This window comes from Colwellia maritima, assembly GCF_022669015.1.
Taxonomy (GTDB): domain Bacteria; phylum Pseudomonadota; class Gammaproteobacteria; order Enterobacterales; family Alteromonadaceae; genus Colwellia; species Colwellia maritima.
Genome location: NZ_JAKKSL010000001.1, coordinates 1,903,158 through 2,018,500, shown reverse-complemented (window position 1 = coordinate 2,018,500; position 115,343 = coordinate 1,903,158). Strand labels below are relative to the sequence as shown.

Annotated in this window: 102 protein-coding genes, 4 tRNA genes, 1 other RNA gene and 24 pseudogenes (1 of these 131 only partly in view); 57 read left to right on the top strand and 74 right to left on the bottom strand. The window is 36.7% G+C overall.

The window, feature by feature from the left end:
* Positions 1-165, bottom strand: a pseudogene (locus L3081_RS09895) (ATP-dependent DNA helicase) (it extends 1,781 nt beyond the left edge of the window).
* Positions 166-275: 110 nt separating this feature from the next.
* Complete coding sequence (locus tag L3081_RS09890; protein WP_242285399.1) at positions 276-641, bottom strand: hypothetical protein; 366 nt, start codon at positions 639-641, stop codon at positions 276-278.
* Positions 642-1,194: 553 nt separating this feature from the next.
* On the opposite strand from L3081_RS09890, the gene hisG reads away from it, so the two are divergent.
* The 7 genes and pseudogenes from hisG (at position 1,195) to hisA (ending at position 7,138) form a co-directional block, all read left to right on the top strand.
* A complete protein-coding gene (gene hisG / locus L3081_RS09885) occupies positions 1,195-2,097 on the top strand; it encodes an ATP phosphoribosyltransferase (RefSeq protein ID WP_242285396.1) in 903 nt (300 codons plus the stop codon).
* 156 nt (positions 2,098-2,253) lie between these two features.
* A pseudogene (hisD, locus tag L3081_RS09880) lies at positions 2,254-3,560 on the top strand (histidinol dehydrogenase).
* Between the two features lies 1 nt (position 3,561).
* Positions 3,562-4,440 (top strand): aminotransferase class I/II-fold pyridoxal phosphate-dependent enzyme, encoded by an 879-nt coding sequence (locus tag L3081_RS09875; protein WP_338027218.1) that lies wholly within the window; start codon positions 3,562-3,564, stop codon positions 4,438-4,440.
* Positions 4,421-4,639 carry a hypothetical protein gene (locus L3081_RS28190; RefSeq protein WP_338027216.1) on the top strand — a complete coding sequence of 73 codons (219 nt, stop codon included), beginning with the start codon at positions 4,421-4,423 and terminating at the stop codon, positions 4,637-4,639. Before L3081_RS09875 ends, L3081_RS28190 begins: the two co-directional genes overlap by 20 nt.
* Complete coding sequence (hisB, locus tag L3081_RS09870; RefSeq protein ID WP_242285394.1) at positions 4,636-5,721, top strand: bifunctional histidinol-phosphatase/imidazoleglycerol-phosphate dehydratase HisB; 1,086 nt, start codon at positions 4,636-4,638, stop codon at positions 5,719-5,721. The genes L3081_RS28190 and hisB overlap by 4 nt, the downstream gene beginning before the upstream one ends.
* Positions 5,721-6,392, top strand: coding sequence for an imidazole glycerol phosphate synthase subunit HisH (hisH, locus tag L3081_RS09865; protein ID WP_242285391.1), 672 nt, complete (start codon positions 5,721-5,723; stop codon positions 6,390-6,392). The genes hisB and hisH overlap by 1 nt, the downstream gene beginning before the upstream one ends.
* On the top strand, positions 6,389-7,138 hold the full coding sequence (gene hisA / locus L3081_RS09860) for a 1-(5-phosphoribosyl)-5-[(5-phosphoribosylamino)methylideneamino]imidazole-4-carboxamide isomerase (protein WP_242285372.1): 750 nt from the start codon (positions 6,389-6,391) through the stop codon (positions 7,136-7,138). Before hisH ends, hisA begins: the two co-directional genes overlap by 4 nt.
* A gap of 51 nt (positions 7,139-7,189) precedes the next feature.
* On the opposite strand, the gene L3081_RS09855 is transcribed toward hisA, so the two are convergent.
* Positions 7,190-7,675 carry a DUF1353 domain-containing protein gene (locus L3081_RS09855; RefSeq protein ID WP_242285370.1) on the bottom strand — a complete coding sequence of 162 codons (486 nt, stop codon included), beginning with the start codon at positions 7,673-7,675 and terminating at the stop codon, positions 7,190-7,192.
* 132 nt (positions 7,676-7,807) lie between these two features.
* On the opposite strand from L3081_RS09855, the gene L3081_RS09850 reads away from it, so the two are divergent.
* From L3081_RS09850 to L3081_RS09835, 4 genes are all read left to right on the top strand, one after another.
* Positions 7,808-9,154: a magnesium transporter gene (locus L3081_RS09850; protein ID WP_242285367.1), complete on the top strand. Its 1,347-nt coding sequence runs from the start codon at positions 7,808-7,810 to the stop codon at positions 9,152-9,154.
* Positions 9,155-9,236: 82 nt separating this feature from the next.
* Positions 9,237-10,208 (top strand): zinc transporter ZntB, encoded by a 972-nt coding sequence (locus L3081_RS09845; RefSeq protein ID WP_242285364.1) that lies wholly within the window; start codon positions 9,237-9,239, stop codon positions 10,206-10,208.
* Between the two features lie 324 nt (positions 10,209-10,532).
* Positions 10,533-10,733 carry a hypothetical protein gene (locus tag L3081_RS09840; RefSeq protein WP_242285361.1) on the top strand — a complete coding sequence of 67 codons (201 nt, stop codon included), beginning with the start codon at positions 10,533-10,535 and terminating at the stop codon, positions 10,731-10,733.
* Positions 10,734-10,770: 37 nt separating this feature from the next.
* Positions 10,771-11,019, top strand: a complete 249-nt coding sequence (locus L3081_RS09835; protein ID WP_242285358.1) for a hypothetical protein — start codon at positions 10,771-10,773, stop codon at positions 11,017-11,019.
* Positions 11,020-11,105: 86 nt separating this feature from the next.
* On the opposite strand, the gene L3081_RS09830 is transcribed toward L3081_RS09835, so the two are convergent.
* Together L3081_RS09830 and L3081_RS09825 are read right to left on the bottom strand one after the other, a co-directional pair.
* Entirely contained in the window at positions 11,106-11,519 is a 414-nt protein-coding gene (locus L3081_RS09830; RefSeq protein ID WP_242285354.1) for a hypothetical protein, read from the bottom strand.
* Positions 11,520-11,597: 78 nt separating this feature from the next.
* Positions 11,598-11,954 carry a LysR family transcriptional regulator gene (locus tag L3081_RS09825; RefSeq protein WP_242285351.1) on the bottom strand — a complete coding sequence of 119 codons (357 nt, stop codon included), beginning with the start codon at positions 11,952-11,954 and terminating at the stop codon, positions 11,598-11,600.
* A gap of 147 nt (positions 11,955-12,101) precedes the next feature.
* On the opposite strand from L3081_RS09825, the gene rimK reads away from it, so the two are divergent.
* From rimK to L3081_RS09805, 4 genes and pseudogenes are all read left to right on the top strand, one after another.
* On the top strand, positions 12,102-13,007 hold the full coding sequence (gene rimK, locus L3081_RS09820; protein WP_242285348.1) for a 30S ribosomal protein S6--L-glutamate ligase: 906 nt from the start codon (positions 12,102-12,104) through the stop codon (positions 13,005-13,007).
* A gap of 11 nt (positions 13,008-13,018) precedes the next feature.
* Positions 13,019-14,041 (top strand): annotated as a pseudogene (locus L3081_RS09815) (succinylglutamate desuccinylase/aspartoacylase family protein).
* Between the two features lie 12 nt (positions 14,042-14,053).
* Positions 14,054-14,482, top strand: coding sequence for an ATP-dependent zinc protease family protein (locus L3081_RS09810; RefSeq protein ID WP_242285344.1), 429 nt, complete (start codon positions 14,054-14,056; stop codon positions 14,480-14,482).
* A 45-nt stretch (positions 14,483-14,527) separates the two neighbouring features.
* Positions 14,528-15,397 (top strand): mechanosensitive ion channel family protein, encoded by an 870-nt coding sequence (locus tag L3081_RS09805; protein ID WP_242285731.1) that lies wholly within the window; start codon positions 14,528-14,530, stop codon positions 15,395-15,397.
* On the opposite strand, the gene L3081_RS09800 is transcribed toward L3081_RS09805, so the two are convergent.
* On the bottom strand, positions 15,394-16,254 hold the full coding sequence (locus L3081_RS09800) for a mechanosensitive ion channel family protein (RefSeq protein ID WP_242285341.1): 861 nt from the start codon (positions 16,252-16,254) through the stop codon (positions 15,394-15,396). The genes L3081_RS09805 and L3081_RS09800 overlap by 4 nt on opposite strands.
* Positions 16,255-16,633: 379 nt before the next feature.
* Between L3081_RS09800 and speA the strand changes: the two are divergent.
* The 3 genes and pseudogenes from speA (at position 16,634) to L3081_RS09785 (ending at position 21,362) form a co-directional block, all read left to right on the top strand.
* A pseudogene (speA, locus tag L3081_RS09795) lies at positions 16,634-18,548 on the top strand (biosynthetic arginine decarboxylase).
* Positions 18,548-19,468 (top strand): agmatinase, encoded by a 921-nt coding sequence (gene speB / locus L3081_RS09790; protein WP_242285339.1) that lies wholly within the window; start codon positions 18,548-18,550, stop codon positions 19,466-19,468. Before speA ends, speB begins: the two are co-directional and overlap by 1 nt.
* Before the next feature lie 771 nt (positions 19,469-20,239).
* Positions 20,240-21,362 (top strand): annotated as a pseudogene (locus L3081_RS09785) (pyridoxal-phosphate-dependent aminotransferase family protein).
* Positions 21,363-21,567: 205 nt separating this feature from the next.
* Here L3081_RS09785 and L3081_RS09780 read toward each other — a convergent pair.
* A complete protein-coding gene (locus L3081_RS09780; protein WP_242285335.1) occupies positions 21,568-22,281 on the bottom strand; it encodes an IclR family transcriptional regulator in 714 nt (237 codons plus the stop codon).
* A 299-nt stretch (positions 22,282-22,580) separates the two neighbouring features.
* Between L3081_RS09780 and L3081_RS09775 the strand changes: the two genes are divergently transcribed.
* Positions 22,581-23,183: a PilZ domain-containing protein gene (locus tag L3081_RS09775; protein WP_242285332.1), complete on the top strand. Its 603-nt coding sequence runs from the start codon at positions 22,581-22,583 to the stop codon at positions 23,181-23,183.
* 60 nt (positions 23,184-23,243) lie between these two features.
* Here L3081_RS09775 and L3081_RS09770 read toward each other — a convergent pair whose 3' ends face one another.
* Positions 23,244-24,410, bottom strand: a complete 1,167-nt coding sequence (locus L3081_RS09770) for a methyl-accepting chemotaxis protein (protein WP_242285329.1) — start codon at positions 24,408-24,410, stop codon at positions 23,244-23,246.
* 133 nt (positions 24,411-24,543) lie between these two features.
* Here L3081_RS09770 and L3081_RS09765 point away from each other — a divergent pair, with 133 nt between their 5' ends.
* Positions 24,544-24,711, top strand: a complete 168-nt coding sequence (locus L3081_RS09765; RefSeq protein WP_242285327.1) for a DUF2897 family protein — start codon at positions 24,544-24,546, stop codon at positions 24,709-24,711.
* An 82-nt stretch (positions 24,712-24,793) separates the two neighbouring features.
* Here the strand turns inward: L3081_RS09765 and ppiC are convergent, their stop codons facing one another.
* A complete protein-coding gene (gene ppiC, locus L3081_RS09760; protein WP_274620400.1) occupies positions 24,794-25,075 on the bottom strand; it encodes a peptidylprolyl isomerase PpiC in 282 nt (93 codons plus the stop codon).
* Between the two features lie 142 nt (positions 25,076-25,217).
* On the opposite strand from ppiC, the gene can reads away from it, so the two are divergent.
* Entirely contained in the window at positions 25,218-25,826 is a 609-nt protein-coding gene (gene can, locus L3081_RS09755) for a carbonate dehydratase (RefSeq protein WP_242285325.1), read from the top strand.
* A 237-nt stretch (positions 25,827-26,063) separates the two neighbouring features.
* Here the strand turns inward: can and L3081_RS09750 are convergent, their stop codons facing one another.
* The 9 genes and pseudogenes from L3081_RS09750 to L3081_RS09715 all read right to left on the bottom strand — a co-directional run bounded on the left by L3081_RS09750 (position 26,064) and on the right by L3081_RS09715 (position 32,660).
* Positions 26,064-26,843 carry a DbpA RNA binding domain-containing protein gene (locus L3081_RS09750; RefSeq protein WP_242285322.1) on the bottom strand — a complete coding sequence of 260 codons (780 nt, stop codon included), beginning with the start codon at positions 26,841-26,843 and terminating at the stop codon, positions 26,064-26,066.
* A complete protein-coding gene (locus L3081_RS28185) occupies positions 26,783-27,127 on the bottom strand; it encodes a helicase-related protein (RefSeq protein ID WP_242285721.1) in 345 nt (114 codons plus the stop codon). Before L3081_RS28185 ends, L3081_RS09750 begins: the two co-directional genes overlap by 61 nt.
* A 222-nt stretch (positions 27,128-27,349) precedes the next feature.
* Positions 27,350-27,911 (bottom strand): annotated as a pseudogene (locus L3081_RS28180) (DEAD/DEAH box helicase); the annotation flags it as partial.
* 488 nt (positions 27,912-28,399) lie between these two features.
* Entirely contained in the window at positions 28,400-29,074 is a 675-nt protein-coding gene (locus L3081_RS09735; RefSeq protein ID WP_242285319.1) for an HDOD domain-containing protein, read from the bottom strand.
* The gene (locus tag L3081_RS09730; protein WP_242285316.1) at positions 29,010-29,300 is read right to left on the bottom strand and encodes a hypothetical protein; all 291 of its coding nucleotides are present in this window, start codon (positions 29,298-29,300) and stop codon (positions 29,010-29,012) included. The genes L3081_RS09735 and L3081_RS09730 overlap by 65 nt, the downstream gene beginning before the upstream one ends.
* 383 nt (positions 29,301-29,683) lie before the next feature.
* Complete coding sequence (locus tag L3081_RS29365) at positions 29,684-30,220, bottom strand: S16 family serine protease (RefSeq protein WP_242285313.1); 537 nt, start codon at positions 30,218-30,220, stop codon at positions 29,684-29,686.
* Between the two features lie 23 nt (positions 30,221-30,243).
* Positions 30,244-30,741 (bottom strand): Lon-insertion domain-containing protein, encoded by a 498-nt coding sequence (locus tag L3081_RS29360; RefSeq protein WP_274620397.1) that lies wholly within the window; start codon positions 30,739-30,741, stop codon positions 30,244-30,246.
* The gene (locus L3081_RS29355; RefSeq protein ID WP_274620396.1) at positions 30,734-32,077 is read right to left on the bottom strand and encodes an AAA family ATPase; all 1,344 of its coding nucleotides are present in this window, start codon (positions 32,075-32,077) and stop codon (positions 30,734-30,736) included. Before L3081_RS29355 ends, L3081_RS29360 begins: the two co-directional genes overlap by 8 nt.
* A 97-nt stretch (positions 32,078-32,174) precedes the next feature.
* The gene (locus tag L3081_RS09715) at positions 32,175-32,660 is read right to left on the bottom strand and encodes a zinc ribbon-containing protein (protein WP_242285310.1); all 486 of its coding nucleotides are present in this window, start codon (positions 32,658-32,660) and stop codon (positions 32,175-32,177) included.
* A 207-nt stretch (positions 32,661-32,867) separates the two neighbouring features.
* On the opposite strand from L3081_RS09715, the pseudogene leuS reads away from it, so the two are divergent.
* The 10 genes and pseudogenes from leuS to L3081_RS09665 all read left to right on the top strand — a co-directional run bounded on the left by leuS (position 32,868) and on the right by L3081_RS09665 (position 44,355).
* Positions 32,868-35,483: pseudogene (leuS, locus tag L3081_RS09710) on the top strand (leucine--tRNA ligase).
* Positions 35,470-36,033, top strand: a complete 564-nt coding sequence (locus tag L3081_RS09705) for an LPS-assembly lipoprotein LptE (protein ID WP_242285308.1) — start codon at positions 35,470-35,472, stop codon at positions 36,031-36,033. Before leuS ends, L3081_RS09705 begins: the two are co-directional and overlap by 14 nt.
* Before the next feature lie 36 nt (positions 36,034-36,069).
* On the top strand, positions 36,070-37,131 hold the full coding sequence (holA, locus tag L3081_RS09700) for a DNA polymerase III subunit delta (protein ID WP_242285291.1): 1,062 nt from the start codon (positions 36,070-36,072) through the stop codon (positions 37,129-37,131).
* 140 nt (positions 37,132-37,271) lie between these two features.
* Positions 37,272-37,823, top strand: a complete 552-nt coding sequence (gene nadD, locus L3081_RS09695) for a nicotinate (nicotinamide) nucleotide adenylyltransferase (protein ID WP_338027289.1) — start codon at positions 37,272-37,274, stop codon at positions 37,821-37,823.
* Positions 37,824-37,951: 128 nt separating this feature from the next.
* Complete coding sequence (gene rsfS / locus L3081_RS09690; protein WP_242285288.1) at positions 37,952-38,275, top strand: ribosome silencing factor; 324 nt, start codon at positions 37,952-37,954, stop codon at positions 38,273-38,275.
* Positions 38,276-38,416: 141 nt separating this feature from the next.
* Positions 38,417-38,887 carry a 23S rRNA (pseudouridine(1915)-N(3))-methyltransferase RlmH gene (rlmH, locus tag L3081_RS09685; protein ID WP_242285271.1) on the top strand — a complete coding sequence of 157 codons (471 nt, stop codon included), beginning with the start codon at positions 38,417-38,419 and terminating at the stop codon, positions 38,885-38,887.
* 104 nt (positions 38,888-38,991) lie between these two features.
* The gene (mrdA, locus tag L3081_RS09680) at positions 38,992-40,998 is read left to right on the top strand and encodes a penicillin-binding protein 2 (protein ID WP_242285268.1); all 2,007 of its coding nucleotides are present in this window, start codon (positions 38,992-38,994) and stop codon (positions 40,996-40,998) included.
* A pseudogene (rodA, locus tag L3081_RS09675) lies at positions 40,998-42,115 on the top strand (rod shape-determining protein RodA). The gene mrdA and the pseudogene rodA overlap by 1 nt, the downstream one beginning before the upstream one ends.
* Before the next feature lie 35 nt (positions 42,116-42,150).
* Entirely contained in the window at positions 42,151-42,948 is a 798-nt protein-coding gene (locus L3081_RS09670; protein WP_242285252.1) for a septal ring lytic transglycosylase RlpA family protein, read from the top strand.
* A gap of 198 nt (positions 42,949-43,146) precedes the next feature.
* Positions 43,147-44,355 (top strand): serine hydrolase, encoded by a 1,209-nt coding sequence (locus tag L3081_RS09665; RefSeq protein ID WP_242285250.1) that lies wholly within the window; start codon positions 43,147-43,149, stop codon positions 44,353-44,355.
* 131 nt (positions 44,356-44,486) lie between these two features.
* Here the strand turns inward: L3081_RS09665 and L3081_RS09660 are convergent.
* From L3081_RS09660 to L3081_RS09620, 9 genes and pseudogenes are all read right to left on the bottom strand, one after another.
* Positions 44,487-45,603 (bottom strand): annotated as a pseudogene (locus tag L3081_RS09660) (beta-ketoacyl-ACP synthase III).
* 911 nt (positions 45,604-46,514) lie between these two features.
* Complete coding sequence (locus L3081_RS28175) at positions 46,515-46,979, bottom strand: MFS transporter (protein ID WP_338027212.1); 465 nt, start codon at positions 46,977-46,979, stop codon at positions 46,515-46,517.
* 66 nt (positions 46,980-47,045) lie between these two features.
* Positions 47,046-48,181: pseudogene (nagA, locus tag L3081_RS09650) on the bottom strand (N-acetylglucosamine-6-phosphate deacetylase).
* Positions 48,181-49,211: pseudogene (gene nagB-II, locus L3081_RS09645) on the bottom strand (glucosamine-6-phosphate deaminase NagB-II). The pseudogenes nagA and nagB-II overlap by 1 nt, the downstream one beginning before the upstream one ends.
* 63 nt (positions 49,212-49,274) lie before the next feature.
* Positions 49,275-50,168, bottom strand: a complete 894-nt coding sequence (gene nagK / locus L3081_RS09640; RefSeq protein ID WP_242285248.1) for an N-acetylglucosamine kinase — start codon at positions 50,166-50,168, stop codon at positions 49,275-49,277.
* A 194-nt stretch (positions 50,169-50,362) separates the two neighbouring features.
* The gene (locus L3081_RS09635; RefSeq protein WP_242285718.1) at positions 50,363-50,662 is read right to left on the bottom strand and encodes a chitobiase/beta-hexosaminidase C-terminal domain-containing protein; all 300 of its coding nucleotides are present in this window, start codon (positions 50,660-50,662) and stop codon (positions 50,363-50,365) included.
* Positions 50,663-50,797: 135 nt separating this feature from the next.
* Positions 50,798-52,995, bottom strand: a pseudogene (locus tag L3081_RS09630) (family 20 glycosylhydrolase); the annotation flags it as partial.
* Positions 52,996-53,087: 92 nt separating this feature from the next.
* Positions 53,088-54,818: a TonB-dependent receptor gene (locus tag L3081_RS09625; protein WP_242285247.1), complete on the bottom strand. Its 1,731-nt coding sequence runs from the start codon at positions 54,816-54,818 to the stop codon at positions 53,088-53,090.
* Positions 54,781-55,761: a TonB-dependent receptor plug domain-containing protein gene (locus tag L3081_RS09620; RefSeq protein WP_242285246.1), complete on the bottom strand. Its 981-nt coding sequence runs from the start codon at positions 55,759-55,761 to the stop codon at positions 54,781-54,783. The genes L3081_RS09625 and L3081_RS09620 overlap by 38 nt, the downstream gene beginning before the upstream one ends.
* Before the next feature lie 518 nt (positions 55,762-56,279).
* Between L3081_RS09620 and L3081_RS09615 the strand changes: the two are divergent.
* Positions 56,280-57,296, top strand: a pseudogene (locus tag L3081_RS09615) (LacI family DNA-binding transcriptional regulator).
* A gap of 130 nt (positions 57,297-57,426) precedes the next feature.
* Here L3081_RS09615 and rraB read toward each other — a convergent pair.
* From rraB to L3081_RS09600, 3 genes are all read right to left on the bottom strand, one after another.
* Positions 57,427-57,777 carry a ribonuclease E inhibitor RraB gene (rraB, locus tag L3081_RS09610; protein WP_242285244.1) on the bottom strand — a complete coding sequence of 117 codons (351 nt, stop codon included), beginning with the start codon at positions 57,775-57,777 and terminating at the stop codon, positions 57,427-57,429.
* Positions 57,770-58,510 (bottom strand): 1-acylglycerol-3-phosphate O-acyltransferase, encoded by a 741-nt coding sequence (locus L3081_RS09605; RefSeq protein WP_242285242.1) that lies wholly within the window; start codon positions 58,508-58,510, stop codon positions 57,770-57,772. The genes rraB and L3081_RS09605 overlap by 8 nt, the downstream gene beginning before the upstream one ends.
* Before the next feature lie 154 nt (positions 58,511-58,664).
* Positions 58,665-58,844 carry a hypothetical protein gene (locus L3081_RS09600; RefSeq protein WP_242285240.1) on the bottom strand — a complete coding sequence of 60 codons (180 nt, stop codon included), beginning with the start codon at positions 58,842-58,844 and terminating at the stop codon, positions 58,665-58,667.
* On the opposite strand from L3081_RS09600, the gene L3081_RS26735 reads away from it, so the two are divergent.
* Positions 58,791-59,015, top strand: coding sequence for a metal-sensing transcriptional repressor (locus L3081_RS26735; RefSeq protein WP_274620395.1), 225 nt, complete (start codon positions 58,791-58,793; stop codon positions 59,013-59,015). The genes L3081_RS09600 and L3081_RS26735 overlap by 54 nt on opposite strands.
* A gap of 13 nt (positions 59,016-59,028) precedes the next feature.
* Positions 59,029-59,578, top strand: a pseudogene (locus tag L3081_RS09590) (manganese efflux pump MntP).
* An 81-nt stretch (positions 59,579-59,659) separates the two neighbouring features.
* On the opposite strand, the gene L3081_RS09585 reads toward L3081_RS09590, so the two are convergent.
* Positions 59,660-59,947 (bottom strand): hypothetical protein, encoded by a 288-nt coding sequence (locus L3081_RS09585; RefSeq protein ID WP_242285235.1) that lies wholly within the window; start codon positions 59,945-59,947, stop codon positions 59,660-59,662.
* A gap of 612 nt (positions 59,948-60,559) precedes the next feature.
* Between L3081_RS09585 and L3081_RS09580 the strand changes: the two genes are divergently transcribed.
* The 3 genes from L3081_RS09580 to L3081_RS09570 all read left to right on the top strand — a co-directional run bounded on the left by L3081_RS09580 (position 60,560) and on the right by L3081_RS09570 (position 63,650).
* The gene (locus tag L3081_RS09580) at positions 60,560-62,716 is read left to right on the top strand and encodes an autotransporter outer membrane beta-barrel domain-containing protein (protein WP_242285233.1); all 2,157 of its coding nucleotides are present in this window, start codon (positions 60,560-60,562) and stop codon (positions 62,714-62,716) included.
* A 356-nt stretch (positions 62,717-63,072) separates the two neighbouring features.
* The gene (locus L3081_RS09575; protein ID WP_242285231.1) at positions 63,073-63,276 is read left to right on the top strand and encodes a hypothetical protein; all 204 of its coding nucleotides are present in this window, start codon (positions 63,073-63,075) and stop codon (positions 63,274-63,276) included.
* Positions 63,277-63,308: 32 nt separating this feature from the next.
* Positions 63,309-63,650, top strand: coding sequence for a leucine-rich repeat domain-containing protein (locus tag L3081_RS09570; protein WP_242285229.1), 342 nt, complete (start codon positions 63,309-63,311; stop codon positions 63,648-63,650).
* A 3-nt stretch (positions 63,651-63,653) separates the two neighbouring features.
* Here L3081_RS09570 and L3081_RS09565 read toward each other — a convergent pair whose 3' ends face one another.
* The 6 genes and pseudogenes from L3081_RS09565 to L3081_RS09540 form a co-directional block, all read right to left on the bottom strand.
* The gene (locus L3081_RS09565; protein ID WP_242285227.1) at positions 63,654-64,688 is read right to left on the bottom strand and encodes a ferredoxin reductase family protein; all 1,035 of its coding nucleotides are present in this window, start codon (positions 64,686-64,688) and stop codon (positions 63,654-63,656) included.
* Positions 64,664-64,987, bottom strand: coding sequence for a ferric reductase-like transmembrane domain-containing protein (locus tag L3081_RS28170; RefSeq protein ID WP_242285225.1), 324 nt, complete (start codon positions 64,985-64,987; stop codon positions 64,664-64,666). Before L3081_RS28170 ends, L3081_RS09565 begins: the two co-directional genes overlap by 25 nt.
* Positions 64,988-65,237: 250 nt before the next feature.
* Complete coding sequence (locus L3081_RS09555) at positions 65,238-66,104, bottom strand: AraC family transcriptional regulator (RefSeq protein ID WP_242285218.1); 867 nt, start codon at positions 66,102-66,104, stop codon at positions 65,238-65,240.
* 70 nt (positions 66,105-66,174) lie between these two features.
* Positions 66,175-66,828 carry a DsbA family oxidoreductase gene (locus tag L3081_RS09550; protein ID WP_242285216.1) on the bottom strand — a complete coding sequence of 218 codons (654 nt, stop codon included), beginning with the start codon at positions 66,826-66,828 and terminating at the stop codon, positions 66,175-66,177.
* A 62-nt stretch (positions 66,829-66,890) separates the two neighbouring features.
* Positions 66,891-67,750 (bottom strand): annotated as a pseudogene (gene yghU, locus L3081_RS09545) (glutathione-dependent disulfide-bond oxidoreductase).
* 56 nt (positions 67,751-67,806) lie between these two features.
* Positions 67,807-68,355 (bottom strand): carboxymuconolactone decarboxylase family protein, encoded by a 549-nt coding sequence (locus tag L3081_RS09540; protein WP_242285214.1) that lies wholly within the window; start codon positions 68,353-68,355, stop codon positions 67,807-67,809.
* A 335-nt stretch (positions 68,356-68,690) separates the two neighbouring features.
* Here L3081_RS09540 and L3081_RS09535 point away from each other — a divergent pair, with 335 nt between their 5' ends.
* The 3 genes from L3081_RS09535 to L3081_RS09530 all read left to right on the top strand — a co-directional run bounded on the left by L3081_RS09535 (position 68,691) and on the right by L3081_RS09530 (position 70,184).
* Positions 68,691-69,245, top strand: a complete 555-nt coding sequence (locus tag L3081_RS09535; protein WP_242285204.1) for a TetR/AcrR family transcriptional regulator — start codon at positions 68,691-68,693, stop codon at positions 69,243-69,245.
* Positions 69,246-69,413: 168 nt separating this feature from the next.
* Entirely contained in the window at positions 69,414-69,698 is a 285-nt protein-coding gene (locus tag L3081_RS29015; protein ID WP_420839719.1) for a DMT family transporter, read from the top strand.
* Between the two features lie 69 nt (positions 69,699-69,767).
* Positions 69,768-70,184, top strand: coding sequence for an ACT domain-containing protein (locus L3081_RS09530; protein WP_242285203.1), 417 nt, complete (start codon positions 69,768-69,770; stop codon positions 70,182-70,184).
* Between the two features lie 24 nt (positions 70,185-70,208).
* Here the strand turns inward: L3081_RS09530 and L3081_RS09525 are convergent, their stop codons facing one another.
* The 6 genes from L3081_RS09525 to L3081_RS09500 all read right to left on the bottom strand — a co-directional run bounded on the left by L3081_RS09525 (position 70,209) and on the right by L3081_RS09500 (position 72,726).
* Entirely contained in the window at positions 70,209-70,457 is a 249-nt protein-coding gene (locus L3081_RS09525; protein ID WP_242285201.1) for a hypothetical protein, read from the bottom strand.
* A 10-nt stretch (positions 70,458-70,467) separates the two neighbouring features.
* Entirely contained in the window at positions 70,468-70,731 is a 264-nt protein-coding gene (locus L3081_RS09520; protein ID WP_242285198.1) for a hypothetical protein, read from the bottom strand.
* Between the two features lie 34 nt (positions 70,732-70,765).
* A complete protein-coding gene (locus L3081_RS09515; RefSeq protein WP_242285196.1) occupies positions 70,766-71,116 on the bottom strand; it encodes a hypothetical protein in 351 nt (116 codons plus the stop codon).
* 428 nt (positions 71,117-71,544) lie between these two features.
* Positions 71,545-72,090, bottom strand: coding sequence for a PIN domain-containing protein (locus tag L3081_RS09510; protein ID WP_242285187.1), 546 nt, complete (start codon positions 72,088-72,090; stop codon positions 71,545-71,547).
* A gap of 103 nt (positions 72,091-72,193) precedes the next feature.
* On the bottom strand, positions 72,194-72,463 hold the full coding sequence (locus L3081_RS09505) for a type II toxin-antitoxin system RelE/ParE family toxin (protein WP_242285185.1): 270 nt from the start codon (positions 72,461-72,463) through the stop codon (positions 72,194-72,196).
* The gene (locus tag L3081_RS09500; protein WP_242285183.1) at positions 72,460-72,726 is read right to left on the bottom strand and encodes a CopG family ribbon-helix-helix protein; all 267 of its coding nucleotides are present in this window, start codon (positions 72,724-72,726) and stop codon (positions 72,460-72,462) included. The genes L3081_RS09505 and L3081_RS09500 overlap by 4 nt, the downstream gene beginning before the upstream one ends.
* A 421-nt stretch (positions 72,727-73,147) precedes the next feature.
* Here L3081_RS09500 and L3081_RS26720 point away from each other — a divergent pair, with 421 nt between their 5' ends.
* From L3081_RS26720 to L3081_RS09490, 3 genes are all read left to right on the top strand, one after another.
* On the top strand, positions 73,148-73,270 hold the full coding sequence (locus L3081_RS26720) for a hypothetical protein (protein WP_274620393.1): 123 nt from the start codon (positions 73,148-73,150) through the stop codon (positions 73,268-73,270).
* A 104-nt stretch (positions 73,271-73,374) separates the two neighbouring features.
* Positions 73,375-73,896: a phosphatase PAP2 family protein gene (locus L3081_RS09495; protein WP_242285181.1), complete on the top strand. Its 522-nt coding sequence runs from the start codon at positions 73,375-73,377 to the stop codon at positions 73,894-73,896.
* Positions 73,893-74,948, top strand: a complete 1,056-nt coding sequence (locus L3081_RS09490) for an MJ1255/VC2487 family glycosyltransferase (RefSeq protein ID WP_242285180.1) — start codon at positions 73,893-73,895, stop codon at positions 74,946-74,948. The genes L3081_RS09495 and L3081_RS09490 overlap by 4 nt, the downstream gene beginning before the upstream one ends.
* Positions 74,949-75,001: 53 nt before the next feature.
* Here the strand turns inward: L3081_RS09490 and L3081_RS09485 are convergent, their stop codons facing one another.
* A complete protein-coding gene (locus L3081_RS09485) occupies positions 75,002-75,808 on the bottom strand; it encodes a UDP-2,3-diacylglucosamine diphosphatase (RefSeq protein ID WP_242285178.1) in 807 nt (268 codons plus the stop codon).
* 389 nt (positions 75,809-76,197) lie between these two features.
* On the opposite strand from L3081_RS09485, the pseudogene L3081_RS29010 reads away from it, so the two are divergent.
* Positions 76,198-76,401, top strand: a pseudogene (locus L3081_RS29010) (IS91 family transposase); the annotation flags it as partial.
* Between the two features lie 269 nt (positions 76,402-76,670).
* Here the strand turns inward: L3081_RS29010 and L3081_RS09480 are convergent.
* The 26 genes and pseudogenes from L3081_RS09480 to L3081_RS09350 form a co-directional block, all read right to left on the bottom strand.
* The gene (locus L3081_RS09480; RefSeq protein ID WP_242285175.1) at positions 76,671-77,414 is read right to left on the bottom strand and encodes a hypothetical protein; all 744 of its coding nucleotides are present in this window, start codon (positions 77,412-77,414) and stop codon (positions 76,671-76,673) included.
* A 220-nt stretch (positions 77,415-77,634) separates the two neighbouring features.
* Positions 77,635-78,351, bottom strand: a pseudogene (locus L3081_RS09475) (transposase); the annotation flags it as partial.
* A 558-nt stretch (positions 78,352-78,909) separates the two neighbouring features.
* Entirely contained in the window at positions 78,910-80,529 is a 1,620-nt protein-coding gene (locus L3081_RS09470; RefSeq protein WP_242285171.1) for a hypothetical protein, read from the bottom strand.
* Positions 80,502-81,737, bottom strand: a complete 1,236-nt coding sequence (locus L3081_RS09465; protein WP_242285169.1) for a hypothetical protein — start codon at positions 81,735-81,737, stop codon at positions 80,502-80,504. Before L3081_RS09465 ends, L3081_RS09470 begins: the two co-directional genes overlap by 28 nt.
* Before the next feature lie 253 nt (positions 81,738-81,990).
* Positions 81,991-83,407, bottom strand: a pseudogene (locus L3081_RS29005) (transposase).
* A 241-nt stretch (positions 83,408-83,648) separates the two neighbouring features.
* A complete protein-coding gene (locus tag L3081_RS09450; RefSeq protein ID WP_274620392.1) occupies positions 83,649-84,131 on the bottom strand; it encodes a DUF2971 domain-containing protein in 483 nt (160 codons plus the stop codon).
* A gap of 80 nt (positions 84,132-84,211) precedes the next feature.
* On the bottom strand, positions 84,212-84,442 hold the full coding sequence (locus L3081_RS09445; RefSeq protein WP_242285158.1) for a hypothetical protein: 231 nt from the start codon (positions 84,440-84,442) through the stop codon (positions 84,212-84,214).
* Positions 84,443-84,720: 278 nt separating this feature from the next.
* Complete coding sequence (locus L3081_RS09440) at positions 84,721-85,320, bottom strand: GNAT family N-acetyltransferase (RefSeq protein ID WP_242285157.1); 600 nt, start codon at positions 85,318-85,320, stop codon at positions 84,721-84,723.
* Positions 85,321-85,608: 288 nt separating this feature from the next.
* Positions 85,609-85,898, bottom strand: a pseudogene (locus L3081_RS09435) (transposase); the annotation flags it as partial.
* Positions 85,899-86,061: 163 nt separating this feature from the next.
* A complete protein-coding gene (locus tag L3081_RS09430; RefSeq protein WP_242285153.1) occupies positions 86,062-86,775 on the bottom strand; it encodes an NYN domain-containing protein in 714 nt (237 codons plus the stop codon).
* A 225-nt stretch (positions 86,776-87,000) separates the two neighbouring features.
* A tRNA-Ser gene (locus tag L3081_RS09425) sits at positions 87,001-87,090 on the bottom strand.
* A gap of 133 nt (positions 87,091-87,223) precedes the next feature.
* A pseudogene (nadA, locus tag L3081_RS09420) lies at positions 87,224-88,207 on the bottom strand (quinolinate synthase NadA); the annotation flags it as partial.
* A 518-nt stretch (positions 88,208-88,725) separates the two neighbouring features.
* A tRNA-Lys gene (locus L3081_RS09415) sits at positions 88,726-88,801 on the bottom strand.
* 85 nt (positions 88,802-88,886) lie between these two features.
* Positions 88,887-88,962 (bottom strand) — tRNA-Lys (locus L3081_RS09410).
* Positions 88,963-89,047: 85 nt separating this feature from the next.
* A tRNA-Lys gene (locus L3081_RS09405) sits at positions 89,048-89,123 on the bottom strand.
* A 163-nt stretch (positions 89,124-89,286) separates the two neighbouring features.
* Complete coding sequence (gene ybgF, locus L3081_RS09400) at positions 89,287-90,081, bottom strand: tol-pal system protein YbgF (protein WP_242285150.1); 795 nt, start codon at positions 90,079-90,081, stop codon at positions 89,287-89,289.
* Between the two features lie 72 nt (positions 90,082-90,153).
* Positions 90,154-90,702, bottom strand: coding sequence for a peptidoglycan-associated lipoprotein Pal (gene pal, locus L3081_RS09395; RefSeq protein WP_242285148.1), 549 nt, complete (start codon positions 90,700-90,702; stop codon positions 90,154-90,156).
* A 128-nt stretch (positions 90,703-90,830) separates the two neighbouring features.
* Entirely contained in the window at positions 90,831-92,174 is a 1,344-nt protein-coding gene (gene tolB / locus L3081_RS09390; RefSeq protein WP_274620391.1) for a Tol-Pal system beta propeller repeat protein TolB, read from the bottom strand.
* A 97-nt stretch (positions 92,175-92,271) separates the two neighbouring features.
* The gene (tolA, locus tag L3081_RS09385; RefSeq protein ID WP_242285146.1) at positions 92,272-93,204 is read right to left on the bottom strand and encodes a cell envelope integrity protein TolA; all 933 of its coding nucleotides are present in this window, start codon (positions 93,202-93,204) and stop codon (positions 92,272-92,274) included.
* A gap of 1 nt (position 93,205) precedes the next feature.
* Entirely contained in the window at positions 93,206-93,631 is a 426-nt protein-coding gene (gene tolR, locus L3081_RS09380) for a protein TolR (protein ID WP_242285144.1), read from the bottom strand.
* Between the two features lie 14 nt (positions 93,632-93,645).
* A pseudogene (gene tolQ, locus L3081_RS09375) lies at positions 93,646-94,331 on the bottom strand (protein TolQ).
* The gene (ybgC, locus tag L3081_RS09370; RefSeq protein WP_242285142.1) at positions 94,321-94,746 is read right to left on the bottom strand and encodes a tol-pal system-associated acyl-CoA thioesterase; all 426 of its coding nucleotides are present in this window, start codon (positions 94,744-94,746) and stop codon (positions 94,321-94,323) included. Before ybgC ends, tolQ begins: the two are co-directional and overlap by 11 nt.
* Positions 94,747-95,449: 703 nt before the next feature.
* On the bottom strand, positions 95,450-96,793 hold the full coding sequence (lolE, locus tag L3081_RS09365; protein WP_242285140.1) for a lipoprotein-releasing ABC transporter permease subunit LolE: 1,344 nt from the start codon (positions 96,791-96,793) through the stop codon (positions 95,450-95,452).
* Positions 96,794-96,812: 19 nt separating this feature from the next.
* Positions 96,813-97,511, bottom strand: coding sequence for a lipoprotein-releasing ABC transporter ATP-binding protein LolD (gene lolD, locus L3081_RS09360; protein ID WP_242285138.1), 699 nt, complete (start codon positions 97,509-97,511; stop codon positions 96,813-96,815).
* Positions 97,512-97,537: 26 nt separating this feature from the next.
* Positions 97,538-98,767 (bottom strand): lipoprotein-releasing ABC transporter permease subunit, encoded by a 1,230-nt coding sequence (locus tag L3081_RS09355; protein ID WP_242285136.1) that lies wholly within the window; start codon positions 98,765-98,767, stop codon positions 97,538-97,540.
* Positions 98,768-98,904: 137 nt separating this feature from the next.
* Positions 98,905-99,408: a YcxB family protein gene (locus L3081_RS09350; RefSeq protein WP_242285134.1), complete on the bottom strand. Its 504-nt coding sequence runs from the start codon at positions 99,406-99,408 to the stop codon at positions 98,905-98,907.
* Positions 99,409-99,651: 243 nt separating this feature from the next.
* On the opposite strand from L3081_RS09350, the gene smpB reads away from it, so the two are divergent.
* From smpB to L3081_RS09310, 8 genes and pseudogenes are all read left to right on the top strand, one after another.
* A complete protein-coding gene (gene smpB, locus L3081_RS09345) occupies positions 99,652-100,140 on the top strand; it encodes an SsrA-binding protein SmpB (protein WP_242285132.1) in 489 nt (162 codons plus the stop codon).
* Between the two features lie 83 nt (positions 100,141-100,223).
* Positions 100,224-100,572: a transfer-messenger RNA gene (ssrA, locus tag L3081_RS09340) on the top strand.
* 179 nt (positions 100,573-100,751) lie between these two features.
* Positions 100,752-101,991 (top strand): annotated as a pseudogene (locus tag L3081_RS09335) (integrase domain-containing protein).
* 36 nt (positions 101,992-102,027) lie between these two features.
* On the top strand, positions 102,028-102,438 hold the full coding sequence (locus L3081_RS09330) for a hypothetical protein (protein WP_242285130.1): 411 nt from the start codon (positions 102,028-102,030) through the stop codon (positions 102,436-102,438).
* Positions 102,439-103,029: 591 nt separating this feature from the next.
* Positions 103,030-103,197 (top strand): hypothetical protein, encoded by a 168-nt coding sequence (locus L3081_RS09325; protein WP_242285128.1) that lies wholly within the window; start codon positions 103,030-103,032, stop codon positions 103,195-103,197.
* A 13-nt stretch (positions 103,198-103,210) separates the two neighbouring features.
* Positions 103,211-103,600 (top strand): hypothetical protein, encoded by a 390-nt coding sequence (locus L3081_RS09320; protein WP_242285126.1) that lies wholly within the window; start codon positions 103,211-103,213, stop codon positions 103,598-103,600.
* The gene (locus L3081_RS09315) at positions 103,593-103,808 is read left to right on the top strand and encodes a hypothetical protein (RefSeq protein WP_242285125.1); all 216 of its coding nucleotides are present in this window, start codon (positions 103,593-103,595) and stop codon (positions 103,806-103,808) included. The genes L3081_RS09320 and L3081_RS09315 overlap by 8 nt, the downstream gene beginning before the upstream one ends.
* 290 nt (positions 103,809-104,098) lie before the next feature.
* On the top strand, positions 104,099-104,671 hold the full coding sequence (locus L3081_RS09310) for a YagK/YfjJ domain-containing protein (protein WP_242285123.1): 573 nt from the start codon (positions 104,099-104,101) through the stop codon (positions 104,669-104,671).
* A 370-nt stretch (positions 104,672-105,041) separates the two neighbouring features.
* On the opposite strand, the gene L3081_RS09305 is transcribed toward L3081_RS09310, so the two are convergent.
* Positions 105,042-105,923 (bottom strand): hypothetical protein, encoded by an 882-nt coding sequence (locus L3081_RS09305; protein ID WP_242285121.1) that lies wholly within the window; start codon positions 105,921-105,923, stop codon positions 105,042-105,044.
* Between the two features lie 1,371 nt (positions 105,924-107,294).
* On the opposite strand from L3081_RS09305, the gene L3081_RS09300 reads away from it, so the two are divergent.
* Positions 107,295-107,582, top strand: a complete 288-nt coding sequence (locus L3081_RS09300) for a hypothetical protein (protein ID WP_242285111.1) — start codon at positions 107,295-107,297, stop codon at positions 107,580-107,582.
* Between the two features lie 304 nt (positions 107,583-107,886).
* On the opposite strand, the pseudogene L3081_RS09295 reads toward L3081_RS09300, so the two are convergent.
* Positions 107,887-109,055, bottom strand: a pseudogene (locus L3081_RS09295) (IS3 family transposase).
* Positions 109,056-109,431: 376 nt separating this feature from the next.
* Entirely contained in the window at positions 109,432-109,659 is a 228-nt protein-coding gene (locus L3081_RS09290; protein WP_242285735.1) for a hypothetical protein, read from the bottom strand.
* Here L3081_RS09290 and L3081_RS28165 point away from each other — a divergent pair.
* The 4 genes and pseudogenes from L3081_RS28165 (at position 109,580) to L3081_RS09270 (ending at position 114,141) form a co-directional block, all read left to right on the top strand.
* Positions 109,580-109,801: a PEP-CTERM sorting domain-containing protein gene (locus L3081_RS28165; protein ID WP_242285710.1), complete on the top strand. Its 222-nt coding sequence runs from the start codon at positions 109,580-109,582 to the stop codon at positions 109,799-109,801. The genes L3081_RS09290 and L3081_RS28165 overlap by 80 nt on opposite strands.
* A gap of 396 nt (positions 109,802-110,197) precedes the next feature.
* A pseudogene (locus tag L3081_RS09280) lies at positions 110,198-111,368 on the top strand (IS3 family transposase).
* Positions 111,369-111,497: 129 nt separating this feature from the next.
* Positions 111,498-112,880, top strand: coding sequence for a M20/M25/M40 family metallo-hydrolase (locus tag L3081_RS09275; RefSeq protein WP_242285109.1), 1,383 nt, complete (start codon positions 111,498-111,500; stop codon positions 112,878-112,880).
* 220 nt (positions 112,881-113,100) lie between these two features.
* Positions 113,101-114,141, top strand: coding sequence for a LacI family DNA-binding transcriptional regulator (locus L3081_RS09270; protein ID WP_242285107.1), 1,041 nt, complete (start codon positions 113,101-113,103; stop codon positions 114,139-114,141).
* Positions 114,142-114,343: 202 nt separating this feature from the next.
* On the opposite strand, the gene L3081_RS09265 is transcribed toward L3081_RS09270, so the two are convergent.
* Positions 114,344-115,222: an AraC family transcriptional regulator gene (locus tag L3081_RS09265; protein WP_242285105.1), complete on the bottom strand. Its 879-nt coding sequence runs from the start codon at positions 115,220-115,222 to the stop codon at positions 114,344-114,346.
* Positions 115,223-115,343: the final 121 nt, after the last annotated feature.

The window sequence follows — 115,343 nt, the reverse complement described above, 5'->3', positions numbered from 1 at the left end:
GGTTTTGCCTGTTCCCGTGCCTGCTTCAACAATAAGCGAAGAGTGCTTTTCAATGGCCATTGCCACTTCCAACGCCATATCAGTCTGCGCTTGTCGTGGAGAAAAACCGTCTATAGCCTTAGCTAAAGCGCCATTTTTAGAAAATGCTTGAGCAACTGAAGTCATTAGAAAACAAGTTATACAATAGAGAAATGAGAAGAATTGCCGATTATACTGTTTTATCACCAAACATAAAGACTAATCTAAAACAACAAAACATGAAAATTTGTAATACACTAAACATAAAGATCTAAATGTTTCACTCCGTCTTCAGATTCAGTAATACCTTTAGTATTTTTAGGCGCGGTGTCTTTATTTAAACCTTTACCTTCTTGAGCATTCCCCTCAGTTTCTTTTGTTGATATACAGTCTTGTTCATTATTTTGCGCCATACTCTCTTTACTTTCGCTATCGTGTTCTTTATTTAATTTTTCATCTTCACCCTTGTCATCCTCAAAGTAATAATCATGGTTTTCAAGATGATCTAAATCTTCTTTCAATTTACCTACTCGTGCATCTTTTAACAACGCCTTTACCTTTAAATTAGCAGGTTTGATAGGCACAGGTACAACGCGCGTTAATTGTGTAGTAAAAATATCCATAAATCCTCAATTTCAGCTGTTCAGGTTTATGTAATGTTAAGATTTAAAATAAGTTGCATTCTTATTTATCGTCAATTCCAAAGATAACTTTAATATTCGCAAATGTTAATACGAGCAAATAACGTACAAATCGAATACTATCTTCCCACTTATAAGAGAGTAATAACACAAGGTTTGTATCATAGAACAAATAATCATAAAAAAGTGTTATTTATTCCTTGAAGCTAATTGGGTTTATCAGTACTCTAACGCCATAGATAAAATCAATCATTTTAGTATACTTTGATTAAATTGAGTTTAACATATTATGACTTTTAACCTGAATAGCCGACATCACCATCATATGGACATACCCGTTCAGGTCTTTTATTACTTATTTTAATTAAAAGCACCGCGATGGGTAATGGCCTTTTCGTGGAGTTAAACTTAAGCACTATATTTATGAACCCCCGAAAGAGCCTTAAATCTTCCGGGGGTTTTTCGCATTTTAAGCCCCTGAAAATTGTATATACATATTTTTAGCATTAAAAACTTATCAATAGGAATTAAACACATGACAATATCAGCGCCACGTTTACGCATAGCAATGCAAAAATCAGGACGACTTAGTGACGACACTCAAGCACTTTTAAAACGTTGTGGATTAAAACTCAATGTTACTGACCGCCGCTTACTTGCCCACGTAAGTAACTTACCTATCGACATTATGCGCGTGCGTAGTAGCGATATTCCGGGCTTAGTAATGGATGGTGTTTGTGATTTAGGTATTGTTGGCGACAACACACTTGAAGAAGAAGAATTATCACGAGCATTGATTGGCAGCAAAAATGATTATATTAAAACAACGCCCTTAAATTTTGGTGAATGTCGTTTCTCAATAGCAATGCCTGAAGAGTTTGAATACACAGGTTTAGCTTGTCTTGATGGCTTGCGTTTCGCGACAACCTACCCTCAACTATTAAAACGTTTTGCAAAAGAAAACGGTATCAACGTTGAGTTTTGCTTATTAAAAGGCTCTGTTGAAGTTGCCCCTAGAGTTGGTTTAGCCGATGGTATTTGTGATTTAGTATCAACAGGTGCCACACTTGAAGCTAATGGTTTAAAAGAGGTCGCTGAAGTATTTCGTTCTAAAGCGTCACTTATTCAACGAGCAGAACCGTTAGGGGATGAAAAACAAGATATTTTAAATACCTTACTTCCACGTATTCAAGGTGTAATGAAAGCAAAAGAAAGCAAGTACATTATGCTACATGCACCCAAGGATAAAATTAGTGAAGTAAGCGCTTTAATGCCAGGCAAAGAAACACCAACTATTTTACCACTAGCAGGCAGAGAAGACTTAGTTGCTGTTCACGTTGTTGCGACTGAAACATTCTTTTGGGAAACCATGGAAAAACTAAAAGCGCTTGGCTGTAACTCCATACTCGTTATGCCAATAGAAAAAATGATGGGCTAGTCCGCGTTATAATTGACAATTCAGCGGTATTTTCCTTGAGGTTTGTTACCATTACGTAAAAGACGAATAGGTGGTAACAAACAACTTGACAGCTTTACTGAAATGCCAATTTTTTTTAGCGGATCTGAGTAATTAATTGTAAAAATAGAGAAAATTATGAATACCCAAATAATCGATTGGCAAACAATAACAACACAACAACAAAAAGATGCGCTTGCCCGCCCTGCCATTGCGGATAATGCCTTATTATCAACACAAGTCGCTAATATTTTATCCCAGGTACAAAAGCAAGGTGATAAAGCGTTGTTTTCGTTAACAGAGCAATTTGATGGTATTGCCTTATCAACGTTAAGAGTCACCCCTGAACAAGTAGAACAGGCAAAATTAGCATTAACAGACAAACGTTTAAAAGCAATAAACACGGCTTATGAACAAATAAAACGTTTTCATAGTGCCCAAACACCAAAAGATGTTTTTGTTGAAACTTGCCCAGGTGTTCGTTGTACCTTAAAAACGGAGTCAATTGAGAGTGTTGGTTTATATATTCCGGTTGGCAGTGCGCCATTACCTTCTACAGTATTAATGTTAGGTGTACCGGCACAACTTGCAGGTTGCAAACGCACTGCATTAGTTTGCCCTCCTGATAAAAATGGTCAGTTGGCCAATGAGGTATTAGTGGCTGCTTCACTTTGTGAAATCACTGAAATTTATACTATTGGTGGTGCACAAGCTATTGCTGCTCTTGCTTATGGCACAGAAAGTATCCCTGCGGTTAATAAAGTATTCGGTCCTGGCAACCGTTATGTAACCGAAGCAAAAAAACAATTATCTCAACAAGTAGCAGGTTTTACTATAGATATGCCTGCCGGGCCTTCAGAAGTACTGGTAATTGGCGATGAACAAGCAAACGCTGCATTTATTGCTGCTGATTTATTATCACAAGCCGAACACGGCGCTGATAGCCAAGTAATTTTGTTAACTGACAGTAAAAAATTGATAGACGAAGTTGCCCTTGAACTTGAAAAGCAAGTGGTATTATTAACTAGAGAGAGCATTGCGAACCAAGCATTAAAACAATCTCGACTCATTTTGACTAAAGATATGGCACAAGCCGTTGAAGTATCAAATTTGTATGGTCCTGAGCATTTAATTATTCAAACTGAAACACCGCAAGAATTATTAAGCAATTTACGTAATGCTTTGGTTCTATCTTTGTAGGTGCATACACACCAGAGTCAGCTGGGGATTACGCTAGCGGAACTAACCATGTTTTGCCAACCTATGGTTATTCCAAAGTAATTTCAAGCTTATCCTTAGCCGATTTTTCTCGTCGGTATACCGTACAAGAAATTACCAGAACTGGTTTAGAAAACCTTGCAGAATGCATTATTGAATTAACAGATGCTGAGGGATTAGATGCCCACCAAAGAGCCGTTACTATTCGCTTAGAAGCAGGTAAATAAAATGTCGATAGCAAACAAATTAGCACGGGCAGAGCTCGTTGAAATGGTGCCCTATCAGTCTGCTAGACGATTATTTGCTAGTGGTGATGCAGCACAAGCTAATAACAAAACATGGCTCAATGCCAACGAAGCGCCGGGAAAAGGTGAATATCAAGTAAGTAGCCAAAACATTAACCGTTACCCTGATTTTCAGCCCGATAGCCTACTAAATGCTTACAGTCATTATTGTGGTCTTGAGCGCACTCAGATATTAGCTACCCGCGGTGCAGATGAAGGCATAGAACTGATAATTCGTAGCTTTTGCCGTGCTTACCAAGATAGTATTTTAATCTGCCCCCCTACTTATGGTATGTATGCTATAAGCGCAGAAAATCATGGTGCAAGTGTCGTTACCGTTCCGTTGATAGATAACATACTTGATCTCGAAGGCCTACAACATCAAGTAGGTAAAGTAAAAGTGGTATTTTTATGCTCTCCAGGCAACCCTACTGGTAACCTATTGCCAAAAGAGCAAATAATCAAAGCAATTGAGTTATTTAAAGACTCTGCCATTGTTGTTATAGATGAAGCTTATATTGAATTTTCGCCTGAACAAACCAAAACGGCTTTATTAAAAGAATATGATAATGTCATTGTACTAAGAACGTTATCAAAAGCCTTCGCTCTTGCCGGACTAAGATGTGGCTTTACACTAGCAAATACTGATATTATTACGCTATTAAGTAAAGTCATTGCACCTTACCCTATCTCAGCTCCTGTTGCAGAAATTGCTAGCCAAACACTAAACACTGGCATACAACAAATGACTCAACGGGTGCGCGAGTGTAACAAAATAAAAACAAGTATATCTATTTGGCTTAGTGAGCAAAGTCTGGTGTAGTCAAGTATACGCAAGTGATGCTAATTTTGTTTTATTCCGTTGTATTAATGAAAATGAAAAAACTCGCATTTTTAACTTATTAGTGAGTAAAAACATTTTAATCCGTGACCAATCTAAGCAACAACAACTAGAAAATTGTTTACGTATTAGTATTGGTAGTGAGCAAGAAATAACCCAACTTAAAGAAGTATTGTCATGAGCAAAAAACAACAAAAAATATTATTTATCGACCGTGATGGTACCTTAGTTGAAGAGCCTGCAATCGATAAACAACTTGATACACTAGAAAAATTAGTCTTTGAACCAAACGTTATTCCTGAACTATTAAAATTACAAGCTAAAGGATTTGTATTGGTTATGGTTTCTAATCAAGATGGTTTGGGAACAAGTAGTTTCCCACAAGCCGATTTTGATCTACCCCACAATAAAATGATGGCAATATTTTCATCACAAGGCATTGATTTTCAAGATGTTTTATTATGCCCTCACTTTGAAAAAGACAATTGTAATTGTCGTAAACCAAAACTGGGTTTAGTCAGTGACTATTTACAACAAGGTCGAGTTGATTTTACTAATTCCTATGTGATCGGTGATCGAGAAACAGACATGGGATTAGCGGCTAACATGGGCATTGTTGGAATAAAATATAATCGTGACAGCCTAAACTGGGCACAAGTCAGTGAGCAAATACTTGCCGCTACTGAAAACCCACGTACCGCAACGGTGGTAAGAACAACGAAAGAAACAGATATTACGGTTTCAGTCAATTTAGACAAAAAAGGTGGTAGTAGCATTGATACCGGTTTAGGCTTTTTCGATCATATGCTAGATCAAATAGCCACTCACGGCGGTTTCAATTTGCAGTGCCATGTCAGTGGTGATTATCATATCGATGAACATCACAGTGTTGAAGATACAGCCCTAGCATTAGGACAAGCATTAAAAGAAGCGTTGGGTGACAAACGCGGTATTGGCCGTTTTGGTTTTGTACTCCCCATGGATGAATGTCGTGCTGAATGTGCAATTGACTTATCTGGTCGACCTTGGCTTGAATTTGATGCCGAATTCACCTCAGAAAATGTTGGCACTATGTCTACACAGATGGTCCCACACTTTTTCCGTTCACTTGCTGATTCTATGTTAATTACATTGCACCTATCAACTAGCAAAGGTAATTGTCATCACCAAGTTGAAAGCTTATTTAAAGTTTTTGGTCGTGCATTAGGCCAGGCCATCAAAGTTGAAGGTGATGAATTACCTAGTTCAAAAGGAACGTTATAATGACTGAAATTCCTGTAAATAAAAATAGTTACACTAGCAAAAATGTCATTGTTGATACAGGTTGTGCTAACTTATCTTCTGTAAAATTCGCCGTTGAACGCTTAGGTTTCAACGTAACTATCACAGACGATATAGCATTAATTAAAGCCGCTGATAAAGTTATTCTTCCCGGTGTTGGTAGTGCTAAACATGCCATGAAAAATATAATTGAAAAGGGATTAGTAAAACCTTTACAAGAATTAACACAACCCGTATTAGGATTTTGTTTAGGCATGCAATTAATGACAGAATCATCCACTGAAGGCGGTAATGAGCAAGCAGTTGATTGCTTAGGGTTAATTCCAACTAAAGTTACACCACTTGATGCCCAAGCTAATCGCCTACCACACATGGGCCGGAATACGTTAACAAAAGTATCAGAACACCCTGTTTTAGGCGGCATAAATGTTGGTGATTATTTTTATTTTGTTCATAGTTTTGCCGCCCCTATTAGCAAATACACTTTAGCAAGCTGTGTATATGGTACTGAATTTTCAGCTATTATAGGTAAAGATAATTTTATAGGTTGCCAATTTCATCCTGAACGCTCAAGTGATTTAGGTAGTAGAATTATTAAAAACTTTTTAGAGCTCGACGCTACACTAATAAAACCGGAGTTAAGCAACTTATGATGATCCCTGCAATTGATTTAATTGGTGGTGAAGTTGTTCGTCTTTTTCAAGGCGATTATGCACAAAAAACCAATTACCAATACACAGTACAAGAACGTCAACAAGCTTATGCAGCATCGGGTGCTACTGTTATGCATTTTGTTGACTTAGATGGGGCAAAAGACAGTACTAAACGTCAATTATCTACACTTAAAACGGTAGTGAATCATGAAACCATGATCACTCAAGTTGGTGGCGGTATTCGCTGTGAAGAAGATGTGAAACAACTCCTTGAATTGGGTGCAACACGAGTAGTAATTGGCTCTCTTGCTATTAAACAACCAGAGTTAGTGATTGAATGGCTAAAATCTTATGGTGGTGAAAAAATTGTTTTAGCGCTCGATATTAAAATTGACGAACAAGGTAATAAAACCCTACCTACCCATGGTTGGATTGAAGACAGTGGTGTTAATCTAGAAGACCTACTTGACGCATACATTGAAGCAGGCATAAAACATATTTTATGCACTGACATCTCAAAAGACGGAACGCTTTCAGGCTCAAATGTTGATCTGTACATTGAGCTTTGTCAAAAGTACCCAAGTATTCAATGGCAAGCCTCTGGCGGTATTGGTTGTTTAGATGACATTAAAGCCTTGATTGGTACAGGCGTTAGCGGCGTTATTTTAGGACGTTCTCTGTTAGAAGGAAAGTTCACGCTTGAAGAAGCAATAGCTTGCGGCCTAGTACAAAATAATTTTCAATAATGTACTCTATGCTGATAGTGAATAAAAATGACTATCAGCATCTTACTAAGATTATCGTGGTTTTATCGTAGATGGCACAATTTCATCTAGTTTTTTCCGTTGAAAAACAATCCAATTAACCCAACCAAAACTAATACAAATCAACCACATAAAATAATCAATTAACAATAATTCGTTACGTTCTATACCTACATTACGAATTAATGCCGACCATTTAAAAAATCCATCACCCTTTTTATATTTAAAAACATGTCCATTTTGTTTCACCCATAAATAATTATACGTAAAGCAAAATTCATGCAATATAACAGGAATGAGCAATAATCCCGTTGGTGAGAAAAATAACCACACCAACGCAGGATACGAGCTACCATCAAACACAAACCCTTTAGGAATAATAATTATTCTTTTATTCGGTAACTTATAATGCCAATCTTCAACAATTTGCCATTGGCGCTTTCTAAAAAGTAAACGCCATAACTTAGAATAAAACGAAAAACGTTGTGTTTTTATTGCAAAGGGCTGCAATTTTGGCATTTCCATAAGGTATAATATTTTATTAACGCAAATAGTGCTATTTTATAGTCAACGCTGTCACATTTTAAAACGCAAAATTTTGTAGGGTCTCATCAAAATAATTTGTTAAATACCGACCTTTTAGGAATTTAAATGTCTTTAGAGTTATTGCCTCAATATATTGAAAAAGTAGACGAACTACTTGCCGCTGATCTTCCAGTGAATGAACTCATTTCAGAAATTGAACATAATTTATTACCTGAGCATATGGCAATACTGCTTGAAGCCTTTCCGCTCAAATCACGCCTAATTATTTGGCAACAGCTGAGCAGTGAGTATCAGCAAAATATATTCTTAGAAATGAAGAATGAATCTAGACAAATGTTATTAGATTCGATGGATGACGACAGCTGTCTCCCCTTATTTGATAAGTTAGATGCTAATAGCTTACTTGAACTAACAGAACACTTGAGCGATCGTTTTATTGAGTATGCTATTTCTCAAATGACGGTTAAGCAAAGAAGTCATTTCAAAAAAGCGCAAGATTATTCAGAATCAGAGGCAGGGCATTGGCAAAGTTTTGATGAGAATAAAATACCAGAAAAGTTAAAAGTATCTGCTGCAAAAAAAATCTGTGCAAAGAATAGAGCCCCCTTAAGCGAAGTAATATACATCATCGACACTGAATCTAAATTACTGGGTGAAATAGCGATCAATCGTTTATTAACACTTAATGACGAAACACTGCTAACTGACGTTATTTATCAAGAAGTACAATATTTAGAAGCAACAAAAGACATAGAGGAAGCCGCTGATGCCGTTATTTTATCAGGTAAATCAGCTTTACCTATTATCGATGAAAATGGCTGCCTAACAGGCCGGTTAGACTTAGACTCGGCATATCAATACAAAGAGCAATTAAAAGATAACCAACTATTTCAGTCTGCAGGTTTAAGTGACGAAGAAGATTTATTCTCAAGTGTTTGGCTAAGTAGTAAAAACCGCGCTATTTGGTTAGGGATTAATTTACTTACCGCTTTTTTAGCGTCTTGGTTTATCGGTTTATTTGAAGAAACACTTCAACAAGTGGTCGCACTAGCCGTACTGATGCCTGTAGTTGCGTCAATGGGGGGAATTTCAGGTAGCCAGACCTTAACCTTAATCATTAGAGGTTTAGCCTTAGGGCAAATCACCGACGCAAATAGACAAGCTATCGTAAAAAAAGAGCTAAAAGTAGGTGCTATTAACGGTATTTTATGGGCAACAGTGATTGGCATTATTACTTTTTATTGGTTTGCAAACCCACTGCTTTCAGTCACAATTTGTATTGCTATTTTAGGAAATATTCTTATTGCTTCGTTATCTGGTGTATGGGTACCATGGCTATTAAATAAATTTAATATCGATCCGGCCCTGTCAGGAGCCGTTATTTTAACTACTGTTACTGACATTTTTGGCTTTATCGCTTTTTTAGGTTGCGGGACATTACTGTTACTATAAAAATTCCATTATACAAAATATTACTGTAAAAGATTATTACTGCAGAAAAATTATGTAGAAAAATATTATTATCGAGGTAGTTATGGGTCATTCAGAATTTATTTATGGTTATTATTTCAATGAACATGGTCAAAAAAATCAAGATAATAAAATAAAATCTCTTCGTTCGCTCGACAAAAGCCAACCTTTTTGGCTTCATTTTGATTATACGCAAGAGACAACTAAACAATGGCTAACACATGAAAGCCAACTAAACCCTGTTGTTATTACTGCCCTACTCAATGAAGAAACTCGCCCAAGAGCCACACCACTTAATGGTGGTGTGCTGATGTCGCTTAGGGGGGTTAATTTAGCTCCCAACAGCGACCCTCATGACATGGTTTCTATTCGTCTTTGGTTCGCTAAAGATCAAATTATTAGTACTCGATTTCGTACGCTTCTCTCAACCAAAGAAATTGCCGCTGATTTTGATAATGATGAAGGACCCAAAACACCCGCAGACTTTATCACGATACTCACTGATAATTTAATCACCCGAATGGGGCAAACTATTTTTGAAATAGAAGAAAGCGTGTCGGATATTGAGGAAAATATTTTAACAACGAGTAATAACGATTTACGTAACGAACTTTCAGATTTACGTAGACAAATAATCTCTTTGAGGCGCTATTTATCACCGCAAAGAGAAGCAATGTCACAACTATTTAGTGATAAAATCACGCTTTTCACCAATGAAGAAAAAATACTATTAAGAGAAACTTCAGACCATTTAACCCGGTATATCGAAGAACTTGATTCAATAAAAGACCGAGCAATTGTTTGCCAAGAAGAGTTAAACCACAAGCTAAATGATCAAATGAATAACAGAATGTTTGTCTTATCCGTTGTTGCAGCAGTCTTTCTGCCTTTAGGATTTCTAACCGGTCTTTTAGGCATCAATGTTGGTGGTATCCCTGGCTCAGACAACAATAACGCTTTTGGTATTTTCATCCTGATACTAATAGCCGTTGTCATGTTGCAAGTTTGGCTTTTCAAAAAGAAAAAATGGTTTTAACCACAACTTAACGCCATTCAAACATAGTAACGAGAACTACACCGAGCATCAACCTGTCAAACAATCATTAAAGCAATACAGCCTAAATTCACCCATTTTTAGCTGCTTTGAAGACACCTTCTCATTCCATAATTTATATTTAGCGAGTGTTTAATCAAATAATTTGATTAAAAAAACAAAAATATTTCGCTTTTCAATTGATATTGATGAGTACATTATCTGATGAAAATTCAATTCTAGTTTTTTATAAGGTAAGGCAATGAACATTAATACATATGAAGACTCTGAGGCTGAGGTGGCATTGACACTGATATTGATATTGATATGGATGAAAATTTACTTTTCAGTTCTGGTATAGCAGGTTTTGAAATAGCCTATGGCACTACAAACAAAGAAATGATTCGAAAAAACATTAAAAAGAAAGCAAAGCAAAAGTATCACACTAGGCAAAAACTCGACTCTTTGCATGAAAAAAGAACGATAGAAAAAGAGCTAAATTCATTTAGCGACTACTGGGATAACTAATCGTTATTCAATTTACATTAAATTTTAGAGAATAATTATGAAAAAAACATTAGCTTTTACACTGTTAGTTTTGTTTAGCAATATGAGTTACAGCGAAGAAGAAAAACCAGTTTTGGAAGATGCGCCTAAAAGTTATTTACTTAGCTTGGTAGCTGATTGTAGCGAATATGCAACGCAAGAAGAAGTTGAAGCGCAGCAATTAAACACTTATTTATTGCAATGCGTAAATGAAGAGTTAGAAGCAAGTTACTATAAACCAATTAGTACGCTTCCACCAAAAGCATAACGATAATTAATCGACTCAAATTATCTAGCCCATTTGACATAGATTTTGCCACAAGATCAAAGTGAGCTATTTAATTTGAGTTTATTTTATAGTGTAACGTAAGGAAATAATTGGATCGTTTGCTCAATAACACTCACTTTTTGGCTTTTAGCTAAGTAAGCTGCAAATATTTCTCTTGAATATACAGGCGCTTCATCAACAATATATAGTTTTTTCTTTTCAATGTATTCAAACGTCATCTGTCGTGGTAGATAAGCACTACCGCCAAGATCTAATAAAAAGTTTAGTGCGATCCGTGGTTGACTCATATAGTGTTTGGCCGGAGCAGCCATTTGAAAATCACGCCGATACTGTGCATTAATTGCATCACCATAATCCACCATAATATAATTATCTAATAACGTAATATCGTTACAAGCGCTAGGCTCTGTCGTTACCAAATGCAGAGGTACAGTCGCCACTTTCTCGGTAATAAGATCTTCAACAAAAAGGAGGCTCAAATAAAAAAGCAATATCAATAACACGACTTAACACACTTTTTCGTAATTCAATTGGCGAGTAGGTATTTGTCAATAAGCTCACATCATCCATATTGCGGTGAATTTTTTCAACCAATCCTGTAAAACTATATCCCATATGGACATCATAGAACCGATCACAAGTTGGTGAGAATCACTTTCTGCAATGCCAACATCTTGTTTAGTTTTTTGCCACATAAATAACAATTCATTGGCGTGCTTAATTAACCGGTTCCCTTCAGGAGTAAGTTTTAAATGCTTTTGGCTACGATCAAACAGCAGAACCCCTAAATCTTCTTCTAATAACTTTATTCGAGCACTGACAGCAGATTGTGTAATAAATAAATTTTCTGATGCAATCCTAAAATGTAAAGTCCTGCTGACTTCAAGAAATGTTTTTAATAATTCAATTTTCATCTACTTTCCAACACTCGCCTACAATCATTTTTTTGATTAAACTCATAAAAATATACAACTTTGTAATTTACAGCTATAACTATACACTGCGCTATAATTATGACATCACTTTTTAATAAGAAAAAGTGATTAAAAAAGGTTTATATTATGAAAATAGCTATATTATCAAGAAACTCAAAACTGTATTCCACACGACGCTTAAAAGAAGCAGGCGAAGCCTTAGGCCATGAAGTTGATGTAATTGACACGTTACATTGCTATATGGATATTACCAGTAGTCGTTCAGCAGTACGTTATCATGGTGAAGAATTACCAAAATATGATGCCATTATCCCTAGAATTGGTGCATCAGTAACTTTTTATGGTACGGCGGTCGCTAGACAATTTGAAATGATGGGTACCTTTAATATTAATGAGTCAGTCGCTATTAGTCGCTCACGTGATAAATTACGTTCATTACAACTATTATCACGTAAAGGTATCGGCTTACCTCGTACTGGTTTTGCAAATAAGCCTGATAACACAAAAGATTTAATTAAAAATGTTGGTGGCGCACCTGTTGTTATTAAGTTGTTAGAAGGTACACAAGGTATTGGTGTTGTGTTAGCCGAAACGGCCAAATCGGCAGAAGCAATCATAGAGGCTTTTATGGGTCTTCAGGCTAACATATTAGTACAAGAGTTTGTAAAAGAAGGCGGCGGCGCTGATATTCGTTGTTTAGTTATTGGTGGCAAAGTCGTTGCCGCTATGAAACGTCAAGGCGCAGAAGGTGAATTTCGCTCTAATTTACATCGTGGAGGCTCAGCAGAAGTAGTTAAATTATCTAAAGAAGAGCGAGAAACAGCTATTAATGCAGCAAAAGCAATGGGATTAAATATGTGCGGTGTAGATTTACTTCGTTCTCAAAGTGGCCCCATGGTTATGGAAGTTAACTCCTCTCCCGGTTTAGAAGGCATTGAAAAAGCCACAGGCAAAAACATTGCAGGTATGGTATTCGAATTTTTGGAAAAAAATGCCAAACCAAATAACACTAAAACACGTGGCAAAGGTTAATAAAGAACATTATGGAAAAATTAACAATAGGTGAATTTACCATCTTACCCGGCGAACATCGAAAAATTAACTTGCCCGTAGCCAAGCTATACACCGATGCGAATGTCTCTCTACCCGTGCATATTATTCGGTCAAAAAAACCAGGACCTACTATCTTTGTTAGTGCGGCAGTTCATGGTGATGAATTAAATGGCATTGAAATTATACGTCGTCTGATCAAACAACAAAAATTTAAAATTACCCGAGGTACCGTCATTGCTGTACCAATGGTAAATGTATATGGTGTAGTAAATCAAAGTCGTTATATGCCTGATCGTCGCGATCTTAACCGTTGTTTTCCAGGTTCTGCGAAAGGCTCCTTGGTGGTAGGGTCGCTTATATTTTTCTTAATGAAATAGTAAAGCATTGTGATTACGGTATAGATTTACATACTGGCGCTATTCACCGCTCAAATTTACCACAAATTAGAGCAGACATGTCTGATGCTGAAACGAAAGAGCTAGCAGAAGTATTTGGTGTACCTGTTTTATTGAACTCAACGTTAGTGGATGGCTCTTTGCGTGAATCTGCCGTTAAAAATGAAACAAAAATATTGTTATATGAAGCGGGAGAAGCCTTACGTTTTGACGAGTTTTCAATTCGTCTTTGGTATGAAAGGTATATTGAATGTATTACAGCATTTAGGCATGACAAGAAAATCGACTTCAAAAAAGAAAAAAATGGCGCCTTTCATTGCTAATGGAAGTCAATGGGTTAGAGCAAATGCGAGTGGTATTGTACATAATATTGTCAACTTGGGTGATCAGATTGTCAAAGGTCAAGTACTCGCTGAAATAGGCAGTCCTTACGGTGAAATCATTGACGCTGTGAAAGCCACTCGTTCTGGTATTTTAATTGGAAAACAAAATATTCCGGTACAAGAAGGTGAAGCAATGTTTCACATAGCCTACTTTAGTGAAGATGATGAAGACATTGCTGAGCAAATTGAATCAGTGCAAGAATTATTATTACCAAGAGATAATAATCTAAATTAATTAAGGCTTTATATGAATAAGAATAAAACAATCATAGGTCGTTTAGAATCAATCGCTTTACCGGATCTAGCAATTGACGACTTACAAGTCAGAGTTGATACGGGTGCAAAAACATCTTCATTGCATGTTGATAACCTCACTAAAATAGTCAAAAATGGCAAGAAATGCGTTAAGTTTGATATCCATCCTGATGTTCATAATGTTAATAGTATTCTCAGTTGTACTGCTCCCATTAGTGATATTAGGAAAATAAAATCCTCTAATGGTACTTCTGAACAACGTTACGTTATCGAAACAACCGCAGTTTTAGGAAAAGAAACCTGGATGATAGAAATAACATTAACGGATCGATCTGACATGAATTATTTAATGCTTCTTGGAAGAGAAGCCTTGGGTAAAAAGTTTTTGGTTGATCCTTCTAAAGTCTTTGTAAATTCATAAATTTAACTTGCTAAATCAATAAGCTCGACAAGAGAGAAATAAATGATGACCTTTGAGCAAATTGTAGCCTTTTTAAATATATCAGTTACCTCTATTGAAGATCAGCCTATTACGATTGGTGATATTCTCCTAATTCCTTTTTTACTGGTGATAGGCTTCTTTTTAACAAAATGGATTGTAAAAAGTATAACAAAACGTTTAACCACGCAAAAAACAGATCCTAATATTATTCATTTATTGCAACGCATATTTTATATTATTGCCATCACAATATTGATTATTACTACTTTAGATCTAATCAATGTTCCTATCACCGCTTTTGCTTTTTTATCCGGCGCTATTGCCATAGGTTTCGGCTTTGGTGCACAAAATATTATCAATAATTTTATTAGCGGTCGGATATTAATGTGGGAACGTCCAATTAGAATTGGCGACTTTTTAGAAGTTGAAAATGCGAAAGGCACAGTGGAAGAAATTAACACACGTTCCACACGAATCAGGCGAGTAGATGGCGTACACCTATTAATTCCCAACAGTAAATTACTTGAAAATACTGTTGTAAACTGGACACTGGTAGATCAATTAGTTCGAGGCTCTGTCATAGTAGGTGTAGCTTATGGCTCGCCAATAAAAAAAGTAGCTGCGTTAATAATGCAAGCAACTGTAGATCAAAAAGAAACGTTAGCTGATCCTAAGCCTCAAGTTTCATTTGAAGATTTCGGTGATAATGCCCTTATTTTTCACGTAAGTTTCTGGATTAAATCAACCGTTGAAGGTGGCCTAAGAATAACAAGGAGTAATATTCGATTTCGTCTAGCTGAGTTATTCGAAGAACATGATATTGTCGTCGCATTCCCACAACGCGACATTCACCTTGATGGTTCAATCACGTTAAATACGCCAGAACAACACTAACTTTTTACAATTAATTTTTTATGTTCAAACCACAATGACATAAAATCACGCGTTAATTTTTGCTCTATCTCAAGTGCTCTCTCTGTTGGGCAAAAAATCGTAAAAAACACTTGGGTATCACCAACATCTGATGTGGCGATTTGAATATGAGGCTCAGGACCCGTTATATTTATTTCTAACCTATTTTCAATAAGTTGATTATAACGAATAGCGACATCTTTAAAGTCATCACAATATTTATTGGCTTTTTCATTGAGCTGTTCAATAAATTCAAACGGGTTAACACTATCATCTCTTATAATAGTAAAGTGATGCATGGCGTATCGCTTTAAAAAGTTAAGATTTTTTATCACTGAAGTAATTAATTGGCTATTAGGCAAATACAAGGTTTTTCCCGTGTATTCATAATCATCTTGACCCACTTCTAGTAAAGTTAATTTTGCCCAATCAGTTGAATGCACTTCACCAAAATAATTCCCTACTTGTATCCAATCACCAATGCGAAAGGGCCTACTGGATAATAAATAAACAAAACCAATAAAACATTGAATAAACTCTCTTGTAGCCAACACAATAGCAACAATAAAAGCCGCAATCGAAAAAGCGAACTTTTGAATTTCATATGACCAAATATTAAAAAGCGCGACAATTAACGATAAGGTGAATATATTATTAACCATATTTATACGTATTCTTTTATCGCTTTTAGATTTACGTTTTATCATTTTTATCAAAATTTGCTTAGCGATAACAAAAATAAAAACAAGTGCTAAAGTCACAATAAATTTATTCTGAAAAATTAACGTTGAAAACTCAGTTAACTTAATGGAATTAAACGCGGTATCAAGCCAGTCCATAGTAATATTTAGTTTGCCTTATATTCTTTTGTTTAGTTTAGTTTAGTTGGTATGAATCACGAGAGTTGACGATACAACGCCACAATATAAATAACTCCCCATGAATAATTGCGCATCATAACAAAAATATAAATACAAACCCATCAACACTTCTTCTTTGTTTACTTTTATTAACCAATCAACACGAGATAAAAATCTTTGATTTGTTTATTCAAAAAATAACACGGTATACCCTCAAAAATAATAAAAAGTATAACCTTGGTTTAATCATTTTTTTTTATGGTACCAACCATATTATTCAATTTCAGCTTTAAATAATAAATGCGTATAATCTATATTAATAAGCTATTGTGCTATTACATATTCAAAAGGAAAACCAATGGATAAAACTACTTCTCTCGAACACGTTCGTGCTTCTTATAACGTGCGTCATTGGAGTCAAGGGTATTTCGGCATTAATGATGCTTGAAATGTTTTTGTGGCGCCTAAAGCAGAAAACCAAGAACAAACTGTTGATTTAAGTAGTATAGCTCAAATGATCGAGGCAAAAGGTCTTACGCTACCGGCATTAATACGCTTTCCACAAATTATTCACCACCGTGTTCACAGTTTGTGTGAAGCGTTTAACCAAGCCATTTCTGATTATAATTACCCTGAAGAATACTTGTTAGTTTACCCTATTAAAGTTAACCAACAACGTGAGGTCGTTGATGAAATTTTAGCGAGCCAAACCAATAAAGAACATAAACAACTTGGTTTAGAAGCAGGTAGTAAAGCTGAGCTTTTGGCCGTATTAGCGTTAGCGCAAAAAGCAACGTCAGTTATTGTATGTAATGGCTATAAAGACCGAGAATATGTGCGTTTAGCATTAATCGGTCGAAAACTAGGTCATAAAGTACATATTGTTTTAGAGAAAATGTCTGAATTAGAAATGATTCTAGCCGAAGCAAAAAACTTAAATGTAGAACCTAGTTTAGGTTTGCGTGTTCGTTTGGCCTCACAAGGTAAAGGCAAATGGCAAGCCAGTGGCGGTGAAAAATCTAAATTTGGCTTATCTGCATCACAAGTATTAAAAGTGATAAAAGTTCTTAAAGAACACGATAAATTATCAACACTGCAATTAGTGCATTTCCATTTAGGCTCACAAATGGCTAATATTCGTGATGTGCGTATAGGTGTTAGTGAAGCAGCACGCTTTTATTGTGAATTACGTAAGTTAGGTGCAGGTCTTGAATGTATGGATGTAGGCGGCGGTTTAGCCATCGATTATGATGGTACTCGTAGCCAATCACATAATTCAATGAACTACAGTTTAGCGGAATATGCCAACAACATAGTGCATGCTATCGGCGATACTTGCAAAATGTATGACGAACACATGCCAATGATCATTTCAGAATCTGGTAGAGCATTAACTGCACATCACGCCGTACTGATTTCAAACGTTATTGGCGCAGAATCGTACGAGCTTGAAGATATAGAGCCACCTTCTGAGGAGGCATCATTATTGCTGCATAATATGTGGCGCTCTTGGATGCAATTAAATGAGCGTACGGATGATCGCGCCTTAATTGAAATTTATCACGATACACAAAGTGATATTAGTGAAGTGCATAATCAATTTGCAATGGGTCTTTTAGATTTAACTGAACGAGCATGGGCTGAGCAAGTCAATATGCGCGTTTGTTATGAATTAAACGAATTAATGGACAATAAAAACCGTTTTCATCGCCCTATTATTGATGGTTTAACTGAAAAATTAGCCGATAAGTTTTTTGTAAACTTTTCCCTTTTCCAATCATTACCTGATTCCTGGGGTATCGACCAAGTATTTCCAGTATTACCTTTAAATAATTTGCAAAAATCACATCAAAAACGTGCCGTTTTATTAGACATCACTTGTGATTCTGACGGTGCAATTGATAGCTATGTTGACGGGCAAGGTATTGAAACCACGCTACCTGTACCAAAGATGGAGTGAAGATGAACCCTATTTGATGGGCTTCTTTTTAGTGGGAGCTTATCAAGAAATTTTAGGCGATATGCATAACTTATTTGGTGATACACATAGTGCTGTTGTTACAATGAATGATAATGGTGAAGTGGAAATATCAGAAATTAACGAAGGCGATACCGTTGAAGACATGTTGAGCTATGTGCATTTAGATGCGCAAGTATTTAAACAGACCTACGCTGAGCTCGTCAATAATAAAATACCCGAAGAAGAGCGCGAATCAATTTTTGAAGAATTAGTCACAGGTTTATCAGGTTACACTTATTTGGAAGATTTTTAATGATGGATATCTTCAATCAAATAGATAACTCTATTTACTCAAACGCGATGACGTTTATGCGTTGCCCGTTAGTGACAAACCCGATAAAGCACGATGCTGACGTGGTGATATTAGGCTTACCGTTTGATATGGCGACTTCTGGACGTTCTGGTGCACGCAGTGGTCCTACCGCTATTCGTCAAGCGTCTGTGCATCTGGCTTGGGAAGGCGCACGCTTTCCTTGGCCTTTTAATTTACTTAAAAAAATCAGTATCATTGATGCGGGTGATTTAATTTATGCTACGGGTGATGCACAAGAATTTACACAATATGTTGAACAAGCGGCAGATCAAATCCTAAACAGCAATAAGGCCATGCTTTCATTCGGTGGTGACCATTTTGTTACACTCCCCTTGTTACGCTCACACGCTAAAAAGTTTGGTAAAATGGCGCTTGTTCATTTTGATGCCCATACCGATACCTACAATAATGGTAGTCGCTATGATCATGGAACCATGTTTTTTCATGCACCAAATGAAGGTTTAATCGATAAAAACAAATCCATACAAGTGGGAATTCGCACTAATTATCAAAGCGAAAATCATGGTTTTACTGTGATAAACGCCATGCAAGCCAACGATTTATCCGTTGATGTAATTGTTCAAACGATTAAAGACACTATCGACGACTTGCCCGTTTATTTAACATTCGATATTGATTGCTTAGATCCGGCATTTGCACCAGGAACTGGTACGCCAGTATGTGGTGGGTTAACAACTGATAAAGTGTTAAAAATATTGCGAGCGCTGCAAGGGATTAATATTGTCGGTATGGATGTTGTAGAAGTGGCACCTGCGTATGATCACAGTGAATTAACTGCTTTAGCTGCAGCAACTATCGGATTAGAACTATTACATTTGTGGGCTGTTAAACGCAAATAAAACCTTATACCCGTTTCATTAATTAAGTGATCTATTTTATACGTAGAAAAAATGGCCAAATACAGGGCATTTATTTCAATAACGTTTTGTTCTAATGATTAAATAAATTACGAAGTAAAGGGTGATTTTGGCAAGTAGAAATGATCACATAGTTAGTGAGATTGGTATTATTGACTTTCAATAAGAGTGAGTCATTTATAAAAATCTATAAATGACTCAGCTTTAACGTTTTTATTTTACCTTGTATATATTTACGTCATCAGTAATGAAGCGATAAATAAACATAAGAGCAAAAATATAAAAACAAGCTCATCCACACCCCTTTCATTTTTTTGTTTCATTTTCTTAATAATTAAAGCCAATATATGTGCGTAATTGTATGCAGATAACACTAACAAGCAAGCGCAATAATTTGTTATGTTTAATCATTTTTTTTGATTAAACTCATCAACAAGAACAATATAAATTTAAAAAAGACAAGATAAACTCAATTAACCTCACATCACGTTGTCCCCTAGCAACACCTCACTATGCTATTTTCTATTAGCTCCTACTATCTTATTCGGCATAACTTTCCACTCTAAAACTTTTGGCTATGAAATAAAAAATGATTAACAAATACAATACAAAAAATCAATACATTTATTGTTACGTCTTTTTTTTAAAATCAAATCAACATGCCTCCCCTAGCTAGCAGCTTGACTCTAATAACAAGTATTGTTTAACTAAAAAAAATCTCCAATATCATTAATTAAAGAAAGGCAAAATATCATGAACATTAAATCATTTAATCCTCCTCGTAGAATATTAATGGGTCCAGGACCCTCAGATATTAGTCCTGAAGTTTTGTCCGCGTTATCAAGACCAGTAATAGGCCATTTAGACCCATTATTCATTGGTATGATGGATGAAACAAAAGCGCTGCTTCAGTATGCTTTTCAAACAAAAAATGAATTTACAATCGCACTTTCAGCCCCCGGCTCTCTTTGGTATGGAAGCCTGTTTTGTCAACCTAGTTGAACCGGGAGATCAAGTCATTGTTTGTCGTAATGGTGTCTTTGGCGATCGTATGGTACAAAATGTCACTCGTGTTGGTGGAGAAGCCATCATCGTTGACTCTCCTTGGGGACGTGCCGTAGAAGTAGACAAGGTAGAGCAAGCATTAAAGGCAAATCCCGACGCAAAATTTTTAGCATTTGTTCATGCTGAAACGTCAACTGGCGCTGTATCTGACGCCAAAGCACTCTGTAAACTGGCTCAGCAACACGACTGCTTATCAATTGTTGATGCGGTAACATCACTGGGCGGTATAGAGCTTAGAGTTGACGAATGGGGTATTGACGCTATTTATTCTGGCTCACAAAAATGTTTATCTTGCGTGCCAGGATTATCACCATTATCTTTTAGTGAGAAAGCCGTAAATATTGTTAAAAATCGTAAATCTTTAATTCAAAGTTGGTTTTTAGATCAATCACTTGTCATGAGTTACTGGTCTGGTGAAGGTAAACGAAGTTATCACCATACTGCCCCTGTCAATTCACTTTACAGCTTGCATGAGTCATTAGTACAACTGCAAAATGAAGGCTTAGAAAACGCTTGGGCTCGCCATCAATCTCAACACGAAACATTGGCCAAAGGTTTAGAAAAGCTTGGTATTGAGTTTATTGTGCCAAAAGAAGAGCGCTTACCACAACTAAACGCTATCTATATTCCAGAAGGCATAGATGATGTAAAAGTAAGAAGCTACTTACTCAACCATTATAACCTTGAAATTGGTTCAGGTTTAGGTGATTTAGCCGGTAAAGCATGGCGTATTGGTCTTATGGGTTATGCTGCAAGAAGTGAAAATGTCGCTTTATGTTTAGCTGCTCTTGAAGATGCGTTAAAACAATAAGCCAGAAACTTCTCAAAATAAATTCCACATTGTGAAATTAAATTGCCATTAATGAAAGCAACAAACAGCCATTTATGATCAAATAACGTATACAACTGTTGATCATTTATCGTTGTTTGTTCTTTTAAACCTCACACGGCAAAGTTTGATCAAAGTGTATTGCCTACATAACCAAGCTTGGTTGAAATCAACTTTGCCGCTTTAACTAAATGCTTTGCCCATTCATTTTTACGTCTTTCGATCGGTGCCGACACTGACAAACCGAAATAACTTCACCATATTTGTCATATATGAGTGTGCCAATACAACCTACCCCCACTTCTGCTTCTTCATTATCAAAAGCATAGCCGCGTTCAAAACAACTAATACTTTCATTAATGAGCGTATCAACGGTAGAAAAAGTATTACGTGTATAAATAGGTAAATTTGTTCGCTGAGCATAACCACAAATTCCTGCTTTCCCCTCTCGACCCAACATCATTTTACCAACACCAGTAACATGTAAAGGAGCCCTACTTCCAATGATTTGTTGTACATTCATCATTCTGTTTGGTAGCGCTTTATCAATATAAATAATCACATCCCCTTCACGGGTCGTTAAATTAACTGTTTCACAAAATTTGTCACGTAATTTATGTAAATACGGGCTAGCAACTTTTCTAAAATCAATGCCTGCATTTTGGTTATTAGAAAGGCGTATTAATCTACCACTTAAATGATATTTACCTGTGTCATCTTTATCAACAAAATGATTGTCAATTAACGAATGTAAAATTCGAAATGCTGTCGAAGGCGACAAATTAGTATCCGCACTCAATTCTTTTAATGATACTGGTAACGAATAACGTGACATAGCATCTAATAAGTGCGCTGCCCGATCAATGACTTGTATGCGCGATTCGGGCTTGGTCTTTTTCATCTATTAAACTCCTTATTAGGTAGTTATTACTGGTAACGTAGCAAATACTTTTTAGCTAAAACTAGTTAAATTATGATGGATAGAGGGACTTTTATCACCAAATTAACCTGCCTAATTAAAAGTCTATACTTCTTTCATTCATAATAAACTGCTTAAGCACTTTAGTTATTAGAGATAACTCAGTATTATGCTAATTCATTCCCTATGTTGGGTGAAAATGGCTTGCCAATATCGAACCGATAAAATATTTTCAATAGTATACATCAGAAATCAAAAGCCAAATAACCAAAGTGACAAACATGAATAACGACATAACAGAACAAAAATTAATAAAATACAATGAATTTTTCTCAATTGAACATGAGTTTTCAATTAACATTTTACCTTTAGAAGACCACAATGTTGTTAGTTACGAGCAATTCTTAGCTAATATGCCAACACCATTCAAAATGGCAAGTGACATGACAACCATTGATCAAGCTGCTTTGCGTCCGTTGCAATCGCTTTCAGGAGTTGCAGCCCAATTAGTTGATTATTTAAATCATCAGTCAAAAAAGATAGATTTACTTATTGGTTATATTTTAAGCCAACAAGATGAAGAAAAACATAGATACCAAGGCTTAAAATTTGGTGGGGGTGGTCTTCTGTTTACTGCCAGTATAGCCTTCAATTTGAACCAAATACTTGAAATGAAAATTTTTCTATTAAATGAAAATAATGCGGTATATTGTTATGGCGAAGTGATTGAAATTGAACACGTTGATAATGCTTTTCACCATAAAGTTATTTTTCACTTTATACGAGAGGAAGATAGAGAAATACTTGTTCGCACAAGCCTACATGAACAATCAAAACAACTTCAAACCCTCTCTCAGCAACGAAATCAAGACAGATCGTATTAACCAAACCCTTTCACTTCCCTCGAAAAGAAACTTTCCCCGAGAGAAGTGATAATAATTCAGCTAAACACAAATACGATTTAACGTCGTATCAACATCACAAGACGTTTTTTGTTGCTGATTCGCATGCTCTGCAACACGCGCAAGCCCTTCATTCACTTCACGACTTAATGACAACACGGCAGACATATTATCATTAATAGAAGCCGTTGAATTTTGCTGTTCTTGTGTACCTTGCGCAATTTGTGACGTTAAGTTGTCAACCTCTTCAAAGGCTTGGCTAAGTTGTTTTAGTGCACTAACAACTTCTGCCGACTGAGATAAGCTATCTTGTGTCAAGCTTTGACCACGAGTTACCGCAGCAACCGCATTCGCGGTTTTATCCTGTAACCCTTCTACCATGGATTGAATTTCCACAGTTGCTTCTTGAGTGCGAGAAGCTAACGCTCTAACTTCATCAGCAACAACCGCAAAACCTCGACCTTGCTCACCTGCGCGTGCCGCTTCAATAGCCGCGTTCAACGCTAATAAATTAGTTTGATCGGCAATAGCACGTATAACATCTAATACTGAGCCAATACGTGCCCCTTCTTCCTTCAACAAACCTAAATCATGAACCATACTTTCAACTTCTTTAGCAAAAGACTCGATCGTATATTGACTGGTATTAGAGGATGAAATTCCCTTATTTAACGTTGTCATCACACCACTGGTAGTATTACTTACTTGATCGGCATTCTCAGATAAGGTTGATGAAGTGTTCGCAATATCTTCTATGGATTGTGCCATTTGCTCAATCTGATTTACTGATTCATCTACTGTATTCACGGAATTTTGCATTTCTGTCACAAGCTGATTAGAACCTTGATTCAATTTTGTTGATTCACGTCTAATATCACTCACCACATCTGCTAAGCTAACAATAAACTGACTTAATTCATTAATTACGGCACCTAGTTCATCATCAATGGGATCAATTAATGGGTTCGAGGGGGCCTGTTCAGTACTCACTACCAAATCTAAATAGCACGCTAAATTAGCTATTCGCCGAGTGATCTGTTTTGAATAATAGAAGCTACTCAGTATAACTTGCGTAACTACAAGTGCAAAAACAATGGCTAAAACATTATATTTACTGAAGCTGTCTGATGAAAATAAAATACCAACAAGGAATAAAGCGCCTACTATCAACATAGGCAGAAGGAGTTTTGTACTTAAATTTTTATGCATAGAGTGTCCGAAATTATTTATTATTATGTTATTACAAGACCGAAACCTGATAAGATAACTTACCTGTTAAAAAATAATTTTACTATGACTATTTAATTAAAAACACTAAGTAATCATCTATCAAGGAGGTTTTATGTCGTTAAGTGGCATAATTTTAACTATTTTAGCGTTAGGTATCATCTTAGGAGGTGTTTTAATGCTAAAAAAATCAGCTAAAAAGTTCGATTTAACATCTGAGCAGCTAACTAAAATTAAAGAACGGAATGAGGAGCTAGATAAAGAAGAAAGGGCGGAAAAATAAAGCTAATACCCGCGAATTTCAGTTTATTTACTGTGATTTTAGCCGCGTACTTTTAGTTCGATGCTAATAGGGTTTTAAAATGTTACGAATTTCGATACAAAGTTTTAATCAAATGATAACCAAACTTTGTTTTCACTGGGCCATGAACTTTTAACAATTCTTTTTTAAAAACAACATCATCAAAAGCTTTAACCATTTGCCCACGGCGAAACTCACCTAAATCTCCCCCTTTCTTTTTTGAAGGGCAAATTGAAAACTTTTTTGCTAATTGTGCAAAGTCGGCTCCTTTATCGAGTTTTTCTTTTAGCACTAATGCCTCTTGCTCTGTTTTAACTAAAATATGCACTGCCGCCGCTGTTGCCATTATCACTACCTACTTTCATCTTGATTAATTGCTATTATACTGAGATAACAACCACAAGGTAATAGTATTATTTTCTTTTACTTATTCTAATATTGACATAAAATGTCGTTAACATTTCATATGACAACTAAAATTTAAACTTATGAGCACAATAAAACACTTATTTGAAAACAATAAACGTTGGGTTAACGAAATACTAGCGCAGGATCCAACTTTTTTCAAAAACCTATCTGAACAACAAACCCCGAAATACCTGTGGATAGGCTGTTCTGATTCTCGCGTACCCGCTAATGAATTATTAGGCATGATGCCAGGCGAAGTGTTTGTTCATCGTAATATTGCTAATCAAGTTATCCACACGGATTTAAATTGTTTATCAGTAATACAGTTTGCAGTAGAAATATTAAAGGTAGAAGATATTATTGTTTGCGGTCATTACCGATGCGGTGGTATTAAAGCTGCTTTTCACGATGAAAGCCACGGTTTAATTGATAACTGGCTGCGTCATATTCAAGATGTGTATCGATTTAATCAGAAAAAACTCGATGCCGTAGCAGATGATGCAGGGCGCATGAATTTACTATGTGAGCTTAATGTTATTGAACAAGTTGCCAATGTCGCTAACTCTACAGTTTTACGTAGTGCTTGGCTAGCTAATCAAAATGTTACGGTACACGGCATAGTGTACAACGTGCATGATGGCATTTTGAAAGATTTGAATGTTTCAATTAGTGGAAAAACTAAAAAATAGTTACAAACAACCAATGTATCGAGTTGCGAGACCGGTTATTTCGCAACTCGATAACCTTAACTATCAACCAATAGTTATTGCAACCTCACAAACTATGTGATCATTTCTACTTGCTAACATCACCAACTACATTGTTATTTATTTAATAATTAAGTGATATAAGTTGTATGTGATTACTTATAAGCAAGAAAAAAGGCACTTAAAGTGCCTTTTTTATGATGCTAAATTAAATAAATATTAGCTGTGACGTTGTGAGCGTTCTTTACTACGACGTGGCGTTTGTTGTTTTTCCATTTGCTCTTCTGATGCTGTTATCGCTAATGGTTGACGACGAACACGTACACCTTTTAACTGTTTAAACAAATCAGCAGGGATACCTTTAGGTAATTGCACAAAGCTATGTTTGTCATGCAAATTAATGGCACCAATATAACTACTGTCTAATGAAATTTCGTTAGCAATTGCACCAACAATATCACCTGGACGTGCACCATGCTCTTTACCTACTTCCAAACGATACGTTTGCCAATCAACATCATTGCGATCAACTTTTGCTTTACGTGGTCTTTCATCACGTGAACCACGGTTACTATTGCGTTCACCTCGGCTGTCAGCACGATTATCTGAACGTGAATCACGACGTGAATCTCTGCCACGATCATTTCTATCACGACCGTTGCGTTCACCTCGGCTATCTTTTTCACGTGCATCACGACGTGGTTTAGGATCTTCTTTCGGTTGGAATGGTTGCTTCAATTGTTTCTGGAACAACAAAGCTGCAGCTAAATCAACCACAGACATTTCAGACTCAGCTGTCATGGCTTCAACAATTTCGCGCATGCTTGCTAAATCTTTTCCTTCAATAATACTTGTTATTTCAGCGCGAGCACGTTCAATACGCTTTTTACCTAATTCTTGAACATTTGGTAATTCGTACATATTCACTGTGCCAGACGTTAAACGCTCATAATGACGTAATGAATACATTTCACGTGGACGAACAAAAGCGATAGACATACCTTCACGGCCGGACGACCAGTACGACCTATACGATGAACATAGGCTTCATTATCACCTGGTAAATCATAGTTAATAACTAAAGAGATACGTGGAATATCTAACCCACGTGCAACCACATCCGTTGCAACTAAGATAGAAGATTTACCTGATTTCATTTGATCAATACAACGTTCACGCTGTGCTTGGTTCAAATCGCCGTTAAGTGCTAATCTTTGGTAGACACGTTCTAGTTTTTCAGCAACATCAACAGTATCATTACGAGTACGAACAAAAATAATCATCGCATCATAATCAACTATTTCGGCAATACGTTCTAAAGCCGTCATTTTAGTGATGCCACTAACTTTCCATGCGTATTGCGTAATATTAGCTTTGGCTTTTTTAACCGCTGCAATTTTAATATGCTCAGGATCTTTTAAGAAACGGTTAGCAATTTTACGAATCGGTGGCATAGTTGCAGAGAATAAGCACATTTGCGTTGTTTCAGGCAAATGATCTAAAATCCACTGAATATCTTCTAAAAAGCCCATGTTTAACATTTCATCAGCTTCATCAAGTACACATACTTTCAGGTCTGCTAACTTAAGGCTTTTACGACGTAAATGATCCATCAAACGACCAGGCGTACCAACAACTACTTGCGCACCACGCTCCAATTGTTGAAATTGTGGACCATAAGATTGACCACCGTATAACGTAGCAACTGTTAAACCTTTCATGTTTTTACCGAAAGACTCAATAGCTTCAGCTACTTGCATTGCTAATTCACGTGTTGGTGCTAACACCATTAATTGTGGCTTTTTAATAGACGTATCAATTTTTGCTAACGGGTAAGCCAAAAGCTGCCGTTTTACCTGTACCTGTTTGTGCTTCACCTAGTACATCTTTACCTGCTAATAAAGGTGGAATAGTTTGCGCTTGAATATCGGTAGCTGAGGTAAAACCTATTGCAGTAACAGCAGTTAATAAATTAGTTGGTAAACCTAAAGAATCAAAGCTAACTGCATTGCTTTGCTCTGTTGAATTTTTGCTATCAGTTTGTTCTGTATTTTTTTGTTCAGTCATTTTTAATTTCATCAATTTAAGGCAGGTATGGAGAGCATGTCTAATAAAGACATCTACTAAAGAAAAATTAGCAAAAAATAAAGAGCAAAAAAATAGCTCACCTTCATACATAACATTTGTTATGGAAAGAGATCTGAATTGAATAAATTTTTAAATGCTAAGTCTTAAACCTGCGTACATCATACGAGGAAACCACCAGGAAGACTTAAAGCGCATAGCGTATCTTCACGCTATATTTCTGCTGAAAACGAAATGTTCAGTCAAGGGCAAGTCTATTGGGCAGAAAACCCCTACTCATTTCGATGGACTTATTGTTTACTTCTCTAAGTATCTCACTTAATAGATAAATCAATAAGTAGTGCACCATTCCCTATTGTAAAAGTGCCTCTATCATTTTGTTGATTCTATATATTATAAAGCCAACACCCACCATCGAAGCGCGCATTATACACGAACAACGGTAATACACAAATGGTATTTATAAATACTTATGAACCAAGGTTGAAATCATCAGCATTTTCCAAAAAGTTAAGCCAAATAGATTTATCCACCTTTATTTTTGCTAACACTGTTTCAATTTGATTTTCAGTAATTTTATTCTTTTTAGATAAAATATAAATTTCGCTAATAACATTCGCTTTAAATAAAACAGAAGATAAAGGTGTTGATTTACCCATACTTTGCGCCAATAAAGCATCACAATACACATTAGGCAGGTTCCATTCTTTCACAATGGAATAAGAAATATCTAATGACATTTCAGACATAAGCTGTTTAAACGCTAGACTGCCAGGTAACTCTCCCGGCAGTACATTACTCAGAGCATTACATAACGCACCGAAAATTATAATTTTACCCACATCATGAATTAAACCAAGGAAATGCGCATCAAATTCATTTTGCTCATGCTTTGCCGCTAACGTTTGACATAAAAAAGCGCATTGTAGAGAATGTTCCCAAATTTGGCGGCCAAACTTTTTAAAATAAATAGGGCTTTGCGGCATTAACGACTTCATTAAAACGGTAGTCGCTATATTAGCAACACCTACCGTTCCTAATATACCAACCGCTTTTTGTAATGACTGAATACCGCCTTCACTACGTGAATATTTGGCAGAATTCGCTATTTTTAATACGGTTAATGATAAGGCGATCTTTTTCAATAATTCTAATAAAATCCAAAAAGTTGGCATTTTGATCTTTTAATGTTTCTATCAACTCAAGCAAAATAACAGGTAAAGGTGGTATATGCTTAGAGAGTTGCTCAGGGTCATTCAAAATTTGTCTTACGTTTGCTAACGTGGTTTCTTCTAGGATATTCATTGATGCATCCATATTAGTTACATCAAATAACGCATCATAAAAAGCAGTTGAAATACTTGTTGACATACTTTTCCTATTTATAATAAAAAGTAAACCTTTTGAATAGTGTTAAAATAACAAAAGTACATGCCATTAATAGCAAACGAGATGTTATAGCTATAACACTACACCAATTTACGGTAGCATCGCAATGATTAAAGCATTGGAGACACCCTATCAGGCTACCCCGAAAAAATGTTCAAAATGACTAACAAATTCAAACTACCCGGCACCATTAATAAATTTGATCACAAGAGTTCTTTGGTAACCTTGAAAGGCTCTAACGAGAAAAAGAAAAAAAGAGACGTTTGCCATTTTTAATACCATGACAATTCGTCCCTTTTTTACAACAAAATACTTATTTGTCAAAAATCAACACAATCTAATTAGCAGTTAAATCAATGCAAATGTTATTCCTCATCCCCCTCTAACATTTGCGCAAAATGGGACAACTTAGCTAATGCTAAACCATGAATAGATTTTTTAGGATAGCGTCCTGTACTGTTCATTGTTCCGGCAGGGGTTGCCATTAATAATTCTAGTGCTTGGTCAATAGATTCAACGGCATAAATGGCAAAATCGCCACGTTCTACCGCTTCAATGACTTCAGTGTTTAGCATCAGGTTAATAACATTTGTTTGGGGAATAATTACCCCTTGTTTTCCAGTTAAGCCTTTGTCTTTACATAATTGAAAAAAGCCTTCAATTTTTTCATTGGCACCGCCAATAGATTGAACTTCACCATGCTGATTTATTGAGCCAGTAATCGCCAAACTTTGATCTATTGGTAATAACGTCACTGCAGATATCAATGCACAAAGTTCAGCCATCGAGGCGCTATCTCCGTCGATATGACCATAAGACTGTTCTATCGCGATATTAGCAGAAATAGAGACAGGGAAGTTCTGACCATATTTATGCCCTAAGTAGCCCGTTAATAACAACACGCCTTTAGAATGAATAGATCTACCTAAATCAACCTCACGTTCAATATCCGTAACGCCTTCACTTCCGGCATAAACCGTTGCTGTAATTCGAGTGGTGTACCAAACACACTATCACCAATTTCTAATACGGTTAAGCCATTCACTTTGCCAATAAACTCACCTTCAGTACTAATTAATACTTGTTGCTCTTTAATTTCATCAAGCCAGGTTTCGCTTAGTCTACCGGTACGACGTTTTTTAGCGGCTAATGCCATGGCAACATATTCTGCGGTTAAAGTACCTTTGCTACCATTTTTTTCCCAACAATAATGTGCTTCATCTAATAAATCATTAACCTGTACAATATTGGCAGAGATTTTATTTTGATGTTCTGCTCTTCTTAATGCATAACGAACCAATTCAAGCACCGCTTCATCATCAATAGCGGGATAATTATGTCGATAGGCACGTTGTCGAATTAAATTACCAAACGCGATTAAATTATCATCATTTTTATCTAAGTAATGATCAAAATCAGCCAAGCACTCGAAATAGTTCGGTAAATTCTTGATCATAATCTTGTAGGGTGTAATAAATTTCAGCATCCCCTAATAAAATCACTTTAACTTGCAGTGGTATTTTTTCAGGTTGTAAGCTGTAAGCGCCCGGCTGACTTAGCTCAGAGTAAGGATTTTCTATGGTGATTTGCCTTGTTTTTAACGCGAGCTTTAACCGTGACCACACTAATGGTTGTGTCAATAATTTATCCGCATCAAGTAACAAATAGCCACCGTTTGCTTTGTGTAGAGCACCTGGGCGGATTAATCGATAACTCGTGTAAGTACTGCCTTGAAAGCTAGAAAAGTCAACATGGCCAAATAAATTCTGATAGGTTGGATTTTGCTCGTAAACAACGGGAGCACCTTCATCAATGCTGCGTGCGACCAATAAATTAGGTAAAAACCGCTCAACTAACAGCTTACGTAATTCTTTATCATTTGGTGCATCATCTTCGTCATTAACCAAAATCTCTAATGAAACATCAACAACATGATTACTGACTTTACTGAGATATTTTAAAATACCTGCATTTTCACTAAACTCTTGCTCTAACTCTGTTAAATAAGGTTTTATCGCTTGCGCTGCCGTTTCATTTTTCAATTTTCGCAATAAATCAGAAGACTCACGTTTCCATAAAGGTAGTTCAAGTAATTGCTCTGCAAGCACCACTTCAAGTTCTGCCAACAATTGATAAAACGTTGCTCTATCGGCTTCATTAATATTAGCAAACTCTTTATCGTTTAATGGTTTCCCATCAACTAAAGGAGAAAAGCCAACCTCACCATTTTCTTCAAATAACGAGACATTATTTTTTAAGGCTATTTTTTCAACTTCTGAAATAGCGTCATCATATTTTTTGTTGAAAGCACGATCAATCGCAGATTTCTGTCTTTGAAAACCAGGGTTGTCAAAAATTTCAGGAAACAAATCCATCAGCTCATCAATAAATTTATTCATGCGCGATAAAAGTTGCTTACCATCCCCCGGATTTACATAAAGTTTATAGGGCGCATGGGTTTCATCAAAATTATTGATGTAACACCATTCAGTAGGTGTTGGTTGTTGTTTTGCTAATTTGGTTAGCAATTGCTGAATTAGGGTTTGTCTTCCCGTTCCGTGCTCACCCATGGCAAACACATTAAACCCTACTGATGACATTGATAGACCAAAATCTAACGCTTCTTTAGCGCGTTCATGTCCTACAAAGGTTTGTTCTATTTCACTTGAGGGAGTTTTTTGAGAAAAAAGCGCTGCTGATAAAGTTGCGCTAAGTTGTGCTGCAGTAAGTTTACATTGCAAAGCAGGTGTCGTGGTCATGCATGTCCTTGAGAAATGTGCTTTTTAAGATAGAGAAAGCGATTGCCATATTGTACTCGGTAACCGCTTTGCTCACAATATAAAAACTCAATCAAGGTTAGGGATCTAGGGGTAAACGACTAAAACTTGTACCGCCACAGTTTGCACATTCAGGCACTTCACCCATATGCATAATATGAAGCTTTTCATTACATTGGAGACAAACCAACTCACCAAAACCAATAATATCGCCAGTGTTATATATGCCATCATGCTCAAAATCTTCCACTAATTCGGCCCATTCAACTTGCGATTTATCGGTTAACTGAGCAAGATTTGACCATAACGTTTCTTCTAGTAAACCTAAATACGTTGAATTTTTTGCTTGCGATTGATTTTGTTGATAAAAATCATGTAAATCATACTTTAAATTATCCGTAAATTGGTTTACTTTTTCTTCCGACAATTCTTCAGCAGCTTTAGCATAAAGTTTCGCCTGTTTGAGTAGTTCCACCACTTTCGGTTTTTGCAGCTCTTTTGCTTCATCAAGCCAGTTACTGAGATCTTGATATATTTGCACAAGATAATTTTTTTCATTTGTCATAGCACATTCCTGTTCTTTTTGTTTGTAATTTTGACTAATAGTATAGACAAAATTACCAATTAAGCTTGTTGTTAACTAGCCAGATAAGGTATTCTATCGCGATAATTTAAACTCAAGTGTATTAAGCATTTTATACTGTTCTTATCATAAACTAAGCAGATAAAATTCACGAAGACAATACCTAAATATAGCGTTAGAGACCCCTTAATGGAAGCCATTTATAATCCCCAAGCAATTGAAGCGACAGTTCAAAATTTTTGGACTGAAAATGATACATTTAAAGCAGTAGAAGATGACAATAAAGAGAAATTTTATTGTCTTGCTATGTTCCCCTACCCTAGTGGGCGTTTGCATATGGGGCATGTTCGCAATTACAGTTTAGGCGATGTAATTTCTCGCTATCAACGCATGCAGGGTAAAAATGTAATGCAGCCGATGGGGTGGGATGCCTTTGGATTACCGGCTGAAAATGCCGCAATTAAAAACAAAAGTGCTCCAGGTAAGTGGACTTATCAAAATATTGACTATATGCGCAATCAATTAAAATCTCTTGGTTTTGGTTACGATTGGGGTCGAGAACTTGCTACGTGTAAACAAGACTATTATCGGCGGAACAATGGTTTTTCACTAAACTTTATGAAAAAGGCTTAGTTTATAAAAAAATTCTTCGGTAAATTGGGATCCTGTTGATCAAACCGTATTAGCAAACGAACAAGTTATCGATGGGCGCGGTGGCGCTCTGGCGCAATTGTAGAAAAGAAAGAAATTCCACAGTGGTTTATTAAAATTACAGATTACGCGCAAGAATTACTTGATGATTTAGAACAATTAACCGACTGGCCTGAGCAAGTAAAAACCATGCAACGTAACTGGATTGGTCGTTCGCAAGGTGTTGATATGACCTTTCAAGTAGACGGTCTAGTCGAAGGCAAACAAGAAAGCTTCGACATTTACACCACTCGCCCCGATACATTAATGGGCGTAACCTATGTCGCACTGGCTGCTGAACATCCGTTAGCGTTAATTGCCTCGAAAGAAAATCCTGCGCTTGCAAGCTTCATTCAAGAATGTAAAAGCAATCAAACCACCGAAGCCGATATGGCTGCGATGGAGAAAAAAGGCGTTGATACTGGTTTTAAAGCGATTCACCCGCTTACAGGTAAATTAGTACCTGTTTGGGCAGCTAACTTTGTATTGATGGACTACGGCTCAGGTGCGGTAATGTCAGTGCCCGGTCATGATCAACGTGATTATGAATTTGCCAAAAAGTATGGTCTTGAAATTACACAAGTAATTACTACCTCAAATGAAAGTGACCAAGAAGCCGATGACATCAACAAAGCAGCCATCACTGAAAAGGGTATTTTAATTAATTCAGGTGAATTTGACGGTTTAGATTTTGAGCAAGCATTTAAGGCGATCAGTGAAAAATTAGCCGCCGAAAATAAAGGAAAAGTCACCACTAACTTTCGTTTACGAGACTGGGGCGTTTCTCGACAACGCTATTGGGGTACGCCAATTCCAATGATTAACCTTGCTAATGGTGAATCAGTACCCGTGCCTGAAAATGAGTTACCTGTTGTATTGCCTGAAGATGTGGTAATGGATGGTGTAACCTCTCCTATTAAAGATGATCCACAATGGGCAAAAACCACCTTTAATGGTGAAGATGCACTGCGTGAAACGGATACCTTTGATACCTTTATGGAGTCTTCATGGTATTACGCACGTTATTGTTCACCCAACGATGATACACAAATGCTTGATTCTGCTAAAGCCAATTATTGGTTACCGGTTGATCAATACATTGGTGGTATTGAGCATGCTATTTTACATTTACTTTATTCGCGCTTTTTCCATAAACTATTACGTGATGTTGGTTTAGTTGAATGTGATGAACCCTACAAAAAATTGTTATGCCAAGGCATGGTGTTAGCAGACACTTATTACCGCGAAGCAGATAACGGCGCACAAGAATGGATTGCGCCTAGTGATGTTACCGTTGAACGTGATGAAAAAGGTCATGTGGTCTCAGCCATCAGTAAAGCAGATGGGAAAGCGGTTATTTCTCTCGGTATGAGTAAGATGTCAAAATCTAAAAATAACGGTATTGACCCACAAGAAGTTATTAATAAGTACGGCGCAGATACCGTACGTTTATTTATTATGTTTACTTCGCCGCCAGAACAAACGTTAGAATGGTCTGATGCGGGTGTTGAAGGAGCCCACCGTTTTGTTAAACGTGTTTATAAAATTGTTCACGATTTTACTGAAATTTCCACTGGTGACACTATTGCTGCGAGTGAATTAAAATTAAACTCAGAACAGAAAAAATTGCGTCGTGAATTACATAAAACTATTGCTAAAGTAACCGATGATATTGGTCGTCGTAACACCTTTAATACTGCTATTGCAGCCATCATGGAATTAATGAATCACTTAAGCAAAGCGTCAATGACTTCAGCTGAAGACAAAGCCGTGATGCGTGAATCATTACGCGCTGTTGTATTAATGTTAACACCAATCACACCGCATATGTGCCATTACTTGTGGCAACAAATAGACAACGACACAGGTACTACAGTTGAAAATGCACAATGGCCAATTGTTGATGAAAGTGCGTTAGTTGAAGATGAAAAGCTGATTATTGTGCAAGTTAACGGTAAATTGCGAGCAAAAATAACAGTAGCAGCTGATGCTACTAAAGAAACTGTTGAAGCCTTAGGTTTGAATGATGAAAATGTATTGAAATTCACGGATGGCAACACTATTCGTAAAGTTATTTATATTCCAGGGAAATTATTAAACATTGTGGCTAACTAATATGCGCTTATCGTCAAAGCACCGTGCCAGGCTATATACGACGAGACAAACTCGTCGTATTTACCTCGTTATACTCCTAGCAAGTCGGTTAGGAGGTTGCGGATTTCACCTGCGCGGTGATTATTTACTTAGTGATGAATTACAAACTTTGTACGTGAGTTCCAGTGATGTTCATGGGGAGTTAACCCGGTTAGTTAAGCAACACCTTTCTCGCAATCAAGTTAATGTGCTAAAACATAGAAATACTCAAGCACCTGAACTACGTATAATGTCAGACCAACTTGATAGAAGAACCTTATCTGTATTTGAAAACGGGCAAGTGGCGGAATATGAATTAATTTACACCGTAAATTACCAATTACGCTTTGCAGCTAAAGATGGTGACCCCATTGAAGAACCACAAAATTTTCGTTTTGAACTAAATCGTGATTATCAAGATGATCCTAATCTAGCGCCGGCAAAATCTCGAGAATTGTCGCTATTACTCAGTGAAATGAGACAATCAGCTGCTGATAAAATTTTGCGCGATATGGCGAGGATCCAACGCTAGAATTGACTGTTTATATTTACATAACATAAGGCATCCATGAAGATTTACCATAACAAACTACAGCAAACGTTGTCGCAAGGCTTTAAACCTGTTTGGCTAGTATTTGGTGATGAACCATGGCAAAAAAATGATAGTTTAGCCCAAATAAAAAACCATGCTCAACAACACGGTTTTAGCGAAATCATCCGTTTTAGTAGCGACAATAAATTTGATTGGCAACAATTAATGGATGAATATCAGTCTATGAGTTTATTTGCTAGTCAGCGTATTATCGAGGTTGAATTTACCACGATAAAAATAGGCGATAGTGGTAACAAAGCCTTACTAGCCTTAAGTGAAGTGATAGAGAAAAATGCCACACTTCAGGATGTGATTTTTATATTTCATGGTCCTAAACTCGATGGCCCAAGTGCTAACAGAAAATGGTTTAAAACCTTAACGCAACTTGGTTGCTATGTGCCTATATACGACATTGATATTCAAGCCTTACCTCGTTGGCTACAAAGCCAAGCCAGATACTTCAATGTGAACCTAGCACCCGAGTTATCCTTATTATTAATAGAACTGTTCGAAGGTAACCTACCCGCTTTAGCGCAAGAGCTACAAAAGCTGTCTTTGCTATTTCCTCAGAATCAGCTAATCAGTTTACAAGCCGCTGAACAATTAGTAATCAAACAAGCGAAATTCAATCCCTTTCAAATTATTGATGCGTTATTGATGGGGAATTGTAAAAAATGTATCGCGATGTTAGATCAAATACAACAGGAAGGCATCGCGCCAGGACAAGCAATTTGGATATTCCACAAAGAAATTAATCAGCTATATGCCATGCTAGACAAAATAACACAGGGTAAAACACTCAATGATATTTATAAAGAATATCGCATCTGGGATAAACGTAAACCGTTATATCAACATGCCCTTACCCATATAAGCCTTAACAATGTTAAACGTGCAATGTCACGACTAGCCGACATAGATTTACTCAGTAAAACTAACAGTGAATTTAATGCTTATATTTTATTGGCCGATCTTTGTGTGACACTTTATCATGGCGAAACCATGCAACATTTTTCACTTAACTACGAATACAGTTAACCAAGGTAAAAGTTAATCATGGATAAGTCTATAATGAAAAAAATTGGTGTTTTAGGTGGTACCTTTGACCCCATACATTATGGCCATACGTTACCACCAAAGCCGTAGCAGATCATTTAGCATTAGATACTGTTCTTGTTATTCCAACAAACATTCCTCCTCATAAAGAATCCCCCAATATCAAAAGTGAGCATCGAGCGGCAATGGTGCATTTAGCCTGTGAAGGCGAACCTATATTTACCTGTGATGAACGCGAATTAACACGCGATGGCTTTTCATTCACGCTTGAAACCTTAAAAGAATTATCTCAATGCTATCCTAATGCTAGCTTATATTTTATTATGGGATTAGATTCTTTATTAACGTTTACCACATGGCATCAATACCAAGATATTCTATCCCATTGTCATTTAGTAGTTAACACTCGGCCAAATTATGCATTACATAATCTAAATGCTGAAACTCAGTCATTACTGAATAAACATCAAGTTAGCGATATTAACAGCTTAAATGAACAAAAATCTGGCGGTATTTTATTACTTCCAAATAATTTACCCAATTATGATAAGTATTTAGATATCGATCTTTCTTCAAGCGAAGTTAGGCAACGTTTAATTAATAAACAACCCTGTCAGCATCTACTTTCGCCAAAAGTATGGGAATTTATCAACAAAAATAAGCTTTATCGTTAACGGCACCGACAAAAAGTGTTATTATTACCCGCTTATACATAATTTAATTGTGAGTCGTACATTGCTACGACATTTTTCGGTGACTTATTCCCGAGTAAAACAATAAACCTGACACTAGGAAGAACACTTTGCAAACTGAAGAACTTAAAACATTTGTTATTGAAAAACTTGAAGATATGAAGGGTAGAGATATAATTCCACTTCACATTACCAACAAAGCTAGTTTTGCTGATTATATGATTATCTGTTCGGGTAACTCAAACCGCCACGTAAAATCTATTGCACAATCGGTTGCAATTGAATGTCGTGCTGCCGGTGCTGAACCTCGTGGTATGGAAGGAAATGATGTTGGTGAATGGGCATTAGTCGATTTAGGCGATATTATTGTTCATGTAATGACTGATGAACAACGTGATAAATATAATCTTGAACAATTATGGGCTGAAGACTAGTTGCCACTAGTTAGCTTATTAAACAAATAAGCACTGTTGCAACATTGATCCACGTGTAACAGCGGGCAATTCCCTGTCAACTGCCTTGCGCTAATCATTTTTCCTAGGTGATAACCTTTAATAATTATTATTGCGAACTTTATGAAACTTACGTTATATGCCGTTGGCACTAAAATGCCTGCTTGGGTGACCCAAGGCTTTAATGAATACTCTCGACGATTTCCTCGTGATTTATCATTTGAGTTGATAGAAATTTCAGCAGGTAAGCGTGGGAAAAATGCAGATATAACGCGAATATTAGATAAAGAAGGTGAACAATTACTCAATGCTATTCCTAAAGGAAATAGAATTGTCACGTTAGAAGTAGAAGGCAAACCTTGGGATACACCTCAGCTTGCCCTCCAACTTGAACGTTGGCAATTTGATGGCCGTGATGTAGCCTTACTCATTGGTGGTCCAGAAGGTTTATCCCCTGCATGTATAGCTGCTAGTGAACAAAAGTGGTCTTTATCACCACTAACGTTACCACACCCTATGGTGCGAGTACTCGTTGCTGAAAGCTTATATCGTGCGTGGAGTGTTAATAACAACCACCCTTATCATAGAGAATAAACAGTGGCTGCTCGTCGCGTGATCACTCGTAACCTTCATTGTCTGAGTGCAGAAGCTAATTTATTTGCTATGATAAAACTTTTAGTTACAAAGGTTAACTTGTAGTGGCTGCTCGTCGCGTTATCATTCGCAACCATAGTGCAGAGGCTAATTTATTTGCTCGTCGGACTTTTATAACATTCGTAGGCGTACTCGTACTTGTACTCGTGTTATTTAGTAACCTCTATTCACTGCAAATAGCCTCCTATGAAAAATATCAAACACGATCTAATTCAAACCGAATTAAACTATTACCCGTAGCTCCAAACCGTGGTCTTATTTATGATCGTAACGGCGTCATTCTTGCCGACAATAAACCAGTTTACAGCCTAGCTGTTATTCCAGAACAAGCTGAAAATTTGAAAAACAGTATTGCTAACGTTAGTGATTTACTCGACATAAGTGCTGACATGCAAGAGAAATTTTTTAATTCAGTAAAACGTAAACGCCGTTTTAAACAAATTGAATTACATCCTCGTTTAAGCGAACAACAAGTCGCATTATTTTCCGTTAACCAACATAAATTTCCAGGCATTTTTGTTGATGCACGTTTAAAGCGTTATTATCCTTTTGGCAAACTAACCACACACACACTAGGCTATGTTGCTCGTATTAACCGAAAAGATGCAAACAAACTAGAATTTGATGGAAAATCTGAAAACTACGCAGCAACCCATGACATTGGGAAACTAGGTATTGAAAAATATTACGAAGACATTTTACATGGCACTATAGGCCATCAAGAAGTTGAAATTAATAATCAAGGTAGAATTGTTCGAACACTCGATTACACACCGCCAGTGGCAGGTAAAGATCTCACCTTAACCATAGACATAGAATTGCAGATGATCGCCAAACGAGCCCTTTCAGGAAAACGTGGCGCTGTAGTAGCAATGGACCCTCGCACAGGTGGCGTGTTAGCTATGTATTCAAATCCAAGTTACGATGGTAATTTATTTGTTCACGGCATTAGTAACAAAAACTGGCAAAAAATACGTAACTCAAAAGATTTACCGCTCATTAATAGAACGGTTCAGGGGTATCCCCCGGCCTCTACGGTAAAACCTTTTTTAGCCATAACGGGTTTAGAAGAAAAAGTAATTACCCCGGAAACAAAAATCTGGGATCCAGGTTGGTATCAACTCGATGGATTACCTAATAAGTATCGAGATTGGAAAAAATGGGGTCATGGTCAAGTTAATTTAAATAAAGCCATTGAACAGTCTTGTAATATCTATTTCTTCGATTTAGCATTTAAACTTGGCATAACCAAAATCAGCACCATGATGGAACGGTTTGGTTTTGGCGATTACACTGGTATTGATATACATGAAGAAAGTAAGGCTATAATGCCTAGCGTTGAATGGAAACGCGCTCGTTATAACAAGTCTTGGTACACTGGAGAAACCTTATCCGTTGGCATAGGACAAAGTTATTGGACAGTAACACCGTTACAGTTAACTCAAGCGCTAACGACGTTAGTTAATCATGGTAAACGCAAAGTACCCCACTTGTTAAAATCAATGATGTCGCCGTCAACAAACGAAGGCCAAGAAGAGGCAGAAGAAATTGTCTATGAAGAACAAGCCCCGTTAGTCTTAAATCAAGAGGAGAACTGGGATTTAGTACTTAATGCCATGCATAACACGGTACAACATGTAGGAGCAACAGCCCATACGCCATTTAAAGGTTCAACGTATGACGCGGCAGGTAAAACAGGCTCAGCTCAAGTTGCTCGTATCAAACAAGATGAAAAATATGATGCAAAAAACACGCAAGAAAATAAACGTGATAATGCCATGTTTATCGCTTTTGCCCCATTTAATGCACCTGAAATTGTCGTTGCAGTGGCAATAGAAAACGTATCAAAAGGTGGTGGTGGAACAAACGCCGGACCTGTTGCGAGACAAATTATGGATCAATATTTTGGTAACAGAGTTATTAGTTCTAGTGTGGGGGAAAGTAGTTCAAACGACGGTAACGTAGAGCAACATTATCACACTACACATGATCGCCTTACAGAAAATCAACTTACAAATAATACAGTTACTACAAATATTGAGGCAGAATAATGAGCAACAGAGGCCAAGATCAACAACAAGTTCGTAGCCTTTGGCAAAAATTGCACATTGATTTACCCTTATTGCTTGGTATTTTATCACTCATGGCACTTGGTTTATTCATTGTTTATAGTCTTGGTGGTCAAAACTTGGATATTGTTTATCGTCAGGCTGTTCGGTTAGGTATCGCACTTGTTGTCATGGTGGCAATTGCCCAAATCCCGCCGTTATCCTATCGAAAATGGGCCGTTCCTGTGTTTGTATTAGGCATATTAATGTTGGTTGCGGTATTGCTTTTTGGTCATATTGGTAAAGGCGCCCAACGTTGGTTAGATTTAGGCTTTATGAAATTTCAACCCTCTGAAGTCATGAAATTAATTGTACCTATTATGATTGCTTGGTTTGTTAGCCAAAGCAGCTTACCTGTAAAGTTATCCACCATCATTTTTGCTTTTATTTTATTATTAGTTCCAACCTTACTTATTGCTAAACAACCTGATTTAGGTACCTCATTACTGATTGCCAGTTCAGGAATATTCGTAATATTTCTTCTTCCGGAGCTAGTTGGAAACTCATTGGTATTTGTGTTGGCTTAGCGTCAGCCTTCGCCCCAATTTTATGGATGTTTTTGATGAAAGACTATCAAAGACAACGCGTTATGACTTTTTTAAATCCTGAACAAGATCCGCTTGGCTCCGGTTATCATATAATTCAATCAAAAATAGCTATTGGCTCAGGAGGAATTGACGGTAAAGGTTGGTTGCAAGGAACACAATCACAACTTGAGTTTTTACCTGAGCGACATACAGATTTTATTTTTGCTGTTTTTAGTGAAGAATTTGGCTTAATTGGTGTGAGTATTTTACTTGCCGTTTATTTATTTATTGTAATGCGAGGTTTATTTATAGCAGTCAATGCACAACATGCCTTCACCAAATTACTCGCAGGAAGTATTACCTTAACCTTCTTCGTTTATGTTTTTGTAAATATCGGTATGGTATCTGGTTTATTACCTGTAGTTGGTGTGCCTCTACCTTTAGTGAGTTATGGTGGAACATCAATGGTGACATTACTCGCAGGATTTGGCATGCTAATGGCAGTAGGCACACATCGACGCTTTCATACTTAACTTGTTCAATCAACTTAACTGAACCAATTAACGCAATGACTAAAATAACGATCATTCTCGCTTTATTAACACTAATAAGTGCCTGTACTACAGGGCGTTATAAGCATGCAAACGACAGTATTCCAACTCGATTACCTGACAAAAGTGAACTGAATGATGCCATTCCTCGTGCCGAACCCTATAGCCGTGGCGGTAACAAAAATTACCAAGTAAGGGGAATAGATTATAAAGTATTAAACAGTGCGCAAGGCTTTGAACAAATTGGTATTGCGTCTTGGTACGGCAATAAATTTCATGGTCACCTAACATCTAACGGTGAAATTTATGACATGTATGCAATGACGGCTGCACACAAAAATTTACCGCTACCAACCTATTTAAAAGTAACCAACCTTGCTAATAATAAATCGGTTATTGTTCGTGCTAATGATCGCGGCCCTTTTCACGAAAATAGAATCATAGACTTATCGTTCAGTGCTGCTTATAAGCTTGATATGTTGCAAGCAGGTACAGCAAAAGTAAAAATTACCGCGATTACAGATTTCAATGATCAACCTCCCCTACCACTTGAGCAAAACTCAGTTACAAAATCATTACAAGCGTTAAACCAAGATAAATATTACATTCAAGTGTTTGCGACAAGCAAACAGGAGTTTGCCAAAGAAACAGCTAAAAAACTTGAAAAAAAATATGCTCAAACAGTTAATTACCCTGAAAAAAATGGGGTTTATCGTATTCAAATTGGGCCTATTCTTAATACAAAAACGCTTAATGAGCTATTAGAAGAGCTAAAGCAAGGCAATTATCCCAATGCCTATTTAAGAAGTTTATAGTGAGCATCATAACGCTACTAAAAAAAATGAAGATCATAAACGTATATTGCAAGCCACTACACAAGGCACTCAGTTAATGATTGAAGTTAATATTTACAATTAACTTCATCTCAACCATAGCCAAGTAAATTAGAGGTGGTATACTTTCAATAGTTTATCTTAAATTCACTATTCTATTCATCTCACTATTAAATAATTATGCTATTAAAATCATCCAAACAGTCACAAAAATTTACACGTAAATTAATCAAGATAATCACAACGTCTTTATTTAATACCGCCTTAGTAATAGCGCCTATTAGTTATGCCGCAACTATTATTCCAGATGCTCCGCAAATTAATGCTAAAGGTTATATTTTAATAGATTTCACTACAGGTAAAGTGATTTCAGAAGCAAATGCTGACATGCAATTAGCCCCAAAAAGTTTAACTAAAATGATGACCGGCTATATCATTGGCAAAGAATTAGAAAATGGTAATATTTCTAATGATGATAAAGTGATGATTAGCGAAAATGCCTGGGCAAAAAACTTCCCTGAATCATCGAAAATGTTTATCGAAGTTGGTACAGAAGTTCCTGTTAGCTTACTAAATCAAGGGATTATTGTTGCTTCTGGTAACGATGCCTGTGTGGCAATGGCTGAACATATTGCAGGCAGTGAAAGCGCCTTCGCTGACTTAATGAATGCCCATGCCGAACAATTAGGTATGTCTAGTTCATTTTTTGAAAATAGTCACGGTTTAGACAGCTCATCACATATGACAACACCACGTGACATGGCGACTTTAGCCGGCGCTATAATCCGTGAAGTGCCTAACGAATATGCCATTTATAAACAAAAATCTTTTACCTACAACAAGATTAAACAATATAACCGTAACTCTTTATTATGGGACAAAAGCTTAAACGTTGATGGCATGAAAACCGGTCATACCTCAAACGCCGGCTATAGTTTAGTTACCTCTGCAACAAAAGGTGATATGCGTCTTATTACCGTTGTTATGGGCACAGAAAGCGAGCGAGCGCGTAAAGTAGAAAGTAAAAAATTACTTAACTACGGTTTCCGCTTTTTTGAAACTTATACCCCTTATGCAGCAGGTGAAAAATTTGCTACAAATCGCATTTGGATGGGAGATAAAAAAGAAGTTGATTTAGGTATTCTGTTAGAAACCCCCATTACCATTCCTCGCGGTCAACGTAAAAATTTAAAAGCAACGTTTGAGTTAGATCAACAATTAACAGCCCCTATTGCAAAAGGCACCATTGTTGGTAAGTTATTCTTACAACTTGATGGAGAAGATATAGCACAATATCCATTAGTAACGTTACAAGAAGTTAATGAAGGTAGCTTCTTCTCAAAAATAATGGATTATATTAAGTTATTCTTTGCTCAGTTTTTTGAATAAACAAAGAATAATTTATTAAAATAAATAATCTCGTGTTGATTTTATTAACCTGAACTTGGCTTAACAAAACAAACAAAAAATATAATAAAGCCACACATGATTGCTCATGTGTGGCTTTTTAATTATGTTCTTTATACGTATTCTAAAATCAAACAACAAGCCGAGTAGCCGACCCCAAATGAGCATAATACTGATTTATCACCAGAGCTAAAACCATCATGATGCTTGTGTAACGCAATAATACAACCTGCAGAACTGGTATTAGCATATTCATCTAAAATAATTGGTGCTTCTTCAGGTGTTGGATCGCGCCCTAACACTTTTTTGCCAATAAAATTATTCATATTAATATTAGCTTGATGTAAATAAAGGCGTTTAATATCATCAGCACCTAAATTCACTTTATCCATTTGAGCAGCAATTAAATTAGACACCATAGGTAATACTTCTTTAAATACTTTACGACCTTGCTGAATAAAATACTTATCAACGTCTTTTGCCGTTTCTGGACTACATTGATTCATATAACCAATATTGCTACGTATATTATTAGAAAACTCTGTTATTGGTTGCTCAGCAATAATTTTAAATTGATGCTCACCCGTTGCGGTTGATTCGTCTTCAATAATAGAAGCGGTAGCAACGTCACCAAAAATAAAGTGGCTATCTCGGTCACGGTAATTAATTTGCGGCGTTAATATTTCAGGATTGATCACTAATACTGTTTTTGCCGTACCACTGCGCACGGCATTAGCAGCATTGATTATGCCAAATGTTGCAGCCGAGCATGCTACTAACATATCAAACCCCCACCAGAACAACCAAGCGCTTGTTGTATTTCAATCGCCATGGCAGGATAAGAGCGCTGAGTATAAGCGCAAGCAACAATAACAAGGTCAATATCGGCGGGGTTTTATTTGCTGCTTTTAAAGCTTGTTTCGCTGCGGCAACGCCAATTTCAGCTTGCAAAGAAATACTCTCATTTGCACGTTCAACAAATGTTGGTCTCATAACATCAACATTTAAGATGTCCTCTTTCGACATAACATACCGGCTTTTAATGCCGGAAGCTTTTTCAATAAAGGCACTACTTGAATGAGATAAAGGTGCTACATCCCCATTTGCAATTGCTTGCTCATTATCTTGATTAAATTGATCAACATAGGCATTAAAACAAGCCACTAGTTCATCATTTGAAATACTTTCAGGAGGTGTAAATAACCCCGTACCACTAATTACAACAGCCATATAATTTTCTCTAAAACACAAATAAGGTATGACCACTAGTGTATTTTATTTAGCGGGTTTTGTCGATTGTTAGGAAAGTGGTGTTATTTCCACGACTTCATCTTATGCCCTTTAACCGCATAAAATAAAATGAATAAATAACAAGGTAACATCACAACATAAGCACCTTGTTGCCCTAACGAAGTACCACTTGCAATCCCCCAAAATAATGGACCGAAAGCACCACCAAGCAATGCCCATAATCAATAAGGCAGAACCAGTACTTGTTAATTTACCTAATCCTGATAATGCCAAAGGCCAAACTGCGGGCCATACAATGGCATTCGCCAAACCTAAGAAAGCAATTAGCAATAAGGTATCTGGTAATTGTGCGCCCCCAAATGGCACTAATAACGTATTTGCAATAATAAATGAACTGCTGTCACCCAAAATAATTAAAAAGGTCAACAACAGCCCAAAAACTGCTGATATCATTAGCGCGGTTGGTTGAGAAATGAATCGAGGAATAGTGATAATACCTAGGGTATAACCTAACACCATACAAATCATGGTATATGACGTCATTACCGCATAGTTTTCCACACCTAATGACAAAGCAAAAGTACCAATAGTATCGCCCGCAATAACCTCTACAGCCACATAAACAAACAAGGCAACAACACCTAATGTTAAGCTAGGCGTAGCTAATGCTTCTTTAAGTTGTCCTTCACTACTACTTGCTTCTTCTTCCGTCGCAAGCTCAGGTAAAGGTGATTTTTTCACTGCAAAACCAAGTAAGCCAATAAATAGCGCCATACCTAAATAAGGCATCACTAAACTATCAGCCATATCATCAATTTGAATTTGTGTTAGTTCAGTACCCACGGTACCGGTAAAGTTACTTAAAATAAGTGCGCTAAAAACCATGGGGGCTACAACACCAAGACCTTTATTAAGAATACCCATAATACTAACACGTGCTGCGGCTGATTCTTCTGGGCCAATACGTACAACATAAGGATTAACTGCGGTTTGTAGTAGTGTTTGCCCCGTCCCCATAACCAACTGTGCCAATAAAAACAAAGCGAAAACTTGGGTTTCAGCAGCAGGAATAAATAATAATCCGGAACCATCATTACGCCCATTCCAAGCGCCATACCATTTTTATAGCCAACTTTGCGAATAAGCCAAGCCGATGGTAATGCCGTAAAGGTAACGGCAATATAGAATGAAAAAATGATAAGCGAGGCCTGAAATGGAGACAACTGCAATATTTGTTTTAAATAAGGCATTAAAGAGCCATTGAGCCAAGTCGCAAACCCTAAAATAAAAAAGAGTACGGCAACTATTGCCATTGGCAACACACTACTTTGCTGCTTTTCTTCTGTTATTGTCATTTCCATAATTTCCTCATATCTCGCTCATTGTTATAATTTTATTCGTGCATAAACTTAGCGTGTAAATTACTGGGCAGAATAAACAGCTTGTCCGGCGATCCACGTTGATTTTATTTTTAACTGTTCATCAAGAACAATAAAGTCGGCTTGCTTGCCTACAACTAATGTTCCTCTACTATTGTGTTGATTAATATAGGTTGCAGGATAAAGACTCGCCATTCTTAATGCTTCATCCAAATTTATATTTAGGCCAAAATGAGTATTAGCAACCGCAGTAGCCATGTCCAACGCCGAACCGCCTAATTCACCTGTAGTTGAGGTTAATTTGCCATTTTCTAAATAAACTGTGCGATTAAAAAAAGCGAATTCAGTATCATCAGTACCTACTGGTGGCATGGCATCGGTCACTAAAAACACCGAACCAGTAGGTTTCGTTTTTAGCGCTAATTTACAGCTAACATAATCAACATGATGACCATCAACAATCATGCCGCAACTTGCATTATCATTGAGAAAAGCACAGCCGGTAACACCAGGCTCTCGACCTTGAATTGGTGACATTGCATTAAATAAATGAGTAAACCCATCAGCCCCAATCAATTGCTGCTTGTGCCGTTTTATAGTCTGCATTGGTATGCCCCAAGCACACTTTTATTCCCAAACTAACCATGCGTTGCACGTCGGTCGGTAGAAACTGTTTCGGGTGCTAATGTGACTAAAATTTGCCCCAAATCTTTACGCGATAATATTTGCCATTCTTCATCTGAAATTGGACGAATAAAGTCTGCCTCATGTGCGCCCTTTTTTGCGATAGACAAATGGGGTCCTTCAAAATGAATACCAATAATACCGGGGATTTTGGCTGCAATAGCTTCCGCCATTGCATCAGCTGCTTGCGACATAACCTCAATTTTATCGGTAATTAAAGTCGGTAACATCGCCGTGGTGCCAAATTGAGAATGGGCTGCAATGATACGTTTAATTCTATCTAACGAGGGCCTATCATTAAATAAGGCGCCGCCGCCACCATTAACTTGTAAGTCGATATACCCTGGCGCAGTTAGACCTTCCAGTACAAGGTCAATCCGTGAAAGGTCATCATCAATGGCAATTATTTTGCCATTTTCAATGGTTAAAACTTGGTCATCACTAAAATGATGTCCATCGAATATTCGTGTTGCATGTAGGCGTAATTGAGTCATTATACTGTCCGCGTTACTTTCTTAAGACCTTTAGGTTCATCGGGATTAAATCCACGTGTAATAGCAACTTCTGCTACATCTAAATAAAAACGTTGAAGTACCACTAATGGTGCCAAGCGAGGATGAACACTTTTGTCTGTTTGACGAAGGTGAACTAAATCTGCGCCACGTTCTACTACTTCATCAATTTGTGCCTGATGAGAAATAGCACTTTCATCTTCAACTGCACAATTTAATATGGCTAATCCTTGTTCAACCAAGGTTACCGGTCCATGTAAAAACTCTGCACTACTAAAGGCTTCAGCATGAATACTGCTCACTTCTTTTAACTTAAGTGCCATTTCTTTTGAAACGGCATAACCTAACCCACGGCCGAGAATCACCATATTCTTAACACCTGCAATTGAAGCGGATGTTAATTGTGGCTCAGAATCAATGATCGTTTGTAAGGCTGCTTTGGTAACGTGTCTAATGCTGCAATCAATTCTGAGTTTTCAGTCCAATAAGCAGTTAATTGCAATAATGCAGATAAGGTTGCTAAATAACTTTTAGTTGCAGCTACTGAAAGTTCGGCGCCCGCTTTAAGTGGTAACACATCATCAACGATATCTTTCAGTGGTGATGTTTCATCATTCACTAACGCAATACAATAGGCGCCCGATTTTTTTGCCATTTCAGCTTGTGCAATAATATCAGGGCTTCGACCTGACTGTGAAATAACAATCACTAATGCTTGGGAAAGTTTAAGCTGTTTACCATAAACACTCGATACTGAAGGAGCAGCAGCAAATGTTGGTACACCTGCTTCTATTTCAATTAAATATTTACCAAATACACCTGCATGATCAGAGGATCCACGGCCAATAATCATCACCATTTTAGGATCAAATTGACGTAACTTTTCCCCCATACTTTGTACAAGATGTTTATTTTCTGCCAGTTGTTCTTTAATAACAGAAGGTGCTTGTTTAGCTTCTTGCTCCATTATTGACTGTGACGTAATTGATTGTGACAACGTTGTTTGTGACATAGTAAACCTACTTAATTTAATACTTAATTTAATGCTTAATTTGCTGTTTAATTCGATAAATAATTACAACAAAGCGAGTTGTTGCTGCGCGAATAATATAGAGCCAATTTCAGGGGGAGAAATTGGCTCTTCTAGCTTATCTTGTACGTCTTGATCTAACCAAGGTCGTAATCGTGGTGTTAAGCCACCAATGAGTGAAATACGAGGCGGGTTTTGCATTAATAGCTGACGTCCAACTTTACTCATATAACTAGCACCTTCTTCAATAATGCTCTTAGCAACAGAATCACCTTCTTCTGCCGCATCAAATACAATATTAGCCATATTTGCGTAAAAGGCAGCAGATTTACCTGCGATGGCTTCAACAAGATCTATTCCTTTATTCACACCATGCAAAGCAAATAATTTTTCATCAATTGTTGAATTTTGAACTAAGCCATCTAATGACATTAATGCGTGCTTTACCGCTTGAAAGCCAAACCATGCACCACTACCTTTATCGCCATGAGGAAAACCATGTCCACCTAGCGTATAAGAGCGACCGTCAACATATGAAAATCCACAAGATCCAGTGCCTGAAATCATCACCGCACCATCCCTTCCTTCATGCGCCCCTAAACAAGCAATAAGTAGATCCGTGGTTAAAAACATTTGTTTAAATGGATGCTTCCAGTTAGACATTTTTTCAAATAATACCGGTAAATTAACCCCTGCTAAACCAACACCGGCATTGAGGTTTTCCAGAGTAATATCACTCAATCCAGTATCAGCCAAAGCTAATTTCGCAGACTCCGTAATAGAATCGATGGCTTGTTGATATCCATGTAAAGGGTTAGCGGGACCAAGAATGCCTGTGCCTAGTATTACATTATCGCCAGACACAATAATGGCTTTGCATTTACTGCCACCACCATCAATACCTAGAAAATATTCTTTCTTGTCACTGCTACTCGACATCTTAACCTCATATTCGTGTTTTATTCATGATAACGCTGAAAAGAGTTATCAAAATTAATTCTGTTTTCATATTAACCATAAATGACAGCGTTGTCATTTATTTTTTTAAATTTAATTTGAAATTTTTATATTCCCCCCTAGCACAAACCTATAAAACATAACGTAACCAAATGATTTTATGAGTATTTAACGGCTTACTCAAACGCTATGGTCGTTGTACGCCCTTTTCGCTTACCATCAAAACTTATTGCGCGTACTTTTACGTCTTTGCTAACGGCAACAGGCATAGAATATAGTTTCCACTCTTTATTATCGACTTTGTATTCTATTGCTATACCAGGAAAGGCTATATTTGCCATTAATGTGCCATTTTTAATCACTCCGCCAACGGTAGGTAAACGATAAAAAATATTATCATTCTCTAATTTAGGCAACGCTTTTTGACCAATTGTATTAGCAAAAACAGTCCATTGTTGATCACGTTTCTCTTTCATCTTTTCAGTAAAAACGTGCGACTGTTGATCATAAACGGCACCTTTATAATTATATGGTACAGCCCACTCAGCCAAATGCCACGCTCTTTCGGCTAAAGCAAATAAGCGAGGAAAAATTTTATACTGCGCAACATTATCTGTTCGTGTGTTTTCACTCCACAGTTGTCCTTGAATACCTAAAAAGTGATGATCGGATTTCAGTGGTGTTTTAGTGTCATCAGCTGTGTAGGCATTATCTTGTCGATCCAACCAAAACTCAGCATGCACGGGCAAATTATCAGGCATAAACTGAAACACTTTTTCGGTGTTGGTGTGTCGTGAAGCCCAATAATAACCATGCTCTTTAGGATCCGCTTCATAAGGAAAATCAAAGTAAAGCACATCGGGTGATGACAAAACAACTTGCCAACCTCTATTCACCAGTTGATGAGCTTTATTATGCCCAGACCAAAATAAAACATCCCAAGCATTGGCCTGAACGATAGCCGGCATATGCTCTTTTCGTGTATGCTCCATACCATCGCTCCACCTGCTGTTTCAATATTTAAATCAGATAAAATACCCGCCACTCGTTCGATAAAATAGGCGCCAAGCTCGTTCATATTATTAACACCTTTATCGTTATTAGCGACAAAGTCTTTACATGCTTGCGACTCAAGCCAAGCGCCGGCAGTTTCATCTGCACCAATATGATAACGCGTTAACGGTTGCCCCGCATCGGCATGTATTTTTTTCACTTGCGTCATGACTTCGCTAACAAAGTCATACGAAGACTCTAAACAGACATTAATGGTATTATCGTTATAAAATTGTACTGACGAATAAACCGTTGGATCATTATCATCTTGCAATATATATTGCTGAGCTTTTTCAGTCTCTTCAGCAATGGAATATTTTTTACTACGTGCAGCCATTGCCTTAATTGCGGAACGTGAATGGCCGGGCATATCTAACGATGGAATCACTTGAATATGGCGAGCAGTAGCGGCTTTTAATATTTCTTGATAATCTGCCACACTATAATAACCATTAACAGCACTGGTATTATCAACCCCTGCGCCAAGTTGTGGCATCAGGCAATAATCATCTTTAAGATCTAAACAGCGCACACTACTCACTTCAGTTAGTTCGGGTAATGAAGGTATTTCTAAACGCCAACCTTCATCATCCCCCAAATGCAAATGTAGCTTATTGAGTTTATATGCCGACATTTGTTCCAGTAACGCTAAAATAAAAGCTTTGTCGTGAAAATTACGCGCCACATCAACTAATAAACCGCGAAATTGATAATGAGGCTCATCATCAACCACTAACAAAGGTACTTGAGTCTTTCCTAAAGTAATAAGGCTTGATAGCGACTGTAATCCGTTAAAAACACCAGATGAATCAGTGCCTATCACGTTAATTACATCAGCTGATATTGCTAATTGATAGCTGCCTATCGGTTTACTGTCATCACTGGCAATACCAAGTTTAAGTGGTACGCCTGAATTACTACTTTTAATACCAACACGATTTAATCTCGCAATGGCAACTGAAACAGTTGACTTTTCAACATTGCCAAAATCCACTTTTAACCCAGTTGCTAGATCTAGCATCGCATTATTTTGATCATAAATAATCGATTTGGGTGTAGGAATAATGACGTTATTCACATCGAGTTTAGATTGACCTAGTTTTAAGTTACGTTGATACAGTGCAGCACTATTTAACCATTGAGTTGAATCAGAAGCAGAGCGTTTAAATTGCTTTTCATAAGCAGTAAAAGCCACAACATGAGGTAATACTTCTAAACCAGTTTCAGTATCAACAGTCGGAACGGTACTACTAATCACTAAGGGTAGCGTACCATTAGCACTTACAATATAATTTGGCATCGCATCGGATTCAGCCAAAGACCAAAACATGGCTCTAAATAATAAGGTTTTAGTTTCACCTTTAGCAAAACCGTTAAAGCCTTCTTTTAGCGTTATTTGATGTAAATCACCATTAATGTGTTTAACAGTAAAGTCGTCACTTTCAAAGGATTGAATTGGTGCTATTTGACTAAAATATATCGTCCAACCTTTGGCTGTAATCGCTTCTTTTGCTGTGAAACTTAATGCCACTTCAAAACAAGCGCCATCCGCCACTTTAGCGTTGCATTGGTTAGAAGGAATGTTAGTAACAACACGATAACTCACATCAAGCTCCTCAGCAAGACGCTCAATATCATATTGGTTCGCTAAAGTTAAAGACGAATTTGATGGTGTTTCATGTAAATTTTGTGGCGTTTTTTCACAGCCAGTCACCAGTAAAAGTAATAAAAAAAATTTTATTAACGCGTTATTCATTACATCACCCATTATTATCAACCAAGACGAAGGCTAGTGATTAAAATAAAAAAACCTCACTTAAAAGCGAGGTTTTACATACTTTCCAAATATTAAAAGCTTACATTAAGCCCAAGCACAAAACGACGACCATTTTGATACACTGACATTAAGCGACTTTCTTTACCATCATATTCAATCACTTCTTCATCGGTAAGATTTACTGCTTCAAAAACCACATTGAAATTTTCTGAAATAGTATATGAAGAACTAAAATCTAATTGGCCATAAGATTTATTCCACAATTCAGCCCCTGTCCAAGAAACTCCTTTATACCACTCAGTACGATAGTTATACATTAAACGAGCCCCAAAGGTTTCATTTTCATAATACGCGGTAGCATTAAACATATGGTCAGATGCACCTTCAACAAGGCCTGACCCTGCAACACCTTCCACGCGTGCTTGATTGCTATCGGCATTTGTATAAGTGTAGTTACTCGCAAGACCAAAATTACCAAAGGCTTGTTGATAACCAATTTCTAGTCCATCAGTACTGCCCCCCAAACCATTATCAGGACGATTAATCGTTACATCTACCCATTCATCATCTTGCTCATTAAAATAAGGAGCAATATATGAACCAGTTGTACGGTAACTTTGAATATCTTTATAAAAGTAAGCGACAGACACAACGGATGAATCATCAAAATACCATTCCCATGTCACATCAAATTGATCCGCAATTTGAGGTTTTAAGTCTGGATTTCCCGATGTTCCTGTTGGGAATTCAACATTAAGTGCACCAACACTTTCAATTGGCGCTAAATCACTATAATTAGGTCTAGACATTACACGAGCTGCACCAAAACGTACAATTTGATTTTCTGTTGCATCAAAGGCAATATTGAAACTTGGTAGTACTTCAGTATAGTCGCGCTTTTCAGTAACCCACTCTAAATAAGCAGGAGTCAACCAGTCTACATCAACATTGCCTGATTTGCTGCCAACCGTATTTAAACCCCAAGAATCCAGGCTAAAGTTGTAGCTTGACGCTGTTTGAGATGTTTGTACAACCCTGACACCCACATTACCTCTAAATGAATCACCTGAAAAATTACCTTGAGCATATAGCGATAAAATTGATTCGTTAATATCCCAAATTTCACCCAACGAATCACTAATTGCATAATCAGCATCACCGCCAAAACCTAATTGCATAAACGCTTCACGATCACCTGCGCGTTGCTCTGTTAAATTGCCATTAACTACATTGTCTGCAACAGATTCAGTACCCGTTGTTTGACCACAAGTGTCTAATGTAGGACATTCATCAAAAGCCCACCACATATAACCATCAGCAACATTACTTGTACCTGGCGCGTGCCAACTATAAGCTTGTCTACCTTGTGAACGATCATGATCTCTATATTTAATACCCACATCCACACTGCTAAATGGTCCATAATCAACATCTAAATTAAGATCTAACTGACCATAGCTTTCTTCATCTGTCGTCGGTTTATTTCCGCCCCAAGTCCAGTTTTGTTTCCATTTGCTGCCATCAGTAGGATCAACACCACTAATAGCTTCACGATTTGATAAATCAAAAGAATAACCTGATTCAGCACCCGATACATTTGGAACAAAACTCCATGATGTTTCATTATAGGTGCCACCTGACGCTTCAGTCATACCAATTTGGGCATGTAATGTATAATTACCACCCGTGTAATTCATATCTAAATCATAAGAAGACGTTTCGGTGCTTGACTCACGGTTAATAAAATCCCATTCGTAAGATCCATCACCTGCCACAGTACCAAAGATAAATATCAGACCCATTAACAGAGGTATTGGTAAGCGCTAATAAATTATTTTGTGGGCGCAGAAGTAAGTTGGAATTGGCATTATTAGCATCCATGCTTGAGTCTAACAAATTTAATGTGAACTCTAGATTATCTGTAGGTACATATTGAACACTAGCAAAAACCGTTTGACGTTCTCTATCTTGTTTAAAAATTGGCACACCAATATCTTTAGGTGCTCGCATGCCATTTTCATCTCTTGAGGGTCCACCTAAAACTTCTAGCCCTTCACGTTGCACAGTACGATCTTGCTGAGTTACTGATAGCAACACACCAAAATTTTCGTCTTCATTTTTCCAAGAATATAAAGCGTCTATTTGTGGGTCTGTTTTCTCTGACGTTTCCGAGTACTGGGCTTGTAAACCTAAATTAAAAGTATTGGCATCAAGCTCTAAGGGTTTACGAGTGCGCAAAACAATAGTACCACCAATAGAGCCCTCATCACTTTTTGCTTCTGGCGTTTTATATACTTCTAACCCTTTAACTAAAGATGAAGGTAATAAAGTAAAATTAAAACCACGTGATGGATTATCTAAAATAAACCAATCTGCTGTAGCAACATTTTGGCCATTTAATAACGTTCTATTTTGTGACGGACCTGAACCACGAATTGTAATTTTTTCACCTTCACCAAATTCGCGGCTAACACCAACCCCGGTAATGCGTGAAAGAGATTCAGCTACGTTTTTATCTGGAAACTTACCAATATCTTCTGACGTAATAACATCAACAATACTATCAGAAAAACGTTTAGCATTTATATTTTCCTTCATACTGCCCCGAATACCAGACACCCGAATGACTTCCATTTCTTTTTCTGCTGCATCTTCGGCAGCCATCACCATTGGCGCAACACCACCCGCTAAGATTAAAGCGATTGAGCTCGCTAATACGCCTCTTTTAAATGTTGTAGTTGACATCGACTTTCCCTCACACATGTTTTATAGAAATATAATTATAATTTAACAACTTCATTAAGACAGCGCTGTCTTTTTAAATGACAGCGTTGTCATGAATTAGATAAACCATACACAAAAAATTCTATTATGGCTAGTCAATATCCTAAATAAACCGACACTAAATAATTAAGTGACTGTATTTAAATACAATTTACTTATGATATTTTGTATACAAGATAAGTAAAAGTTATCGTTCTTTAGTCAAAATTAGCCTAAAAATATAAATTGATATAAAAAAAAGAACTTTATCGATGTATATTACTGCATGCCTTTTGTATTTTACTCAGGCAAAAGTTACTTTTAGGCTCTTTTTAGAACTCTTTTTAGAGCTCAAAATACCCAATAAAAAAAGATCTCTTTATATGGATGCCTAATTAGTAGTTGCCGAGCTTTCAATAAAAACATACCCTATAGGGCTCTGACGCCATGTAGAGGGCGAATGCACCATATAATAATCCTATTTAAGGCTACACAAATAGATGAAAGCGACAATCAATGACGTTGCCAAACAAGTCAAGCGTTTCAATAAAAACTGTTTCAAGAGTTGTGAATAACGAACCCTCAGTGAGGCAGTCTACGCGAGAAAAGGTAATGGCAGTTGTCGAAGCTCTGCAGTACCAACCCAATTTAGCCGCCAGAAATCTAGCGGGTAGTAAAGCCTTTACTATTGCATTTATATATGACAATCCAAATGCTTATTACATTATAGATATGCAAAATGGTATTTTAGAAGCGTGTAAAAAATTAGGTTTTGAATTATTAATCCATCCGTGTAGTGCCGAGTCCAGTGATTTACTAGCATCTATCACTAACATGATTAAACATTCACGCATTGCTTTGGCTTAGTTTTAACGCCTCCTTTTTCAGAAAACCCAGAATTTGTTAAACATATATTAGCGCCGGACGTTGACGTTGTTCGAATTATGTCTGGTGACAAACAGCCTGATGAGTTAACGCCCTGTATTATGGTTAACGATTATGAAGCATCAGTAAGTATTACCCAACACCTTATAGATTTAGGTCATAAAGATATTGCTTTCATAACGGGGGAATCAGAGCATAAGTCGACTATTGAGCGCTTAAAAGGTTATAAACAAGCCTTATCTGACAATAATATTGCTATAGATGAGCAATTAATTATACAAGGAGCTTATTCATTTGAATCTGGTGTAAATGGGGCAAAACAACTATTAACGTCAACAAGAAAACCCAGTGCAATTTTTTCATGTAACGATGAAATTGCCGCAGGTGCATTATTTGCATCACGGTTAATGGGTGTTGCAATTCCTGAAGAACTTTCAATTACGGGATTTGAAAACAGCCCTTTTTCTCGTCAAACATGGCCAAGATTAACAACCGCTGATCAGCCTACCCAAAAAATTGCTGAAAACGCCGCTAACTTATTAATTGCTACTTATAGAAAACAACCGATCAATCACATAACTACGCAATATACACCCCAACTTGTTGTGAGAGACTCAACAGGGCAACATTAATTTCTAAAACGTAATTGGTCAAAAAGTATAGTTAAAAAACAAAAAAGTATAGTTAAAAAACAAAAATCAAAGCATTACGCTTTGATTTTTATATTACGACTGAACGCTAACTATCTCAATATAGGCTAAGTTACTCTTCGAAGTAAGTTCCCCAACCGTCATAATCTACGTTGCACTTTTGAGCTAATTCAAACATTGCTTTCGTTTCTGCTCTAAGTAATTCAGCATTTAACATTTGCTCAGTAACAATATCAAAGGCAAAAACTTTATCGCCATTTTCAAGCTCTGCTTCCTCTGGCTCTTCGATCTCAAAACCCAATTTAAATGCAGCAATCGCCGCCTTCTCAAGTAAATCAAAATTTTCACTGGCAAAGTGATGCTCTATCGTGTGATAAACTTCTTCATTCGTACCATCTTCTAACAACTCACCAACAAGGGCATCAGTATGTTCAAACCACTGTTGTAATTCTTCATTAATCATTTTTTTGTCCCTTTGCTACTTCTTCGTCGAGTTGACTAATTTTAGCTTTCATCAAAGCATGTACTTGGTCCGTAAGATTACGAGCGCTAACATTTTTATCTTCAGGCATATAAACAGGATCTAATAGCTCTATAATCATTTTACCATTATTCCAACGACCTAAACTAAAAGATTCTCCCTGACTACTTGCACAAATAGGCACAATCGGTACATTAGCTTTCATCGCGGTTCGAAATGCACCTGTTTTGAAAGGTAAAAGACCGCGCCCTTGGCTTCGTGTTCCCTCAGGAAACATCCATACAGAAAGTTTATTCTTTAGAATTTTATCTACCGTAACATTCATAGTGCCCATGGCTTTATTGGTATCTTTACGGTCAATTAGAATATTACCCGTTAACCAATACATTTGCCCAAAAATGGGGATCCATTTTAAACTTTTTTTACCTACAGTTACCGTACCTGGCTGAACCGCATTAGCCACAGTAAAAACATCGTAATTACTTTGATGATTAGTAACATAAATCACCGGACCTATATTTTTAATAGAATCTGGTATTCTAACCTCAACATCCAAACCGAGAAGTTTAGTAATTTTACCTAAATATTTAGAGGTATAATAAACATTATCTCGATGAAAAGGTCTTAACAAACAGTAAAAACATGAAATAATACATATAGATAGAAAAACAAACGACATCAAAATAAAACGTAAAAGTGTTAACAAACGATACATTCCTAATAAAATTTAAGGCGGCGAGTATAGCAAACTAGCAAGCCTCAATAAAACAATTACTGTCATTTTGATTCACAGTAACATAGCAAGATAATTCTTACGCTTGTTATTGCGACTTACTAAGTCACAATAACAAAAAATAAAGGCCATAGGATTACATTTTTGAAGGTAATAATTCAACAGAAACATGAAATAATTGAAGTAAATATTGCTTTAATATATGCTTATATTCTTCATTACTTAGCCGTTTATCTGATGAAATAGAAATCATAGCTGCTTGATGCGAAGCGACTATTTTCCATACAGGAAAATCGTTAATTTTAGTATTGTACATGCCCGTTATTTCATTGCAAATAAAGCAATTAAAGGCGCAGTAAATGGTTTGATGAATGTAGTATTAGAAGAACATATTAGAGAACACTTAGGTGCTGACGATATTACTCAGCAACAAAGACAAGAAGAAGTAGAGCAAATTAACTCTGCACTTAAAAGCTATTTAAAATAATGATAGGTTCTAAATGACTGAAGTTTTAATACTTGCCGCAGCTTTAAGTATGGATGCTTTTGCTGTGTCGATAGGCTTAGGCTCGAAACACGAAAAAAATATTAGATCATTGGCCCTGATGTCGGGTATATATTTCGGTATATTTCAGGGAATTATGCCCCTAATAGGATACCTAGGAGGAATGGGTATTCTTGGTTGGGTAGAGTCTTATGCAAAATGGATAGCATTTATACTTTTATTATTAATAGGATGTAAAATGATCTATGAATCTTTTTCAGAAGGAATTGAAGAAGATATAGTTAGAATCACCCATAAAGTGATGCTAATTCTTGCTATTGCGACCAGTATTGATGCGATGGCAGCCGGCTTTACATTAACACTAATTGATGTAAACCCATTGCTTGCATGTTTTCTTATTGGTATCACAACTTTTTTATTTAGTTGTCTTGGGGTTATTATTGGAAGAAAAACGGGTAGGCTGGTTAGAACACAAAGCTGAATTACTTGGTGGTGTTATCTTAATATTGATCGGTTTAAAAATTTTTTTATTCACTGAGTTATAGCGGTTTCATTAATTAAGTGATCTATTTTATATGTAGAAAAAATTGCTAAATACGAGGTTTTTATTTCAATTACTAGTTGTTCTAATTATTAAATAACCAACCACAAGATGCGTTTGTGGACGTTACTGAAGAGCCAATGACACAAGAAACTAAGAAAGAATATAAGGCCCCGACTAATGAGACTAGTAAGCAAGCAAATAAATGAAACTCAGTACAAGTTTCATTTAATAAAATAACTAAAGAAATCAAACTACTCAATTGAAACGGATAAGTTAATATAAAGTGCTGTAGACTGATTGTTCTTACACTACCAGTACTGTGACAAACCTCACAACTCATCCACCAATCACGCGTATTATAAATAGCCATCACCCGACCATGTTAATGCAAATAGATCGCCCGGTTCGACTCCCTCTCTTACCACCGAACCCACCACATATCCACTTTGGTATTCCAAACGGTATTCCAATAACTTAACACAAGCATAACTATCATTTAAAAACAAAGACGTAAACAACCTAATTAGAGTTCCCCCCGCTCCACCAATTGTGAAGATTAAGACGCGTCCTAGCGTCTTTTTTTATGCCTGAAATTAGATAAATAGTAGCTCAAAGCTGTATTTAACAATTATTAACATTTTTATATCATCACACCTCAGCACTTAAGTTGTCATGCAATTAATAACTTAACTTTAACATAGTTGAACCTACCTAATAAAAATCTGCCCCAAATATGACCCATTGGAATTTAATAACCTTGACCATGGCTTCGGATCTTCGGGTAACTCAGCCCAATGAGTTATATTTACACCATAGCAACGTTCTGACGTAGTCTAATTGATGACGTGGTCAAGCACCAACTTGTTTAGATCAAGTGATTATAGATAAGGTAATTAGCGAACTACGCCCCGTTGCATAATACTTAATTCACAGCTACTATTATTCTTTATAAAAAATTTGAACTACTTAAAGGGAAAAGCGTATGAGAAGACACTTTCTGGGCGGAAATTTACTGTTAACTAAGTTTTTAAAAATTAGTTTTTTATTACTTTTGTTATCGACAGTTTTTTCTGCGAATGCAAGTTATCCATTTGTATTTGGTGGAGTTAATGATAAAAACCCAAATATTGGCGTTGATATAGATAGTAATTCTGATAATCCAGAATGTATGGCTATAGGTGGTAATGGATTTTTATATGTAGGTGGTGATTTTATTGGCGACAATATAAATTTTTCAGCTAACTTTAACGTCGCTACTAGCCTAGTAACCAGTGCGCTTAATGATACAAACAGTGCCTACACTGACGATGGATTTATCGCTGCATACAATGCTAACACCCAATTACAGTGGGTAGTTGCATTACAAGGTGCGGGTACTGATAAAGTTAGTGCTATAACAGCTGATGACACTGGAAATACTTACGTCACGGGAAGTTTTAGAAGTACGCATAATAGTGATATGACAGTCAATCGAATCTCTACTATGGGTGTGGTTACACCACTTGGAGATTATAGTACTGCTGATAATTGGACAAAAGCATATATTATGAAGCTTTCTCAAACTGGCGCTTTGCTTTGGTTTAAGGTATTAGACGGCAATGCCCCAAACAGTGACTCAAAAGGACAGACAATAGCGATAGATAAGAATCAAAATGTCTATGTTGGCGGCGAGTTTGCTAACGTAATAGATTTTGATCCTAGTGCCAATGAAACGGTTATTAGCTCAGCTCAAAATGGCTTAAATGATCCTGAAGATCCCCCTGGTAGCGATGCTTTTGTAATGAAACTAACAGGAAATGGCGACTTTGTTTGGGTTAAAACCCTGGGTGGTGAAAACAATGGTGATGAAGTTAACCAAATCGTAGTGGATAGTGCTAATAATGTGTTGTACATAGGTGGTACGTTGTCATCAGATGATGGTGGCGTAAATATGAACGGAAGTGTGAATACTTTAGAATTTACGTCTACTGGTGCTGCGGATGGTAGTGGTACTGATTCAGGCGATGATTTTTCTTTTGTACAGAAATTAGATGCAACAAACGGCAATATTATCTGGAGTAAAGCATTTTTAGCTGATGCTATTGATGATGAATCAGAAAGCTCTATTAGTTCAATTGCTGTGAACTTGGGTGATGGCTCAGTTTTTGTTGCAGGTAGTTTCGACTCTAATATTGATTTTAATCCAGATCCAAACACGACTAATACAAGCCAAAGTCAAGGTAGCAATGACGATTTATTCTTTGTTAAGTTAGATACAAATGGTGTTTACAAGTGGCATGGAACATTAGGAAATGCAAATACAGCTGAAGATACCGACGAAGGTATCGATGCGATCCACTTTGGTAACAATAAATTATATATTTCAGGTGATTATAATGGTGCAGTACAAGTCGGTTCAGGGACTGCAGCTAACATTGCAGTTTGGGCGAATAATATTCCTGCATCAAACGGCGACCAAGATGCGTTGTTGTTACAATTAAACCCTACCGATGGTAGTTTTATTTGGGCCAGAAATTTTGGAGGTACAGCTTATGATACCGGTGATTCATTTGCTCAAGATAGCTCCAACAATGTTTACTTTGCGGGTCAGTTTAAAAATACAATTGATTTAGACCCTTCAGTAGAGGTTTTAAATAAAACCACACAAGAAGGTAATGGCATAAATGGGCGTGATGCTTTTGTGGTTAAACTTAGCGAGAATGGTGGCTTAATTACTAACAATAGCCAACCACCTATAGCTCAGGCACAAGCGCTGTGGAATTATGTTCAGCAAGGTCAATGGAGCATGATTGATGGTTCGGCATCTTACGACCTTAATGGTGAAACCCTTACTTTTAGTTGGCGTCAGGTGAAAGGACCTAGATTAACCATGCTTGATAGTGAGCAAAATGAATTAACCTTTATTGCACCATTTGTTACTGATATCGTTGAAATAGTCATTGAGTTAGTCGTTAAAAATGGAGCCTATAATAGCCAACCTGTTCTGGTAACATTTAATGTTGGTCCAGGCGCAGCCCAAGAAGTAGGTACGGTTGAGATTGTAGATTCTTCTGATGGTAGCTCTTTAAGCTTTATTGGTATATTTTTACTTATGTTCATGGCTATTCGCCGCAATATAACAAGTAATAGAAAAGCATAAGTTTATTTGAACAGTAAGGACAAGCCAAAAAATTGTTAGCGCTGTTTGTATGGTTTTGTCATTTGCAAGAGTAACTTAGTAAATAGCATTAAAATCCGATGAAGTATCTTCATCGGATTTTTTCATTTTGAAATGAAAAGACTAAAGACGCTTTTGACAGGCGCCTAGTACCTTTGTTTTCCTAGTGCCTTTGTCGGACTGATGTCCGCCCTACATTAGAGCTAGGCTCTAGGCGAAGAAACTAGGCTCTAGGTTCTAGGGCTTAGCGTGTGACTGTCGGATGTTGAGATTACCTTCTATCGACATTTCTTTAATACCCTGCTCTAGTCCATAGAGTTTAGATTTAACTCAGTAAAGTGAATACCAATATCCATAGTGTATTTAAGTTGATGGTGTTCATTGAAGATAGCAATTTAAGAAGCTGTGTTAGTTCAACTAATGTAGAAAATATTGAAGATGTTACAAACTTAAATTGTGATGAACAAAATATAGAGTCTATCGCGGGTATTGAACAATTCACTAAACTTACTAATTTAAGCTTAAACAAAACAAAATTATAAGTATTGCAGCCCTTGATGAAATGCAGCAATTAGTGTCTCATTCATTAAATGCAACCCCTGAACTGTTGTGGCGCTTTCCTTTAGATTGTATGTATTACCTATGTGATATTTGTGCACTAGAAAATCTAACAAATCTAGCAGTTTTGAACTTAAGTGGCCATCTCATTAATATAGCCCCATTAACACAATTATCTTCTTTAACTGAACTCAATATAAGCTCTAATAGGCTAACCAATATTGATGCACTACAAAACCTAACACAACTTACTAAGCTCAATATGTATTCTGTTTCTAAGTCATATAGTAAGCCATTAGATTTCACAGTATTACAATATTTAACACAATTAACGTATTTAAATATTATTAACTATTGAGAATTATCGCATCGCAAACAGCTCTTGATGATAGTGATTAGATGTCAAACCATTGGTTAAAAAGTCTGTTCGTAAAGTATCACCAAGTCCAGTGGGACCACAAAACCATAAGCTTGCGGTATGCCACTCGGGTACGATTGCTCGAATTTTTTCAGGTGTCAAACGCCCATCCTTTGGCGTTACCGTTATATGCAGCCTTACGTTTGCCGCCAAGGCGTCTGCAGTAAGTTTATTAATAGCCGCTTGATCATAGTCGGTGGTCACGTGAAACAAATCAATCTCTTGCTGACCCGGACATTGCGCTAGATGCTTCATTTTAGCAATAAAGGGCGTAATCCCTATACCTGCGCCTACCCATATTTGTCGTGGCAAGGTATCATTAAAATCAAAACAACCATAGGGCCCTTCTACGGTTACTGGCATGTCCACTGACAACCATTGTTCTAGTTGACCAGTCCAATCTCCAAGTTGTTTGATAATAAAGGTCAAACTCGGATCGTTTGGGTTCCACGCCGAAGCAATAGTGTACGGATGTGCGCCTTCAGTATTTTTTGACGTCACAAAAGCAAATTGACCTGGTAAGTGTCCCTCCCAACCTTGTTCAAGGTGGATACTACCTTCAATAACCCGTACCCCGGGAAAAGCATTAAGCGACTTGATTACACCTTGCACTTTGCGTTGACGTCCAACCCGCCCAGTTAGCACCCAAAATGCCGATACTGTGCCGCTCAATAACAAAACAGCCATGATCCAACCAATAGGCTGTATCCAATATTCAGTGTTGAGCAACACCAATGTATGATAAACCAGAACCAGATAAGCCAACGCTAGCCACTTATGGGTTTTCTTGAATAAGTGATAAGGAAATAACTTGATTAGCGCCAAAACAATTAATATTACGGCCGCATAAAATGCCCATTCACCGAGGGATTCAGCAAGCCCACGCCGGCTACGTAGCCATTGTTCCATTTGAGTAAAACCCCCACCAGAATGTCCTTTGCGCTCAGGACGGTTCAACCAACCCCACCAACCATCCATTTAGTACCCTTGGCGAACCACCAATGTGAAATAGAGAAAATTAGACCAGTAATGCCCGACCATTTGTGCAAACGATACATTTTGTCTAACCCGTTTAACGGACGTTCCATCCAATTAGGCCGAGTTGATAACAGCATTGCCGCACTCATCATACCTATTCCGATTACGCCCGTGTATTGAACGAAAACAGAACGGAATGAAAAATAGGTGAAAGGATCAGGAAAAAAGGTGTCTGCTAACAGCCACGCTGCACTGAGTAGCAAAAATAGTGACCCAAAGGTCCATTTAATATACTTCACTGTAGAATTACCTCCACGAGTTTGAGGAGCTAAGTAGTTTGCAGAGTCAGATAGCCGTAACTTGTGACAATGACTCCCCACCAGGCTATCCTCCGAAACGGTGGGTTCACGTTAAAATTAGAGCCATCATTAATATATTACTCAACGAATGCAATATTACTCAACTAATGTGGAGGCTAGCATGTATAATTTTAACATGTTTCTATGAGATCCGTTACCCATAGAAGATCACAAATTCATGCAATGAGCCCTACTTAATTGGCAAATATATGTCAGTAATCATCTCGTTTTCAGCCACATCAGGATAAAATGTCACCCTTTCGAAAAAAATAGGAAAATCTCGCAGTGTATAATTTGAAGCATTCAACCAGGTTAAATAAAGGTAATTCACCGCTAAACCGATAGTGTCATCGCTACCCACATGACGAATTAACGCGCATTTACCTGCAGGAATTGTTTTATTTACGATTCCTGCCGTGTTTCCTTCAAGTAAGTGTGGGATGGAACATGCAATATCAAATCGATAATCTTTTGCATCAACAAGGTTCGGATCATCGTAAACTAAATTAAATGTTTTACTTTTAGTTGGTGGTAGCTTGTTTTCTTTTCGCCATTGAATAAATTTTTGGATTGTATTTCCAAGCATATTCGGCGGGCCTCTATGTTCTATTGCTCCTATTAACGTTTCGGGGAAATCAACAAGATCAACCGTAAAATTACCACTATTATTCATGATTTTACTCCTTAAAATTATAATAGGTTCATATGTCGCATCCCATGAAGCCCAATTAGGTGACAGCCTAAAACTAGACGGGCTTTGATTAAACCGTTTTTTAAATGCTCGAGAAAACGCTTCATGGCTTTCATAACCATTGGTTAATGCTATTTCCAACACCTTTTTATCATCACGATAGGCTAATTGGTATGCTGCTCTTTTCAACCGAAGTAGTTTTGCAAGCGACATAACAGACATACCAAAGAAAGCAGAACATTGCCTGTGAAAATGATATTTTGATAAATACACACGTTGGCAAAGTTTATCAATATCAAGGTTGGTATCAAGATTTGCTTCTATATAGTTAACCACATCAACAAACCTGTCTTGATATTTTGTCATTTCACTACCTCTTTATTAGCCTCTGCAAATATTACAACCTATAGAGTGTAAAATCTTGACCAAACTTGCGCTAAACAGTTAACGACGCTGATAATTCCTGCAGCACTTGCTTGAATGTTTCTTGGGGTTGAGCACCAGTAAGCGCACTTTTTCGGTTAAATACTACGGTAGGTACACCCGTTACCCCCATTTGTTGCCATTGTGAAATTGATGTTTTCACTCTACTTTTGAGAGCTTCATCTGCAAATACTGCTTGTGACTGTGCTTCGTTGATGCCAACAGTTTCAGCTTCTTTAATCAGTACTTTTCGATCAGATACATCTTTGTGCTCTGTGAAAAAGGCAGAAAACAAGCGCATTTTAAGTTCAGTTTGCTTACCTATTTGATGTGCATAATCAAGTAACAAATGCGCATCAAACGTATTGACTATTTTCATACCATCAAAATAGTTAAAGTTAAAACCATATTCGGCACCCGCTTGTGTAATCGTTTCTCTTGCACGATCACTATCTGCTTTCGATGAACCATATTTTCTGGCCACATGTGCGCGTAACTCTTCACCTTCAGCAGGCATATCAGGGTTAAGTTCAAAAGGTTGCCATTCAATTTCTACTTTATCTTGCAAGCCTAACTCGGCAATAGCCGCAGCTAAATGCGTATAACCCACAATACACCAAGGGCAAACAACATCTGAAATGATGTCTAATTTAATTTTTTCACTCATATTGAATCCTTTAAAACTTAAGTAACCTCAGCTCAGGTTAACTATTGTGCACAATATATCGCTTACTGCTCAGGTTTTAACGCTAAAACGTTATCGATATCTTCAGCACTATGACGATTTTCAACTTGTTCCCATTCCTCACCCCAAGTTCGATTAACAATCATACCTCGTTGAACTGCAGGACGCGCTAGCATTGTATTTGCCCATCGTTGCACGTGCGCATACTCATTTACACTTAAGAAGTCTTTTGCATCATAAAGGTTACCCAGTACAAGATTTCCATACCAAGGCCATATTGCAATATCAGCAATACTTAATTCATCTCCGGAATAAACTCATTCTTTTCGAATTGCTTGTTTAGTAAATCTAATTGGCGTTTGATTTCCATAGTAAAACGATTGATTGGATACTCAAATTTTTCTGGTGCGTAAGCATAGAAGTGACCAAAACCACCGCCTAAATAAGGCGCAGAGCCGTGCAACCAAAATAACCAATTGAGTACCTCTACACGTTTAATTCCGTCTGTTGGCAGCAGCACACCATATTTCTCAGCAAGATAGACGAGTATAGAACCTGACTCAAAGATGGCAGCGTTGTTATCAACTGAGCGATCCACCAATGCGGGAATTTTTGAATTAGGGTTAATAGCAACAAAACCTGAAGAAAATTGATCCCCTTCCGCAATTTTTATCATATGAGCATCGTACTCAGCCTCTTTACCTAACGCTAATAATTCTTCCAACATAATGGTAACTTTTTGCCCATTAGGCGTGCCCATTGAATAAAGCTGAAGGGCATGTTTGCCAACTGGTAAAACTTTCTCATGTGTAGCCCCTGAGACAGGACGATTAATACTCGCCCACTTCCCACCATTTTCGGCGTCGTGCGTCCATATTTCAGGCGGTTCATATTGATTATTCATATTCATAACTCCTATACGTATTTAGCAAAACTAATACAATAAATTAAGACAATAAACTATTTAGTCCAAGCAAATTGCTCAAACATTGCATCAACCGGTGTATGCGCAACGTGATTAACATAGTTACTAATGACTTTTTGCGATAAGCCAAGGATCACTTCTAATATTTGTTTGTGGCCATAACCGGCAGCAATAAAATTGTCTATTTGTGCTTTGGTAACATTACCGCGAGTACGTACTACTGCCAACGTAAAGTCGTGTAACGCTTGTAATTTTTCTGACGGCATAGGCTGTTTATTGCGTAGTGCTTCAGTAATAGCAGGATCAACTTTCATTGAATGTGCAATTCCCGTATGCGCAGGTACACAATAATGGCACTCATGCTCAACATTGATAGTTTGCCACACAACGGTTAATTCCTCTGCATTAAAAGAAGTTGCCGTAAATAACTGATGTAGTTGTTGGTATGCTTTGAACGTTTCTGGTGATTCAGCCATAACCGCGTATAAACCTGGAATACTCCCCATTTGTTTTACTGCGCCTTCTAACATTGCTTTACTTGCTTCTGGTGCTGTTTCTACTGTGTGTTTTATAAATTCGCTCATTACTTCTCCGATCATTTAAATAAATATAACGTTAGCCAAAGTCTAACGAATAAGAATAGAGGGTTAATAGAAACCTCCCTCACATATAGAAGTGAACTATAAATCAACTTGAACGAACGTTCAATAAATATTTGAGCGATCGTTCATATATTTTCACTAAAGAAACATACCTAATTGATTTCAATAGACAATATAGTTTTTATCTTTGACTGAAATGTTTTATCCTTTTATCTTTACGTTAAAAGAAGAACCTTCTATAATTGAACGATTGTTCAAAGAATGCTTTTTTATAGGTAATACCATGGCTAAACCAAAGAAAATTTGATCGCCAAAAGGTGATAGATAAAGCAACTAACCTTTATTGGAAAAAAGGGTTTCACGCAACGTCAATGCGTAATTTGCAAACTGAAATAGATATGCGTCCTGGTAGCATTTATGCTGCATTTGGCAGCAAAGATGGATTATTTAAAGAAGCATTAAGAAACTATACTGATATAACACTTACACTGCTTGAAAAATTAAAAGTTAAATATAAATCGCCCACAGAGGTATTGAAGGCATTTATAAAAATTCAAGTTGTTGATACCGCAAAGGATTCACCTAACGGTATGTGTATGTTAGCTAAAACAATTGGCGAATTAACTGAAGATAATCAAACGTTGATTGATACAACCAAAACTTACATGAACGAAATAGCGAGTGAATTTATAAAGCTAATTGAACAAGGTCAAGCCATGGGAGAAATCAACAAAGACAAAAATAGTAAAGATCTTGCCATACATGTTCAAATTCAAATTGCAGGTTTACGAACCTTTGCCAAAATAAGTAATGACAAAAGTAAATTAGAAACAATGATTGACAATATTTTTGTTCATTACCCCTTCAATTAAAAAATGCATCTATAGTAATTTCACTTTGTCAGTTTTATTTGCTAAAGTTCACTTGCATTAAGTCAGTATCGATGTGAGGACGACCTCACCGCTCTATTTTTTCAGGGGACGACCCCTATATTTAATAGGGTGTTTCTATGAGTTGGTTTATCTTATTTATCGGCCGGAATTTTAGAAGTCGGCCGGTTAGTTGGTATTCAAAAATCTAACTCTTTTACAAATATCCCCTATGTTTTATTGGCTGTTTTATCTATGACACTAAGCCTAGTGTTGTTTTCAATAGCAATAAAAAACATTCCCATTAGCCACGCATATCTGGTTTGGTTAGCAATAGGCGCGTCATCAATTTCAATCATAAACCATTATTTTTTTGAGCAACCGCTTTCAATGCAACAATTATTTTATTTTTGTTTAATATTTGCCGGTGTGCTTGGTTTAAAAATATCTAACTAATACTTTTATAATGAATAATACAATCAATAATACAATCAATAATACAATCAATAAATTGAGGATATAAATATGTCTGGTGAAACAAATTTAACAAAATTAATCACATCGATGACACCTGTTTTAATCGATAATGAATACGTATTTGGTACGCTTGAAACGTATGATTATGAGCAAGTACTTCGGCTTAATCCTATCAGTACTTTTCAAGAACAAGAAGGGTTAACCGTTATATTAACCAAAGAAAAAGCCGATGAATCTAACATTTCCTACTCAGGGGTTTTTAAGTGTATTACCTTAAATGTTCATTCAAGCCTTGATGCTGTTGGGTTAACCGCAGCGGTTTCAACTAAATTAACACAAAAAAACATTAGTGCGAATGTTGTTGCAGCTTATTATCATGATCATGTTTTTGTTGCAGATAAAGATGCAGAACAAGCATTATCCGCACTTATTGAACTAACTAAACAAACTAAACAAGGTATTTAATAATAAAGTGGGGGGTGATTTTCTCTAATTTCCTCCACTGTCTTCAATGGCTTTTGATAATTTATTCTGTCTATCATCCATTAATTTCTGAACGTTGTTTGCCTCTTTAAAAACATCTAATACGTTATTTGGTGCGCTAAATTCATTGCTTGGTAATACTTTGACCTTGCTTTTATCTTTCTTAGACTCTGGTGGATTTATAGTACTTACATCCAACGCAGGCAACACCATAACATCATCAGGGTTTAGGGTTAATTCCTGACTATTGCTCATTTCATTGGGTTTATCTGAATAAGTCCAATTTCCATCCGAATCTTTCCAAATGCCGGTAAACTTTAATATCATCACTTTTTTGCGATGTAAGGTTCTTATAAACCTTGTTTAGTTTACCTGTTACTAGGTTAACTTTCTCTTCAATTTCTAAAGTGCTAGGTGCAAAAGCATCTATTGAAAGCCAAGGTTCACCATTAGGCTGCTTAAGAACAAATAGCCCCAATACAGCAAGCGCGAGCACTAGTGATAATATATAAATAAACGTTTTCATCATTATTTGGGCTTAATAAAGTATGTGGAATTCAGTATTAGGCTTTTGAAAGTTCTATTTCTTTAACCTTTTGATAATTAATTTTTAAAACAATACCACAGGATAAAAGTGAAAAAAGCATAATTTGAATCGACGAAACATCTCTAATTACTGAGAATAGTATTAAAATAACGGGGTAAATAATCAATGAATAAAGTGGTATAACCTTTAGCTTATTCAATATAGAACCCCCTACCAAAAAAGCACTCAATAAAATCACTATTAACCACATGTCCCAAGCAAATAAATTTAATCCTTTAGGGTTCAATATGGCTAAATCTATCGTAATTTCACTATATGACATGAGTTGTAAGAATAACACGGCTAATATTTGAAAAATAAGCTGCACGCTAACAAGGTTAATCAGGGATAATCAGGGATAATCAGGGATAATCAGGGATAATTTTAAGCCACTCTTCATTTCCATGAAGGATGTTTCAAGTTCGATATTCGTGTTTTGGTACACAATAATTCCTTTTATATTGTTTTGGGAAGGGATAACAAATCTAGAAGATGAACACTATTATATCCTATAGTATCAGTGGATTGATAATAAAAAATCGTTAAAAATCGTTATCAGATCAGAAATGATTAACATGGGTGGTTTGATTAATTTATAAGAGTGCCTAAATAAATGTTTGCCGTAAACGAGCGTTTAATGGCTAACTGACATAACGAAGAAGGCGAATTTACTGGTTGAACATAATTAGCTACCTAGCGGTAGCTAAAAGAACACTATTGCCTATTGTCTATTGACGCGAGATGGGCTCATATGTGTTAGTATTTATATTGTACTCCACTCTCAGATACTGTTAATACATTTTGATTAATTAACTGATTTAAGTAATTTTGAATAGCCACCTCATTACCTTTAGCTTTCATATGGGAAGCTATATGGTTTCTTAAACTGACAACTTTTTGAGGGCGTTTTTCTTTAGGTTTAGATTTTAAACTATGAATTAACTTGGATATTTCACCTGAGGCATTCACCATTTTAACTTGTTTACAGGATCGACCATTGGCTTTGATATGCGCAATTAACGGTGTGAAACCATTGTCATTGGTAATTACTTCGAAGCTAACATTAGATGCGGCTTCTTGAGTATATTTACCAAGGTAATAAGATAGATGAAAGTCCAAATTGTTAGCTTGAGTTGCTTTAATTTGAATTAAAACTAAGTTGATCGGAGATTCGTACTTTTTATCTCCAAAATCTATTTTAGGTTGTTTAGCACCGACAAAAACAATAACTTTTTCGTAAACGGATAAATCCAACTTACTCAAACAACCAATATTTTCGTAGTCTATAAATGCCCACTTCATGTGATAAAACCTCCATAAATGCTAACAAGCTTGTAGTGAAGATCCGGCCCACAGGCTCTTTTGTGGGCGACCATTGATACACTTGTTACAAGTCTTTTTCAATTTATTTGCCGTGCCAAACCCGAAGTATAAAAATGGCTTCCTGACCAATAAGGTACCTAACAGTATAATTGGTAACAAATAAGTCTCTGATCTTTTCTGGCTCTGGGAACCGTTGAACCGACAAGCCAATTTCAGAAAAATCTTTCAGTTTTTCGATACCAGAAAGAAGCTTCTGTGCTACATGTTTTGCAGCATATGGGTTCTTTGCTGCAATAAACTCTCGTAGCCGAACTAAATCATCAATTGCTTCTGGTGAATACTGAATTATCATACTTTAGGTGGCGACAATTCTTCATTGCTTCCCAAATATCCGGCCCACGCAGCAACTTCATTACCATCTATAGTTTTGCCAGACTTAATTGAGTTTAAAGCTTCCAGCGTATCTTCCCGGCGAGCATCATCCATTGATTGCCGTTGGAGAAACTCTTTAATAGCTTGATTTATGATATAGTTCTTAGATCTATCTAACTTATGAGCCAAATTTTCAAGTGGTAGCTCCACTTCAGAATTTAGACGAATACTTGTAACAGCCATTTTATTTACCTCTTAATGTATTCACTTGTAGTACATTATAGTACAAATGGCGAAGCAGCGTATAGAACTTGTAACAAGCTTGTAGAATAACTCGTTTATCTATTAATTAGAAGGATGAACTTCATGTTTAAACACGACATCGATCTTTCTATTATGTAAATTTAAAAACCTGCAACAACAAAATACACCATACTTATCAATAAGTTAATGTAAACCCATTAACTGATTGATGAGTAAAAGGTTAGTAAAAACCTTTTACTCATGCAAATTACATAATCTTCAACTTTAGTGTATTTACGCACAGTCAACAATAAAATAAACAATCACAAAACATCTAAACTAAAAAGAAGATTTATCATGGGTGGCCTGATAAGTTTTAACCAATACAAAAAGTGATAAAAACTGTGAGTGTAAAGGCCAAGTGATTGCCAACATAGGCGTGGCAGAAACAAGTATGGCTACAGAAAACATTGCTGAATCAAGCGTTGATCTTGCTAAATTAGCAACCGAACTAGAAAAAGCAATGTCAGTATTTAAAGTGTAGATATTTTTCGCTTTTTTGATGAGTTATTTTTTCGTCTGTATTTTTTAACCAAACTAGCATAATTACGTCATATCCTTGTCATAATTAACTCTTAATGTGAGGTTATGAACATCATAAATAGTGTTTATCGACATGATTGTCGACTATTACTCTGGTGTGTAAAATCACATAGTTATCGTCGCTTTATCTTCTGGATAAAATGGCTTTCGCGTAGCGGTGATGGTTATATACAACTATTGATACCTGCTTACTTTTTATATTCAGATGGGCAAGCGGGACGTGATTTTTTTATCGTTGTTTTAACCGCTTTTGCTTTTGAACGTAGTCTCTATTTTTCAATTAAAAACAGTTTAAAGCGCCCTCGCCCTCCTGCTGTCATCCCTTACTTTTTAGCCATGGTCACTCCGGCGGACCAATTTAGTTTTCCTTCGGGTCATACTATGGCGTCGTTTCTCCTTGCAACATTAGTGCTTGCCTATGTAGGCAGTGACGCTTATCCCGTCGCTATTTGGGCAGCAGGGGTAGGCGTTTCACGAGTTGTTTTAGGGGTGCATTTTCCAACTGATATTTTAGCCGGTGCCAGTTTAGGTACTTCAATAGGTTATGGGGCAAGTTTGTGGTTATGAAAATTTTGTATGGTATTCAAGGCACAGGAAATGGTCATATTTCTCGCTCTCGCATTTTAGCAAAAGAGTTGAGGGATTGCGGTCTATCAGTCGACTACTTATTATCAGGCCGAGCTAAAGATGAATTTTTTGATATGGAAATTTTTGGCGAATTTCAACACAAACAAGGATTTACCTTTATCAGTGAAAATGGCCGTATAAATTACCTTAAAACGGCTCTAAACAATAATATATTCCGTTTTATTCGTGATATTTTCGCATTAAATTTATCAGATTACGATCTGATCATCACGGATTTTGAACCAGTAACGGCTTGGGCGGCAAAGTTAAAAGGCATACCCGCTCTTGGTATTGGTCATCAATATGCGTTTGGAGAAAACACACCTACGTCACGAGATACTTGGTTAACCCGTAGCATCATGAAATATTTTGCTCCGGCAAAACATAATATAGGCTTACATTGGCACCCTTATAATATTTCAGTGTTACCACCAATTGTTGATATGGAATTAACGCGCAGTACCAATAAAAAACATATATTAGTGTACTTACCTTTTGAAAATCAAAAAGATATTGCGCTAGTATTGAAGAACTTTCCCGACACTCAGTTTATTCAATACTCCTCGGATTTAATCACGGCTCAAACGGGTAATGTGGTATTTAAAAAAACTAGCCTTGTAGAGTTTAAGCAGGATTTAAAACATGCCGATGGTGTAATATGTAATGTCGGCTTCGAATTAATTAGTGAGTGTTTACATATTGGCCTACCGATATTAACCAAAGCATTAAATGGTCAAATGGAACAATATTCTAATGCTTTAGCACTCAAGCAGTTAAACTACGCTGATGTAATTGAAGTGCTCTCTAGGGACAATATAGCACATTGGCTAGATCATAAAACGTCAGCAAACATTCCTCCATGGCCAAACGTTGCAAAAGCGATTGCTGAGCTAATAGCAAGCAATAACTGGCAAACGTTAAAGCATGGCGCGTTAAACAATGAAACATTAAACTTATGGCCTAAAGGCGTAAAAAACTCCCAACCGCTTTAGCACAGCATTAAGCTTTGCGTAACAACATGCTATGCCACTTTCTATGCCTCTTTCTATGCCACTTTACTATCTTTTTTTGGTGTTTGCTCAGGCACAATACTTACCAAATTATCAATTTGTTTGATTTGCGACCAATAAACCAATGACAACTCTCCAGTAGATGACTCAGCCAATGCAGAGCAATTCTCAACCCAATCACCGTCGTTGAGATACAGAAAACCCGCCTCTTCAACAATCTCAGGGTGATGAATATGCCCACAAACAACGCCATCAAAACCTTGCTTTTTTGCTGTTTCAACGCAAGCATTTCTGTATCTGGCAATGGCATTGCCTGCGCCTTTCAACCTACTTTTTATATAACTAGCTAACGACCAATATGGTCGGCCTGCTTTTACACGTCCCCAGTTATACCAACGATTCATAAAGAGAAGAAAATCATATAAAACATCACCAATCCAAGAATGTAATGAACCAAGGCATACTTGTTGATCAAATTGGTCACCATGTAAAATCAATAATTTTTTCCCTTGCTCGGTAACATGTGTATAGCTTCTGTGAATTTCGATATCCCCAAAATGCATACCATCATATTTTTGAATCGGCTCGTCATGATTTCCGGGTAAGTAAATAACCCGAGTGCCTTGAGAAGGTAATGACAATAATTTGTGGAATAAATTATTGTGAGCTTTAGGCCAACGAAACTGTTTAGACATTGCCCACATATCAACAATATCACCAACAAGGTATAAGGTCTCAATTTCACTATGACCAAGAAAATCTAATAAATATTCAGCCTTACAATCCTTGCATCCTAAATGAATATCCGACAACCATACCGTTTTATAGTGTTTTTTCACCATTAAGCTTCCCAGTAACTTATCGTGCTTAAAACTTGTGAACTAGGCTAAAGGGTACTTTTTACAAAATAGTGACATTTTTTTTAAATTGAGGTGACAAAATTAAATTATTTTGCACAGAGTTTGTACATTGTTAGTTTATAACACTTAAAAACAGGGCTGAAAATGAATAATTGTGGCTCTAGGAATTCTCCACGATTGCCTTTCCAGTCTCTAAACAGTACAGATTCTTGTGATGAAATAGTCATACAGTTCCTTTACTCATAACAAGCTTGTAGAATTGCTCGTTTTTTATTGTTTTTGTTAATTTCAGAAACACTGACTGACTTTGAGCAGTCATTCAAATGAATCTTTTTTTATAAATATCAAGTTAGAATGGGGGTCCGCATTAATTACTGCCCAAAGGATTACAGCGCGTGCGCGATTACGGGTTGTTGTCGTCAGGGGCTAAAAAACTGCGATTGTTGATTCAATTACTGGTAATGCCTAACCACAATTGGCTGACACAAAATAATGAGGTAATAACCCGCGCCACTAGAATATGCCCTTGCTGTCAACATAAAATGCATTGTATTAGTATCACGCGAACGAGGTAGCCGAAAGGCGAATACAATAAGGACAATGGCTAAAATGAAAACCAAAAACGAGGAAAAGAAGAAAGTCCCTATGAGACAATAAAGAAAAATTTAGTGAAAACAGACGAAAAATAGCCTTTATTTTACGGCTTAACTTCGTGCGCCTTGCGATCAAGTAATTGCTTGTGAACCCTTCAACAAAAAAATCACTATTTACACTATAAGTAGCGCTTCGGGCTTGTTCAACACCCGAATAAGGTGTCGGCTGACGCGACACCTATTCTTATTTGTTAGCCGTTTTTGTACGCATTTCTAAATTCTCTTGGGACAAAAATATATTTTGATACTTCATCAATTATTTCTGGGTGTAAATGAAATGGAGAGTTTTCAGCCATAGTACTTTTCTTAATTGAAACAGACTTTCTGTTAGAATTTGAATAATACAGGTTATTCCAAATTAAATCAGGTCTAGCACTAGAGTTTAAATTTTCTAGTGATTTTTCGATAAAACCACCTGATATTCTTGTGTTTATTTTAGTGGGCTTATCTACTAATTTAATTTGTTTATATTTTTCATTTTTAACCGAAACGTAACTATTGTCTGAATACTCATAAATTTCAGCATTACAATAACGACGTAACTCCCATACGGCTCGATCTAAAATTGCAAGTTCACAATCTTTTATAAACCAAGACACTTCTAAATACCTATATTTCGCACCAAATTTTTCAAGACGATCAATAAATTTTGTTGTTTGTTCTGACAAAGTAAAATCTAAGACATTACTAATAAGAATTAAAGATTTTTTTACCTCGTGACCTATAAAATCATCTCTATTTGTAGGTTTTGGAATACGAGTAAGAATTAAAATACATTTAGCGTACTTTTCAAGTGCGTGTAGTGCAGACCAATGAAACTGAGGAAATAAACCTGCACGGTATGCCATGCGAGCATGAATGTAATCTTTATCTGCGGTATCTCTAAAAGATCTAAGGGCAAAACTATTTATTTTTTGCATGAGACTATGAGGCATGATTACTCTCGAAACGGCTAACGAGCTTGTAGAATTACTCGTTTTTCTATCATTTATTAATCAAAATACTCTAACTGGATTTTTTTCTTTTAACAATCAAAAACGTTTACGTTTTTGGCGATTTTATTTTTTACATCGTTAACTTAACAAAATAGTGGTTTAGTAGCTGATAATTTAGTGTTATAACGATTTGTATGGTGTGGCGTTGGGCTTTTAACCCTTAATGCAGGTTGTTTCTTAACTTTTCAATATTATGAACAAGGCAATACAGTTGCAATTGGGTGTTTACTTTTTCTTGACCGCGTAAGGTCAATTTATTCATGCCTTTGTTGACGGTAATATTGCCAAACACTGGCTCAATAGCACCTAATCGCTTACTGTATTGTCGTCGACCGATTGGGCTGTCTATTTTAACCTTCATTTTGTCAATGTAGCTTAGCTGTTTACACAATTCATCATTTTTAAACTGAACTTGTCGTCCTGTTTTTATTGGCGGTTTTCTCATACATTGCTGTTGCAGTGGGCAACTTTTGCAATCTTTTAAGTAACCACAGAATCGCGTGTATTGTTGATTGTGACTTTTTACATTTATGCCGCTTCGCCACATGTTATTGCCTGCCGGGCATCGGCATGTTTGCGTTACTTTATCATAGTGAAAATCGTCTGAGGTAAATAGCCGTGACTTACCTTTACGGCGCTTTTCTTGCGCTGTTTCATAAGTTTCGCTTTCTTTAAATAGTGGATTTCTTTTTCTAAATTGGTTATCTGCAATATAAGTATCAAAGCCACTTTGTGCCATAAACTCAAGATTCACTTCACTGTTAAATCCGCTGTCTGCGGTGAATTTGATAGTGTGTTTATCTACTTCTTTTTTTGTATTGAGTTTAACAAGTTGTTTTTTTAATTGTGCAACGGCCGGCTGTAAGGTTTGTTGTTCGCACAATGGCGTGAGCTTCTCGCCTAACTGGATGAAAAAGAGCATGAGGTTAATCGTCAAGCCAATTGTTGTTCATGATGATTACTATGCCATGTAGTTCAAGCCACGTTGTCTTGATTAGACACGCCATTGGTGCGCATTACCTTATAAGAGCAATGAGTAAACTCGTTTACACCTTAACTGAGCCTGAAACTAACTGAGACCTGTTTAACACCAAGTAATCATCCTACTTGAATAGTGCCGCAAAAGGTTAACCGATGAATGTCTAGTGCCCCTGCTACAGAAAAGGATTAAGGAAAAGCAGGCAGTGATGAGATCACACTAAGAGAGCCTCAATATGTGTTTGCCGTAAACGTTTGTTTAATGGCTCACCGACATAGCGAAGTAGATGATGTTGTGAATTGCCTGACAAATTAGCTGCCTAACGGCAGCTAAATAGAACCCTATTTGCTATTAACGGGAATAAGGCTCATATGTGTTATGTTTTTGATGGTAAGACTGCGATTTGTCCAACGCAATCTAAACAACTTCCAATATATACATTTTTAACTTGGCGAATTATCGATTGTAGACTTTAATAGCCTTAAAGTGTAATCCTAGTAACAACAATATAATCAACATATGCCCCATGCTACCACCAGAACTAGATTTTCCCTTTGTAGTTATAGCTTTTTCTTCTACTTTTATTGTTAAAGTAGACGTGCTGCGAGCACCGTATTCATCAACAGCAGTTATTACTACAGCATGATTACCTACGCCGGTTAAACTACCAGTTAGTACGCCAGTGTCACTTAAACTTAAACCTGATTTTTCTTCTATTGTTAAAGTGAAAGTATGTCCTTCGGGGTCGCTGAATAGTCCAACGAAGTCAATATTAATGGACTGTTCCTGAGTAATAGTTTCAATTATGTAGTTTGGTATCAGTTGCGGTGCGTAATTAAAGCTAGTGGAAAAAGTAAAAACAGCACTTAATTCACTATCGCCGGCATCTACGATTAAAGGTTGCTCATCCAACTCAGTGCCGTTATAACTCAATTCATTTTGACCAGATAAACTAAAAGCAGAAGGCATAGATTGTTCAGCAAAACTTAGCTCTGAGTTTTGATCGAAATCGAAAATGAAATTGCTAAGCGGAAAATTCTCTTCTACTCCTTGGTTTACATTTATAGAGGTGTTATTCGAATTTAGCCAAACGGGTGCTCGGTTTAACTGCAAACGTCCTAACATATGCCGATCTAAAAGATACCAAAGGTTTTGACCATCCATATAGAAAGAATATTGGTGACTACTTAAACCTAACGAATAATAACCACCTTTTTCTTTAGCAAGTTCGCTACTTGGCAATGAATAGAGCTGAGTAACCTCTCCTGAACCATTTAACTTAAACAGTAATGCAGATTTTACTTCATTGTCATAAGTAATAAAGTGCTTTTCATCCAAAATTGCAACATCCTGCAGCCCTTTGACTCCGGGGTTCATTACAACATGTTTAAGTTCATTCTCTTCCATCTTTAAGGTATGAATATGATCTCCCCAATAAGTGCCTAACATCAAGTATTCTCCGATGACAAAAGCTTCGGTAGCCATACTACTACTGCCTTCGACATAATATTGAGAAACCAAATTCAAGCCATCATCGCCATTACGTAAACTGTAGATATACCTAGTTTCTGGGTTTACCAAATGAATCGCATTTTCAAAAGAAACAATCCTTTCTGTACCTGATATAACAAAATTTTCTTCTGGGTTTTCTTCAATATAACGCTCAAAAGTTAATTTGTTATTTTCAAAAGAAAAGGTGCTTAATACCGTTTCTTGGTTGTGACTAGTTAATGCAACAAACTTTCCTTCATACCAATCCCCATAAATTCGTCCCAAATATTCACCTGATAGGTAAACCTGCGCCCCTTCTGAGTCGAGATAACTCTCTGCAGCTGAAATAGAAAACGACTCATTGAATTTATCGTAGTATAGGACTTGATATTTGTATTTCCCTATGATTAAAAAGGTATTATCTTCAACCTCCTTGATATGCCGATTGCTCGACGTAAGCGATATTTCTATTTGTTGTAATTCTTTAAAATTTTTAGTGGAAGATATATCAAATAATCGAACATCATAATCTGCAATTAGCAGTAAGCGGTTATTTGCTACTCCTTTGTATGATTTATGCTCCAAGGGATTTCACTATTTGCATGTTCTTTCTGAAGGAATCTGTTATAAGTAAAAATAAAATCATTGTCGAATGACAATACACCATATGCACTTTTATTATCTTGACGACCCTCTCTAATTAACATCTCATTGCCGTATAGATAAGAAAGTGTAGGCTTTGCATGACCGTCATCTAAAGTCGAAAAATAGAAAGTTGATTGAAATTTATAACTTCCATCATCGCTATAAGTAAACGCTCTAGCTTCACCCAAACGCCCTCCTAAATTACCGGTAATAACAAAAGAGTTAGATTGCAAAGCTCTATAAGATAAAGGAGTTCCTTCAAAAACATCTTCTGAACTTACAGATAAAACCACCTCTACTTCAGCTGTTTCAGTTATTCTTATAATCACAAATTGAGAAGAGTCCCCCAATGAGATATGCCCTGACTCAGGGTTTAACATTATATTTTCGGATTGCTCTAGGCGCGGGAGGCCATCGTCCATATATGAGTGAGCTAAGCTAAACTTACCAAGTTCATTTTGAGTGTATGTTTCTATATCACCATTGTAAGGAATAACCACAAGTATTCCCGATGTATTCATTGAGGCATGAATAATTCTTGAATCGACAGGTACTATATCTTGCTCTGAAAGCTCACCGTTTTCTTCATTAACAGTAATAACAACTAATTCAGTTTCAAAGATATCACCATACATTGCAACGACAAGCGAGTCAGCATTAGCTGATTTTGTTAACACTAGATTATTATTTACAGCTGTTTCAAAAGACTCCGGTAATGTATATAGAGGTGGAGAGGTATGTACTTTATTTTCATCAAAAGTTACTTTTCTAATATTAATATCTGTTCTGTTTTCACCGTATTCATTAACAACCATATAAATAGCATTATTTAGAACTTGAATTGTTCTAATATGAGTTTTGTCAGGATTTAACCCTAATTCAAAAAGGTTGTATTCGTTTACTAATGAAAGTGTTTTATTTCCCTTAGAAAATATTGAGATATTCGCAGTATCTGAATTGTAGCTTGCAGCTAAGTTTCCATCTGTATATAACTTAGCCGCATCAACTAACCTCTCTCGATGAAATTTATCTTGCGTTATTTTTGCTGCTTGTTCCGTAAAGTATGACTCATCTTCATTTGCACTGACTTGATAAATTGGCGAAATGAACAATACCAATAACAATATTAAAAAAACTCGAACTTTCATAAAATCCCTTTTTTGATTAGCTATCCCGACTTTGACGGATAACATTAAACATAACGAGCTTGTAGAATTACTCGTTTTTATATTATTTTATTAATGAAAATACTCTAACTGGATTTTTTTCTTTTAACAATCAAAAACGTTTACGTTTTTGGCGATTTTATTTTTACATCGTTAACTTAACGAAATAGTGGATTAACGTCTGATAATTAAGTGTTATAGAAGGTTATATGATATGGAGTTGGGCTTTTAACCCTTAATGCAGGTTGTTTCTTAACTTTTCAATATTATGAACAAGGCAATACAGTTGCCATTGGGTGTTTACTTTTTCTTGACCGCGTAAGGTCAATTTATTCATGCCTTTGTTGACGGTAATATTGCCAAACACTGGCTCAATAGCACCTAATCGCTTACTGTATTGTCGTCGACCGATTGGGCTGTCTATTTTAACCTTCATTTTGTCAATGTAGCTTAGCTGTTTATGTGATTTATCCTGTTTAAATTGAACTTGTCGTCCTGTTTTTATTGGTGGTTTGCGCATGCATTGCGATTGTAGTGGGCATACCTTACAATCTTTTAGGTAACCACAAAATCGCGTGTATTGTTGATTGTGACTTTTTACATTTATGCCGCTTCGCCACATGTTATTGCCTGCCGGGCATCGGCATGTTTGCGTTACTTTATCATAGTGAAAATCGTCTGAGGTAAATAGCCGTGGCTTACCTTTACGGCGTTTTAGTCGGCGCTTTTCTTGCGCTGTTTCATAAGTTTCGCTTTCTTTAAATAGTGGATTTCTTTTTCTAAATTGGTTATCTGCAATGTAAGTATCAAAGCCACTTTGTGCCATAAACTCAAGATTCACTTCACTGTTAAATCCGCTGTCTGCGGTGAATTTGATAGTGTGTTTATCATCATTAATCGCGATGCCATTGTAACCTTGGATTGTGCCTTTTGACGTCGTCATTTTCGCACTGTCTGGGTCGGTGATATTACTTTTTACCGGCTTGCCTTTACTGCCTGTTTTTTCTTGATGTGTGGCTAAAAATTCAGTGATTTTCTCTGCACTTTTATCCAGCCTTTTCTTTTTGTTTTAAGTCCTGTTCAATTAACTCCTCACCCGGACCATCCTGTGATTGGTGGCGTGCTATAATTCGTTTACTCGCGCGCTCTAGCTTTGCTTTTTTACGACCTAACTCGTCGAATGTGCCGCTCCATTCTTTACTCGCATTTGATTTTAACTTACAGCCATCAATGGCAAACATGTTGCGACCTATCAAACCTTCTTTGTCGCAGATCATTAACACTTGCGTAAAGAGTGGTTCAATTTGGTCTTTCATTCGAGCAACGAACGAAGCTATTGAGGTGTAATGCGGTTGCACATCTCCCGATAAACTCATGAAGGTTATATTGGTTTCACAGGCATTGGCAATGCGTCTACTGCTGATCAAACCACGAGAGTAACCAAAGAGGATAATTTTTAATATCACCGACGGTGAATAGGCGGCTGCGCCGCCGTTATCGTTTTGATACCACTGTTCGAAGCCTGATAAATCAAGGTGATTATCAACAATATGCGCCAGTGCATATTCAAACGTTCCAGGAGTTATTTGCTGAGAAAAATCGATGGGTATGAATTTACTTTGGCAGGAAAAATCAGGTTTGTAGTTAGCCATGTTAATTAACTTTTACCGGATAATATCTATTAGATCACAACAGGTAGCATCAAACAATCAATAAATAGGCGACATAACAGATCGATTTAAACAGTTTTTTGATAAGACTTTTTGATCTAAAAAAGAGAAATTCTACAGCCTCAACGCCTTGCTCAGCGGAAAAATGCGAGCGTGAGCGAGTAGTTTTTCCGATGCAGCAAATTGTTATGTATTTAATTAATTTGCTAAGTAGATATCATTTTTAAACTGATATTTTCATAAGTTTATATTTTGGGTGTTGATATGATAGTAGATAACAGGGGCACATCAAGTCTTTGCAATATGCTTGAACCTGTGAAATTTGGTTGTCAGGAAATTCACAACCCAATACCACACCTTTTATAACATCATGAATCTGGATAAAAATATCAGAACTGGTTTCATTAAAAAGTAACCATCTATATTCTTCTTCTCCAGACCAATCAATGCTCTTTTTGAAAAAAATTGACTTCAGCATTTCATTTGCATTAATAGTGCTAAATATATCAATTTTACTTAGTTCAATGCCATCACCATGCGTTATTTCCTGTCCTCCTTCTACAATAGCAAGCCAAGCCAGATATTTAATTTTTTCATGCATTAAATATTCAGGTTTAACTGCATATTCTTGTAGTTTTTCAGTCAGTTTTTGTTTGTCCAATAAGATGCAAAAACCTTTTGAATTATCACCGTATTGTGACCACATTCTAGGTCTGCCGTAAATTGAATTTTCTAGATAACAACCACCCTTTGGTAAATCCTTAACATCAGCAGTACATAATATTTTTAATTGATTTCCAATGTTTCTTTAATTTCATGAGCTTCTCTTCGGCTTTTTATTTCATTTTCAGATTCTCCACTGCCATGACCTATATCCGAAACCCAGTCGCATGAACTTTCACGAGGATCATCTAGGTTTTTAATTGAGCCAAGCCTAAGCTGCTTGTCATGTAGAATATTGGCTAAGTTATTCAGTGATGAATAGTGCGCCACATTACCGCCTTCATTTATTATCATAGTTCTCGATGTGTATTTTTTGCGTCGCAGACACATAGCAGCTATATTAGAAGGATGAATATCATGTTTAAACACGACATTGATCCTTCTATCATGTAAATTTAAAAACCTACAATACTCCAATTATCTCTACTCATCAATAAGTTAATAGTAACCCCGCCAACTGGTTGATGAGTGAAAGGTTAATAAAAACCTTTTTTCATGCAAATTACATAATCTTCGACTTTAGTGTATTTATGCACAGTCAACAATAAAAAAACAATCACAAAACATCTAAACTAAAATGAAGATTTATCATTGGTGGCCTGATAAGTTTTACCGATATGACTCGGGTTAATTTTTGATGTTAAAACATGGTCTTGCCACAAACCAATTATTTTAAGATATGATTTAGCAATACCTTCTTTTTCAAAGCCGAGCTTAGTTAAAAGCTGTCCACTACGAACATTTGACGGCATATAGTTTGCCATAACTCTATGAAGTTCTACTTTAGTAAAAGCGTAATCAATGGATTCTCGAAGCATTTCAAACATTAATCCTTTACCTTCATCTTGATAGTTAACTGAATAACCCAAATTACATGCTTGAAATACTCCGTGAACAATATTAGAAAAATTACAAGTACAAATGATTCTAGAGCGACTTTTATCAAGACCAACTAGCGATATAGATGAGCCAGACTGAAAACTGTTAAAGTTCAACTCTACGCGCTTTTTAACAGATTCATCGGTGAAGTAGTTATCTGTTCTTATTGGTTCCCACTTTGATAAATGAACTCGGTTATTATTTTCGTAAGTAGCTAAAAGAGAGAAATCCTCTGAACTAAGTACAGTAATGATAAGATTATCGGTAATCAACTCGGGGATAGAATCTTTCACTGAACACTCTCAAGGCATATAACAATTTAGTATTTATGCAACACGTAATTTGTGTTGCATAATCGCTTATTGAACTGAGGCAGTACATGCTCGATATGTCAGACTTGGTGTTGTTTATGTTTTGGGAGTTTTATTTTAAGTCATCCCGACATTGCTCAGCGTTTATTAAGCACCTATTACATCTAATTTTTTATCATTAAGCAATCATATTTTTTAGGCGCACAATCTTCTTCAATCTGAATAATTAAGCAGGTTAACTGTTTGATTTTTTAGCAGCAAGCTAGGCTGCTAACTCGTTCGTGCTACGTTATTTCTATCTACGCCTACTAAATTTATCACTCCTTTAAATTTCAGTATGCCCGTTTTACATAACTGATAAGGCCAGTGAACTAGCAATGGTTCTTTTTTATAGGATATTTTATCGCATAACCCGTGTGCTGCTCTTGAGTTTTTTTCAGGGCTAACTTTCGTTTGCGACATGCATTGGCTAAAAAACCATAGTGACGCATTCACATAAACCCTTTGGGTAATACATGTCGTAAATAACGACGTATAAACTCATCACAGCTCAGGGGGATTACTTTATCGAGATTATTATCTTCTTAATCTCGGCAAGTTAACTTGCCACTTTCCAACCATACCTTTAACCCATGCTGACTTTAAAATGATAACCAAGATGAATAATGGCACTAAATACCAATCGGCGCTATACATCATGTTCAGGTAAATTGATAAATCCATTTAATTTAACTTATGCTTGCGTATGTCTCTAACCCATGTGGCTGAGCCATGTGTTCGCTTCATTTCAAATAAGTCTATTGCGGCAAATAAGTCACTTAACTTTTTAAAGCCATAATTGCGTTGGTCGAAGGATGCGTGATTTGATATGTGCTTTCCAATAGGGCCTAGTTGTGCCCAACCATCATCCTCTTCTGAGGCCTCTACGGCCTGGCGAAGCATATTTATTAATTTTGTATCGCACTTAATACTTGGTTCGTTTTTACTTGCGGGCTTTTCTTCTTGTTTAATTTCATCTAAATACAGAAATTTAGAACAACTATTAACAAAAGCACTTGGCGCTTTACGTTCACCAAAACCGATAACAAACTTACCGTCTGCTAAAGCGCGGGTAACAAGTGGAGTAAAATCACAATCAGATGAAACTAAACAAATAGTATCTACATCTTTAGTGTATAGAATGTCCATAGCATCAATAACTAGTGCTATGTCTGTGGCGTTTTTACCTTTGGTTAAATCAAATTGTTGGATAGGTTGAATAGCATATTCGTGCAGTACATCTTCCCATGGTTTAATGCATGGGCTTTTCCAATTACCATAAGCTTTACGAATATTAACAACACCGTAGCGCGCTAGTTCAGATAATATAATATCTATTTTCGCTGCAGGAGCATTGTCGGCATCAATAAATAGTGCAATTTTTTCCTTAACACCCAAAATGCTACTCCCTTAACAATACATCAAATTTTGTTTATGTTATTGCAACATAAAATCAAAATATATTTCATTTTCAATTTTATATTTATACCACTTAGGACAATTTATTGCTACTGCAAACCAAAGCTCACGGTTTAAGAAAGCGCTTTATTAGAATGGCCAGTAAAACAGGAATTTTAGACGAAAAAAACCGTTAACCTTTCAGTTAACGGTTTTTTTATAATATGGCGGTGAGCGAGAGATTCGAACTCTCGTTAGGGATAAACCTAAACACACTTTCCAGGCGTGCGCCTTCAGCCACTCAGCCAAATCACCAATATTTTTTAACCGCGCTATAGTAGAGAAAAAGAAACTAACACGCAAGTGGAACCCTTTAATAACTCAATATAAATGAATGATTGTAGAAACTTTATTCAATTAACTATCTATTAAGCCGAGTTAAGGTTAACTATGCATTACCTTTTACTTTCAGTTTATTTTCTGCTGCAAAGTTTAACATTCTATGAAGTGGTATTAAGGCTTTTTTCGCCAGTGCTTCATCTACGGTGATCTCTTTACCTAATGGGCTTTCTAGGGCTTCTGCAATTGATTTTAAGCCGTTCATTGCCATCCAAGGGCAGTTAGCACAACTTCGACACGTTGCGCCGTTACCACCAGTTGGTGCGGCTATAAAGGTCTTGTTTGGGCTTGCTTGTTCCATTTTGTAAAAAATGCCTTGGTCTGTTGCCACAATAAAGTGTTGGTTCGACATTTCTTGGCTTGCTTTAATGAGTTGGCTTGTTGAGCCTACTGCATCGGCTAGGGCTACTACATTCGCGGGTGATTCAGGGTGAACCAATACAGCGGCCTCGGGATATTGAATTTTTAAATCACGAAGTGCTTTTGCTTTAAACTCATCGTGAACGATACAAGCACCCTGCCACATTAGCATTTCTGCGCCTGTTTCTTTTTCAATATACGAACCTAAGTGACGATCAGGTCCCCATAAAATAGGCTTACCTTCACTTTCTAGCATCTCTACAATTTCTAAGGCAATACTTGAGGTTACTACCCAGTCTGCTCTCGCTTTAACCGCAGCTGATGTATTGGCATAGACAACAACAGTATGATCAGGGTGTTGATCACAAAAGGCAGAGAATTCTTCAACCGGGCAGCCTAAGTCTAATGAGCATGTTGCTTCAAGCTCTGGCATTAACACTGTTTTTTCTGGCGTTAATATTTTGGCTGTTTCTCCCATAAACTTAACACCGGCAACAATTAATGTTTTTGCCGGATGCTGATTACCAAAACGTGCCATTTCCAGAGAGTCTGCTACGCAGCCTCCAGTTTCTTCAGCAAGTGCTTGGATTTCGGGGTCGGTATAATAATGAGCAACTAATACAGCATTTTTTTCTATCAAAAGGGCTTTAATTTTAGCTTTGTATTTTGCTTTATCATCATTAGTTAACGATGCTTTGGCTTAGCTGAAATTGAAAATCAAAATCAACAGCGGCATTAGATTGGCTCATTATATTTCTCGGTGTATTTCAAATGTGAATCGCTTTAAACACGTTAATTATAAGGGAACGGCATAAGAATGTGTAGTGATTTGCACTGATAGAAATAAGTGATTTAAACTTTAGCTTGATTTAACTTCAATAAATACGAAGTTTGACGTAACAAATATTCTGGATAGATAATGGGATTAACTGGTTAAAAGCCTTGGCTTTTAAATAATCTGAGCAATGGATGTTTTGTAAAAAGAAGTGGTCGGCCGTGAAGGATTTGAACCTTCGATACATTAGGATTAACTGGTTAAAAGCCTTGGCTTCTAAATAATCTGAACAATGGATGTTTTGTAAAAAGAAGTGGTCGGCCGTGAAGGATTTGAACCTTCGATACATTAGGATTAACTGGTTAAAAGCCTTGGCTTTTAAATAATCTGAGCAATGGATGTTTTGTAAAAAGAAGTGGTCGGCCGTGAAGGATTTGAACCTTCGACAAATTGGTTAAAAGCCAACTGCTCTACCAACTGAGCTAACGGCCGACATATTTTTAATTGAATGGTTTCAATCTACCCTTTAGACTCTGCAGTAGAGTATTCATATTCACTTTTTATTAAGTGAAATAAGTGGTCGGCCGTGAAGGATTTGAACCTTCGACAAATTGGTTAAAAGCCAACTGCTCTACCAACTGAGCTAACGGCCGACATATTTTTAATTGAATGGTTTCAATCTGCCCTTTAGACTCTGCAGTAGAGTATTCAGTTTCACTTTGTATGAAGTGAAAAAAGTGGTCGGCCGTGAAGGATTTGAACCTTCGACAAATTGGTTAAAAGCCAACTGCTCTACCAACTGAGCTAACGGCCGACATTGCGAAAAGGTTGGTGCCTTGACGCGCCGCATATGATACTGATATAAAAATTTAGTGCAACAACAAATTTCGTTTTTTTTAACTATTATGAGTCGTTTGTTTAAAAACAAAGCAAAGCGCTAGTTTTGTCACCACAACCAAGCCTAAAAATAACAAAAATTAGTTTGTTAATTTATCTAAACGCGGTTTTGCTAATTGCGCCGAGGTTGAGTCTGGATATTCATTTAACAGTTGACGGTATAATTTTACCGCTTTATTTGTGTTATTTTGTTGCTGTGCAACCATCGCTAATTTTAATAACGCATCAGGTCTTTTACTTGAATCTTTAAATTTTTCCAAAACAAATAAGAACTCTTGCTCGGCTTCCTTTAACTCCCCTTTATTAAACAACAACTGCCCTAACCAATAATGCGAATTAGGTGCATATGTTGATTGGGGATAAGCTTTGTTAAAATTACGAAATTCAGGAATAGCTTGTTCATATAACTTTTGTTTAAGTACTAAGTTAAGCGCTTTATCGTATGCTTCATTTTCTGTTAAATCATCACTGTACTCTTTCGATACAGGTGCCGCATTAACAGTAACAGCATTAGGAATTTGCGTTGTCGGCTTTAATGCTTCACTTACACGTCGGTCAAGCTCTTGATATAACTCTCGTTGTCTATCAAGTACTTGTGATAATTGATGTGTATGCAACTCAGTAACACCACGCAACTCATTCACTTGCGTTTGTAAATCATCAAGTTGTCGTTGAATATTCACTTGTGCTCTGTTACGAGAATCAAGTTTTCGTTCCACATTAGCTAATTGTTCAGTTAATGAACCTGAACTTTGAGAAGCTAGAGGTGAAGAGCTAACGTCTATCACTGGCGCTTGAGCTGCTAACACGTTAATCGTGCTAGCAGTCAAAACAAGGCCAAATAAAACGGCTCGATTAGAAAGGGTTAGTTTCATTTTCTTTCCGATATTATTTATCTATAATTTTATGTATAACATTTTTATACAAATATTAGCAATAATCAGCGCTTAATAGACAAGTACGGCACGGCGATTTTTTGAGAACGCGTCTTCACTGCGATCTTTCACCATAGGTTTTTCTTCACCGTAACTAACAACAGACAGTTGGGTAGCAGAAACACCCATGTTTTCTAAGTAAGTAGCTACTGATTTTGCACGACGTTCGCCTAATGCAATGTTATATTCAGGCGTACCACGTTCATCAGCATGACCTTCAATTAATACTTTAACATTGGTATTAGCATTTAAAAATTCTGCATGAGCATTTAATATATTGGCAAATTCATCATTTACATTTGAAACATCAAATCCAAAGTAGATAATATGTTCAGAGCGTAGTTTGTCTAACGCTTGACGTTCTTGTTCTTTAATTTCAGCAGCACGCATAGCCGCTTGAACTCTTACAGCTTCTTCAGCCGCTGCAGCATCTTGTTTAGCTATTTCAGTGTTTGTGTTAATGCTTGCTTGTTCGTCTGTAGCATCGTTAGAGCTACAAGCTGCAAGAGCTAAAAGAGGTAGAGCAATAGCTACATTTTTAAGTGTTTTATTTAAGCGCATATTATTTTCCTTATTTTTCAAAAGTGTTATTTGACAATTATTTTTTTATGTAGAGTAAGTAGCTTCTCTATTTAAATACTATCATTTATAAAAAATTCATTTACAACATTTTATTTACAACATTTTATTTACAAAAATGGTGACCAAGCAGGTGCTTTAACTTGTCCATCAAGTGCAGGTAATCGCGCTTTAAAGCGACCATCTACAGAAACTAACCCTAGAACCTGCCTATTATTATGCAAAGTACTATAAATTATCATACCACCGTCAGGTGAAACACTGGGTGATTCATCTAAACGCGTTTTAGTTAACACTTGAAATAGACCAGAGTCTAATTCTTGTTTTGCTAAACGGTACTGACCACGTGTTCTATTTACCATGATTAACTGCTTGCCATCAGGACTAATAGATCCACCTAGATTCATTTCACCATTAAAAGTTAATCGTCTAACGTTACCGTCGACTAAATTTACGCGATAAAGTTGCGGTTTACCACCCCGTTCTGAACTAAATATTAAAGATTTTCCATCTGGCGTCCAACTTGGCTCAGTATCTATCGCTCGATTACGAGTTATACGGCGTAATTTCTTTGTTGCTAGGGTCATTACATAAAGATCTGGGTTGCCGTCTTTTGATAAAACCATGGCGATTTTTTTGCCATCAGGAGAAAAACGAGGCGCACTATTAATACCACTAAAAGAGCTTACTAATTGACGTTGCCCCGTATAAATGTTCATGGTATGAATTTGTGCTTGATGGTTTTCAAAAGAAACATAGGCCAATTGCTCACCATTGGGATGCCATGTTGGTGACATTAATGGTTCATTTGAGCTCAATAATACTTGTTCGTTAAAACCATCATAATCAGCAAACGCTAACTGATAGGGAAAGTTTCCTTCGTCTCGCACAATAACGTAGGCGATTTGCGTTAGAAAAGCCCCTTTCGTTCCTGTTAGCGCTTCATATACTGCATTACTGATTGTATGGCCATAACGACGAAATTGTTCACTGCCAATTTGCGCGCTACTTTGTGCTAAAATATGGTCTTGCGTTTGTACCAATTCGCCATTACTTAGCATGGAGGTTTCTCCACCCGTGATTTGACCACGAATAACATCTACCAATTGATAACTAACTCGATATTGCCCTATTGTTGTTTCATCAATAGTACCCGTTAATATTGCCTCAACCCCAATACTTGCCCATGCACTGTAATCAATATTGCTTTTTAACGTTGGAAATTCAGGAAAGTCTTGTTGACTAATAGGGTTAAATTTTCCACTACGTAGCAAGTCATCACTTATCACTTTAGAGACTTGTTCTGGCAGTGCGCCTGCACCGTTCCATTGAAATGGTACAACGGCGATAGGCCGTGCGGTATCAACCCCACCTGTAATCACAATTTCAAGGGTCGCCATAGCTGAGGTAGAGAGTAAGGTTATAAAAATTCCAAGTAGTAATTTAATTTTCATATTGATCTATTTATTCCAATTCTATTATTTTAAATACTGAGCTGTTTTTAACTTTTTAACGTTTCAACATAAGCATTCTGGTTCATTTAACGCAATATTAAAACTCAGGAACTACAGTTACACCAATATTACGCATTTCTTTAAATATTTCAGGATCTTTCGAAACCGGTAACGTACCCGCTTTATAAACGGCTCTTTTAGCTGCTTCACATACTACCGCGTCACCACTAACATTTCTTACTTGTGTAACAAACCCTGATGGTGCAAGACTTATCATCAATTTACAAGACTTTCCTTCCATCGTAGAACGATCATTAATCATGTTTTGATCTATCACACTGGTAATAAGTGCGGCATAACGTTGAATTTCTGACATCATCTGTTGTTGTCTCGCTTTATTACGCGACGCCATTTCAGCTGCCATTTGTTCTGCTAAAAGTTTTTCTTGTGCCGCTTTTTCAGCCGCTTCTCTTTCTTGACGTTTGCGCTCTTCTATTTGTTTTTTTCTCAGTTCGTCTGCTTTTTTGGTTGCGGCTTCTGCTGCTAACCTTTTTGAACGTGCTTGTGCAGCTGCGTCTTCAGCTTTTTTCTTCTCTTGCTCTTTTTGTTTTCTTACTTTTTCGGCACTAGCCGCTTTGGCGTTTGATTCTTTCGCTGCTTTATCAGCACGTATTTTCTCTTGTTCTTTTACTTTACGTTGTTGCTCAAGTTTTTTAATTCGCGCTTCTTCTTTTGCTCGGCGTTGTTTAGCTTCATTTGCACGTTTTTCAATATTTTCTACACGCCTTTTTTCTGCCGCTTTATCGTCAGCCTTTTGCTTTTTAATTTTATCTATTGCTTTTTGTAATTTAGCGCCGTCGACAACTGTAGCTTCAATGGGTTTGACTTCTTTCGCTACAGAGCTACTTTTTAGTGGTTTAGTTTCAGAGGTAAAATCCCCCATAAAAAGCACAGCAAGTATAGCAATGTGTAGAAAAACACTTAGCCAAATTGCTTTAATTAAGGTAGCGCGATTATACTTTTGAATCACGTTATTTCTCCACCGAATCTGTCATCAAGCCCACAGAAGGTACACCTGCTACTGTTTGTAGTAATACCATTAATTGGATCACTGCATCATATGAAACAGCGCCATCACCGTTAACAACAACGGGTGTGTCTGGATTTACCAATAAATGCGCTTTTACAAGCGTTGCAACTTCTTCAGCCGACAAGGGTTCTTTATCGTTTGCGCCCAACGTAATATAATATCGCCCTTGAGCATCTACCGAAGCCACCAAAGGCGGTTTACTATCTTTGTCTAACGGTTTAGCTTCGGCTTGTGGTAAATCTACCTTTACACCTTGGGTAATTAACGGTGCGGTTACCATAAAAATAATTAATAGTACTAACATAACGTCAATATACGGAACCACATTAATTTCAGCGACTTTACGACGTCTAACTCTTTGATACATGTATACGCCCTTATTTAGTCTTGCTTTCCAACGACGGTTTGTCTTTGTAAAATACTGGCAAATTCTTCCATAAAGTTACCATAACTATTTTCAAGCTTTTCTACTTTATGGCTAAAACGGTTGAACGCCATTACCGCCGGAATTGCAGCAAATAAGCCCATTGCTGTAGCAATCAGAGCTTCGGCAATACCAGGTGCTACCATTGACAACGTAGCTTGTTGTACTGACCCCAAACCAATAAATGAGTTCATAATGCCCCATACCGTACCAAACAAGCCAATATAAGGACTAATAGAGCCTACTGTGGCCATAAAAGGTAAATGTGTTTCTAGGTTATCAACCTCGCGCGATAGTGCAACACGCATTGCACGATGAGTGCCATCTACAATTAATGTTGGGTTATCAATATGACTTTTGCGTAAACGAGCAAATTCTTTAAAGCCCGCTATAAATAAACTTTCTATGCCTTGAATTTGATTTTTCGCCGAAATTTCATTGTAGAGTTTACTTAAGTCTGCACCACTCCAAAATTTATCTTCGAAGGTTTTTAATTGTTTTTTAGCTAAATTAAGTGCATGTCGTCGTTGAAAAATCATCGCCCAACAAAGCCACAGAAAAACCTAACAATACCAACATAACAAACTTAACCAAAGAAACTGGCTTGTAACACAAGTTCAAAAATTGAAAATTCAGCAGACACGTTTTAACGCTCCTAATATAGATTCTGGGATAGCCACCGGCTTAACTGCTTGGCCGTTATGACTTTGAAAATTAACGCAAGCAACACGTACGGTTGCCGTACATAGTACTTGTTGCGCTTGATTAGTTATTTCTTGATAAAAAACTAAACTAGCGCGTTTTAACATTGTAATAGTTGAGTTAACATTGAGTAAGTCATCCAACTTTGCCGATGCAACATTATCCATTTCAACCTTTTTGACCACAAAACCAAGGTTTTGTTCTAAAAAGGTTGCTTGATTAATTCCAAGTTCTCTTAGCCACTCAGTACGAGCACGTTCAAAAAACTTTAAATAGTTGGCATAATAAACAATTCCGCCGGCATCAGTGTCTTCATAATAGACCCTTAACGAAAAATTGTTACTTATATTTGACATTGAATTTTGCATTTACAACTAGGTTTCTACGGCAATGTTCTTATGTGAATCTATAATAATAGATAATCTAGCCGACAAACAAGGCGAAGTTAATGAATAATTACATTTTGTATAAAAAAACCGACTTAGTTTTTACTTAAAAATAAACATCACAGAGGTTTTTGCCGTTATTTAAACAATATAACTAATACATTAATAAAAAATTCATGAAAATATAATATTTATTTAATACACAAGATAAAACCGAATAACACCAAGACACAGCCTTTACAAGCACAAAATCAGGGCCTTCAACCCCTCACCACTTCGCATTAGTTTTTCTAATACCAAACAGTATTTTTTTTAGTTTGTCACTTTGTCAAAGTTTGCCTAAACTACACTTGTTTTCTGATTTAGCTCTCTGAGTTATGGCAACGATGTTTTTTCTTCCCCAAAGAGGCATCGTTGTTCAGAAAATGTTTGAATTGATATTATTTGAGATGTAGTTTTTATATCGATTAGTTTTGTTATCTCTTCTCTCTGACATGTTTCTTGGAAACTTTCTTTGAAAAAGACTTCCTTCTATCAACTTGATATTTAAGTTGGCCCGCAAATTATATTGCGGGCTTTTTTTTGCCAAATTTTCGCCTAACTTTTGCCTAATAACAATATCATACCAATCTCAGATAACTATGTGATTGGTATAAACAAGCCGCTGAAAAACCTATAATTGACCTAACACTTGTGCAGGCTCTATCTTGGTGGCTCTCCAAGCAGGATAAATAGTAGCCAAAAATGACATAACGATTGCTGTAATCACTGTAATATAAACATCAGGCATCGATAACTCACTTGGAATATGGTCAATAAAATAAACATCCGCTGATAACACTTTTAAAGCAAACAAATGCTCAACAAAGGCAACAATATCAGCAAGGTTTAACGCGAGTAACACACCACATACACTACCAACAAGACTGCCTAACACACCATTCACTAAACCTTGATAAATAAAGGTTAGCATTATTAATTTGTTACTTGCGCCCATTGTTTTCAAAATAGCAATGTCGCCTTTTTTATCATTAACCGCCATAATTAATGTTGAAACAATATTAAAACTCGCTACTGCTATCACTAACACTAAAACAATAAACATTACCATGCGAACCATCTGAATATCATTAAACAAATGCCCTTGTGTGCGGGTCCAGTCCATGATGTAAACATAGTGATTAAAACGATAAGCAATGTTACTGGCAATACTAGGTGCAGCAAATACATTCGCTAGTTTTAAACGAATACCTTGCGCTTCATTAGCTTTATATCCTTTGATCTCAGCCGCTTGTGCTAATGAAATATAAGCTAAGGTGTCATCGACAGTACCGCCAAATTTAAATATCCCCACCACTTCCACTTGTCTATTAAGCGGGGAAGAAAACACATTTTGTTGGGCGTTATCTCCTGATGTATCAGCAGATTTAGTTGATGCTAATAACAGATGAACTTTATCTCCAACCCCTATTGAAAGTGTTTTAGCTACGCCGGCACCAATTACAATACCGTTATCAACGCCTTGAGATGCTAGATCTTGATTGTTTTTTTGATGATTTATGCCATGCCGGCTACCGGCGACAATATACTTTTCGATATCTGACACTGAGGTTTCTAAATTAGCATTTACCCCTCTAATTTCTACCCCTTTCAATTGCGTTTTATGTTGCATCATACCGGTTAAAATAATAACAGGTGCGGCAGCTATAACGTCTGGATTACTTGCAACCTGTTTGACATTTTCTGGCCAATTAGGAATAGGCTTGTCCACTGATATTAGTTCCGCATGGGGTACAATAGACAGTAGTTTACTGGCTAATTCTCGTTCAAATCCGTTCATTGTGCTTAGTGCAACAATTAATACCATGGTGCCTAAAGCAATTCCGATAGTAGAAGACGCAGAGATAAATGTAGAAAATCCCTGCCCGTGCCGACTTCTGACATATCGTAAGGCTAAAAAGATACTTAAGGGTTTAAATACCGATGATTGAGTTGCTTTGCTTGAGTGAGTTACCATAGTTTATTGCTCAGTTAAGTTACTCACATTCTTTGGGCTCTACAAACAGCGCTAATTTACCATGATCCAATTTTAATTGTCTGTCCATTCTCATGGCTAAAGCAATATCATGCGTGACTACCACAAAACTTGTTTGAACACGTTTATTTAAACTACGTATTAACTGATATATTTGTTCTGCTGTGTCACTGTCTAAATTTCCGGTTGGTTCATCCGCTAAAATCAAAGCCGGCTCAGTGACTAATGCCCTAGCAATTGCGGTTCGTTGACGTTCACCACCAGATAACTCACTTGGTCTATGGTTAATACGATGCGCTAAGCCAACTTCGGTTAACATGTTAGATGCTGCAGCAATAGCTTCTTTGGGTTTATCACCTCGAATCAACAACGGCATAGCAACATTTTCAAGTGCAGTGAATTCCATCATTAAATGATGAAACTGGTAAATAAAACCAATATTTTGATTTCGAAACGCCGCTCTTTCTTTGTCTGACAAGGTTAAAATATTAATGCCATTAATCAGCACTTCCCCTGAGCTAGGTAAATCTAAGGCACCCGCAAGATGCAAAAAGGTACTTTTACCACAACCAGAGCTGCCTACAATGGCCAGTAACTCGCCCTTTTCAACTTCAAGATCTAAGCTCTGCAAAACCTTAGTCTCTATATCGCCTTGCTGATAAGACTTTGATAATTGCTTACAATGTAAAACACTACTCATTACGTAAAACCTCTGCCGGTTGAGTTTTAGATGCTTGAAAAGTTTGGATATAAAGTTGCAACAAAGCTCATTGCCAATGCTGATAAAACAATAACTAACACATTTATAGCTTCCAATTTAACTGGCAGTGCCTGCACAGAGTTTCCCCCGCCTAAAATGTTTAATCCTAAAACTGATAATATTTCATTCAGGTTCAAGGCGATTAATACACCAAAAAAGCTGCCGAGTGTTACACCCCATAGGCCATTCATCATGCCTTGAGTAATAAATATTTTTACTATGCCTATTCTAGACAAACCTAAGGTTTGTAATATGCCTATTTCGCCTTGCTTTTCAATTACAACCATAACAAGTGCTGACACAATATTAAAAGCAGCTACCGCCACAATTAAACTGAGCATTAACCACATCATTTTCTTTTCCATATTTACGGCTGAAAATAGTGCACCTTGGGTGTCATACCATGTAGTAATGATGAGTTTATCAATTGAAGGAGTAAGGTTGGTATCAAGGCTTAACGTATGAACAACTTGTTTTGCATTAAATGCGTCATCTAAATAAAGCCGTAATTGGTCAATGCCATCACCTTTACGTCGTAATAATTTTGCGCCATATTTGCTGTGCACATACACCATCGCATCATCAACTTGTGAACCCACATCAAATATTCCGCGAATAACAAATTTACGTTGTACGGGTATTCTTCCCATGGGGGTAAATATAGTTTTATTAGGTAATACAAGGCGTACCGTGTCAAACAAGCTCACATTTAATTTTCTTGCGAGTGATTGTCCTATAACAATACTATAAGGTTGGTCAGACAAGCTTTTAAGGTCACCAAGAATCATATTCCGACTAATAATATTATCGTGCTCAAATTCAGGAACAATCCCTTGCAATAAAACACCTTGTAAATTTTTAGGCGATTGAATAAGTGCTTCACTACTAAGAAAAGGCGTTACCTGTTGAACGTGCTTTTGAGTTAATAATTGTTCTCTTAACGCCGGCCATTCAGTGAAGTTTTCAGTTGTTTGCGGGGTTGCTGCTTGAGAAACAATAACGTGCGGCACAATACCTAAAATACGTTTCTTTAATTCGCCCTCAAAACCATTCATTACCGCAACAACTGTAATGAGTGACGCAACGCCAAGCAAAATACCGACGGTAGAAAAAAAGGTAATAAATGAGATAAAGCCAGTGCGTTTTTTACTGCGGCTATAGCGCAAACCAATAAATAAGCTAACAGGTTGAAACATTTAATTATTGTTACTAAAAGTAAAGAAAGCAAAAAGATAGTTAAGCATATCACAGCCTATTATCTTTAACGAATTTGTTAAGTTGAACAAACATAAAACATATGTAACTAAACGTATCTAACCCAACTTACCTCACGTTAGGTTACATTTAACGTATTCATTTTTTGTTTAATGTAAGATTGTGCATCAGTTGATAAATAAGATTTAGACAAATAACCTTTATTGTTTTTATTTTCTACCGTGAAATTAAGTATATAACCTAAGCTAGTTTCTTGAATTGAAGACATGTTTTCCCATAAAATTCTACTTTTATTATAGAAAGAGTCACTAAGCACGCCTTTTTCATCAATAGTTAATGTTACTTCACTTCCTGAAGCTTTACTCAACATTTGTCTTAAAACCCACCATGGCTGTTTATAGTGAATACTTAAGGCTTCTAATATACCTAAAGCCACAACAAACCAACCTGCGTATGCATTTACTGGTGTAAATAACAAAATAATTAAACCAAACGCCATCAAAACCCCTGATTTAAAAAAAACGTTTAATGAACGTTCTTGGGGCATAGACTCACTAAAGCACTCATTAAAATGGGCTTTATCTAGAATAAACTGGCTAGTAAAAGAAATGGAAGCATTCATTAAAGTGTAGTAATCAGTAATTGAAAAAATTATTTTACCAGAAATATCAACGTAAAGTAATTAACGCCATCAGTTAAAATTACTCATTTATACCTAAATGTTCAGCTTATATCATGCCTGTTATTTATAAAATGTATGATTTAAAATAATAATGACGTCATCCTTTTTAGGTAATACACAAATTTATTATATAAAAAAACTAGTTTGTAGGTATAATCACCGCCGTTAATCATGGAATTCAAAATGGCAAAGAAAAAATCAAGTAGCAAATCGAACAGCAATACTATCGCTTTGAACAAAAAAGCGAGGCACAACTACACCTTAACAGACAAGTTTGAAGGCGGAATGAGCCTGCAAGGTTGGGAAATAAAAAGTATCCGTACGGGTAAAGTGAATATTTCCGAATGTTTTGTACATATTAAAGACCGCGAAGCTTATTTAGTGGGTGCAGAAATTCAACCACTTATTTCAGCGTCTACGCATGTGGTATGTGATCCCACCCGACCTAGAAAACTTCTTCTTAATCGTAGAGAATTAGATAAACTAATTGGCGCAGTTGAACGAGACGGTTATTCACTGGTGGCAACAGCAATGTACTGGAAAAATCTTTGGGTTAAATTGGAATTTTATCTTGGTAAAGGTAAAAAAGATCACGACAAACGTGCTGATATCAAAGACCGAGAATGGAAAGTTGAACAAGGTCGAATGATGAAAAATAAAGATCTTAAGTAATCTTCATTTATTTATCTTGGTTTTATTTAGTAAAACGCTGTATAATTAAAATATTGCTAACACGTAAACGTTAGTGAAACTTTGGGGCTGATTCAGGATTCGACAAGATTCACGAAACCCAAGGTGCATGCCCAGGGGCGGTTGGCCTGGTAAAAAGCCGCAAAACTATAATTGCAAACGACGATACGTTCGCACTAGCCGCTTAGGCTAGCCATCACCTCAAAATTTCACCTATTGATTAGAGGATTGATGGTCACCCCAAATAGGTTAGCGAGGGAAGCATGCTTGAGGCTGAACCGCGAAATAGTATCAAGCTCACCATGACGAAGCCTGTCGATTGGCGTCTAATTGGTTAAACAAATAATCGACTAAGCATGTAGTACCGAGGATGTAGGTTTTTTGGACGCGGGTTCAATTCCCGCCGCTCCACCAATAACATAATTAAAGACGTCTCAGGGCGTCTTTTTTTTCGTCTAAAATCAATGTATTGACCGTATTTACTGACCTGTAGCGTCCTACCCCGTTTGATAGAATCCTAATTATTTAGTACTATACTAAGTACTACAAAGTACTAACCCACATATTTATGGTACTAAAAAGGAGATTTACCCATGGCTAGAGTAACTAAACCCCTAACGAATACCGAAGTTGATAAGGCTAAAGCTCAAGCCAAGGTTAGTAGCTTGTTTGATGGAGATGGCTTAGAACTAAAGATAAACCCTACTGGTACTAAAAAATGGTTGTTTAAGTACTACAAACCTTTTACCAAAAAAAGAACTAATCTAACGTTTGGCGAATATCCTGATATATCATTAGCTGATGCTAGAAAATTAAGAGCTAAAGCAAAAGAGTTATTAGCCAAAGATATTGACCCAAAAGAACACAAAGATAATTTATCACGCCAAGAAAAGGAGCGCATAGAAAACACCTTGTTTAATGTTGCTGCAAAATGGTTTGAAGTTAAGAAAACAGAAGTCACGCCAGATTATGCCATTGATGTTTGGCGCTCACTTGAATTGCATGTTTTTGATCAGTTAGGTAAATACCCCATATCAGAAGTAACTGCTCCTATTGCGATTAAAACAGTAAAGCCGATTGCTGAAAAAGGAAGCCTTGAAACCGTTAAACGCATTAATCAACGTCTAAATGAGATAATGAATTACGCTGTTAATACTGGCCTTATTCACTCGAACCCACTAATAGGCATTAAAGCAGCTTTTGAAAGACCTAAAAAGCAAAATATGCCAAGTATAAAGCCAGGTGAATTACCTAAGTTTATGCAAGCGCTAAGTATTGCCGGCATTAAAATTGTTACCCGATATTTAATTGAATGGCAGCTCCATACTATGGTTAGACCAAGTGAAGCGAGGCGGCGCTATGTGGTCAGAAATTGATTTTGATAATAAGCTTTGGAATATACCGGCGCAAAGAATGAAGAAAAAGCGCCCTCACTCAATCCCATTAACAGAGCAATCATTAAACTTACTTAATGCCATTAAGCCAATAAGCGGCCATAGGGAACATATATTCCCTGCAGATAGAAACCCAAGAGACCACACCAACACCCAAACAGCAAACGCAGCAATAAAACGAATGGGCTATAAAGATAAGTTAGTTGCTCATGGTTTACGTTCTTTAGCGAGTACCACACTAAATGAGCAAGGGTTCGATGCGGATCTTATAGAGGCTGCTTTAGCACATGTTGATGATAATGAAGTAAGACGCGCATACAACCGAGCCGATTATTTAAAACGTAGAGCTAAAATGATGTTTTGGTGGTCTGAGCATATAGAAAGATGCGCTACTGGCAACTTTTCATTATCAGGCACTCAGTTATTAAAAGTAGTTTAATCATCTTTGAATTAACGAAAAACAGGAGCAAAAAAAATGAATATGACCCGACTTAAAAACAAGATAGATACTTTTTATTGTGAAATTGACAATGCTTATGGGGCAATTGTTTGTATTAGGGAGGCTGCAAAAAACAGCAACGATGAAGCCTTTAGCTGTTTTTCTGCTGAACTGTATAGTATAGAGCATTATTTAATGCTTTTAGTGGATATTCTGGATAAAGAAACAAGCGAGTTTAACCAGTCTATTAATGAATTAAATATACAGCGGTTTAATAAATACCTACAGCGCGTGCTTGAGTTGTTTGTTGAAAACGTATCAAATGCCCCTTGTGATGAAAATACCTGCTTTTTACACCGAAAATCAATAGGGGCGGCTTTTGCTGCTTATGGGATAGTTCGCAGTGTGTCAGGTGATTTTTTACTAATTATGAATGAAGCAGCATAAGTATTATAAAAGGTATGCGCTATAATTAGTCGAGGCAGTAAGCTAAATCAGTGGTGGGGCTATCTAATTGTTGAGGTTAGGTAGTACCGGCAGTACAGCCGCCTAAGTCAATTTTTACGCGTAAGAAATAATAAAACTTTTTTTGGATATATTTATTATAAAAATCAAACGCTAAAGGTAGGCATCCAATTTTTTAGCTCCATACGAGCCCTTCCCGTTCGATACAGTACTTGCAAATCGACCAGTTTTGGTGCTATATTTCCCATGTTGAAGAAATCCGCGTAGTTAACTCTATGCGGATTTTTTCGTTTACAACATTCCTTTTCAAATCTAAGCCTCGTCACTGTACGAGGCTTTTTTTTTGCTCGCAATAAAGTATCTAATTATTTATACGGCTCAATTTTTGAGTTGCGAACAGTTGCGCCTAAAAAACACTGAAAAAGGAACCATCAATCACATATCTGAAAAAAGGTGAAACTATGTTTACTACAGCACTAACCAATCCGGCAACCACCGAGTTACAAATAATCCGTAAACCTCAAGCATTAAAAATGCTAGGCATATCTAAAAGCAATTTCCACTTAAAGTTAAATGTTTGGCCTATTACCTCAAGCCATTTCGCTAGGGGCCAATTCAGTAGGTTATTTTAAGCATGAATTAACAGCGGTGTTGTTAGCTATGGCAACGGGCAAAAGCCAAGATGAAATCAAGCTACTGGTTAAATCTTTGGTTGAACAACGCCGACAGTTAGCAGCATAGGAGGCTTTACAAGATGAATAATAAAAACGCCACTAAGACGAACCCTAGCAGCGCAAATAATCACACCGTATACAATAGCACAAAAAGACCCTTGAAGATTGAGTTATGTTTGATTGAGTTACTGAAAAGAGGTAACAAGGGTTTAGTTGAGCTTGAAGCATTACAGGTATACGGGGAAACATGTTTGCACACCACAATATCAACCCTTGCTAACTCAAAAGGCATAGGATTTAAACGAGAGCAGCAAAGCCATACACATCAACACAGGGGTACGGTTTATTTTACACGCTATTCATTACTTGATGAAACTGAGACAAGAAAAGCTCAAATATTATTAACTCACTATGAAAATAAGCGCGGCATATCTAATACCGATATTTCAGGGGGTGCGCATCATGAGTAATATCATTAAGTTTCCACAAATTGCAGGTATAGAAATAACCACTGATGAAGTTGGCCGCTTTAATTTGAATGCTTTGCATTTAATATTAAATGATTTAACTGATCGTTGTACTTCAAACGAAATAACTTATAGGGAACAAATAGCTAAAAATAACCAGAGGGGCGAAAATATGGTGAATATATTTTCAACTATTATGGAGGAAATTTAATTAATCTATCTACTTTGCTCAGATAAAAAATAGGGGCTACTTAGCTCCTTTTTTGTTTTAAATTTGGTATTTAGCAGAAAACTGACAGTTAAAAATGGTTAGTGGTTGCTAACTGGTTAATCTATGCAAAATAAAGGTTGTTCTGTATAGGACAACATTCATAGGTTTTTTACCCCTATTTTTATTAGTTTTTCAGTGAAAGACTTTATATACAGTAGTAAACCGCACGTAAGTAATAACTAACTTTCAGCTAGGTAATTAATAATATCCTCTCTATCTCTTAAGAACTTATGGCATATATATCTAAAGGAAAAGCTATAACTGTAAATGGTCAAACGTGGCTTGTGAATTCGGCAAAAAGTGGCCTATTCACTAAACAGTTAACAATGATGATCGCACAAATTGAAAACATGCTCAGTTACCATAGTAAAGTTTTAGTGATTAGATTTGATTTACGGTTATATGAATACACGCCTAACAATACACTAATCACAATATTTAATAGGCGATTGTTTAAATGGTTAACAAGAAAGTATGGTGTTAGTAGAATTGGTTTTGCTTGGTGTAGAGAAAGAGAAACGGCAAAGCAACAACATTATCATTATGTTCTATTATTGGACGGGCACAAAGTTAGGCACCCACACGAAATATTGCTCAGAATAAAGGAAGTATGGGAAACACAACTTAACGGCTCAATGTATACCCCTGAAAACTGTTATTACAATATACAGCGTGACGATAGACAAAGCATTCAAGGTGCTATTTGGCGCGTCTCATACTTAGCTAAGGGAAGAGGAAAAGGCTATAGAGACAAGCAAGCCAAGGATTACGGAACAAGCAGAATTAAAAAACGTGACAATTGACATACATAAAAACGTGTTTTCACGTGTTGTTTCAACTTTTTTTCGCCAACCGATATTTAAGAACAACAACCAAAACCCTCACAAATAGTATTAAATATGATGATAAAAATATCACTACGTTGTCTTAAAGCAAGAGGTGTAACGTTTAATTTTTCGTAAAGTGATTTGAAGTTTTTGTTGTTTTTATCATTCGCACACCATTACCGATTGAACTGCTTAAATCCTAAGTGAACTCAAGCTGCTCGATGAAATATTCTATATTGGATAATTCGCGGTAGTGTAATATCCACCATGAAAATACAATATAGCCCCCTCCCTTTGATAGCGGCTTGATATTAGAAAAATATCAAAGGGTATGCCTAAGTTTGTTTTAAAAAGGAATATTGGTGTTTGTTATGGAGTAGTCTATAAGGATTGTTTGATATGTTCCTGTTTCCTTAAAAACTTCTTTTTTTACAATGTCGGCTTTGATTACGCCAATAGGTGGGTAGTACCAATAAGTAGCTCTTGCTTCATCTCTAGTGTCTTGTGATACGTTGGTTAAATCTCTGCTGAATACGAGCTTGTATGCTTCAAACGAACCAATAGCGGTATCAATTATTTCTTTTGCTGCTATGTTCCAACTGATTTTTGATGTGTAATTCTTACTAGGGTCTATGCCTATTCTAGCGCTATGCCCTTCATACGAATAACTTGTCCCGACAATAAATGTACCTGGCACTTGTATAGCTCCGTAACACGTCTTATCTTCTGGCGTGTAAGCTACACAAGTTAATCTATTAGGTGAGCCAAACAAGGCGTCTACCATTACACCATCATAGTCGTTGTATAAAATGATTTCATTAATGCGGTTAATATTATCAGATTGAGTTATTTGATAAAACTGCTCAACGATACTTAATTTTACAAAACTATTTTCTTCAGTATAAAACTTAGCCAGTAAAGAGCGTCCATTATCTTCAAACGAAAACTCGTTGGGATCATCTTCTATAGACCACGTTAATCTTTCATCATTAATGTAACTGCCACTACCGTCAAAATAAGTACTATCGTAATTATAGTTATACTCAATAATGTCACTAACTTGATAGCGTCTTAGTTGATGGTCAGTTATAGGGTAGTCAGCATTCTTAGGTGTATAGCCTGAATTTTCTCCAACTGGTGATTGTTGGCTTCCGCCATCATCACTTCCACCACAGCCATAAACACTGCAAACTATAAGGCTGCCGCATAATAAATTTCGAAACTTCATTCTTAATCCCTTAAATTGAATTCTTAGGTTTAATTTTTATCATCGCCCTAAATTAAATGCAACATATGTTTGTTCAGTGAGTTTTTTTAGTATTTGCTAGCAGGCAGTAGCAGAACAGCTAATATAACGCTTTTAAAGGTCTAGAGTGGTGACTAGGGTATCTTGCGATGATAGGTAGGGGCTATCAAATTGTTTAGGTTATATGGTGTCGCCAGTACAGCCGCCTAAGTCAATTTTTATGCGTGAGAAATAAGAATTGTTTTTTTGAAACATTATGCAATGATTAGACACCTGTCAAACTCAGGTATAATAAGAGATGTATGATTTTTATAATTAGCTTTGTAGGATTAACGCCAACAAAAATAGGGATGAAAACGGCTAAAACAGAGGTGAAAACACTCCAAAAACCTAAAATGTGAATTGATAAACGCCCTAATAATCACCTAAGGATTGTTGACATTGAAAACTCGAAATAACCATGTAGGCTTATACAGTACATAACTAATGATTTTAATTCTTAGTACCTCACTTAGTACCTATAAAACAAAGAACAAAAGACAAAACCTATAAAAAACAAATAACTACAAACCCAATTAAGATGACGCCCCACCAATCCAGACCCAGTAAAAGCGCTTGTTTTTACTGGGTTTTTTCATTAAATAACGACTACAAACCCACTAGAAAACCACACTCATACGACCCGCACCCATTTGTAAAGGGTTGGATCATTCAAAACTGATCGTATGATCATGATGATCATGATGATCATTTATACAGAAACGATTTCGGAACGACACGCATACGACCCGCACTTTTTACACTATTTTCAGTGAGAGATTCGAACTCTCAAGAGTGAATTTAGGGGGCGTATAGTCGCGCATATTACAAGACCTACAGGTGCGCTCCGTACTAAATGAGACTAGTCGACCCTTAATTTAGATCCAAAAACGATCCAAACAAAAGAACAATACGAACAATACGAACAATTTAAAACGGCATTTTCATACCAAATGACACCAAATTCAACATGATCATAATTAGTTTAACTTTCATCAATATAAACAGTGTTTTGATAACTCTACTTTAACATAGCTGAACATACCTTATAAAAATCTGCCCCAAATATGACCCATTTTGTTTTATGGGTCATTACCATTACTTTAATTGAGTCACTTTCTCAATGTTTGCTAGTAACAGCGAAGCACTAACCAGAAAAGACGAAATAAGGCAGTATATTCAATTTATCAAATAACCCGACTACCCCAAAGTGATGCGCAATATCCAAATGCCCGGTAAATTATCCGGGCTTTTTATGCAAACTTTATGATCATCAACTAAGCTTTGAACACTTCTCTACAGTTTTGGTGCATCATGTATCGTGACGAAATAAGCCCTGAAATGCGACTCTTTAGCCCTAGCGGTGAAAGGTTATATTGCACTGCTGACGAACGCGGCAAATTTTTAGCCTCTGCTCAAGATGAAGCTCCTATTGAGCGCATGTTTTGCCAAGTACTTCATTATACAGGTTGTCGACCACGCGAAGCGATAGAGCTAGAATATGAGCGAATTCTCATTGATGAAAGCTCAATTGTCTTTCGTTGCTTGAAGAAACGTAAAACAGATAACCTTATAAAAACTTGGTTCCTTTCTAGGGGTTAATTCCATAGAGGGTAATTCGAGGCTTGGTGTTAAACAGCCTACTAAATTATTCTAAAAATCCGGTTCCGCTTCCGCTTAAACCTAGCATTACTTAACAACCACCAAACACCATGTAATGGGTAAGATTAGTCCAAGGGTAAAACTAAGACCGCACAACATTTCACTCCTTAAAAACGCGAAGCAAAAGCTGCTTAAATCAACCAATACATAGGCGCCAAAACAGCTCATAAAGACGCTAATTATGTCGGGTTTCTTTACACGTTGAGATTTTACTGACCTGGTCAACTAAATTCAGTCACCCTAGTTAAGCAACCATTTTTAATTCTTTATCAGCTAGCTCAAATTCATTTGGACTTTGGTAATCCAGATAAGAATGAAGTCTATGACTGTTGTACCACATTGTTATATAATTCAATATATCTTGCTGCGCATCATAACGTGTTTCATAGTTACGCCAGTGAACACGTTCTTGTTTTAAACTGCCGAAGAAGCTTTCGGCAACGGCATTATCCCAAAACAACCTTTTTTACTCATACTCCCAACAAAACCATTTGATTTGAGCAATCGACGATATTGATGACTCGCATATTGAACACCTTGATCTGAGTGAACTATCAATCCTGCTTTGGGTTGTCGCTGCCAAATAGCCATCGTTAACGCATCACAAACAAGCTGTGCTTTCATTCTCGAACCCATACTCCACCCAACAACTTTCCGTGAATATAAATCAATCACGACGCATAAGTACAACTTGACCTTCCGTTGTCCAAACGTACGTGATATCACCTACCCACGCTTGGTCTTGAGCTTCTACGGTAAAATTCTGCTTAAGCTCATTTTGATAAATAGGCTTGTTATGATCGCTGTTCGTTGTTGCCTTGTATTTCTTTTTATAGCGAACCCAGACATTTGCTTCTTTCATTAACTGAGCTGTTTTTCTTCGACTTACAGGAAAGCTCAGTGTATTGAGTACCTTTTTAATGCGTCTAGCACCATAAGTATTGTCACTAAATTTGGCAATGTCTTTGATCAACTCAATCATTTCTTGATGGTCTAAATCATCAGATTCACTTAATTTACGTTTTTGATAACTATAATAATTATTACTTTTAACACCCAGTACATGGCACATTAAAACCACAGGCCAGATCTTCTTATGTTGGGCAATAAACGAATACTTTACTTCGTTTCTTTTGCAAAGAAGACCGTCGCTTTTTTTAATATTTCGCGCTCCATTTCGAGACGCTTCACTTGCGCTTTTAAGTTGCGGATCTCTTCTTGCTCAGGCGTTAGTTTTCCATTACCACGAAAAGCATGCCCATCATCATTCTCAGATTCTTTTATCCAACGACCAAGCATGTTTGGGTTAACTCCCAAATTTCTAGCGGCTTCAGCTTGTGAATAATTTTGTTCTATCACTAAAGCGATGGCATCAAGTTTAAATTCTTTTGAATATTTTTTACGTTTTGTCATTTCAATCTCCAGTTAAGTCTATTATTCCTTAACTGGGGTAGTCGAATCAATTAGACCACGTCATACAAAAGCAAAGAAATCATAAGATATTACAAAATAACAATAAATAGTATTGGCACGTTCTAAGCACTACTAAATGAATTATCATCATGAGTGCTTTCGTAAACAGCTGTGAAGGATTAAGAGGAATATCAAATGAAGAAAAAATTAATAACCACTCTACTTATATCATTAATCATGTTGACCAAATAGTTTTGCGCGTGCAGGTTTAATCTTAGAGGTCCGGGAAAGTGGTAGGTGTGGACAATATAATCATTAACAACAATATCTATCGTTTCGATTTTTTCGCAACCCCTTTCTCTCTTTCAGAATCGCTTTACTCTGAACAATTCGCAATAGACGCTGCGACTGGCATAGCAGCGATGTTCGTAGGCACGCTGTTTGAAAATGCACCACCTAGTATCGATGGAACTGGAGCCGACTCTGTTGCAGAGTGCAGCATATCTGCTAACTGCTTTATAAATGTGGCATATGCATATGACTCTAATAAAGTAACTTCTGCATACGCTTTCATACGAACAGATATAGCACCTATAGCGGGCAATAACTTTACCCTCTTCGGCAACACTCGCTATTCCAACGTTGTTTTCGCAAGAGCGACTGCAGTTCCCGAACCCTCAACACTAGCTATCCTTGGTTTAGGCCTAATGGGCTTAGCTGCACGTAGGTTCAAAAAACAAGCTTAATTAGTTATCGATAAGGGCTAGCTTAGGCAAACCCATACAATTGATAAACACCAAGAAGCATCTGCCCTTTCGGCCGGTGCTTTTTTTTGCATAATAAAAAGGTACTTTCTAGCGTTTGACTCACTGTGTAAGAAGTCTGCCCCTATAGAAAATACTCTAATAGGGGCTAATTCACGTTTATATTCAGCTATAATAATTCGTGTACGTTATGGCATCGTAAAGCTTAAAACAAATAAGGATGAAATAACGCAATTATGTCTTATGTTTTTCACTTATTTATTAGATACTCGTTCAAGAAGTAACATCATTGGATAATCTTACGACTAACCTATCTGACGTGGTCTAATTGATTCGACTACCCCAGTTAAGGAATAATAGACTTAACTGGAGATTGAAATGACAAAACGTAAAAAATATTCAAAAGAATTTAAACTTGATGCCATCGCTTTAGTGATAGAACAAAATTATTCACAAGCTGAAGCCGCTAGAAATTTGGGAGTTAACCCAAACATGCTTGGTCGTTGGATAAAAGAATCTGAGAATGATGATGGGCATGCTTTTCGTGGTAATGGAAAACTAACGCCTGAGCAAGAAGAGATCCGCAACTTAAAAGCGCAAGTGAAGCGTCTCGAAATGGAGCGCGAAATATTAAAAAAAGCGACGGTCTTCTTTGCAAAAGAAACGAAGTAAAGTATTCGTTTATTGCCCAACATAAGAAGATCTGGCCTGTGGTTTTAATGTGCCATGTACTGGGTGTTAAAAGTAATAATTATTATAGTTATCAAAAACGTAAATTAAGTGAATCTGATGATTTAGACCATCAAGAAATGATTGAGTTGATCAAAGACATTGCCAAATTTAGTGACAATACTTATGGTGCTAGACGCATTAAAAAGGTACTCAATACACTGAGCTTTCCTGTAAGTCGAAGAAAAACAGCTCAGTTAATGAAAGAAGCAAATGTCTGGGTTCGCTATAAAAAGAAATACAAGGCAACAACGAACAGCGATCATAACAAGCCTATTTATCAAAATGAGCTTAAGCAGAATTTTACCGTAGAAGCTCAAGACCAAGCGTGGGTAGGTGATATCACGTACGTTTGGACAACGGAAGGTCAAGTTGTACTTATGCGTCGTGATTGATTTATATTCACGGAAAGTTGTTGGGTGGAGTATGGGTTCGAGAATGAAAGCACAGCTTGTTTGTGATGCGTTAACGATGGCTATTTGGCAGCGACAACCCAAAGCAGGATTGATAGTTCACTCAGATCAAGGTGTTCAATATGCGAGTCATCAATATCGTCGATTGCTCAAATCAAATGGTTTTGTTGGGAGTATGAGTAAAAAAGGTTGTTCTTTGGGATAATGCCGTTGCCGAAAGCTTCTTCGGCAGTTTAAAACAAGAACGTGTTCACTGGCGTAACTATGAAACACGTTATGATGCGCAGCAAGATATATTGAATTATATAACAATGTGGTACAACAGTCATAGACTTCATTCTTATCTGGATTACCAAAGTCCAAATGAATTTGAGCTAGCTGATAAAGAATTAAAAATGGTTGCTTAACTAGGGTGACTGAATTTAGTTGACCAGGTCAATCTATTCCTCTAAATATTAAGAGGCTCTAGATTAATCAACGTAAGGTTTAGTAAATAAACGTTAAGGAATTTTATGTTTAAACACAAAATAAGATCAATGTTCATTCCATTCACGCTAAGTGTTCTATGTGCTTTTAGCTCACACGCTATGGCTTTATCAGAGGCAGAGCAAACACAGATTGAACTTTTAAAAAACACAGCGTTAAATTCAGATCTTTCTTATCAAATTGTCGAGTCACTTACCACTGAGGTTGGCCATCGATTCATGGGCAGTGAAGGTGATAAAAAAGCAATAAAATGGGCCACAGCTAAAATGAAATCCCTTGGGTTTGATAAAGTGTGGACTGAAGAAGTCTCTGGTCCAAAATGGTCTCGAGGTGAAGTAAAAGCGCGCATAGTTACCCCTTTCCCTCATGATGTTGTTGTTATTGCTTTAGGCGGTAGTGTAGGCACAGAACAAACGGGCATAACGGCACCTGTAGAGCACTTTAAAACACTTGCTGATTTAAAAATGGCCCCTAAAGGTAGCTTAAAAGGAAAAATTGCTTTTGTATCCTATCAAATGACACGGCACATAGATGGCCAGGATTATGGTCCGGCAGTAGGAGCACGCGTAGAAGGCGCTAGTATTGCTGCTGAAAAAGGGGCTATTGCATTCATTATGCGTTCTGTAGGTACTGATAACAATAGAATTGCACATACAGGTATGATGCGTTACAAAGAGGGAGTAAAGAAAATACCCGCTGTAGCACTATCTAACCCAGATGCAAACTTACTTGTTAATCAATTTTCTCGTGAAAAAACGGTAAATTTTCATTTGAAAATGACCTCTAACAATCCTAAAGGCGAAATGGTTAAATCTGCAAATGTTATTGGTGAAATCACCGGCAGTGAATTTCCTAATGACATTGTAGCAATTGGTGCTCACTTAGATAGTCGGGACGTTGGCACCGGTGCTATGGATGATGGTTTAGGCGTTGCAATGGTGCTAGCTTCTGCACATCATATTGCTCAACTCCCTGTACGACCTAAAAAAACATTGCGTGTTATTTTATTTGCTGCTGAAGAAGTTGGGTTACTGGGTGCAAAAGCTTACGTTGATAAGCATAAAACGAACATGGATAATCATATCATTGGAGCAGAATGGGATTTTGGTCTAGGTCGCATATATAAAATGACTCCAGGTGTTGGAGCAAGTTCTCTAAATGGTATACGAGCGTTAGCAAATATTTTAGCCCCTATGGGAGTGTCATTAGCGCCCACAAATGACGCCCGTGCGCAATCAGATATGAGTTTACTGTCTGATGCCGGCATGCCCAGTATTAATTTTTCACCTGATGGCAGCACTTACTTTGACTATCATCATACTGAAAATGATACGTTAGACAAAATTGATCCCGACGCATTAAAACAAAATACAGCGGTATATACTGTTTTCGCGTATTTTGCTACGCAATCGGCGATAGATTTTAGAAAATAGATATCACTTTCGTTTTAACATACTCCTTGAACAACAGCTAATTCAAGGAGCATGTTAATGTTACTATTGGCACTGACATTATCTAATTTAAATCACTGTTTTTATTTGTATTATATAAAATTTAATTTTAAAAGGTTAAATTGAATTATTAAATGATATCGCTACCAAATTTTGTTATAATGCAGCCATGTAAGATGAATTAACGTATGGAATTAATTTAGTGACGGCTTCTAAACGCGCAAGAATACAAGATGTGGCTAAAATGGCAGGCGTTTCAAGTATGACGGTATCCCGAGTGCTGAGTAATCATGCGAAGGTGAGTGATGCAAAACGTACCCTAGTTATGGATGCGGTGAAAGCGCTTAATTATCGACCTAATGTTTCTGCGCGCCGATTAGCGAGTAATAAGTCATTTTTTATTGGTTTACTCTACTTTGACTCAGATACTTCTTATGTAAGTAAATTTCTACTTCGCGGATTAAAAAGTTGTCGCTTAACTGGGCATCATTTGGTTGCAGATGAGATTGATGAAGATTCTGAAAAATCACTCGCTTCTGTACAAGAACTTATTGAAGTAACTAAAGTGGATGGCATAATATTATTACCCCCTGTTTGCAATGATACTAAATTGCTTGAAATGCTTAAAGAAAAAAATATTTCCTTTGTAAGAATAGCGCCTGACAGCCAATTTAATTTATCACCTTATATTTGTATGGATGATTATCAGGCAAGTTTTGAGCTGACTGAGTTATTAATAAAACAAGGTCACACCAAAATTGGTCATATTATAGGGAATCCTAATCAAGGGGTCAGTCGATTACGTTATCAGGGCTATTTAGACGCCTTACGTTCAAACAAAATTTCAGTTCCGCCTGAATATATTGAACAAGGTTTATTTACTGTTGATTCAGGTTTAATGGCAGCCAAAAAAATACTGTCTTTACCAAATAGGCCAACCGCAATATTTGCTGCCAATGATGAAATGGCAGCAGGCGCTTTATCAGCGGCACATATGAATAGACTTTCTGTACCTAACGATTTATCTATTGTTGGATTTGATGATGGCCATATTGCAACGGCCGTTTCACCCAACTTAACAACCGTTCGACAACCCATTAAACAAATGGCTGATTTAGCCGTTGAAATCATTGCTTCAGGTAAGTTTTCTGATTTATCTACGTCCAATACTCGCGAGTATCGTAATGTGTTAGATTTTGAAATTATTGAGCGAGATTCTACGAAAAAACCTCAGGAAACGTAAGTTAACCTCAGCTCGGCTTAATAAATCTTTCTATAATGGCTATTTTTACTAACTTCTTCGTTAAATTCACTTGCAATAGACTAGCTATTGACGCGTAAATTTGCCTTGAATTAAGCAAAACTATCTCATTATAGTGATAAGAGGAAAATTAAATACTAATTTTCAATGAGTTAAAAACTTCTTAACCCGAGTTGAGGTTAAGTTAGTCTTTTTCTAAACTTCGCCATTTCCCAGGGCTGATTCCATAGAACAATTTAAATCGATGAGCAAAACTAATGCTGTCAGCATAGCCAATACTAAAAGCTATTTGCTCTAAATTATAGTTGGTATAGCGAAGTAAATTACAAGCGTACTCTAGTCGGTACTTAGTTATAAGTTTTAATGGAGACATATCAGTTTCTCGTTTACATAACCGATAAAACTGAGGTTCTGAAAGATGCATTTTTTCAGCAAGTATTGCAACCGTCCACGGATATTGAAGCTGTTTTTTTACCGATTGAATTAATGAGGTAAATTTACATTGTTGCGGACTTAAATTGACGTTCTTATTGGTAGATTGCTCAATTTGGTAAATTAAAACCTCAATTAACCCTGTCATTATCTCGGTTTGATGTTGACCTGATACATGATTAAGATCTCGCAATAATGTCATCGTTTTATAAAGCGGTTGTGCTTTATCTGATTGAAATACTGAAGGAGACAAATCATGAATATAATTAAATTGTGCACAATCATGTAAAAGCAGCCAACTCATACTCCAATGCTCGTCAGCTAATTCGTAAAGAAATGGTGTGCCGACAGGTAAAATAAGAATGCTACCCGGTGTGATTAAATATTCACCACTTTCTAAAGTTACTTTTCCGGCGCCTGAGTGGGTAACCAATAAGTAATGAACATGTACTCTATTCACTTCTTTTTTATCAAACAATTCACCTATACCTGTTTTACCTATTTGATATGCCGTTCTTAATGTTGAAACCCCTGCACAAGCAATCAGTGAATCGGCATGACCTGGCATTGTTTCAAAGTTTAGAAAATACTCTTCACAGTCTTGGTGAATGTTTAATATATCTTGCCACATAAAAATACTTAAATGATAGTTTTGAACATAATAGATGATATTTGCACTTATCGTTATAACTGCTTAAATGAAATAAAATAGAGCCACTGTAATATTACACAAATATTACGTAATTATCTCT

Bases quoted from the DNA above. Each gene is read 5' to 3' on its own strand.
- L3081_RS09530 (WP_242285203.1), top strand. From the start codon at position 69,768: ATGTCTGGTGAAACAAATTTAACAAAATTAATCACATCGATGACACCT.
- rraB (WP_242285244.1), bottom strand. From the start codon at position 57,777: ATGATTAATGAAGAATTACAACAGTGGTTTGAACATACTGATGCCCTT.
- lolE (WP_242285140.1), bottom strand. From the start codon at position 96,793: ATGGTAACTCACTCAAGCAAAGCAACTCAATCATCGGTATTTAAACCC.
- L3081_RS09485 (WP_242285178.1), bottom strand. From the start codon at position 75,808: ATGGTGAAAAAACACTATAAAACGGTATGGTTGTCGGATATTCATTTA.
- speB (WP_242285339.1), top strand. From the start codon at position 18,548: ATGATGGATATCTTCAATCAAATAGATAACTCTATTTACTCAAACGCG.
- L3081_RS09765 (WP_242285327.1), top strand. From the start codon at position 24,544: ATGTCGTTAAGTGGCATAATTTTAACTATTTTAGCGTTAGGTATCATC.
- L3081_RS09840 (WP_242285361.1), top strand. From the start codon at position 10,533: ATGGATGAAAATTTACTTTTCAGTTCTGGTATAGCAGGTTTTGAAATA.
- L3081_RS09715 (WP_242285310.1), bottom strand. From the start codon at position 32,660: ATGACAAATGAAAAAAATTATCTTGTGCAAATATATCAAGATCTCAGT.
- L3081_RS09835 (WP_242285358.1), top strand. From the start codon at position 10,771: ATGAAAAAAACATTAGCTTTTACACTGTTAGTTTTGTTTAGCAATATG.
- L3081_RS09355 (WP_242285136.1), bottom strand. From the start codon at position 98,767: ATGTTTCAACCTGTTAGCTTATTTATTGGTTTGCGCTATAGCCGCAGT.
- L3081_RS09625 (WP_242285247.1), bottom strand. From the start codon at position 54,818: ATGGGTCTGATATTTATCTTTGGTACTGTGGCAGGTGATGGATCTTAC.
- L3081_RS09855 (WP_242285370.1), bottom strand. From the start codon at position 7,675: ATGCCAAAATTGCAGCCCTTTGCAATAAAAACACAACGTTTTTCGTTT.
- can (WP_242285325.1), top strand. From the start codon at position 25,218: ATGAGCACAATAAAACACTTATTTGAAAACAATAAACGTTGGGTTAAC.
- L3081_RS26735 (WP_274620395.1), top strand. From the start codon at position 58,791: ATGCGAAGCGACTATTTTCCATACAGGAAAATCGTTAATTTTAGTATT.
- lolD (WP_242285138.1), bottom strand. From the start codon at position 97,511: ATGAGTAGTGTTTTACATTGTAAGCAATTATCAAAGTCTTATCAGCAA.
- L3081_RS09490 (WP_242285180.1), top strand. From the start codon at position 73,893: ATGAAAATTTTGTATGGTATTCAAGGCACAGGAAATGGTCATATTTCT.
- L3081_RS09810 (WP_242285344.1), top strand. From the start codon at position 14,054: ATGAATAAGAATAAAACAATCATAGGTCGTTTAGAATCAATCGCTTTA.
- L3081_RS09275 (WP_242285109.1), top strand. From the start codon at position 111,498: ATGTTCATTCCATTCACGCTAAGTGTTCTATGTGCTTTTAGCTCACAC.
- L3081_RS29355 (WP_274620396.1), bottom strand. From the start codon at position 32,077: ATGACCACGACACCTGCTTTGCAATGTAAACTTACTGCAGCACAACTT.
- L3081_RS09750 (WP_242285322.1), bottom strand. From the start codon at position 26,843: ATGTCTATCGCTTTTGTTCGTCCACGTGAAATGTATTCATTACGTCAT.
- L3081_RS09825 (WP_242285351.1), bottom strand. From the start codon at position 11,954: ATGAAAATTGAATTATTAAAAACATTTCTTGAAGTCAGCAGGACTTTA.
- hisH (WP_242285391.1), top strand. From the start codon at position 5,721: ATGACTGAAATTCCTGTAAATAAAAATAGTTACACTAGCAAAAATGTC.
- L3081_RS09325 (WP_242285128.1), top strand. From the start codon at position 103,030: ATGTTTGGCCTATTACCTCAAGCCATTTCGCTAGGGGCCAATTCAGTA.
- L3081_RS09495 (WP_242285181.1), top strand. From the start codon at position 73,375: ATGAACATCATAAATAGTGTTTATCGACATGATTGTCGACTATTACTC.
- nagK (WP_242285248.1), bottom strand. From the start codon at position 50,168: ATGTCGAGTAGCAGTGACAAGAAAGAATATTTTCTAGGTATTGATGGT.
- tolB (WP_274620391.1), bottom strand. From the start codon at position 92,174: ATGAAAATTAAATTACTACTTGGAATTTTTATAACCTTACTCTCTACC.
- L3081_RS09520 (WP_242285198.1), bottom strand. From the start codon at position 70,731: ATGATGAAAACGTTTATTTATATATTATCACTAGTGCTCGCGCTTGCT.
- L3081_RS09305 (WP_242285121.1), bottom strand. From the start codon at position 105,923: ATGAAGTTTCGAAATTTATTATGCGGCAGCCTTATAGTTTGCAGTGTT.
- L3081_RS09350 (WP_242285134.1), bottom strand. From the start codon at position 99,408: ATGAATGCTTCCATTTCTTTTACTAGCCAGTTTATTCTAGATAAAGCC.
- L3081_RS09540 (WP_242285214.1), bottom strand. From the start codon at position 68,355: ATGAGCGAATTTATAAAACACACAGTAGAAACAGCACCAGAAGCAAGT.
- L3081_RS09500 (WP_242285183.1), bottom strand. From the start codon at position 72,726: ATGGCTGTTACAAGTATTCGTCTAAATTCTGAAGTGGAGCTACCACTT.
- L3081_RS09480 (WP_242285175.1), bottom strand. From the start codon at position 77,414: ATGCCTCATAGTCTCATGCAAAAAATAAATAGTTTTGCCCTTAGATCT.
- L3081_RS09550 (WP_242285216.1), bottom strand. From the start codon at position 66,828: ATGAGTGAAAAAATTAAATTAGACATCATTTCAGATGTTGTTTGCCCT.
- L3081_RS09635 (WP_242285718.1), bottom strand. From the start codon at position 50,662: ATGAAAGAGAAACGTGATCAACAATGGACTGTTTTTGCTAATACAATT.
- L3081_RS09320 (WP_242285126.1), top strand. From the start codon at position 103,211: ATGAATAATAAAAACGCCACTAAGACGAACCCTAGCAGCGCAAATAAT.
- L3081_RS09445 (WP_242285158.1), bottom strand. From the start codon at position 84,442: ATGATAATAAATGAAGGCGGTAATGTGGCGCACTATTCATCACTGAAT.
- L3081_RS09850 (WP_242285367.1), top strand. From the start codon at position 7,808: ATGTCTTTAGAGTTATTGCCTCAATATATTGAAAAAGTAGACGAACTA.
- L3081_RS09670 (WP_242285252.1), top strand. From the start codon at position 42,151: ATGACTAAAATAACGATCATTCTCGCTTTATTAACACTAATAAGTGCC.
- hisG (WP_242285396.1), top strand. From the start codon at position 1,195: ATGACAATATCAGCGCCACGTTTACGCATAGCAATGCAAAAATCAGGA.
- L3081_RS09505 (WP_242285185.1), bottom strand. From the start codon at position 72,463: ATGATAATTCAGTATTCACCAGAAGCAATTGATGATTTAGTTCGGCTA.
- L3081_RS09620 (WP_242285246.1), bottom strand. From the start codon at position 55,761: ATGTCAACTACAACATTTAAAAGAGGCGTATTAGCGAGCTCAATCGCT.
- L3081_RS09845 (WP_242285364.1), top strand. From the start codon at position 9,237: ATGGGTCATTCAGAATTTATTTATGGTTATTATTTCAATGAACATGGT.
- rlmH (WP_242285271.1), top strand. From the start codon at position 38,417: ATGAAACTTACGTTATATGCCGTTGGCACTAAAATGCCTGCTTGGGTG.
- L3081_RS09265 (WP_242285105.1), bottom strand. From the start codon at position 115,222: ATGTGGCAAGATATATTAAACATTCACCAAGACTGTGAAGAGTATTTT.
- L3081_RS09330 (WP_242285130.1), top strand. From the start codon at position 102,028: ATGAATATGACCCGACTTAAAAACAAGATAGATACTTTTTATTGTGAA.
- pal (WP_242285148.1), bottom strand. From the start codon at position 90,702: ATGCGCTTAAATAAAACACTTAAAAATGTAGCTATTGCTCTACCTCTT.
- L3081_RS09775 (WP_242285332.1), top strand. From the start codon at position 22,581: ATGAATAACGACATAACAGAACAAAAATTAATAAAATACAATGAATTT.
- L3081_RS28185 (WP_242285721.1), bottom strand. From the start codon at position 27,127: ATGATTATTTTTGTTCGTACTCGTAATGATACTGTTGATGTTGCTGAA.
- L3081_RS09300 (WP_242285111.1), top strand. From the start codon at position 107,295: ATGTATCGTGACGAAATAAGCCCTGAAATGCGACTCTTTAGCCCTAGC.
- L3081_RS09585 (WP_242285235.1), bottom strand. From the start codon at position 59,947: ATGGCTATTTATAATACGCGTGATTGGTGGATGAGTTGTGAGGTTTGT.
- L3081_RS09890 (WP_242285399.1), bottom strand. From the start codon at position 641: ATGGATATTTTTACTACACAATTAACGCGCGTTGTACCTGTGCCTATC.
- L3081_RS09780 (WP_242285335.1), bottom strand. From the start codon at position 22,281: ATGAAAAAGACCAAGCCCGAATCGCGCATACAAGTCATTGATCGGGCA.
- L3081_RS09510 (WP_242285187.1), bottom strand. From the start codon at position 72,090: ATGAAGTGGGCATTTATAGACTACGAAAATATTGGTTGTTTGAGTAAG.
- ybgF (WP_242285150.1), bottom strand. From the start codon at position 90,081: ATGAAACTAACCCTTTCTAATCGAGCCGTTTTATTTGGCCTTGTTTTG.
- L3081_RS28175 (WP_338027212.1), bottom strand. From the start codon at position 46,979: ATGACAATAACAGAAGAAAAGCAGCAAAGTAGTGTGTTGCCAATGGCA.
- L3081_RS09310 (WP_242285123.1), top strand. From the start codon at position 104,099: ATGGCATATATATCTAAAGGAAAAGCTATAACTGTAAATGGTCAAACG.
- holA (WP_242285291.1), top strand. From the start codon at position 36,070: ATGAAGATTTACCATAACAAACTACAGCAAACGTTGTCGCAAGGCTTT.
- L3081_RS09525 (WP_242285201.1), bottom strand. From the start codon at position 70,457: ATGAGCAATAGTCAGGAATTAACCCTAAACCCTGATGATGTTATGGTG.
- L3081_RS09605 (WP_242285242.1), bottom strand. From the start codon at position 58,510: ATGTATCGTTTGTTAACACTTTTACGTTTTATTTTGATGTCGTTTGTT.
- L3081_RS09315 (WP_242285125.1), top strand. From the start codon at position 103,593: ATGAGTAATATCATTAAGTTTCCACAAATTGCAGGTATAGAAATAACC.
- L3081_RS09730 (WP_242285316.1), bottom strand. From the start codon at position 29,300: ATGTCAACAAGTATTTCAACTGCTTTTTATGATGCGTTATTTGATGTA.
- tolR (WP_242285144.1), bottom strand. From the start codon at position 93,631: ATGTATCAAAGAGTTAGACGTCGTAAAGTCGCTGAAATTAATGTGGTT.
- rimK (WP_242285348.1), top strand. From the start codon at position 12,102: ATGAAAATAGCTATATTATCAAGAAACTCAAAACTGTATTCCACACGA.
- hisB (WP_242285394.1), top strand. From the start codon at position 4,636: ATGAGCAAAAAACAACAAAAAATATTATTTATCGACCGTGATGGTACC.
- L3081_RS09580 (WP_242285233.1), top strand. From the start codon at position 60,560: ATGAGAAGACACTTTCTGGGCGGAAATTTACTGTTAACTAAGTTTTTA.
- L3081_RS09565 (WP_242285227.1), bottom strand. From the start codon at position 64,688: ATGGATGGTTGGTGGGGTTGGTTGAACCGTCCTGAGCGCAAAGGACAT.
- L3081_RS09465 (WP_242285169.1), bottom strand. From the start codon at position 81,737: ATGAAAGTTCGAGTTTTTTTAATATTGTTATTGGTATTGTTCATTTCG.
- L3081_RS09555 (WP_242285218.1), bottom strand. From the start codon at position 66,104: ATGACAAAATATCAAGACAGGTTTGTTGATGTGGTTAACTATATAGAA.
- L3081_RS09875 (WP_338027218.1), top strand. From the start codon at position 3,562: ATGTCGATAGCAAACAAATTAGCACGGGCAGAGCTCGTTGAAATGGTG.
- L3081_RS09600 (WP_242285240.1), bottom strand. From the start codon at position 58,844: ATGTACAATACTAAAATTAACGATTTTCCTGTATGGAAAATAGTCGCT.
- L3081_RS09800 (WP_242285341.1), bottom strand. From the start codon at position 16,254: ATGGACTGGCTTGATACCGCGTTTAATTCCATTAAGTTAACTGAGTTT.
- ybgC (WP_242285142.1), bottom strand. From the start codon at position 94,746: ATGTCAAATATAAGTAACAATTTTTCGTTAAGGGTCTATTATGAAGAC.
- ppiC (WP_274620400.1), bottom strand. From the start codon at position 25,075: ATGGCAACAGCGGCGGCAGTGCATATTTTAGTTAAAACAGAGCAAGAG.
- L3081_RS09770 (WP_242285329.1), bottom strand. From the start codon at position 24,410: ATGCATAAAAATTTAAGTACAAAACTCCTTCTGCCTATGTTGATAGTA.
- L3081_RS09665 (WP_242285250.1), top strand. From the start codon at position 43,147: ATGCTATTAAAATCATCCAAACAGTCACAAAAATTTACACGTAAATTA.
- hisA (WP_242285372.1), top strand. From the start codon at position 6,389: ATGATGATCCCTGCAATTGATTTAATTGGTGGTGAAGTTGTTCGTCTT.
- L3081_RS09450 (WP_274620392.1), bottom strand. From the start codon at position 84,131: ATGTGGTCACAATACGGTGATAATTCAAAAGGTTTTTGCATCTTATTG.
- L3081_RS09805 (WP_242285731.1), top strand. From the start codon at position 14,528: ATGACCTTTGAGCAAATTGTAGCCTTTTTAAATATATCAGTTACCTCT.
- smpB (WP_242285132.1), top strand. From the start codon at position 99,652: ATGGCAAAGAAAAAATCAAGTAGCAAATCGAACAGCAATACTATCGCT.